This window comes from Streptomyces sp. NPDC054975 (assembly GCF_053609105.1).
Genome location: NZ_JBSGWV010000018.1, coordinates 1 through 112672, shown reverse-complemented (window position 1 = coordinate 112672; position 112672 = coordinate 1). Strand labels below are relative to the sequence as shown.

The window sequence follows — 112672 nt, the reverse complement described above, 5'->3', positions numbered from 1 at the left end:
CCGTCGAGATCCGCTCGAAGAGCCGCGACGAGCGGGCCCTGCTGGTCCACGAGGTCGTGGTGGAGCAGGTGGCGGAGCTGCTGGGCCTGTCGCCGGAGTCCGTCGATCCTCGGTACGGGCAGGACTGACGCCCCGGGCGGGCAGGCACTGCCCCGCCCGGGTGGGGCAGGCACTGCCCCGCCCGGGTGGCCGCACGCTTGGTCAGTCGTCCAGGACCGAGAGGTTCTGCTTCGCCGTGGGCACCGCGACCATGCCTCGGTCGTCGACCAGGGTCTGGACCGTGAACATCGGGATGCCGTCCTCGGGGACGGCCAGCGTGCGGGACGCGTGGACCGGGCCTCCGGAGACCCGTTCGACCGTCACGGCGTAGGAGCCCTTGAGGCCGGCCGGGACCAGGTCGGTGACCTTCGTCGTCGTTCCCGCCTTGACCGTGACGGTCTTGGAGACCGGCGTGCCGCCCCCCGTACCGGCCGAGGCGGTGACCTTGACCTCGGCCGCCTCGCCCGGCGCGGTCAGCGAGAGCGTCGAGCCGGCCGCGCGGTTGTCGGCGACGGTCGCGCGGGCGGCGATCGCGGCGGTGGCCGGGATGAACGCGACCTCCTGCTTGTCGCCCTTGCCCCGGGTGACGCGCAGCGCCGCCACGACCGGGGTCGCCTTCTTCGGGTCCGAGGGGCTGAGCAGCAGGGAACCGGTCTCGCCGCGGGTGAGGTCCGGGAGGTCGACGGCCGCGGTCATGCCCGACTTCACGTGCAGGGACTGCGCGCTCGCCGGGACGATGGTGCCCGTCTCGCTGACCAGCTGGATCTTCAGCGCGGCGTCGTTCTCGCCGGGCGCGTACGCCACGAGGCGCACCGAGGTCGCGTCGGCCGGGATGCCGGGCAGTACGGCGGTGCCGGCCGGGTCGGCGGAGGCGGGGAGCCAGTCGCTGCCGAGCTTGTCGTCGGCGGCGCCGATGACCGCTCCGACGCGGCCGCTGCGGGTCGTGACGTGGACGGTCACGTCGGCCGTGGGGGCCTCGTCGGTGAGCGTGGAGAGCAGGACGGGGACGCTGGAGTGGGCGGGGACCGGGATGCCCTCGGTGAGCTGCGACTTCAACGCGCCCTCGGGGCCGTAGAGCTCGATGTCGGCGACGGCGGCGGTGTCGTCGGGGTTGGTGAGGTGGACGTAGTCCTGGCGCTCCTTGGCCGTGGAGGCGGCCGGGAACCAGAAGTCCGTGTCGGGCGCGGTGCAGGTGACGCCGAGGAGGCCGCGTGCGCCGCCCGCCGTGACGACGGTGGTCTGCTGGACCGTCCAGCCGGGGGCGAGGCTGCCGGTGGCCGAACCCGTCAGGGCCGGGGCGGTGGGCCCGTTCGCCTCGGCGGCGACCGGCTTGCCGGGCTCGGTGACCGTCGCCGGGGCCTTGGCCGCGCCGGGCTTCTTCGCCGTGCCGCCACCGGGCGTGGCGGCGGTCGGGGCGGCCTTCAGCTCGGCCTTGGCGGCCGTGTCGGACTTCGCGGCGGGGCTCTTACCGACCGGGGTGTACGAGGTGTAGTCCGTCTCGGCCAACTCGGAGCTGCTGGGCGCCGGGCACAGCAGGCTGGAGCGCTCGACCGGCATGGGCTCCGTGGCGATGTTCGAGACCGGGGCGGTGCCGTCCGGCGCGGTCAGGGCGGCGAAGCCGGTGATGGCGGCGAGGGCGGTGGCGACCGCGATCAGGGAGAGGGTGGGGCGCTTCACTGGTTGCTGCTCCCGTCGGGACGCTGCTCGGTCTCGTAGCCGTACGCGTACGGGTCGTAGGCCTGCGGCTCTTCGTAGCCCTGCTGCTGGTCGTAGCCCTGCTGCTGGTCGTAGCCCTGCTGCGGGTACTGCTCGTACGCCTGCTGTTGCTGCTGCGGGTCGTAGGCCTGCTGCTGGTACTGCTCGTACTGGTCGTACTGCTGCTGGTACGGGTCGGTGCCGTACTCGGCGTACTGCTGGGGCTGCGCGTAATAGCCCTGCTGGGCGTACTGCTCCTGCGGCTGGTCCTGGCCCTGCTGCTGGTGCTCGCCCTGCTGCTGCCAGTCCTCGGCCGCGTACGCCTGCTCCTGCGGTACGGGAACGGGCGCGGGCTCCTGGCCCTGCGCGCCGGTCTCGTCGGCGGCCTCGGCGACCGCCTCGGCCTCCGCCGCCGCGCGCAGCCGGCGGGCCCGGCGGCCGTCGCCCTCCATCGCCTGGGCGGGGATGACGACCTCCTCCTCCGGCAGGTCGTCGTCGATCTCGCGGCGCCGCCCGGGCAGGGCGAGGACGAGCAGGACGACGACGAGGCCGACCTGGGTCCAGATCCACAGCGTGTGGGTGAGCGGCTGGTCGTACGTGAGGTCGAGCCGGCCGCCGTCGGCGGGGAGCTTGAAGCCCTGGGCCCAGCCGTCGACGGTGGTCTTCTCCAGCTCCTTGCCGTCGAGGGTGGCGGTCCAGCCCTCGTCGGCGCGGTCGGCGATGCGCAGGATCCGGCCCGCCGGGCCCACCGGGACCTCGGTGTGCGCCTCGACGGGTCCGGCGGCGACGGTCACCAGCTTGGCGGGCGCGTCGGCGGCCGTGTCGGCGGGCTTCCCTTCGCCCGTCGTCCCGCCGCTCTTCGTCGCGGGGACGATCGTCGCGCGGGCGACCTCGCGGTCGACGCGCCAGAGCGCGCTGCCGTCGAGCTGGCTGAGCCGGCTGAGGCCGGGCGTGGCGTCGAGGACGCGGCTCATCTCGCGCGGCGCCCCGTCCCGTACGAGGACGTAGCGGATCGCGAAGCCGCTGAGCTCTTCGGTCTGGTCGGCGCCGGAGCCGGCCACGAGGTGGGCGACGACCTTGTCCAGGCGCGCGTCGCCGCCGCCCGCCATGGCCAGTTCGGCGTCGCCGAGGCGGCCGCCGGAGCCGCGGACCAGGGTGTACGCGACCTCGCCGGGCGAGGTGCCGCCGAGGACGAGGGTGCGGGGCTGGTCGCGGGTGTCGCTCTCCTCGGCGACGAACGCCGGGACCTGGATCGGGTCGCGCCGGGTCAGCGGCCCGTCGGCGCCGCCGATCATCCAGCCGACGGCGGCCACGACCGGGCCGAGTGCGGCGGCGAGCGCGATGAGCGCGGCGACCGGCTGGCGCCAGCCGAAGCCGTGGGCGGCGACGCGGGTACGTCCGTACTCGGCGCCGATCATGCCGGCGGCGAGCAGGGCCGTGCCGTAGACGAGGGTGGCGGGGCCGGCCCAGCCGGTGCCGCCGGCGCCGTTGGAGAGCGCGGCGAAGAGGAGGCCGACGAGGGCGGCGGTCCAGGCGGCGAGGACGGCGAAGCGGCGCTCCTCGCGCAGCAGTCCGGCCAGGGCGGCCAGGACGATGCCGATGAGCAGGAGGCCGCCGGTGGTGCCCGGGCCGCCGGGGCTGATCCCGAGCAGGTCGAGGGCGGAGGCCGTGCCCGTACGGATGTCGAGTCCGGCCTCGCGCAGGAAGGCGGTGGGGCTGGTCAGCAGGGAGAGCGACCAGGGGGCGAGGACGAGGATCGGGGTGCCGACGGTGGCGAGGAAGCGCAGACCGTAGGCGGCGATGTCGTCGCGGCGCAGGACGAGCACGGCGAGGCCGAGGACGACGGCGATCGGCCAGACGATCGGCGTGAACGCCGTCGTGAACGTCAGCAGGAAGGTGTACGCCCAGGTGGCGCGCCAGCTGCCGCGGGTCCCGCTGCCGGTGCCGCCGGTGAGTCCGTGGGCGGCGACGGCGGCGCGGGCGATGAGCGGGAGCAGGATCGCGAGGACGGCGGTGCCGAGGCGGCCTGTGGCGAGGGCGCCGGTGGCCGCGGGCAGGAAGGCGTAGGCGATGGCGCCCCAGGCGCGCAGCAGAGCGGACTCGACGATCGGACGGGCGGCGAAGTAGGCGGTGAAGCCGGCCAGCGGGACCGAGCAGACGAGCAGCACGGTGAGCGCGAAGGAGGTGGAGCCGAGGAAGAGCGCGGAGAGCGCGGCCAGGGCGGCGAGGTAGGGCGGTGCGGTCTGGGTGCCGCCGGTGCCGAGGGCGTGCCAGCTGTCCGCGTACCGGCCCCACAGCTCGGAGACCGTGTCGGGGGCGGGCAGCAGGGCGCCGCCCGCGAGGGAGCCGCCGCCGAACAGGCCTCGGCAGGCGACCACGGAGATGACGAGGAGGAGGGCGAAGAGGACGGGGCCGGGCTTGCGGGCGATCTTCTTCAGCCGGGCGAACTGCTCGACCTCCATGAAGTCGGCGTCGTCGCCGCCGGGGCCGGATTCGACGGCTCCGTGGCGCGAGCCGCCGGAATCGGCGTCGGAGCCGCCGAAGTTCGCGACGACCTGTTCGGCGGTGGCACGGATCGTGGCGCCGGGCGGCGGGAAGAGCGGGCGGAGTTCGCTCGCGGCGACGGCGGGGTTCTTGCGGCGCCTGCGGGCGGCGAGGATCTTCTCGGGGCGCAGCAGGGTGGCGAAGAGGCCCATGACCTCGTCGACGGCCTGGCCGGGGACCTTGCCGACGAGGTAGGCAAGGGTGCGCAGGAGCGTGCCGACGATCAGCCGGATCAGTACGTACGGCAGGGCGGCGCCGCGGCTGTTGACGAGGAGGGTGTAGACGGCGCCGGCCTTGTCGACGCGGTGCGGGTTGGCGACGGAGCGGCCCGCGCAGTCGACGGTGCGGCGTTCGCGGGCGGAGGCCTCGGCGTGCCGCAGGACGGCGTCGGGGGCGACGAGGACGCTGTGGCCGGCGGCGTGCGCGCGCCAGCAGAGGTCGACGTCGTCGCGCATGAGGGGCAGGCGGCGGTCGAAGCCGCCGAGCTCCTCGAAGACGTCGCGGCGGATGAGCATGCCGGCGCTGGAGACGGAGAGGACGGAGCGGACCTGATCGTGCTGGCCCTGGTCCTGTTCGCGGCGGTCGAGGCCGGTCCAGCGGCGGCCGCTGCGCGCGATGGAGACGCCGGCTTCGAGCAGCTGCCTGCGGTCGTACCAGCCGCGGAGCTTGGGGCCGACGACGGCGGCGTACGCGTCGGCGTCGGCGACGCGGAGGAGTTCGGCGAGGGCGTCGGGCTCGGGGGCGCAGTCGTCGTGGAGCAGCCAGAGCCACTGCACGGGCTCGCCGTGCGGGAGTTCGGGCAGGTCGTACGCCTCGTCGCTCCAGGTCCTGCTGACCGGGTCCCAACCGCTGGGGCGCTTCAGGTACGTGAGTTCCTCGGGTCCGAGCACGGGGGCGGTGCGGGCCGCCTCCTCGACGGCGGCGCCGAAGCCCGTACGGCGGGCCAGGTGCAGCACGCGGTCGGCGCCGATCGCGTCGGCGAGCAGCCGAGCGGAGTCGTCGGCGCTGCCGGTGTCGGCGGCGACGACGTTCTGCACGGGGCGTTCCTGGGCGAGCAGCCCGGCGAGGGCGTCCGGCAGCCAGCGGGCGCCGTCGTGGGCGACGAGCACGGCGGTGACGACGTGTCGCGGAAACTCAGGAGTTGAGGACATCGAGGTACGGGCCCTCCGGCCGGGGGGGTCGCCCGCGGGGGGCGTGGGTGCGTCTCGGACGGGGCCCCACACTAACGGCTGTCAAGAAAACGGTCCGCCCCCTGTGGACAGAGCACAGGGGGCGGACCGTTCGTTGTGTACGGGTGTGACGTGGTTCGGCGGGTGGGTGCCGACGCGGTCGGGGCGGCGGTGGGCCGGAGGCCTGATCGGGCGTCGGGTCGGACAGCGGGTCAGACAGCGGCCTTCTTGAGGCGGCGGCGTTCCCGTTCGGACAGACCGCCCCAGATCCCGAATCGTTCGTCGTTCTGCAGGGCGTACTCCAGGCATTCGGAGCGGACCTCACAGGCGAGACAGACCTTCTTGGCCTCGCGGGTCGAGCCGCCCTTCTCGGGGAAGAAGGACTCGGGATCGGTCTGGGCGCACAGCGCGCGCTCCTGCCAGCCGAGTTCCTCGTCCGCGTCCTCGACCAGCAGTTCCTGGAACAACTCGGTCATGTGCGCCCCTCGTCTGTCTTCGCGTCCCCGTGATGTTGCCGTTACCGATTCCGGCCGAACGACACGAGTGAAATTACAAGTTCGTGCTCTGTGCGAGTCAAGCCGGAATCTGCTATTGGGCCCGGTATTCACTCTGCGGAACCAAGGCTATGCGGAAAGTGTTCAAATCACCAAAAACCTGACACATGCCACTGGCCTGGCCGCACCGCGCGCTCTCACGAAGAGAGACGACCGAGGCGTGGATCTTGTTGCGATCCAGCCACGGAAGCGATCCGGATCACAGTCTGATCACAGGACCCCAGCCGCGTTTACCCGCACGGATGTTGCGCCATGTCTCCCGCTCGGCGGTTGCACAAACCTTTCTCCGGACGCTGTAACCGGATGAGGTGAAACATTAGCCCCAAAACGGGCATTGAGTTGACAGTCGGGTGGCCCTCCCGTCACCTTTGATGGCATGCCAGCGACCTCAGCGCCCTCCGCGACCCACGCCCGTGGGTTCCGCCGCGCTGTCCAGGCGCGCTGTTGCTGTTGCTGTCGCAGCTGTTGATGCCCCGAGCTCCAGCGCCTTCTTTCCGCGTTTCCTGCGTTTCCCGCGTTGCCCCGTGTGACCCCTTGCACGACTCCTGTGTGACCCCCCTGCACGACTTCTGTTACTGCCGAGGAACCACCGCACCCATGAACAGCGACAGCGACCTTCAGATCGCCGGCGACATCCTTGAGGTCCCGCACCTCCTGCAGCCCGCCCGCGAGCACCCCGCCACCGTGGCCGAATTCGTCGGCCTCGCCCGCTCCATCGCCGCCGACCGCGCCCAGTGGGCCCCGCACGTCGAGTACGACGCCACCACCCGCTGGTACCACCGGCTGCGCACCGGACCCGGATACGAGGTCTGGCTGCTCTCCTGGGTACCCGGCCAGGGCAGCGGGCTGCACGACCACGGCGCTTCCTCCGGCGTACTGACCGTGCTCCAGGGCGAGCTGACGGAGCGTACGGAGAGGGGCGTACGGAAGCTCGACGGGGGCGCGACGCGGGTCTTCGCGCCCGGCTACGTCCACGAGGTCGTCAACGACTCCCTCGAACCGGCGGTCAGCCTGCACGTGTACTACCCGGGCCTCACCGAGATGCCCATGCACGAGTCCCGGCAGGCGCAGTGCGCCTCGGTGCCGGACGCCCCGGCCGCCCCCGGTGTCGTACACGCCTGACAGACTGATCCACATGCGCATTGTGGTTCTGGCCGGTGGCATCGGTGGTGCCCGTTTCCTTCGCGGCCTCAAGCAGGCCGCGCCGGACGCGGAGATCACGGTCGTCGGCAACACCGGTGACGACATCCATCTCTTCGGGCTGAAGGTCTGCCCGGACCTCGACACGGTGATGTACACCCTCGGCGGTGGCATCAACGAGGAGCAGGGCTGGGGCCGTGAGGACGAGTCCTTCACGGTGAAGGCGGAGCTCGCGGCGTACGGGGTGGGGCCGGAGTGGTTCGGCCTCGGCGACCGCGACTTCGCGACGCACATCGTCCGTACGCAGATGCTGGGCGCGGGTTATCCGCTCAGCGCGGTCACCGAGGCGCTGTGCGCCCGCTGGCAGCCGGGCGTGCGGCTGCTGCCGATGTCCGACGACCGCGTCGAGACGCACGTCGCCGTGGAGATCGACGGCGAGTCGCGGGCGGTGCACTTCCAGGAGTACTGGGTGCGACTGCGGGCGTCGGTGGACGCCCAGGCCGTGGTGGCGGTCGGCGCGGAGGCGTCGAAGCCGGCGCCGGGTGTCCTGGAGGCGATCGCGGAGGCGGACGTCATCCTCTTCCCGCCGTCCAACCCCGTCGTCTCGATCGGCACGATCCTGTCCGTGCCGGGCATCCGTGAGGCGATCGCCTCGGCGGACGTGCCGGTGGTCGGCCTCTCCCCCATCGTCGGCGACGCACCGGTCCGGGGCATGGCGGACAAGGTCCTCGCGGCGGTGGGCGTGGAGTCCACGGCCTCGGCGGTGGCGCGGCACTACGGCTCGGGGCTGCTCGACGGCTGGCTGGTCGACACGGTCGACGCGGGCGTGGTGGAGGAGGTCGAGTCGGCGGGGATCCGCTGCAGGGCGGTGCCGCTGATGATGACGGACCTGGACGCGACGGCGGCGATGGCGCGCGAGGCGCTGACGCTGGCGGAGGAGGTCCGGGGATGACGGGTCCTGCGGGCGGCGGGTACCGGGTGTGGGCGCTCGGGGGGTTGCCCGAGGTGAAGAGCGGGGACGACCTCGCCAAGCTGATCGCCTCCGCCTCCCCCGGGCTCGAGGACGGGGACGTCCTGCTCGTCACCTCCAAGATCGTCAGCAAGGCCGAGGGGCGGGTGGTCGCCGCCGACGACCGCGAGGAGGCGATCGACGCCGAGACGGTACGGGTCGTGGCCCGGCGCGGCACGCTGCGGATCGTCGAGAACCGCCAGGGTCTCGTGATGGCCGCCGCAGGCGTCGACGCCTCCAACACCCCCGCCGGGACGGTCCTGTTGCTGCCCGCCGACCCGGACGCCTCGGCGCGCGCGATACGGGAAGGGCTGCGGGACGCCCTCGGCGTCGACGTCGGTGTCGTCGTCACGGACACCTTCGGGCGCCCCTGGCGCACGGGCCTGACCGACGTGGCCATCGGCGCGGCCGGAGTGCGCGTACTCGACGATCTGCGCGGCGGGACGGACGCGTACGGCAACCCGCTCAGCGCGACGGTCGTCGCGACGGCGGACGAGCTGGCCGCTGCCGGTGATCTCGTGAAGGGCAAGGCGAACGGCCTTCCGGTCGCCGTCGTGCGCGGTCTGCCGCACGTCGTGGACGGTTCCGTCGAGGAGGGCGCCCGGGCGCTGGTGCGCGGCGCGGCCGACGACATGTTCCGGCTCGGGACGTCGGAGGCGGTACGGGAGGCGGTGACCCTGCGGCGTACCGTCCGGGAGTTCACCGACGAGCCCGTCGACCCCGGCGCGGTACGGAGGGCGGTCGCCGCCGCCGTCACCGCCCCGGCGCCGCACCACACGACACCGTGGCGGTTCGTGCTCCTGGAGTCGGAGGCCTCACGGGTGCGGCTGCTGGACGCGATGCGGGACGCGTGGATCGCCGACCTGCGACGCGACGGCAAGTCGGAGGAGTCCGTCGCCAAGCGGGTGCGCCGCGGTGACGTGCTGCGGAACGCGCCGTACCTGGTGGTGCCGTGTCTCGTGATGGACGGCTCGCACCACTACGGCGACCCGCGCCGGGACGCCGCCGAGCGCGAGATGTTCGTCGTGGCGGCGGGCGCGGGCGTCCAGAACTTCCTGGTGGCGCTCGCGGGCGAGCGGCTGGGGTCGGCGTGGGTCTCCTCGACGATGTTCTGCCGTGACGTCGTACGGGAGGTCCTCGGGCTCCCGGAGGACTGGGACCCGATGGGCGCGGTCGCGGTCGGCCACGCGGCGTCGCCGCCGAAGGAACGGCCGGCGCGGCAGGCGGGGCGGTTCATCGAGGTCCGGTGACCTAGAGTGCCGCGATGTTTCCCGGCGTCATGCGCGGCGCCCTGCGCGGTGGGGTTCGGCCGCTGAGGAGGATCAGGCGGGCGGCGCGGTGACGTTGGCCCGCGTACGGGGCGAGGAGTTCGAGCATGGCCGCGTCGTCGGTGGTGCGGTCGCCGGCGAGGGCGTAGCCGACGATGCTCGGCAGGTGGTAGTCGCCGACGGACACCGCGTCCGGGGCGCCGTTGCTGCGCTGGACCGTCTCGGCCGAGGTCCAGGGGCCGACGCCAGGGATCAACTCCAGCCGCTGCTGGGCCTGTTCGGGTTCCATGGCCGCGGCTTCCTCCATGCGCCGGGCGACCTTGGCGACGCGCAGGATCGTGGCGGCGCGCTTGTTGTCGACGCCGGCTCGGTGCCATTCCCAGGACGGGATCAGGGACCAGGTCCTCGCGTCGGGCATCACGTGGAGGCGGAGTTCCGTAGGGCTGCCGGGGGCGGGCTCGCCGTACTTTCGTACGAGCAGGCGCCAGGCGCGGTAGGCCTCGTCCGTGGTGACCTTCTGCTCCAGGATCGAGGGGATCAGGGACTCCATCACCAGACCCGTGCGGGCCAGCCGGAGGCCGGGGCGGCTGCGGTGCGTCGCGGCGAGGAGCCGGTGGCGGGGGACGAAGGCGGCGGGGTCGTCGTCGGCGCCGAGGAGTTGGGGAAGGCGGTCGAGCAGCCACTGCGCTCCCGGGCCCCAGGCCTCGGCCTCGACCTCCGCGGTGGCCTGACGGAGGGCGACGCGGAGCGTGCCGGGGCCGTCCGGGGTGCGGCTGGCGCGCCAGACGGAGCCGTCGGGGGTCGTACGGATCGTGGGGTCGCCGGCGCCCCGGCGGAGGGGGCCGAGAGTGAGGCCCAGGTCGGTCGGGGCGTCGGGCGTCCAGCGGCGGGTCGCTCCGAGGGCGGGCGTGGTGCCGGCTGCCCGGGAGGCGGGTACGGGGATGTGGCCGCCGCGCGTGGTGGTGCGGGTGGTGGGCGTATGGGGTGCGAAGCGGCCGGCCATGTGTATGAGCGTAGCGGGGGCGGGTGCGGGGCTACTGGTCCGAGGAGAAGCGGATTGCGCCCGCGGGGAGGGTGGTGTCGCACCAGATGCGGATGCCGTCGCGGAGTTCGTTGTCCGCGCCCACGTGCGCGCCGTCGCCGATGACCGCGCCCGTGAGGACCGTACGGGCGCCGATGCGGGCGCCCGCGCCGATCAGGGAGTCCGTGATCACCGCGCCCGGTTCGACCACCGCGCCCGCGTGGAGCGTCGAGCCCGTGATGCGGGCACCCTCGCCGACCTCCGCGCCCGCGCCCACGACCGTGCCGCCCGTGAGCTTGGCGTCCGGAGCCACGCGAGCCGTCGGCAGGACCAGCCGGTCGCCGCAGCGGCCCGGGACCGCCGGGGACGGGGCGTGGCCGAGGACCAGGTCGGCGGAGCCACGGACGAAGGCCTGCGGGGTCCCGAGATCGAGCCAGTACGTCGAGTCCACCAGGCCCTGGAGGTGGGCGCCCGAGGCGAGCAGTTCGGGGAACGTCTCCCGTTCCACCGAGACCGGGCGGCCCGTGGGGATCGTGTCGATGACCGAGCGGCGGAAGACGTACGCCCCCGCGTTGATCTGGTCGGTGACGATCTCCTCCGGCGTCTGCGGCTTCTCCAGGAACGCCGTGACCCGGCCCGTCGGGTCCGTCGGGACCAGGCCGAACGCCCTCGGGTCCTCGACCCGGGTCAGGTGCAGCGAGACGTCCGCGCCCGAGGCGTCGTGCGTGGCGACCAGCGCCCGGATGTCCAGGCCGGTCAGGATGTCGCCGTTGAAGACGAGCACCGGGTCGTCCGGGCCCGAGTGCAGACGCGAGGCGACGTTGCGGATCGCGCCGCCGGTGCCGAGCGGCTCCTCCTCGGTGACGTACTCCAGGCTGAGCCCCAGCGACGAGCCGTCCCCGAAGTGCGGTTCGAAGACCTCCGCCAGGTAGGAGGTGGCGAGGACCACATGCTCGACGCCTGCCGCCCTGGCCCTCGCCAGCTGGTGTGTCAGGAACGGGACGCCCGCCGCCGGGACCATCGGCTTCGGCGTGTTCACCGTCAGGGGCCGCAGCCGTGTGCCCTTGCCACCGACCAGAAGGATCGCTTCTGTCACCTGTCGTCTCTGCTTCCTGTCCGGGGCCGGTCTCGTCGCCCGTCCGGCTCGTTTCACTCGTCCGGGCGATGTGACCGGTCAGTTTATGCAGATGGTCGGACCGCCAACCGCATCACGGCCGCCCCTGGTACTTCGCCGAGGCGGTCCGGGTGGTGCCGAGCTTCCCGTAGAGGCGGGCTCCGGGGCAGGCCGTGGCGTAACCGTCACGGTGTCCGGCGATGGCGTTGAACTTGACCTTCGTACCCTTCTTGTACCGGTTTCCACCGCCGGAGACGAGCGTCGCCTTCCCCTTCGGATTTCCCCCGTGCAGCCCCAGCTTCCACGCGGTCAGCCGTGCGATCGCGGTCGTCGCGGCGGCGGGCGGATTCGTCGAACTGTAGGTGCCGAGGACGGCGATGCCCATGCTGTTGGTGTTGAAACCGAGCGTGTGGGCCCCCAGGACCGGCTTGGCCACTCCCCCGGCGCGGCCTTCGTAGATGTTTCCGCACTTGTCGACGGCGAAGTTGTAGCCGAAGTCACGCCAGCCGCTGGACTGGGTGTGGTAGCGGTAGATACTGCGGAGGACGGAGGGCGCCTGCTTGCAGGTGTAGTTGTTGCCGGTCGCGCTGTGATGGACGAAGGCCGCCTTGATCGACTTGGTGTAGACGAAGCCCTTCTCGCGCAGCTTCTCGTCCGCGCCCCAGCCCTTGCGCGTGATGATCTTCGGGCGCGGCCCGATGTACGGCTTCGCCGCGGCGGCCGCCGGGATCGCGGCCGTACCGACCGGGGCGAGCTGCGCGTTCACGGAGAAGGCCGCCGCCTCCTCGACCGTCGGGCCCCGGCGGGCCGCCGACGCCCCGTGAGCCGCCGACGCCCCGTGTGCCGCACGGGTCCCGGGGGCCTCCTGGGCGCTGGGCTCCGTGCCCGGGTCGACCAGTTCGAGGCGGAGGCCCGTCGGCAGCGGTTCGGCGGAGGGCGCCGAGCGGTCCCCCGGAACCTGCGGCTGGTCGCCGACCTGCTCCGGCTGTACGCGGACCTCCACGCCGTCCGAGTCGCCGACCCACAGCGGCGCGGTGGCCCCGCGGACCGCTCCCGACGCGGCCTCCGCGGTGCCGGGATCGGCCCCGTGCTCGTCGTTGTGGACCTCCAGGTCCTGCCACGGCGACCAGTCGGGGGTCCCGGCCGCCCGGGTGCGGACCTGGACCGTGCCGTGCAGGTGCGCTCGGGCGTCGTCCCAGACGACCCCGACGAGGGAGAAGGGTCTGACGTCCCGTCGCGTCAGCCCCTGCGCCGCCCCGGCGGCACCGGGCACGCCGACGGCCCGCCGGCCGTCCCCGAGGGGGGCGAGGGGAAGGGACTGGGTGGACCCGGCGACATCCGCGTCCGGTCGCGTTGCGGCGTCCGCGTTCGGTGGCGCGGCGGGATCCGCGTCCGGTCGCGTTGCGGCGTCCGCGTTCGGTGGCGCGGCGGGATCCGCGTCCGGTGGCGCGGCGACGTCCGCATCGGGGCGCGCGGCGGGTTCCGCGGCCGGGCGCGCGGTCGGCTCCGCGTCGGGGCGCGCGGCGGCGTCCGCGTTCGGTTGCGCGGCGGGTTCCGCCCGTGCGGCGCCCGGCGCGTCGGACGCAGTCGGCCGGATCGACGCCGCCGCCGGGGTCGCGAGGGACAACGGCAGGGCGAGCGCCGCCGCGCACGTGACGGCGATCGAGGTGGCGAGGTAGGCACGCATGTAGGGATCGTCCGTACCCCGCGGCAGTTCCGCTCGGCGGAATCCGTCCGGAAACTGACGGCTCGTCGGTCCGACCGGAGGACGGCGTCACCGGTACGGCGGGTCCCCGCACCCCGCCCCGCGTACGCTTGCCCGCGTGAACGCCAGCGACCGTACCCCCGCCGACCTGCTGCGATCCGCGCTCGCCGCGGACCCCGCCCGCCCCTTGGTCACCTTCTACGACGACGCCACCGGTGAACGCGTCGAATTGTCCGTGGCCACCTTCGCCAATTGGGTGGCCAAGACGGCCAATCTCCTCCAGGGCGAACTGTCCGCCTCGCCCGGCGACCGGCTCGCGCTGCTGCTGCCCGCGCACTGGCAGACCGCTGTCTGGCTGCTGGCCTGTTCCTCGGTCGGCGTGGTCGCCGAGGTCGGTGGCGACCCGGCGGGCGCCGACTACGTCGTCGCCGGACCGGACACCCTCGACGCCGGGCTCGCCTGCTCCGGAGACCGGATCGCGCTCTCCCTCGCCCCGCTGGGCCGCCGCTTCCCCGCCGCGCCCGCCGGGTACGCGGACTACGCGGTGGAGGTGCCGAGCCAGGGTGACCGGTTCGCCCCGTTCGTCCCCGTGGACGCGGACGCGCCCGCACTCCTCGTCGACGGTACGGAACTGACGGGCGCCCAGCTCGTCGATCGGGCGCGCGCGGACGCCGAGGCCCTCGGCCTGACTCCTGGGGCGCGGCTGCTGTCCGGGCGTCCGTACGGCACCTGGGACGGCCTGTCGGCCGGGCTTTACGCGCCGCTGGCGACGGGCGCGTCCGTCGTCCTGTGCCGGAACCTGGACCAGCTGGCGCCCGAGGCGCTCGACAAGCGGGTGGAGAGCGAGCGCGTCACCGCGACCGCCGTATGACAACCGGCTGAGGTCCACCCGTATGGCGCACCGACTCGCCGAGCCCCCGGGTCCGCGCGTCAACTCCGGTACATGATCGGCGGGTACGCACCCCCTCCCGCACAACCATGTGTCCGGTTCGGCCGTCCCACTCTTCGAACGGCGGCTCCCGGGCGCGCCGCCGACGCCGACGCCGTGAAGGATGGACCCAGACGTGACGGACACTGCCGGCACGCCCGCCGAACCGGAGGACCCGCGCAAGCGTCGTTGGCTGCGCTGGACGGCTCTCGGGGTCTCGGTCGTCGTCCTCGCCGGGGCGGGTGTCGGCTGGTGGCTCTACCGCAAGCTCGACAGCAACATCACCACCGACACCGACGCCGCCGCCGAACTGCTCAAGTACGAGAAGGAGCGGCCCACGGCGGGCGCGATGGGCGCGCAGAACATCCTGCTCATCGGTTCGGACACGCGATCCGGGGCCGGTAACACCAAGTACGGGAAGGACAGGGGCACCGAGCGCTCGGACACCACGATCCTGCTGCACATCGCGGCGAGGCGGTCGAGTGCGACGGCCGTGTCGATTCCACGCGACCTGATGGTGAACATGCCCAGTTGCAAGGGGTCGGACGGGACCCGGACCGGGGAGCAGTTCGCCCAGTTCAACTCGGCCTTCGAGATCGGCGGCACGGCGTGCACGATCCGAACCGTCGAGCGGCTGACCGCGATCCGGATCGACCACCACATGGTGATCGACTTCCGGGGCTTCAAGAAGATGGTCGACGCGGTGGACGGGGTGGAGATCTGCCTCAAGGAGCCGATCGACGACGAGGACGCCAAGCTGAAGCTGCCGGCGGGGCGCCAGACGCTCCACGGCGAGCAGGCGCTGGGGTTCGTACGGGCCCGCAAGACGCTCGGCAACGGCAGCGACACGGAACGCATGGACCGCCAGCAGCAGTTCCTGGGCGCGCTGGTCAACAAGGTGCAGAGCAACGGCGTGCTGCTGAATCCGACCCGGCTGTATCCGGTCCTGGACGCGGCGACGAAGTCGATCACGACCGACCCGGGCCTCGACTCGCTGCGGGACCTGTACGACCTGGCGCGGTCGATGCGGTCGGTCCCCACGGAGAAGGTGCAGTTCCTCACGGTGCCGCGACGGCCGTACTCGTACAACGCGAATCGGGACGAACTCGTACAACCTGAAGCGAGCCAACTCTTCCTGCGGCTACGCGAGGACAAGCCCGTCATCGTGACTCCGGGCTCCACGGCCTCACCCTCTCCGGGCGCGAGCGAGAGCGCCGTGAGCACGGAGAACGACGGAAAACCGGACGACGCGGGCTCCCCGAGTCCGGCGCCGACGCCCACCTTCACGGGGCGCAACGCGGCGGAGGGTGCGTGCACCTAGGGGCGGGTGAGTAAAGGGGAGTCCAAGGAGACCGGGGGGAGGGCGATGCCGGAAGGGGTTTGGGCAAATTGCCCAGTTGTAAGGGGCGTGGAATTTGTCACGGACGTCGCCCCACGCTGAACTGGGCGGATAGTGTGACGCGATCCGGTGCTTCCGACCTCGTGTCGCGCACTCAACGGATCGAACGACCGAGCGCCAGCCGGGGGAGGCGCCTCGCGTGGCACCGACGGAGGATTCAAGTAACCGTGGACGCGCACAGCCGTGGACAGGCGGATGAGATCGACCCCGCCGACCAGTGGGTCCTCAACCCGCAGACAGGCAACTACGAACTGCGACTGAACCACTCCGCTGGGCAGTCCCCGTCGCCGTCGCAGCACCGTGCTCCGTCGCAGTCCCGCCCGCGCGGCGCCACCACGCCGGGCCCGAGAACCGCCGAGGGCCAGGGGTCCCGCTCCGGCCGGCGTTCGCGTACGACCGGCACGCCGACCGAGGCTCCCCCTACGCCTGGAGGCGTGGGGGGACCCCCAGTCCCCGGCCAGCGCCGCCGCCGCGCCCCCGAGGGCCCGGCCGGAGGCCCGCCGCAGCCGGGCCGGCGCAAGCGCAAGCCCCCGAAGTCCCGCAAGAAGAAGGCCCTGCTGTGGACCGGCGGGGCGATGGCGTTCGTGCTCCTGGTGGGCGGTGTGGGCGTGTACGCGCTCTACGACCACCTCGACGGGAACATCAACAAGATCGACGTGGTCGGCTCCGGCAGCTCGGGCTTCAAGAAGGACCAGGCCGTCAACATCCTGCTGATCGGCACGGACAAGCGGACCGGCGACGGCAACCAGGGCTACGGCGACAAGAACAGCCCCGGCCACGCCGACACCACGATCCTCTTCCACGTCTCCAAGGACCGGACGAACGCCACGGCGATGTCCATCCCGCGCGACCTGAAGACGGACATCCCCGAGTGCCAGACGAAGATGCCGGACGGCACCATCAAGACCATCCCGGCCCAGCCGGACCAGCGTTTCAACATCAGTCTGGGCCAGTCCGACCGTGACCCCGGCTGCACGATGCGCACGGTCAAGGAGCTCACCGGGCTGACCGTCGACCACTTCATGATGGCCGACTTCAACGCCGTCAAGGAGATGACGACGGCCGTCGGCGGCGTGAAGGTCTGTCTGGCCAAGCCGGTCAAGGACAAGGACTCCAAGCTCGACCTGCCCGCGGGCGAGTCGGTCATCCAGGGCGAGCAGGCCCTCGCCTTCGTCCGGACCCGGCACAGCTTCGGCAACGAGAGCGACCTCGACCGGATCAAGATCCAGCAGCAGTTCCTCAGCTCCATGATCCGGCAGATGAAGTCGGACGAGACCCTGACCAGCCCGTCCAAGCTGCTCGACCTCGCCGAGGCGGCCACCAACGCGCTGACCGTCGACTCGGGCATAGGAAGCATCTCGAAGCTGAAGTCGCTCGCCGAGGAACTCGCCAAGATCGACACGAAGAACATCACGTTCACGACGCTTCCGGTCATCGACAACCCGGCCGAGAAGGTCAAGGCGACGGTCGTGCCCGACCCGACGAAGGCGCCGCAGCTCTTCGCGATGCTGAAGTCCGACACCTCCCTCACCGAGGTGAAGAAGCAGCAGCAGGACGCCAAGAACGCCCAGTCCGCCCTGTTGAAGGGCGCGCGGTCCACCGCGCGCGAGGTGCGCGTCGACGTCTACAACGGCAGCGGCATCACGGGCGCGGCGCAGAAGACGCTGGACTGGCTCCAGAACGAGCAGGGCGTCACCCGGTCGACGAACAAGAGCAACGCCCCGGAGAAGGCGGCGAAGACCACGCTCACCTACGCTCCGAACCAGGCCGCTCAGGCCCGCAAACTGGCCGACCTGATGGGTCTGCCCGCCACGGCGCTCAAGCCGGGCACGCAGGACGCCGAGGCGCTCGCACCCATGACGCTGATCCTCGGTTCCGACTTCAAGGGCGCGGGGGTGCCCATCACCGGTCCGGCAAAGGCGCCGGAGGGTGCTCAGACCGCAGACAAGAAGGTGTGCGCCGAGTGACCCGGAAACACCGGGCGTCGGTGCATTCCTGAGGAGGGGGACCAGGGGTGGGACAGAACAGCGTGCGTGGGGAGGGGACCCGGGATCGCGTTCCGCACGCCCGCGAATTGGGCTGGGACGAGAGTCTCTACGGGGACGAGGACGCACCGGGGTCGGGTGACCGCACGCCGGGGGGCCGGTCTTCCCGTGGCCGGACCGCCGGCGAGGCGGACAAGGCCGGCCCGGGCCGCAGCGGCGGCGAAGGCCGTGCCAGCCGTCGGCGCAAGGGAACGCGCAGAGCCAAGAAGAGCGGCAAACGCAAGATACTCCGCTGGGTCGCGGCGACCCTGTCGATCCTGATACTGGGGACGGCCGCCGCCGGATACCTGTACTACCAGCACCTCAACAACAACATCCGCGGCGGCAGCCGCGCGGGCGGCGACAGCGGTGTGAAGAAGGCCGCGCCGAACGCGCTCGGCGACACCCCGCTCAACATCCTGCTGATCGGCTCCGACAGCCGCGCCGACGAGAAGAACGTGGCGCTCGGCGGCGGCAAGAACGAGCGGGACCGCAAGCCGCTCGCCGACGTGCAGATGCTGCTGCACATCTCCGCGGACCGGAAGAACGCCAACATCATCTCGATCCCGCGCGACACGATCGTCAAGATCCCCGCGTGCAAGGGCGAGGACGGCACGCCGTACCCCGCCACGACCACCAGCCCCATCAACGAGACCCTGGCCCGCGGCGGTCCCGGCTGCACGCTCACCACCTGGGAGAGCATCACCGGGGTCTACATCGACCACTGGATGATGGTCGACTTCGCGGGTGTGGTCGCGATGGCGGACGAGGTCGGCGGCGTCCCGGTCTGTGTGAACACCGGCGTCCACGACAGGTCGACCCGCCAGGTGAAGGGCGGTTCCGGCCTGAAGCTGAAGGCCGGCACGACCGAGATCAAGGGCGAGCAGGCGCTCCAGTGGCTGCGTACCCGGCACGCGTTCGGCAGCGACCAGAACCGCGCCAAGGCCCAGCACATGTACATGAACGGCATGATGGAGAAGCTCCAGAAGCAGAACGCCTGGACCGACACCGGACGCCTCATGGGCCTGGCCGAGACCGCCACGAAGGCCCTTCAGGTCTCGGACGAGATCCGCTCCGTGTCGAAGCTCTTCGATCTGTCCATGCAGTTGAAGAACGTGAAGCTGGACCGCCTCACGACGGCGACGGTCCCCACGGGCGAGTGGCCGCAGGACAAGAACAAGCTCGTCATGGTGCCGAGCGCCGCCGACAAGATGTGGGCGATGCTCCGTGACGACGTCGCCTTCGACAAGAACGGCGACCCGGCCGGCGCGAAGCCGTCCACCTCCGCGAAGCCGAAGCCGAAGGGCCCGACGGCCGCCGCGCCCGCGACGCTCGCCGTCACCGTCGTCAACGGCACGGCGGGCGACGGTCAGGCGCCCACGGAGGGCCGCGCCAGCACGATGGCGCAGACCCTCCAGGGCAAGGGCTTCACCCAGGCGGGCGCCTCGCGGAACGCCGAGCCGCGCAACGACACCGTGATCAAGTACCCCAAGTCGAGCGGCGATCAGGGCAAGGCGGACGCGCTGTCCGTGGCCAAGGCGCTCGGACTGCCCGACTCGTCCGTCCGCGCGGACGCGAAGGCGGAGGGCATCACTCTGGTCATCGGCTCGGACTGGCGCGAGGGCGCCACGTACAAGAAGCCGAAGACCGAGGCGGGCGACCTGCCGGAGGGCGCCGACGACAAGGTCAAGTGCATGGACGTCTACAGCGTCTACAAGTGGGACGGCAAGAGCTGACCCGGCGTTGACGCAGAACGGCGAACGGCCGGTCCCCCGTGCGGGGACCGGCCGTTCGCCGTGTGGCGCGCGCGTCAGACCTTCGTGGCCCGCACCGCCGGACGGCGGCTTGCGATGACCTTGTTCGCCAGGGCGCGCGGGCTGGTGAGGAATCCGTAGCCCCAGGACATGTGCATCGTCGCGAGGGCCACCGGGATCTGGAGGCGGGCCTTCAGCGGAAGGCCCTTGCCCGCCGGGATCGAGCCCGCGGTGATCGCGGCCAGGTAGCCGGCCGGGATCAGGAAGCCGAGCGGGGTGAGGGCCACGCCGACCAGCACGCCGGCCGCGATCGCGCAGACGGCGGTCGGCGGGGCGAGGTAGCGGAGGTTGATCGAGCCCTGGTGGTAGCGGGCCACGACGTGGCGCCAGCGGCCGTAGTCCTTGTACTGCTTCGCCAGCGCGCGCACGCTCGGCCGCGGGCGGTACTGGACGCGCAGTTCGGGCGAGAACCAGATCAGGCCACCGGCCTCGCGGATACGGAAGTTCAGCTCCCAGTCCTGGGCGCGGATGAACTCCACGTTGTAGCCGTCCTGCTGCTCCAGCGCCTCGCGGCGGAAGACACCCAGGTACACGGTCTCGGCCGGGCCCGCCTGGCCGCCGGTGTGGAAGGCCGCGTTGCCGACGCCGATCTTCGAGGTCATCGCGGCGGCGACCGCGTGCTCCCAGTCGTTCTCGCCCTCGGCGTGCATGATGCCGCCGACGTTCTGCGCGCCCGTCTCCTCCAGGAGGCGGACGGCAGTCGCGATGTAGTTCGGCGAGAGCATGCCGTGACCGTCGACCCGCACCACGATCGGATGGCGGGAGGCCTTGATCGCCGCGTTGAGGGCGGCGGGCGTGCGGCCCGTGGGGTTGGGCACGGTGTGGACGCGCGGGTCTTCCCGGACGAGTTCGGCGGCGATCTCGTCCGTACGGTCCGTGGACGGGCCGAGCGCGATCACCACCTCCATCTCGCCGTCGTACTCCTGCTCGAGGATGTGACGGACCGAGTTGCGCAGGTGCCGCTCCTCGTTGAGGACCGGCATGATCACGGAGACGGGGGGCGTGGCGTTCATTGCCCGACACGTTACCGCGTATGGGGGACACCGAGCGCGGCACGGGGAGCGCCGCACCCTTGCTCTGATCGTATGGGCCTACGGTGCTCACGGTTCTCCTTGTCACAGCCGCGGAGGTGTCCCCCGGTGCCCACACCGCCCCGCACGCCCCGTCCCCGGCCGCCGGCAGCCCGTCCGGCACCGGCACGCCGCGTCAGACGGGCCGCGCGGCCCCGGTGGGGCATGCGAATGGCGACGACCCTGTCCGTCGTCGTCCTGGGCGCAGGCGGTATCGGGCACGCGCTGGTCACCAGCCTGGACACCGGGATCAACCGGATCGACCCGTTCAAGGACATGAAGAACCGCCCCCAGGCCGGACACGGCATGAACGTGCTGGTCGTGGGCACGGACGGGCGCGACAGCCTCACCGAGGAGCAGCGCAAGGCGTACAGGCTGGGCGGGGAGCCCTGCCACTGCACCGACACCGTGATGCTGGTCCACATCAGCGAGGACCGGGACCGGGCCAGTGTGGTGAGTCTCCCGCGCGACTCGTACGCCGAGATGCCCGAGCACGTCGACGCGACCACGGGGGAGCGGCACCAGGCGCATCCGGTGAAGCTGAACGCGGCGTACGCCGAGGGCGGGCCGGGGCTGACGGTGCGGACCGTCGAGAACATGACGGGGGTGAAGATCGACCACTATCTCGAGGTCGACTTCACCAGCTTCATGAAGACGGTCGACGCGGTCGGTGGGGTGGAGATCTGTACGCCCCGGCCGATGAAGGACACCTACACCGGGCTCGACCTGGCGGCCGGCCCGCACCAGCTGACCGGCGGGCAGGCGCTGCAGTACGTGCGCTCACGCCATGTCGACGGGGCGGCCGACATCGGCCGGATGCAGCGGCAGCAGCGTTTCCTCGCCGCGCTCATCGACCGGATGACGAGCGGCGGGGTGCTGTTGAACCCGGTGCGGTTCCGTGAGGTGGCCACGACCGCGCTGAAGTCGGTCCGGGCCGACCAGGGCTTCGGTACGGAGCAGATGCTGGCCCTCTCCAAGGCGATGCGGGGCTTCACGCCCGCCTCGTCGGAGTTCGTCTCCGTACCGATCGGGGACATGAGCTTCCCGGTTAAGGGCATCGGCTCGACGGTGAAGTGGGACGCGCCCAAGGCGCAGAAGCTCTTCCAGGCCCTGCGCGAGGACCAGCCGCTCGCGCCGTCGTCGCCGTCGTCGGCCCCGTCGGCCTCGTCGGCGCCGGGGAAGGCGAAGACCACCGAGGACCGGCCGAAGGTGACCGTCGTCGACGTCGCGCCCAAGACGATCCGGGTGCAGGTCTACAACGGGACGCGGACGGACGGCCTGGGCCGCAAGGTGGACGACGCGCTGCGCGCCACGGGCTTCGACACGACGCGGGCGCCGCGCACGGCGAACGGGCCGGAGCTGCGGCGCACGGTCGTGGAGTACGACCCGCGCTGGGACCGCTCGGCGAAGTCCCTGGCGGCGGCGCTGCCCGGCGCGGAGCTGCGGGCGGTGCGGGGGCAGGGCGGGACGCTGCGGGTCGTGGCCGGGCTGGACTTCAAGGCGGTGACAGCGGTCAGGGCGGACGAGCCCACGACGGGGCCGTTCGAGGCGGTCACCGGGGACCAGGTGGTGTGTCCGTGAGCGCGCTCGGGGCCGGCGGGACTCAGTCCTCGTAGCCCTCCGCCGCCCGCTGTTCCCGGAGGTCCTTGATCGCGCGGCGGCGGGCCAGGCGGTGGGTGCGGCGGATCTGGGCTTCCTGGTAGCGGCGCTTGTCCTTCTCGGTCTCCGGGAGGACCGGCGGTACCGCGCGCGGCTTGCCGTCGGCGTCGACCGCCGCGAAGACCAGGTAGGCGGAGCCGACCTGCTGGGCGGGCGTGGACTCGTTCCAGCGTTCGGCCATGACCCGGACCCCGACCTCCATCGAGGAGCGGCCGGTCCAGTTGACCTGGGCCTTCACATGGAGCAGGTCCCCGATCCGTACCGGCTCCAGGAACACCATCTCGTCCATGGACGCGGTCACGGCCGGCCCGCCCGAGTGCCGGCCCGCGACGGCGCCCGCCACGTCGTCCACCAGCTTCATGATCACGCCGCCGTGCACCGTGCCGAGGAGGTTGGTGTCGTGGCTGGTCATGATGTGGCTGAGCGTGGTGCGGGACGCGGAGGTGGGCTTGCCCGGAATATCGGTCTCCGGGCGGTCCGTGCGCTGGGCCTGGTCTGTCATGCCCTCCACCTTATGCCGGGTCCCGGCCTCGTCCCCTTTGCATCAGCTTGGCAACAGCGCCGCCCCGATTCCCCACCCGGCCTGTCGGCGCCCGCCGGGCGGCCTGCACACTGGTCCGCATGAATGACTGGCCGAACTCGCAGCCCGAGGGTGCTCGCCGCATGCGCCATGTGCAGCGCCCGCAGGTCCCCCAGCAGCAGCCGCAGTACGGCCAGGGACAGGACCAGGGGTACAACCCGAACTTCACCCAGCAGCAGGCCGCCGGTTACGACAGCGGCTACAGCTCCGGCCAGGTGTACGGCCAGGGCGGCGGCCGCGGCACCGTACCGCCGCAGCACGACCCGCGGTACGCGCCCCCGCCGCAGCCCGGTCGCCCCGCGCCCGACTGGCGCCGCCGGATCAAGGTCGGCTCCATCGTCCTGGTCGTCGGCGTGCTCGCCTGGAGCGTCGGCACGTACGCCTGGGCCAGCTCCCAGATGCGTAACGAGGTCGACCTCGCCAAGGTCATCGAGCGGCCGGCGGCGGGCGACTGCACGACGTACCTGATCGTCGGCTCCGACAGCCGTGAGGGCATGTCGGCCGAGGAGAAGAAGAAGCTGCACACCGGTTCCGCCGAGGGCAAGCGGACCGACTCGATGATGATCCTCGCGGCCTGCTCCAGCGGGAACACGATGGTCTCGCTCCCCCGTGACTCCTGGGTCACCATCCCGTCCTTCGTCGGCTCGGAGTCCGGCAAGAAGTTCGGGGCGCGCGGTGGCTCCAAGCTCAACGCGGCGTACGCGATGGACGGCCCGGAGCTGCTGGTCCGCACGGTGGAGTTCAACACCGGGCTGCGCATCGACCACTACGCGGAGATCGGCTTCGCCGGCTTCGCGAACATCGTGGACGCGCTCGGCGGTGTCGACATGAACATCGAGAAGGGCTTCAAGGACAAGAAGTCCGGCGCCGACTTCCAGGCCGGCGAGCAGACCCTCAACGGCGAGCAGGCCCTCGCCTTCGTCCGTACGCGGTACGCCTTCGCCGAGTCGGACCTCGCGCGGACGAAGAACCAGCAGAAGTTCCTCTCCGCCCTGGCCAACCAGGCGGCGACCCCGGGCACGATCCTCAACCCGTTCAAGCTGTACCCGACGCTGGGCGCCGGTCTGGACACGCTGATCGTGGACAAGGACATGTCGCTGTACGACCTCGGCAAGATGTTCTTCGCGATGAAGGGCATCAGCGGCGGCGACGGGAAGTCGATGAACATCCCGATCTCGGGCAGCGCGCCGCAGGGCTCCCTGAAGTGGGACATGCCCAAGGTGAAGCAGCTCGTCTCGCAGATCCAGAACGACGAGCCGGTGACGGTGACGTCGGACCGCTGATCATGCGGACGTGATCGCGCAAGGCCCGTCCGGGGCCCGGACCAGCGCCCGGACGGGCACGACTATGCTCGGGCAGGCATTCCGCCCGACCTCACTGGAGTCCCGTATGGCCCTCAAGATCACGGTGATCGGCACCGGCTACCTCGGCGCCACGCACGCTGCGGCCATGGCGGAGCTCGGCTTCGAGGTCCTCGGCCTCGACGTCGTCCCCGAGAAGATCGAGCTGCTGTCCACCGGTCGCGTACCGATGTACGAGCCCGGTCTGGAGGAGCTGCTCTCCCGGCACGTCGCCGGGATCGAGGGGTCGACGGGGCGGCTGCGCTTCACCACCTCCTGGGAGGAGGTCGGCGCCTTCGGCGACGTGCACTTCGTCTGTGTGAACACTCCGCAGAAGCACGGCGAGTACGCGTGTGACATGACGTACGTCGACGCGGCCTTCGGCTCGCTGGCGGCCGTCGTGCGCGAGGGCTCGCTCGTCGTCGGCAAGTCCACCGTGCCGGTCGGTTCGGCCGAGCGGCTCGCGGAGCTGCTGCCGGACGGCGTGGACCTGGCGTGGAACCCGGAGTTCCTGCGCGAGGGGTTCGCCGTGAACGACACGCTGCACCCGGACCGGGTGGTCGTCGGCGTGACGAGCGAGCGCGCCGAGAAGGTGCTGCGCGAGGTGTACGCCACACCGGTCGCCGAGGGCACGCCCTTCGTCGTGACCGACTTCCCGACGGCCGAGCTGGTGAAGACCGCCGCGAACTCCTTCCTGGCGACGAAGATCTCCTTCATCAACGCGATGGCGGAGGTCTGCGAGGCCGCCGGCGGTGACGTCGCGAAGCTGGCGGAGGCGATCGGCTACGACGAGCGGATCGGGTCCAAGTTCCTGCGGGCCGGGATCGGCTTCGGCGGCGGCTGCCTGCCGAAGGACATCCGCGCGTTCATGGCCCGGGCGGGCGAGCTGGGCGCGGACCAGGCGCTGACGTTCCTGCGGGAGATCGACTCGATCAACATGCGGCGGCGCGGCCAGATGGTCGAGATGGCGCGGGACGCGGTCGGCGGCGACTCGTTCCTGGGCAAGCGGGTCGCGGTGCTCGGCGCGACGTTCAAGCCGGACTCGGACGACGTACGGGACTCGCCCGCGCTGAACGTGGCGGGGCAGATCCACCTCCAGGGCGGCCAGGTCACGGTCTACGACCCCAAGGGCATGGAGAACGCCCGCCGGCTCTTCCCGACGCTCGGATACGCACCCTCGGCGCTCGAGGCGGTGCGCGGGGCGGACGTGGTGCTGCACCTGACGGAGTGGCGCGAGTTCCGCGACGGCCTTGACCCGGCGGAGCTGGCCGCGGCGGTGAGCTCCCGCGTGATCCTGGACGGCCGCAACGCGCTGGACGGCGCACGGTGGCGCGAGGCGGGCTGGGTGTACCGCGCGATGGGGCGCCCGCGCGCGTAGGCAGAGTGTGGACGCGGCCCCTAGGTCCCGCCGCCCGTGACGGGTGGCGGGACCTGGCCGTTTCTCGGGTCCGGTCTCAGGCCGCGCGGCGTAGGCGCGCCTTGCGGGAGAAGAACTCCGCCTCACGCAGGGTGCGCGTGGCGTTGTCGCGGGCGAGGGCGACCAGGTCCGGGGCGGGCCAGTCGCGGCGGAGGAGCTCGGCGAAGAGCGGGGCGTAGCCGGTGGCCGGGTCCGTGGTGTGCGAGAGGCCCACGCAGTGCGGGCCCGCCAGGGAGCGGACGCGGTCGAGGGCGTCGGCGGTCGCCGACAGGTCCTTGGTCACCGGGATCATGCAGACACCGCCGTTCCGCCCGAGGAGGCCGAGGACGTCGTCCGGGAGGTCCAGGAGCTCCTTCGGGTCAGGGCGGGTCAGCAGGACCGGGGTCCTGGTGAGCCCGAGGGTCCGGCGGGCCGTCTCCGGGTCGGCCCCGGAGAGGTCCACGACGAGCCCGAGGCGGTTCATCTCCCGTACGGCCTCGCGGGCGAAGCCGTCGAACCGGGTGAGGCTGACCGCCCGTACCCCAAGCGCGTGGTACGCCCGCAGCGCGGCGAGCGAGCCGGCCAGGGCCGTCCAGCTTACCGGGCCAAGGAGCACCGCCGTCCTGCCGCAGTTGACGGCGTGGGCCATCTCGGCGGTGGTCTGCGTCAGGCGCAGGTCCTCGGGGCAGGCGGTGACGAGTTCGCGGATCCCGTCGATCCGGCGCAGCGTGCCGATGACGCCCGCCCCGTCCTCGCCGGGTTCGTCGGGTTCGACGTGCAGCGACCAGAGCTGCGCACCGGCCTCCGCCGCCCGCACCGGCGGAAGGTCCTCGGGGTCGAACTCCCGAGGCGGGTCCGTGTGCCCCTCGACGACGGGCTGCGCCGTGAGAAGCGCCCGCGCACGGGTCAACTCGTCGGGTTGCTGCGGTTGTTCGACGCCATCGGGGTCGCCGGACGTTGCGCCGGCGGCTTCGACGGAGAGGGGGTGGTGATCTTCGAGATCTGCCATGGCGTAACAACTCCGAACTGTACGAGGCAGTACCGTCCAGCGTGGCACGGAGTCCCTCGTGAGGGGCTGTGGAGTAGCCCGTTCGGGGGGGCGGCCCGGTCGTTCGAGGCCGGGCCGCCGTCGCCTGCGGTTCAGGAGGCCTGCGCGTCCAGGGAGTCGAGCGTCGCGTTCGACGGACCTCGGCGGGAGCTGAGGTCGCGGGAGACCGCCTCCGCGTCGCGCAGCGCGCGGACCGCGTTGGACCACGTCAGTTTGGCCAGGTCGGTGTGGGACCAGCCACGGTGGAGGAGTTCTGCGATGAGGTTCGGGTAGCCGGCGACGTCGTCGAGGCCGGCCGGGGTGAACGCCGTACCGTCGTAGTCGCCGCCGATGCCGATGTGGTCGACGCCGGCCACCTCGCGCATGTGGTCGAGGTGGTCCGCCACCGTCGCCGCCGTGGCGATCGGGCGCGGGTTCTCGGCCTCGAAGGCGCCGTGGAGCTTCATCGCCTCGGCGGTGGTGTCGAGGTGGTGGAAGCCGTGCGCGCGCAGGTTCTCGTCCGCCCGGGCCGTCCACTCCACCGCCGCGGGCAGGATGAACTTCGGTACGAACGTGGCCATCGCGACCCCGCCGTTCGCGGGCAGCTGCGCGAGCACGTCGTCCGGGATGTTGCGCGGGTGGTCGCAGACCGCGAGGGCCGAGGAGTGCGAGAAGATCACCGGCGCGGCGGAGGTGGTGAGCGCGTCCCGCATGGTCGTCGCCGCGACGTGGCTGAGGTCGACGAGCATGCCGATCCGGTTCATCTCCCGGACGACCTCGTGGCCGAACGGCGAGAGCCCGCCGACGCCCGGCTCGTCGGTCGCCGAGTCCGCCCACGCGGTGTTGTCGTTGTGCGTGAGCGTCATGTAGCGCACGCCCAGGGTGTGCAGGGCGCGGAGCGTGGCGAGGGAGTTGTTGATGGAGTGGCCGCCCTCGGCGCCCTTGAGCGACGCGATACGGCCCTGGCGACGTGCCGCCTCCATGTCGTCCGCCGTCAGGGCGGGAGCCAGCTCGTCCGCGTACCGCTCCAGGAGCTGGTCGACGATGTCGATCTGCTCCAGGGTGGCGCTCACCGCGTCGTCGCCGGTCAGCTGGGTGGAGACGTACACCGACCAGAACTGGGCGCCGACGCCGCCGGCGCGCAGCCGTGCGAGGTCGGTGTGGAGCGCGCCGGTCTGGTCGGCGGCGATGTCGAGCCGGTCCAGGTCGTAGCGCACGTGCTGGCGCAGCGCCCAGGGGAGGTCGTTGTGACCGTCGACGACGGGGTGGTCCGCCAGCAGTTCGAGGGCCTCCGCCAGACGCTCCGACGCGTCGGCCGGGGTGCTCACCGGGCCGCTCACTTCGCGAAGCCGAACGACTCCGACCCCTCGACCTTCGCGCGCAGTCGCTTGCCCTTGTCGGTGGCCTGGTCGTTCAGCTCCTGCTGGAACTCCCGCATGCGGCCGAGGAGTTCGGCGTCGTGCGCGGCGAGGATACGGGCCGCGAGCAGGCCCGCGTTGCGCGCGCCGCCCACCGAGACCGTGGCCACGGGCACACCGGCCGGCATCTGCACGATGGAGAGCAGCGAGTCCATGCCGTCGAGGTACTTCAGCGGGACCGGCACGCCGATGACCGGCAGCGGGGTCACCGAGGCGAGCATGCCCGGGAGGTGGGCGGCGCCGCCGGCGCCCGCGATGATCGCCTTCAGCCCGCGGTCGGCGGCCTGCTCGCCGTACGCGATCATCTCGCGCGGCATCCGGTGGGCGGAGACGACGTCGACCTCGTACGTGATCTCGAACTCGTCCAGGGCCTGGGCCGCGGCCTCCATGACGGGCCAGTCGGAGTCGGATCCCATGACGATGCCGACGACGGGCGCGGTGGAGGTGCCGGTGGCGGTGCTCATTCGGTGATCGTTCCTCGCAGGTAGCCGGCGGCGTGACGGGCGCGCTCCAGCACGTCGTCGAGGTCGTCGCCGTAGGTGTTGACGTGTCCGACCTTGCGGCCGGGCTTCACGTCCTTGCCGTACATGTGGATCTTGAGCTGGGGGTCCCGGGCCATGCAGTGCAGGTACGCGTAGTACATGTCCGGGTAGTCGCCACCCAGCACATTGCACATGACCGTCCACTTCGCGCGCGGGCGGGGATCGCCCAGCGGGAGGTCGAGGACGGCGCGGACGTGGTTGGCGAACTGCGAGGTGATCGCGCCGTCCTGGGTCCAGTGGCCGGAGTTGTGCGGACGCATGGCCAGCTCGTTGACGAGGATCCGGCCGTCACGCGTCTCGAAGAGCTCCACGGCCAGATGGCCGACGACGTCGAGCTCCTTGGCGATGCGCAGGGCGAGCTCCTGGGCCTGGCCGGCCAGCTCGTCGGAGAGGTTCGGCGCGGGTGCGATCACCGTGTCGCAGACGCCGTCGACCTGCTGCGACTCGACGACCGGGTAGGCGACGGCCTGGCCGTGCGGGGAGCGGACGATGTTCGCGGCGAGCTCGCGCGTGAAGTCGACCTTCTCCTCGGCGAGGACCTGGACGCCCGCCCGGAACGGGTCGTGGGCGTCCTCTTCCGTACGGACGAACCAGACGCCCTTGCCGTCGTAACCGCCGCTCACGGTCTTGAGGATGATCGGGAAGCCCCCCACCTCGGCCGCGAAGGCCGCCGCGTCCGCCGGATCGGCGACGATGCGGTGGCGGGGGCTCGGCGCGCCGATCTCGTCGAGCTTGGCGCGCATCACCCCCTTGTCCTGGGCGTGCACCAGCGCGGCGAGCCCGGGGCGGACGACGACGCCGTCCTCCTCCAGGGCGCGCAGATGACCGGCGGGGACGTGTTCGTGATCGAAAGTGATCACGTCACAGCCACGCGCGAAGTCACGCAGCGTAGCCAGGTCGCGATAGTCGCCGAGGACGACATCGCTCACCACCTGGGCCGCCGAATCCTGCGGGGTGTCACTGAGCAGCTTGAACTTGATGCCGAGGGGGATGCCCGCCTCGTGGGTCATACGGGCGAGCTGACCGCCACCGACCATGCCGACTACCGGGAACGTCACCCTCTTAGGGTATCCGCACCATGCGGGAAGCCTTCCCCGCCTGTGCTTTACGACAGCCGAGCTGGATTTTCCGTGGTTTGCAATGTCCCCGGGCGGGTCACAGGTGGGCTGGTTAGCATGGCTGGGTTGACGCAAACGAACGGACGGAGCTGGGCCATCACCATGAGTGAACAAAGCGCACTACGTGTGCGGCTTGACCGGCTCACACGTGAGTTCGCCAAGTTCGGAGCGGTCGGCGGCGTCGGCCTCCTGGTGGACCTCGGCGTCTTCAACCTGGTCCGCCACGTCACGGAGCTGCCCGTGGTCCGGGCCAGCATCATCGCCACCGTCGTGGCGATCGGCTTCAACTACCTCGGGTTCCGCTACTTCACGTACCGTGACCGCGACAAGAGCAGCCGGACCAAGGAGCTGACGCTCTTCCTGCTGTTCAGCGCGGCGGGTCTGGTGATTCAGAACGGCATCCTGTACGCGGCGACGTACGGCTTCGGCTGGGACACCCCGCTGCAGAGCAACATCTTCAAGTTCCTCGGCATCGGCGTCGCGACGCTGTTCCGCTTCTGGTCGTACCGGACATGGGTGTTCCGGACGCTGCCGGCCCGGGAGGCGGTCCAGACCGCCGAATCGTTCCTGGAGCAGGCCCCGAAGCAGGCGACGAGGAAACAGCCCGACCGCGTGCGGTAGGGCCCTAGGGTCTTTCGTTTGGATCAGGCCGGATCAGGGAGCGGGGTCTGGTGCCGTGGATCGCAAGGCGGAGGAGGGCGCCATGGCGGAGCCATGGCAACCGACGACAACGCGGCGAGGCGCGGTGCCAGACTCCGCGAGCCCGGCCTGATCCAAACGAGAGGCCCTAGCGGACGGGGCGCTCCCGCTCCTCGTCCCTGCGGCTTCTGACCTCGCGGCTCAGGAAGAGCGCGAAGACCGGGGGCTGCTGCTGGAGCAGCTCCAGACGTCCGCCGTCCGCCTCGGCGAGGTCACGGGCGACGGCGAGGCCGATGCCCGTGGAGCTGCGTCCGCTGACCGCGCGCTCGAAGATCCGCGCGCCGAGGTCGGCGGGGACACCGGGGCCCTCGTCGGTGACCTCGATCACGGCCTGGTTGCCGGTGACACGGGTGCGCAGCGCGACGGTGCCGCCGCCGTGCATGAGGGAGTTCTCGATCAGCGCGGCGAGCACCTGGGCCACGGCCCCGGGGGTGCCGACCGCGCGCATGCCCTGCTTGCCCGAGTGGACGATGGCGCGGCCCGCACTGCGGTAGGCCGGGCGCCACTCCTCGATCTGCTGCTTGATGACCTCGTCGAGGTCGAAGGCGAGGGCGGAGCCGGTGCGGGGGTCGCGGGAGTTCGTGAGCAGCCGCTCGACGACGTCCGTGAGCCGCTCGACCTGCGTGAGCGCGATCGTGGCCTCCTCCTTGACCGTGTCGAGGTCGTCGGCGACGGCGACCTCCTCCAGACGCATGGAGAGCGCGGTGAGGGGCGTACGGAGCTGGTGCGAGGCGTCGGCGGCGAGCCGGCGCTCGGCGGTGAGCATCCGGGCGATCCGCTCGGCGGAGGCGTCCAGGACGTCGGCGACCCGGTCGAGCTCCGGCACTCCGTACCGCTTGTGACGGGGCCGCGGGTCGCCGGAGCCGAGGCGCTCGGCGGTCTCGGCGAGGTCGGTGAGGGGGGACGTCAGCCGGTTCGCCTGCCGTACGGCGAGGAGGATGGCGGCCACGACGGCGAGCAGGGCGACGGCGCCGATGATCAGGAGGGTGCGGCCGACCTCGCTGGTGATGGTGGAGCGCGACTCCTCGACGGTCACGGTCTCCCCGCGTTCGCCCTCGGCCGTGCCCCGGATGACGCTGCCCTCGGGGCGGCTGCCGATCTCGATGGGGGCGCGGCCGGGGATCTCGATGAGGGCGTACCGCTTGGCGCCGCTCTGCTCCGCGAGGATGTCGGGGTTGACGGGCTCCCCGCCGAAGAGACGGCTGTCGACGATGGAGACGAGCCGGAGCGCCTCGGAGTCCACGCTCTCCTGGGCGCTGGAGGAGATCGTGCGCGTCTCGACGATGACGAGGGAGACGCCGAAGACGGCGATGACGACGAGGACCACGGCGAGCGTGGAATTGATCAGGCGACGACGCACGGGGGCCTTCCGGGCGGTGTGGGGTGTACGCCCCGAGAGTACGGGGGCGATCTCCACTCGGGCCGGGGTTGTGGGGTGGCGGGGGCGGCGTCGGCGTGCGGGTCAGGGCCCGGGTGGGGGGCGGCGTCCGCGTCCGGGGGTGGGTCAGCTTTTTTCGAAGCGGAAGCCGACGCCTCGGACCGTCGCGATGTAGCGCGGATTCGCCGCGTCGTCGCCGAGCTTCTTGCGGAGCCACGAGATGTGCATGTCGAGCGTCTTCGTCGACGACCACCACGTGGTGTCCCAGACCTCCCGCATCAGCTGGTCACGCGTGACCACCCGGCCCGCGTCGCGGACCAGGACGCGGAGGAGGTCGAACTCCTTCGCGGTGAGCTGGAGCTCCTCCTCGCCCATCCAGGCGCGATGCGACTCGACGTCGATCCGCACGCCGTGGGTCGCCGGGGCTGCGGCCGGCTCCGTGGCGCCGCGCCGGAGCAGGGCCCGGACCCGGGCGAGGAGCTCGGCCAGCCGGAACGGCTTCGTCACGTAGTCGTCGGCGCCCGCGTCGAGACCGACCACCGTGTCGACCTCGTCGGCACGCGCGGTCAGGACCAGGATCGGAACCGTGTGCCCCTCGGAGCGCAGCCGCCGGGCGACCTCCAGACCGTCCATGCCGGGCAGCCCGAGATCGAGCACCACGAGGTCGACCCCGCCCTGGAGTCCGGCGTCGAGGGCGGTCGGCCCGTCCTCGCGCACCTCGACCTCGTACCCCTCCCTGCGCAGCGCGCGGGCCAGCGGCTCCGAGATGGATGCGTCGTCCTCGGCGAGCAGTACACGGGTCATGGAGTGATGGTAGTCCGCACCGCCGACGCCCCGGGGCATGATCCACATCCTCGACCCGGCCCCTGCGGATCAGGGTGGCCATCCTGCACATGACCTTCGAATGGCCTTCACTGGTTCCATGGTCACCTGTGATCCATCTCTCAAGTCCTTCCAATTCAGGCACTGTCGTGGCGTAAGGTGGCGAGACGTCTGATGCGGTAAACGGGGACCTTTGGCTCGCAAGACACGCCAAGGGTCTCTTTTCTGCACAAGGCCGGCACCGCCGGCCTTGAGGACGGTGAACGACCTGTGGGCCGGGTTCCGGAACGCGATACCGCGGACCGGGGCGTGGATCCCGGCGGGGTGCGACCGCTCCCGTCGGTGCCGGCCTCCCCCACCGGGCGCACCACGCTCACAAGGCGCGCGTCCCGACAGAGCAAGGATCGACATGGCGTCCAGCCTGACGACGGCTTCCGCCGGAACCCCTGGTTCCGAGAAGACGTTCCTCGGCCACCCCCGCGGCCTGGCCACCCTCTTCTTCACCGAGATGTGGGAGCGCTTCTCCTACTACGGCATGAGGGCTCTCCTCGTCCTGTACCTGGTCTCCGGAGGCGCGGACGCCGCGACCGGCAGCCAGGGCGGCGGCCTCGCGATGACGGCGGCCACGGCGACGGCGATCTACTCCGTCTACGTCTCGATGGTCTACCTGATGGCCATGCCGGGCGGCTGGTTCGGCGACCGTGTCTGGGGCGCCCGCAAGACCGTCACGATCGCCGGTTTCGTGATCATGGCCGGTCACGCCTCGCTGGCCATCCCCGGTCAGGCGATGTTCTTCGTCGGCCTCGCGCTCGTCGCCGTCGGCTCCGGTCTGCTGAAGGCCAACATCTCCACGATGGTCGGCCACCTCTACGACGGCCCGGACGACCCGCGCCGTGACGGTGGCTTCACGCTCTTCTACATCGGCATCAACCTCGGTGCGTTCATCGCCCCGTTCGCCGTCGGCACCCTCGGCGAGAAGGTCAACTGGCACCTCGGCTTCGCCCTCGCCGCACTCGGCATGGGCGCCGGCCTCGCCTGCTTCCTCGCCTTCACCAAGAGCCTGAGCCCGACGAGCAGCGTCGTCCCGAACCCGCTCTCCGCCGAGGAGAAGAAGCGGATCCTGGTCAAGGCCTCGCTCGTCGTCGCGCTCGCCGCCGCCTTCTACGGTGTCATCGTCGGCCTCGACGTCTTCACCCTGAACTGGGCCCTGGTCCCGCTCACCCTCGCCGGTCTGCTCATCCCGATCGCCGTCCTGGTCCGCATCAAGCGCGACAAGGACCTCGACAAGACCGAGCAGTCGAAGATGAACGGCTACATCTGGTTCTTCGTCGCCGCCGCCATCTTCTGGATGATCTACGACCAGGGTGGCTCCACCCTGTCGCTCTTCGCCGACGACAAGACGGGCACGATCTTCGGCTTCGACCCGTCCGCCACCTGGTACCAGTCGCTCAACCCGATGTTCGTCATGGCGCTGGCCCCGGTCTTCGCCTGGCTGTGGCTGTGGCTGGCCCGCAAGAACCAGGAGCCCAACACCATCGTGAAGTTCGCGATGGGTCTGGTCCTGGTCGGCGCGTCCTTCTTCATCTTCATCGTCCCGATGAGCATGGCGGGCGACGGCACCCTGGTCTCCCCGATGTGGCTCGTCTCGATCTACATGATCCAGACCATCGGTGAGCTGTGCCTCTCCCCCGTCGGCCTCTCCGTCACCACGAAGATGGCGCCGAGGAAGTACGCCTCCCAGATGATGGGTGTCTGGTTCCTCGCGGTCACCGCCGGTGACTGCACCACGGGTCTGCTCTCGCTGGCCGGTGTGGACCTCAACGGGACCGGGATCATCGCCCTGCAGGCGGCCCTCGCGGTCGGCGCCGGCTTCGCGGTCTACATGTACCGCAAGAAGGTCCAGGCGCTCATGGGCGGCGTCCACTGACGCCTGGCTCCGTACGCGCCTGACGCGACTGACGTGCCTGAGGGCCGCCGCACCGGTTTCGGTGCGGCGGCCCTCAGCCGTTTCGCCGGGTACGGATACGTCAGCGCCGCAGCCGTGCCCACGGGGTGAACGTGAACACCGCGCCGCCGAGCAGGATCACCGTGCCGGCGACCAGGGCGAGCGCGCGCAGGGCGCCGTCGTCCTCGGCGCCGGTGTCGGCGAGCCCGCCGCCCGAGCCCGCCGAGCCCGAGCCGGAGCCGCTGCCGGACGCCGCGTCACCGCCGCCCGCCGCGCCGCCGTCCACCTTGGACGTGTCGAGTTCGAGGGAGGCCTGGACCGAGCCCTTGACCTGGCAGGGGATCACGATCGGCGAGCCGCCGAGCGAGACGCTGATGGTCAGGGTGCCGGGGCTGAGCGTGGACTTGCCGTTCGCACCGGGCTTGTACGTGCCCTTCATGTCCGGCAGGTCGACCGGCTTGCCCTGCTCCAGCGGAGCGGCGTTCGCCGGGCCCTCGACCTTGACCGCGCCGCTGTCCGCGCCGCCGAGCTTGACCGCCATGGACGGCTTGAGCGCGCCCGCGGGCAGCGGGGCCGGGCTGTCCATGACGCCCTTGGCGGTCTTGACGGTGAGTTCGTAGTTCCCGCCGCTCTTCTTGGCGTTGATGGTGACCTTGGAGGTGATGTTCGCCGGGCCGGGCGACTGGCAGGAGAACTGGACCGCGACCTCCTTGCCCGGGAAGTCGGTCTGCCCGCCGCCACCACCGGAGGCGCTGCCACCGGAGGTCGTACCGCCCGAGGCCGTGGATCCGCCCGAGGTGGTCGAGCCGCCCGAGGTGGTCGAGCCGCCGGAGGTCGTCGAGCCGCCGGACGTGCTGCCGCCGCCCGCCGTCACCTTGATCTTCGCGCCGACCGGCACCGCCTCCTTCGGCGAGCACTTGGTGTCCGTCGACATCGGCTTCGAGACGTTGATGTTGTACTTGTCCGGCGTCAGCGTGATCTCGCCGGCCTTCTCCAGCTTCAGCTTGCCCTTCATGTCCGGCAGCACCATCGGGCTGTTCTTCGGGATCGGCGGGTTCTGGCGCGGCCCCTCCATGGCGAGCGTGCCGCTCGCCGCTCCGCCGACCTTGATCGTGCCGGTCGGCTTGACCGTGTCCTTCTCCAGATCGAGGACGTCGGGGTTCTTGGACGCGGCCTGGACCGTCTTCCAGACGACCTCGACCTCGTCGCCGACCTTCGCCTCCGCCGGCGCGGTGATCTCCACCTTCGTGGTGCCCTGCACCGGTGGGAGACCGGAGATGGACGGCGGAATGCACTCGGTCTTGAACGAGATCTCGGCCGCCTGCGCGGGGCCGGCGGCCAGCAGGATCCCCGCGCCGCCGAGCATCAACGCGACTCCCGCCGCGCTCATCCTCCGTTGCGTGCTCACTGATGTCCCTTCGTCGTCGGGCTGATCTCTGACGGTGCGGACGGTGCGGAGTCCGGGGTGAACCACGGCAGGACCGTGGTGGCTGTGGATTCGTCCCGCTCGGGAGCGGGGCGGGGTTCGGGGGTACGTACGAGAGCACGGCGGCGGCCTCGGTGTCCGGAGCGGGGCCCGGAGGCGCCGCCCGGGCGGACCCGGTCCACCACCGCCATCCCGATCCGGAAGAGCGCGGCCGGGACGACCACGGCGAGCAGCAGCCAGAAGAGCGTCACGCCCCAGGGCCGGCCCACGCCCCACGGCTGGTCGACCAGGACCTTGCCGGCGTACTTCACCGACACCTCGTAGTCGCCGTGCGCGCCCGCCGACAGTTCGACGGGCAGCTTGATCTGGGCCTTCTTGCCGGGTGGGATCGTGCCGCGCCACTGCCGTTCCTCGTACTGCGGCGAGAAGACGCCGTGGCTCGTGCCGACCTGGAAGACCGGGTCCTTGACGGGCGTCTGGCCGAGGTTGCCGACGGTGAAGACGACCTCGCGGCGGGCGGGCGCGCCGAACCAGACGAGGACGCCGCTGGAGCCTTCGAGGCGTACGGAGGCGAGGACCGCGAGCCGCCCGGTGCCGCCCGCCTCGGGCAGCGGGGCGGTCGGATGCCCGGCGACCGTGAACGCCACGTCCACGACGTCCTGCTGACCGGTGACGCCCGCGACGTGCACCACGCAGGGGCACGGCTTGGGCGGTTCGGCGACCGGCATCTTCTGGCTGAAGGCGCCCTGGGCGTCGACGGTGGCCGCGCGGCCGAGGGTGTTGGCGCAGGAGTTGGTGCCGCCGATGACGCCCTTGCCGGGCTCGCCCTGACCGCAGATCAGCAGCATGAGCAGCGCGCCCGGCTTCCATCCGGCCCCGCTCACGGTGATCTCACCGCCCTTGCCGCCCTCCGTCTGCGACAGCGCGACGGTCGGCCCGGCCGCCCGCGCCTGGGCGGTGGGCGCAAGGAGCGCGAGAGCGACCAGCCCGGCGAGGACCGCCGCGACGACCGCTCCCACGCGGCGGCGGCCGCGCGCACGCCGGACCGGTCGGGCCTCCGCGCCGGGCAAGGGCGGGGCGGATCGCGTCGGGAGGGTGTCCGTCGCGGACGGTCGCCGCGCGTCTGCGCGCCGGACCGCCCGGCGGCCCGCGGTCCTCGCCGCGAGCCGGGCGCTCCGTCCCGTACCGCTCGTTCTCATCGGTCCGCTCCTGCCGTCACGTCCACCAACTGGGGTTGCTCCACCGGGATGTCGGCCTCCTCCGCGGCCCGGGGGCGGCGTCTTCGGAGGACGAGGGCAGCCGCTCCCGCCGCCGTGAGGGCCACGGCCGCGCCGACGCCGAGCGCGCCCGTCGACACGAACACGCGCTCGGCACGGGCCTCCGACGCCGTCGCGCCGGGGGCGGTCGCGCGGACGTGGACCGTGACCGAGTCGAGGGCGGGCAGGTCGGGCCAGGGTTCGGTGCGGGTGGCGCGTTCGCCGGGGCGGAGGGTGAGCGGCAGGGCGCGGGCGGGGCGGTCCAGGACCGTCCCGAACGTGCCGTCGGCGCGCACGGACAGCGTCGGCGTGAGGACCGTGCTGCCCCGGTTGACCAGGGTGTAGCGCAGGGTGCCCGAGGCGTCGAGCCGTACGTCCTCGACGGTGAGCGCCGCCAGGCTCGGCCCGCTCACCCGCAGGTGCACCGGCACCCGCACCTCGCGCCCGCCCGCCGCCACGGTCACCGTGCCCCGGTGCTCGCCGAGGGCGGTGCCGGCGGTCACGGTCACCGCGAACGGCACGTCCGCCCGTGTCCGCGCCGGTACCGTCACCGTGCGCGCGGCGAAGGCGAGCGGGGTGCCGTGCCCGCCGAGCCGTACCGTGAGCGGCCGCTCGCCGGGGTTGGTCACCGAGAGGGTGTCCTCCAGGACGCTGCCGCCCGGCCCTTCGAGATAGACGTACGGCCGCCCGGCGGCCGCCCCGGCCGTCCAGCCGGGCGCAGGCGCGGGCGCCGCCGCCACCGCTCCGAGCAGCGCGGCGACGGCGGTCAGGGTCCCGGCCCACGCCCCCCGCATCAGCGCGCCGTGCGCCGCGTGAGCCAGAGCACGCCGGCCGCGCCGGTCAGGAGCACGGTGCCGCCGAGAGTGCCGAGGGCCGTCGCGGAGTCGAGCGGGCCCGTCCTCGGCAGTTCGCCCGCGCCGCCGGTGTCCGAGCCGCCGCCCGTGTCCGAGGAGCCGCCCGCGGCGGTGACCTCCAGTTCGAGCGAGGGGGCCGGGTTGTTCTTCGGCGTACAGACGGCCGCGTCCATGCCGAGCGCGTGGACGGTGAGCAGCCCGGCCGTGAAGGTGACCTTTCCGCTCTTCCTCGGTGTGTACGTGCCCGTCAACTGCCCGATCTTGATGGGGGTGTTGGGCGGGATGGCCGCCGTGTTCGGGGTGCCCTTGACCTTGAGCGTCCCTGTGTCGTCGCCGCCGAGCCTCAGCTCGGCGCGCGGCGTCATGACCCCCTTGGGCAGCTCGATCGGACTGTCCGAGACACCCTTGTCGAAGGACATGGTGATCGTGTACGCCGAGCCGTTCTTGACGGCCTTGATGTCGACGGGCGAGACCGCGCTCTTGGGCCCGATCTTCGTCTCGCAGGCGTAGTTCACGTCGACGACGGTGGCGTGCGCGGCGGGGGCCGAGGCCAGGACTGCCGACCACGCCACGGCCGCTGCCAGCGCGAACGCTGTTCTCCTCCGGTACGGCACGATCCAAGCACCCCTCACCGCAACGTTACTGACGGTACATCAGATTGCGCGTCAAGGTACGCCTGGGGCGTTGAGGAGGGAAGACAAAGGGAGGGCCGAAGTACGTGACGATTCCGTGTTCGCACAGGCGGGCCTCGTGCGCCCGCACAGGACTCCGTACACGCGCGCCGGGGCGTGACGGCGGATCGCGCAACCTCTAGGCGGGGGCCGCCAGTTCGGCCCAGACGGTCTTGCCGGGGGCACCCGCCGTGCGCTCGATGCCCCAGTCGAGGCAGAGCCGCTGGACGATGAACATCCCGTGTCCGCCGGGCCGCGCGGCCCGGTGCGGGGTACGGGGCGCGGGCTGACCCGCACCCAGGTCGACGACTTCGAGGCGCAGCACCTTGGCCCGGCGCACCACGCGCAGCGCCTCGGGGCCCTCGGCGTGCAGGCAGGCGTTGGTCACCAGCTCGGAGACGACGAGCAGGACGTCCTCGGCGGCGGCCCTGGCGTCGGCGGTGACGGCCGGCAGCCAGCCCCAGTCGTACAGCGCCGTCCTGGTGAAGTCGCGGGCGAGCGGAACGGTGCCGCTGGTGGCGCCGAGCGCGAGCGTGCGTACATCGAGCACGGCGGGGCCCCCGACGGGACCCACCGATCCCTCGACCTCCCTGCCACCGGCAGCAGTGTCCATCAGCGCTTCACCTCACCGATTCACCAGACAGATTCACCAGACAACGGACGAAACCGGGGCTCTCCTGCCCGGTCCCCTCCCGACGACACTCGCCACGTGCTACTCGGGCAGAGCCGCCGCGAGCGATTCGTGCACGGTGAAGACGACGTCCGCACCGGTGATCTCGAAGACTCTGGCCACGACCGGCCGCATCCCCGTCAGATGGACCCCTCCGCCGGCGGCCTCGGCCTTCAGCCGGGCCCCCAGGAGCACGTTGAGGCCGGTGGAGTCGCAGAAGTCGAGCTGTGAGCAGTCGACCACGAGCCGTGACCGGCCCGCATCGAGGGCGCTCTCGAGTGGCGTGCGCAACACTTCGGCCGTGTGGTGATCGAGCTCACCCACCGGAGTGAGCACCTCGCTGGCCCCCACGGTGCGGACCTCGACCCGCAGCCTCCCTGGCTGCGCACTGCCGATGTGCTGGCGGTCCATGCCCGTGCCTCTTCTCGGTCTCGCGGATGCCGGTTGACGTGCTCGCACCTTACAAGTGTCGCGTCCCCCATTGCACCCGAACACCGCAGCATACCTACCTAAAACGGACAATTGACACTTGCAACCGGGGGCGTCGAGCGGGTAGGGCTAGTAAAGAACATTCGACACGTCCGGCTTGGAGGCGCCGCAAACCGCAGCAGGAAGAGACGATGGAGGAGACCATGTCACCCCGGCTCGACGCCCCGCGTACCCACGACGCGCCGTCGGCAGAAGTAACTCCGCCCCCCACCCTCGACGACCTTTCCAGGATCAGCGAGACCCCGCAGTTCGCCGAGATCGACGAGATCTCCGAGATCGGGCCCTTCGACCAGGTCGACCCGCTGGACGCGCGGGCACTCTCGAAGACGCTCTTCGCGCGGCTCGACGCCCTCGAGGAGGGCACGCACGAGTACGCGTACGTGCGCAACACCCTGGTCGAACTCAACCTCGCGCTGGTCAAGTTCGCCGCCTCCCGGTTCCGCTCCCGCAGCGAGCCCATGGAGGACATCATCCAGGTCGGCACGATCGGCCTCATCAAGGCCATCGACCGCTTCGACCTGACCCGTGGCGTCGAGTTCCCCACCTTCGCGATGCCGACCATCGTCGGCGAGATCAAGCGCTTCTTCCGCGACACCTCGTGGTCCGTGCGCGTCCCGCGAAGGCTCCAGGAACTCCGCCTCGACCTCGCCAAGGCCGGTGACGAGCTGGCCCAGCGGTACGACCGCGCCCCCACGGTCGGCGAACTCGCCGAGGAGCTCCACCTGAGCCGCGACGAGGTCGTCGAGGGCATGGCCGCCAGCAACGCGTACACCGCGAGCTCGCTGGACGCCCAGCCCGAGGAGGACGACAGCGAGGGCGCGCTCGCCGACCGGATCGGCTACGAGGACCACGGCCTCGAGGGCATCGAGTACATCGAGTCCCTCAAGCCGATGATCGCCTCGCTGCCGGCCCGTGACCGGCGCATCCTCTCGCTCCGGTTCGTCGCCGGTATGACCCAGTCCGAGATCGGCGAGGAGCTCGGCATCTCCCAGATGCACGTCTCCCGGCTGCTGTCGCGGACGCTGGGGCGGCTGCGCAAGGGGCTGACCCTGGAGGAGTGACCTTCGCGGTCTCCGGCGCACCTCCTTCCGGCGCCTCCCTACCGGGACCCCAAGTGACCCGTGGAAAGGGCCTGTTCCTCACCGGACAGGCCCTTCCGCGTTATTGACGGGTCGCCCGGAATGGTCCACATTGGGCCGGGGTTCAGGGGGGAATCGCATGGTTTCTGCGTACGCGGAACTGGAAGAGCGCATGCGCGGCCGGCTCGGGGGAAGAGAGTGCCTCCACGTGCCGTCGTGCCGCTTCGGTCTCTATCTCGCGCTGCGCCACTGGTGCGCGCCCGGCGGCCGGGTGCTGATGTCGCCGGTCAACGACGACGTGATCTTCTTCGTGGTCCTCGCCGCCGGACTACGTCCGGTCCAGGCGCCGCTGGACCCGCGCGACGGCTCGATCGACACCGCCGCCGTGCCCGAGTCCGTCTGGCGCGGCCTCTCCGCCGTCCTGACCACCAACCTGTACGGGAACCCTGACCCGGCTCCCGAACTGCGCGCCCGCTGCGACGCGTTGGGCATCCCACTCCTGGAGGACGCGGCCCACGCGATCGGCTCACGGGTCGGCGGCCGGCCGGTCGGCACCTGGGGCGAGGCGTCCGTGTTCAGCCTCTCCAAGCACACCGGGGCGAAGACCGGCGGGTTCCTGACCTTCGCCGACCCGGCCCTGCGAGGCGAACTGGCCGCCGCGCGAGACGAGTTGCTGCACCCGTCCCGTACGAGCGCCGAACTGGCCTATCTCGTACGGCCGTACGCCGAGGCCACCGTCCGGGCGCTGCGGCTCGTGAAGGCCGCGCACGCCACGCTGCGGCTGCTCGGGCGGCAGGAGCGCGAGGAGATCCGGATGCCGCTGCGGGCGGGCGAGTTGAAGCAGGCCGTCGCCGCGGCGCCGGGGCTCACGCCGTTCCACCCCTGGGTCCGCGTCGACATGCACGACTACCGCCTCGGCCCGGGCGCGGCCCGGCTGCGCCGTACGGGACGCCTGCTGGCCCGCCTGGACACCACGCTCGCCGCCCACCGAGCCGGTACGGAGCGCCTGGCGGCGAGCGCGTGGGGCGGGGGGCCGGGGGGCAGGGGCCCGGGGAGCGGGGGGCCGGGGGGCGCGGGGCCGGGGAGCACGGGGCCGGGGAGCACGGGCCCGGGGAGCACGGGCCCGGGGAGCACGGGCCCGGGGAACGCGGGGCCGGGGAGCACGGGCCCGGGGGGCGCAGGGCCGGGGAGCGCGGGGCCGGGGAGCGCGGGCCCGGGGAGCGCGGGCCCGGGGAGCACGGGCCCGGGGAGAGACGGGATCCAGCCGCTGTTCCGGGTCCCGCTGCTCGTCGACGACCGGGACGCGGCGATCGCGGCGCTGGCCCGGCGCCGGATCGTGACCGGCTACCTCTACGACCCGCCGCTCGACACGTACGCGGGCGACATCTTCACCGACCCCTCCCCCGCTCCCGGCCCGGCGTCCTGGTTCGCGCGCCACGCGCTGCCGGTGGACCCCCGACGGGCGGCCGAGGTGATCGAGACCCTGGACGCGGCGGGCGTCCGGCCGGTGCGGCACGGCGACCGTGACTGACGCCATCCGGCTACGCAAGCCGGATGGCCAGGGGCAGGGGGCTGCGGCGTCGGGACTGGGGGCCGACGCCGCGTCCGGCGGGGCGGGGGCGTCGAGCGGGTCGGGGGCCTCCGGTGCATCCGGCGCGTCCGGCGCGTCCGGCGCATCCGGCGCGTCCGGTGGGGACTCGATGTTCCGGAACGCGTACGCGCTCATGCTGTCCACCGGCGTCTCGGCCGCGCTCGGGCTCGGTTTCTGGCTGGTCGCCGCCCGCTACTACGCGGAGGAGGCAGTCGGACAGGGCTCCGCCGCCATCGCCGCGCAGCGCCTGCTCGCCTCCCTCACCGCGACGACGATGATCGGTGCCGTCGTCCGTTACGTCCCCCGGGCCGGCCGCGCCACCGGCTCCCTGGTCGGCCGGATCTACCTGGTCAGCTCCGTCGTCGTCGCCCTGGCCTGCGGGGTCTTCCTGCTCACCCTGGACTGGTGGGGACCCTCGTACGCGCCGCTCGGCTCGCTCTCCGCCGGGATCTTCTTCACCGCCTCCTGCGTCGGCTGGGCGCTCCTCACCCTCCAGGACGGTGTCCTCACCGGGCTCAGACGCGCCTTCTGGGTGCCGATCGGCAACGCCGGCTTCTCCATCGGCAAGCTGCTCCTGCTCGTCGGCTTCGCGGCGAGCATGCCGGTCCTGGGCGTCTTCGTGTCCTGGTCGGCGGCGATCGCGCTGTCCGTCGTCCCGCTCGGCTGGCTCGTCTTCCGCCGTCTCATTCCCCGGCAGGCCCGCGCCGAACGCGACCGCGAGCCGCCCGCCATGCGCGAGATCGGCCGCTTCATGGCGGGGGACTCCGTCGGCGCGCTGTTCAGCCTGGCCATGATCAACCTGTTGCCGGTGATGGTCGCGGTCCGTTTCGACGCGGCGCACAACGCGTTCTTCTACACCGCGTACACCGTCGGCGGCACGATGGAGTTCATGGCCATCAACATGGCCTCCTCACTCACCGCGCACGCCTCCCACAGCCCGGAGTCGCTCGCCGAGGGCGTGCGCGGGGCGCTGCGGCGCATGGCGCTGCTGCTGGTCCCCGTCGTCGTCGTGCTCGTCGTCTTCGCGCCGTACATCCTGGCGCCGTTCGGCCAGGACTACGCCGAGCACGGTACGACGGTGCTGCGCCTGCTCGCCGCCGCCGCGCTCCCCCGGGTCGCCGTGGAGCTGTACATCGGCGTGCTGCGCGTCCAGGGCCGTACGGGCGCGCTCGCGGTGCTCCAGGGCGCGATGTGCGTACTCGTCCTGGGCGGCGCGGCGCTGCTCCTCGGCCCGGTCGGGATTTCGGGCGCCGGGCTGGCGATGCTCGGCGCGATGACGCTCATGGCGGCCGCCTCGGCACCGGGGCTGCGGGCGGCCCTGAAGGGCGGGCGGGAGGAGATCGCGTACGGGACGAGGTGGGCGCGGCGGGCGGCGGAGCAGGAGTGGGGGCCGCGGGAGGCGTCCACGCTGGGCCTGCCGGTGTACGTCCCGCGGCCGGCGAGCGCTCTGGAGGACGGCGAGGGCGATGGCCGGGAGGACCGGCCCGGGACCGTGCTGTGGCTGCTGCTCGGGCTCGCCACGGCGCTCCTCTGGCTGCCGCTCGCCCACACGGACGCCGTCGCCGCGGATCGCCTGTCCGGTACGGAACTGATCGCGGCGCTCCCGCCGGTGTCCCTCGGCGCGGGGGTCCTGCTGGTCGTCCTGCACGGCGCGGCGGTGGCCCGGCGCCGGGTGCGTCCGCTGTTCACCGCGATGGTCCTGGGCACGACGTTCCTCGCCCTGCACATGGCGCCACTGCTGCTCGGCCTCCGCCCCGACCCGGCGGCCGGCCCCGGCACCACCCTGGTCCCCGCCGACGCCCTCCTGGCCCTGCCGATCGCCCTCCAGGCGCTCTGCCTGGCGCTCGCGACGGTACTGCTCCGCACCCTCGGCGCCAGCGTCCGGATCACGGCGTGCGCGGTGTGGATCCTGGTCTGGACAGGCTGGGCCACCCAGCACACCTTCGCCGCCTCCCCGCTACCGGTCCTCCTCGGCGTGTGCGGCGCCACGATGACGGCGATCGCGGTCCGAGGCCTACGCTCCGGAGGCAGCTGACGTCAGGCAACCTTGCGCAGCAGCACGACCCATCGCTCACTCTCCAGGCCGCCCACCCGCTCGAACTTCCAGGTCTCGTCCCGTACGGGGAAGGTGTCACCCAGGTACAGGAGATGCGTGCGCTCCTCGTCCGCCGCGACCACGAGCCGGATGCTGGGCGGCTCGCCGGGTGGGGCGTAGAGACGGATCACCGAGAACCGGGCATTGTCCGAGTCGCCGACCACTCGGGGCCACAGCCAGACTTCGTTGATCATGTTCCTATCCCATCGTGGTGAACTGGCTACTGCAGTTGTCCCTGAGTTCCTTGGCCGTGAGCGGCTTCGGATCGTTGAGGTTGTGCGGATTACGCAGATGGATGAGTCCCTGGTCGTCCACCCGGGTCACCTCATAGGCGTGACCGTCCACAAGGCCCTTGCGGAGATCCGGCTCGTCCTTCTCGAGCTTGCGCGTGCCGATCAGTATCGGGCAGCCCGCCTCGAGCTTCTCCCGGAACAGGGTGAGCAGCTGACGGTCCGGGCTGACTCCATTCATGTCGTACTGCGTGGGGACGTCGTCGGTGTAAGCCGGCCGCCCCGTGAGCTGCGTCAGCATCTCGGCACGGTGACTCGCACGGGTGCCCAGGTCGAGCCGTTCGTAGCCGGATGCCTGCCCGGGGCGGTCTCCCTCCCAGGTCTGGTCCACTCCCGCGAAAGCCTTCTCCAGGATTGCGGGCCAGGCGACGCCCTCGGCGCCCGCACGGGCGTAGGCAGGCTTGTCCGGCCGGTCGTACTGCACAACCAGCTCAGGCGTGATCGTGAGAACGGTGACAGCACCATTCGGTTCGCAGCGGGTCCAGTCGCCGCTGGAAGTCTTCTTTACCTGATGGAAGGTCACCTCGTAGGAGCCGTCGCTGTTCTCCTTGACGCACTCCGAGATCGCCTCCGGAAGATGCGTGGCAACAGCACCCATGGTGGCGATCACGCCACAGTCCCCGAGGCTGCCCTGCTCGGTCTGCTCACGCTTGGGCGGTCCATCGAAAAGTGGGGTCCGCTTCCCGTCAGGGCGTTCCAGAGGCGTGCCGTACTGGAAGAGGGTCACGCCGAATTCCGGGATCTCCATGGCATTGAACTTCGGCCGGTCCACCGTGGCGTACAGGTCGGCGGGAGCCTCTGCCGGCTCGCGGGATCCGGCAAGGGTGTCGCGTAGCTTCGCGAAGACATCTCCCAGGAAGGCACGTTCAGGGTCCTGGCGGTCCTCAGCCGCGTCCGCCTCGGGATCCTCCGGCTGCTCTGGCTCGTCCGGTTCTTGCGGTTCCTCCGGCTCGCCCGGCTCTCGCGGCTCTCTCGGTTCCTCCGGCGTACCGGAACGATCCGCGTACTCCGGTTCCCACGCCTCCTCGGGCTGCTGCGGCTCGTCCGGCTCGTCCCCCGTGTCGGGGAGCTCCGGCGCGGCGTCAGGCAGCGGTGGAGCCTCCACATCACCGTCAGTTGTGTGCAGCTCGCTCATACCGCCCCCGTCCCGTCCCCCACGGCCGCCGGCGGGAAATCGTAGTCGGTCTAGTGGCGGGGGACGGGCTGGTGGAAATAGCGGTCTTGGGCTGCCGTTCTGTAACCCTCCAGAGCTGGGCCCGAGTTGACCGTCAGGTCACACTCCTGGCCGCCCGGTACGGCGCGGTTCCAGTGGACGTAGGCGCGGGCCCTTGGGAGTGTGGGGGCGACCTTGGGGATGTCGGTGTACCACTGCCGTTGGCGTTCGGGGCGGCGCGGGTCGGGGGCGGTCGCGAACTCCGCGAGCATGATCGGTTTGTTCGCGGAGAGGTTCGCGCGCAGCCACTCGTAGGTCGGGCGCTGACTGGCTTCGAAGTCGAGCCAGTTGGGGGACTTGTGGCACTGGTAGTAGTTGTACTGGTCCATGCCGATCCAGTCGACGTACGCGTCTCCCGGGTACAGCGCCTTCATCGCCCCGGCGTTGCCGAGGTAGCCGGAGACCGTCCACACCCACACGACGTTGCGCACGCCGAGCCGCTCGAAGCGGTCGCGCAGGTGGCGGTAGGCGGCGACGTACTCCTCGGGGGTCCCCGCGCCCTCCTTGATGCGCATGTCGGTCTCCTGGTCGAAGGAGAAGAAGACCCGCTTGCCGTACGCCTTGAGGCGGCGCGCCTGCGGGTCGATGATCGAGGCGTCGTACCGGCCGGACGCGATGTTCTTCCAGCCGAGCTGCGTCTCGCTCCAGCCCGCGTGGTGCTTCTCCTTCCAGACCGTGGACTCCCAGGCCAGCATCAGCAGCCGGTCCTTGCCGAGTTCCACCTCGTCGGGGGTGAGGAGTTCGCCGTCCGTCGGGTTCCCTGACATGTCGTGGTACGTGTAGACGAGGTCGAGCTTGCGCCCGATCTTCTTCTCGAAGGCGTACACCGGCCTGGTGAGCGAGCTGTCCTCGTCGTACGGGATGTACGCGCCCCACCACGCGCCGCACGCCGGGACGAGCTTGCGGTCGGGCGCGCAGCGGTCGTCGGAGCCGTCGCCCTGGGTGCTCCAGACCCCGATCGCGGCGGCGAGCGCGCCGACGGCGGCGAGGGCGACGGCCATGGGGGCGGCGCGGCGCGGCGGCGACGAGGCATGACGTCGTCGGCTCATCGCCCGACACCGGGCTTCCGTTTGGCCCGGACGCGCGAGCTCTCGCGCTCGACGGCGCCCCGGGTGGCGGCGGGCAGGGGTACGCCCGGCAGCGCGGCGACGACGGTCACGAAGACGGCGAGCGCGACCAGGAACGCGGTCGTGGAGAACCCCTCCAGCAGGAACAACGCGGTCGCGGCGAGCGCCGCCAGCGACAGGCTGACGGGCGCGGCGAGTGCCAGCGCCTCCAGCCTGGCCCCGGGCCGCAGCCCGCTCGGCTGCGGGTGCAGCAGCGCGAGACCAGGCGCGAGGGCCACGAACGCGAGGACGGGGACCCAGCGAACCGGGGAGCCGCCCGGCAGCGCGGTGGCGCCGAGCGCGACCCAGCCGGAGGCCGCGAGCCCGATTCTGAGCCGGAGGTGTGCGGGTGCCATGGCGTACCTACTCCCGGTGATGGGGGGGCGGAGGCGTGGGGGGTGGAGGGTCTGCGGTCAGGGGGTGCGTGGCGTCGGTCTGCGGTACTCCAGGACCAGGCCGTGCTCGCTCTCCTCCACCACCCGGAAGAGCGGCGAGCGCTTGAGGTCCTCGCTCAGGGTGCGGAAGCTGCCCGGGGGCAGGTAGCCCTCGCCGATGACCGCCTTCTCCTGCGTCGGCGTGAGCACCACGATCGCCGGACGGCCCTCGGGGATGCCTCGGGCGAGGTAGCCCGCCGGGTCCTTCAGCATCTTGAGGTTCTCGGGCACGTCCTGCTCCGTGAAGAACCAGCGCTCGTAGTGGTCGTAGCGGTGGTACGCGCCCGGGAACGAGCCGGTCGTCGCGAGGATCAGCGTGCCGTCCGGGGCCCGGTCGTAGGCGCGCCGGGTGAGGGCGAGTTCGGCGGGCGGGGCGTAGTGCATGCCCTCCTTGCCGTAGTACGAGGGCAGGAAGCCGGCCAGCAGGGCGGTGAGCGCGAGCGGCAGCGCGACCACGGCCACCCGCCGTGCCGCCTTCGCGCCCCTGCCGACCGCCCCCGCCGCCGGGACGAGCGCGGCGGCGGCGAAGAACGCCGTACCCGGGAGCCCGAACAGGTAGACACGGAAGAGCATTTCGCCGCCGTAGTCGTTGACGGCGAACATCGGCACGGGCGCGGCGGCGGCGAGCAGCAGCGGCAGCGCGCTGCGGACGAGCCGGCGGCGCAGCAGCACGGCCGTGCCGGCGAGCGCGGCGAGCGCCAGGACCATCACGATGTTGGCCGCGCCGACGAGCTCGGGACCGGGGCCGGTCGGCTCGCCCGCGTATCCGGCGCGGGAGTTGGAGAGCAGGTCGCCCGCCGAGTCCTTCAGCGTGCTCATGGTCTCCAGGAACAGGACCCGGCCCATGGTGAGGTCCCAGGCCAGCATGATCAGGCCGGTGACGACGAGCAGCCCGATGTTGCGGTAGCGGCGGGTGAGGCAGAGCGCGAAGAGCGTGGCGCACAGCATCACCGGTGTCAGCTGGTGCGAGGCGTTGATGGTCGCGATCAGCGGCACGACGATCAGGACGGCGATCGCCCGCTGTCTGAGCGTCGTCGGCGGCGGCACGGCGGCCGCAGCGGGGTCGAGGAACGTACGGTCCCGCAGCCGCCCGGCCGACCGGGGCCGTACGAAGTGCCGTACGACGACGGCGAAGACGGTCAGATGGAGCAGGGACGCGAAGCCCTGCGGGGACAGGTAGTCCTGGCCGACCCAGTTGGCCAGCTGGAAGATCCACACCCCGGTCCACACGAGCCGCCAGTCGTCGGTGAAGGTGCGGTAGATCAGCAGCAGGACGGGGAGGGTGAGGACACCCAGGGCGACCGGCGCCCAGTTGATGAACGAGGCCGCCGATTCGACGCCGAAGGCGCGTACGAGCGCGGCGTCCAGCGCGAAGAACCCAGGCCACTGGTCGTACGCGGACATCCCGCCGGACAGCTCACGCTGCGGGTGCACCGTGCCTTCGGCCAGGAGCCGGCTGATCACGGCGTCGTGCTTGGAGGCCCAGGCGTAGCGCACGGAGTCGTACAGGATCGCCGGCGGTGCCTTCAGCGCCACGAGCAGGGCGACGCTGTACGCGGCGGGCCACCACGGGGCCGTACCGGCCCGTCGCAGGGCTAGGAGGATGCCGCAGGTCAGGGCGGCGAGGGAGGCGTAGAAGGCGAGCGGGAAACGGTCGAGGAGCCCGTAGTCGGCCATGTCGCGGAAGCCGATCCGGGGCAGCGCGTACAGCCAGAGGGCGGCGGCCAGCACCAGCGGGAGGGCGACGAGGACGGCCTGAGGGCCGGGGAGACGGAGGGGCGTCCCTGCCGCCTCCCCGGGCGCCCCAGGCGCCCCAGGCGCCCCGGGCGTCCCTGACGCCCCTGTCGCCCCTGCCGCCCCCAGGCCCGCCCGCCCATCCCCCGGTGTGAGCGGTGCGTCGTTTCCCGTTGCCTGTGACGCGGGCACATGCTGCTGCTGCACGGTGGCACTCCCCCTAGAAATGTCTCGCCATCAGGTCCCACGCGGTGCCGCCTCGTGCCGCCCGCCCCCGGTCTCAGCCCGCGAACTCCGGCCCTCTGACCAGCGCGCGGGCCCTGCGGTACAGGCGCCAGCCCACCGTCGGCAGCGAGTCCGCGTACGGCGCTGCCTTGGCGCCCCGGCCGTCCATCCAGTGCTCGACGTCGGCGACGGTGTGGCTGCGGCGGACGATGAGCCGGGCGATCCGGTACCGCTCGTCGGTCTCGGAGCTGAGCGCGTGCCGGACGGCGACGGCCGAGGCGTACCCGGCGTCGGCGACGGCCCGGCGCACGGCGGGGCTGTTGTAGCCGTGCGGGTAGGCGAGATGCCGGACCGCGTGTCCGAGGACGTCCTCCAGGACGGCCTTCGGCTCGCGCAGCTCGCGCCGCAGCTCCTTCGGCGGCAGCGTGTCGAGCTGCGGGTGCGTGGCGGTGTGGGCGCCGACCTCCATCCCGTACTGCTCCAGGAGCGGCGCCTGCCCGAGGGTCATCATCGGCGCGGGCGGCAGCAGGCAGGCCCGGCCCGGGGTGATCGCGCCGGTGGTCAGGTACGCGGTGGCGGGCAGCTCGCGTGCGGCGAGGGCCTCGGCGGTGGGCCCCGGCAGGTCGGCGAAGCCGTCGTCGAAGGTGAGGACGACGGGCCGGGGCGGCAGCGGGGCGCACCGCGTGAGGTGGTCGGCCAGGACGCCGACGGTGACGGGGGTCCGGCCGCTGTCGACGATCGCGTCGAGCTGCGCCTCGAACTCCTTGGGTGTGACGGTGAATTCGGCGATCCAGTCGGGCGGGTCGTCGGACACCGCGTGGTAGAGGAGGACCGGGATACGGGTGTGGGCGGGTGCGCTCATCTCGAACCCCGCATCCGGAGCCGTGCCTTGGCGTAACCGAGCGGTCCGTAGAGCATGCCGCGTCGCTCCAGTCGGGAGAGGCTGCGAGGCCAGGGGTGGGTGTGGGTGCCGTGCGCGCCGGGCACGGCACCGCTGCCGGTGTCCCGCCGGGCGGTCATGTCCTTGGCGTACGCGAGTCCGCGCGGCAGCCGGGCGAGGAGCGCGGGCAGCAGGGCGGGGCGCCGGACGAGGGTGGCGGTGAGGTACGCGGTGAGGCCGGCGCCGTATCCGAAGGCCTGGTTGCGCAGGTCCTGCCAGGTCTCGCGGTGGTGGTGCCAGACGAGGGCGTCGGCGGTGTAGCGGAGCCGGAATCCGGCGGAGAGGACGGCGACGAAGGCGTACAGGTCGTCCCCGCCCCGGGCGGCCGTGCCGGTGCCGGTGGCCGGATCGAAGCCGCCGGCGGCCTTCAGGGCCCAGGTCCGGAAGGCCATGTTGGCGCCGGAGCCGAAGCTGCCGGCGGTGAACGGGAAGAGCGGTTCGTCGGCGGGCGGGCGCATCGGGTCGTACAGCCGGGGCGCGAAGCCCTTGGCGAAGCCGCCGTGGGATTCGAGGAGGATCTGGGCGGGGGTCCGCAGCCAGGCGGGCAGGATGAGGCCGGTGACGCAGCCGAGCCGCGGGTCGGCGGCGAAGGGCGCGGTGAGGGCGGTCAGCCAGTGCGGGTCGGCGACGACGTCGTCGTCCGTGAAGGCGACGACGCCCGCGCGGGCGTGGGCGAGTCCGGTGTTGTGGGCGACGGCGAGCCCGGGGGTGTCCTCGCGGACGTACCGGACGCGGCCGCCGTACTTGCCGGTGACCAGCTCCTCGGTGTCCCGGGTGCGGGGCGCGTTGTCGACGACGAGGACGTCGTAGTCCGGATGGTCCTGGTCGAGGAGGGAGTCCAGGGCGCGGGCGAGCTGGTCGGCGCGCTCGCGGGTGGCGACGACGACGCAGGCGCGGGGCGGTACGACGAGCGGCTCGGGCGGGGGCTCGGTGAGCCGCTCCCGGGCGAGTCGGCCGAGCACCTCGGCGGGGTCGTACCCTTCCGGCACGTGTCCGAGGAGAGTGGCGGCCGGCCTGCCGCGGAGTCGCACGAGGGCGTAGACGTCACCGGGGCCGGGCGGCGGTCCGCCGGGGGCCGGCCGGAGGGAGAGGACGGGACCGTCGGGCGAGTCGAGGTCGAGGTCGACGACGGAGAGGGCGTGTGATGGTCGCATTCTGGCTTTCCCCCCGCTGTCGTCGGCTCAGGCCTGACCGGCTGCGGCGCCGCGCAGCCGGGCGAGCCGGTTGAGGGTGCGGCGGCCGCGCGCGGCGAGCACGGGCCGGTCGCGTACGTAGCCGCGGGCGCGGCGGGCGGGCTCGTGGGAGAGCCAGTGGAGTCCGGCGCGTAACCCGGGGCGGGTCACCGACCCTTCGTACACGGTCAGTTCGCCGGTCTTCAGGGCGTCCTTGTACTCGGCGTCGCCCCGGCCGAGGTCGAGCAGGCCGATCCCGGCGGCCGCGGCCGCCTCGGCCATCCGCAGATGGAGGACGAGTCCGGGCGAGAACTTCGCGAACTCGGGGTCGTAGGACGGGAACCAGCAGGAGAGGACGGTGCGGGAACGGAGCCCGAAGTGCGCGGCGACCGGCCGCTCACCGGCGTACAGCACGGACAGAACACCGGAGCACCCGGGCTCGCGCAGCGCGTGAAGGTGCCGGACGAGGGCGTTGATCCACTCCTTGGCGAAGCGGTCACGCCTGCCGGTACGGCGGTACTGGGCGGACTTCCACTCCATGAGGGTGCGCAGGGCTCCGGGATCACGCTCGTCGAAGACGAACCGAACAGCCCCGACCTGTCTCCCCAGCCGCCGCTCCTTGGCAAGGGTGGTCTTGAGGAACTTGGGCGACTGGACGCGCAGGACGTCCTCGTACGCGGCGTAACCGTCGCCGATGGCGATGACGGGTGAGGCGAACGCCTCGAAGGCGGGCCGCCCGCCCAGCAGGGCCTGCCCCTCCTCCAGGTTGTCGAACTCCCAGGCGGAGAGCCCGCAGAGACGCAGAAGCGCACGGGGCGAGGGCGCGAGACCGGGCCGAAGGACGGCGCCCTGGCAGTCGGACACCCCGAGCCCGACGGCCCGCCCGTGCCCGAACGGCCCCTTCTCGTACGGAAAGAACCCGACGGGCTCCCCGTCCTCCCACCACACGGCGACCCGCACCCGGGGCCGCACGGCGCCGACGGCAAGGGTGAACTCGGGCCCCATGAACGGGTTGTCGGGCCGGCCCGCCTTCCCCCGAAGCTCCCGCCACGCCCCCACCGCACCGGCGGTGAGCTCTCCTGGCGCCATGACCTGCACGATTCGCCGCCGCCCACCGTGCTTCCCCCGCACACGGACAGCCTGACCACGGACAGCGCTCAACTCCGACCCCCCGGTCTTCCCCCCTGAGTCCTGCCGCTACAGGACGGTACCGGTCGAAATCACTCCCGGACAGGGCTACTCGCCCGATCTGTGACCGAGGGGAACGGATGGTGATCAAGCGACCAATGGGGCGTGCCAACCAGCTCTCGGGGCGAACCGATCGCCGTCACACCACCCGCGTCCCCCGCCGCCAGACGCCCTTCACCAACGGAACCCCCGGGCGGTAGGCCAGGTGGACGTGGGAGGGGGCGTCCAGGAGCGTGAGGTCCGCACGGGCGCCCGGGGTCACATGGCCCACGTCCGTGCGGCGGAGGGCCTTGGCGCCGCCTGCCGTGGCCGACCAGACCGCTTCGTCCGGGGTCATCCCCATGTCGCGTACCGCCAGGGCGATGCAGAACGGGACCGACGACGTGAACGACGAGCCGGGGTTGCAGTCCGTCGACAGGGCGACCGTCACTCCCGCGTCCAGGAGGCGGCGGGCGTTCGGCCACTGGGCCCTCGTGGAGAACTCCGCGCCCGGCAGGAGCGTCGCCACCGTGTTGCCGGAGGCCAGGGCGGCGACGTCCTCGTCCGTCAGGTGCGTGCAGTGGTCCGCGCTCGCCGCGTCCAGTTCCACGGCGAGCTGAACACCGGGGCCGTAGCTCAGCTGGTTCGCGTGCACCCGCGGGTGCAGGCCCTTCGCCTTGCCGGCCGTCAGGATCGCCCGCGCCTGGTCCCCGTCGAACGCGCCCTTCTCGCAGAACACGTCCACCCAGCGGGCGTACGGCGCACAGGCGTCGAGCATCTCGCCCGTCACCAGCTCGACGTACGCCGCCGGGTCGTCCGCGTAGTCCGGGGACACGATGTGGGCGCCCAGGTAGGTGACCTCGTCCGTGTGCTCCGACGCGATCCGCAGCGCCCTCGCCTCGTCCTCGACCGTCAGGCCGTAGCCCGACTTCGTCTCGAAGGTGGTCGTGCCTTGGCGCAGTGCCTCGTCCATGAAGCGCGCCACGTTGGCCGAGAGGGCCTCGTCGGTGGCCGCCCGTGTCGCCGCCACCGTCGTCCTGATGCCGCCCGCCTTGTACGGCTGGCCCGACATCCGCGCGTTGAACTCCGCCGTGCGGTCTCCCGCGAAGACCAGGTGCGAGTGGGAGTCCACGAACCCCGGGATCACCGCCCGGCCGTCCGCGTCGACCCGGTTGTCAGTGGCGGGTGTTTTGCTTGATTCACCGACCCAGACGACCCGGTCGCCTTCGATGACGACGGCCGCGTCCTGGATCAGGCCCAGAGGACTGCAATCACCGAGGGAGGGATCGTTCGTGACCAGGCTGGCGATGTTGACGATGGCCGTCGCGGTCGTCGCCACGGCGCTCTTCGCGCTCGTGGGGGCGGAGGTCGCCTCGCTGGTGTTCCTCGCCGCCGGGCCGGTGTTCATGGTCAAGGGTGTCTCCTTCAGCCGGGTCAGCCGCGCAGTGCGGCGATCGAGTCCGTCAGGGCCCCGGCGACGTCCGGTACGGACTGGTGGACCCCGTCCCGTACGACAGGGCGGCCGCCCACGACCGTGTGCCGCACATCCGCGGCCGACGCTGCGAATACCGCCGTCTCGGCTGCCAGACGCGGCACCGGTCCCGCTGTCCTGACCGAGTCCAGGGCGATCGTCGTGAAGTCGGCGAGCGCGCCCGGCTCCAGGGTGCCCGCCTCGGCCCAGCCGAGGGCCGCGTGGCCGTCGGCCGTCGCCGCGCGCAGCAGCGCGGCGGCCGTCCAGTGACCGCGCGTGCGGGAGCGGAGGCGTTCGTTGAGCTCCATCGCCCGCGCCTCCTCCAGGAGGTCGATCACCGCGTGGCTGTCGCTGCCGAGCGACAGCGGCGAGCCCGCCCGCTGGAGGGCGACCGCCGGGCCGATGCCGTCCGCCAGGTCCCGTTCCGTCGTCGGGCACATGCAGGTGCCGGTCGTCGACGAGCCGAGGAGCCCGATGTCCGTGTCCGTGAGGTGGGTGTTGTGGACGCCGGTCGTCCTCGGGCCGAGGACACCGTGGTCCGCGAGGAGCTGCGTCGGCGTGCGGCCGTGGGCCGCCAGGCACGCGTCGTTCTCCGCCGTCTGCTCCGAGAGGTGGACGTGCAGGGGTACGCCCCGCTCGCGCGCCCAGTCCGCCACCGTCGACAGCTGGTCCGCCGGGACCGCCCGGACCGAGTGGATCGCCGCCCCGATCCGGACGCCTTCGCGCTCCTTGAGCGCCGAGACCCGTTCCGCCCACGCCTGCGCCGTGCCGTCCGAGAAGCGCAGCTGGTGCCTGTCCGGCGCCGCGCCGAAGCCGGACGACAGGTACGCCGTGTCCAGGAGCGTGATCCGGATGCCGGCGTCCGCCGCCGCCTGGAGGAGGGCCTCGCCCATCGCGTTGGGGTCGGCGTAGGGCGTGCCGCCCGGCGCGTGGTGGAGGTAGTGGAACTCGCCGACCGCCGTGATGCCGGCCAGCGCCATCTCCGCGTACACCGCGCGGGCGAGCGCGTGGTACGTCTCCGGCGTCAGCCGGGACGCCACCTGGTACATGACCTCCCGCCACGTCCAGAACGTGCCGGAGCCGACCTGGACCGTCCCGCGCAGCGCCCGGTGGAAGGCGTGCGAGTGCGCGTTCGCCAGGCCCGGGAGCGTCAGGCCCCGGAGGACCTCCGCGCCCGGGGGCGGCAGGTCGACGCCCCTGCGTACGGCCGTGATGCGGCCCTGGCTCACGTCCAGCGCCACGCCCGGCTCCACGTTGGTGTCCAGCCAGGCGTGTTCCAGCCAGTACGTCGTCACCTGCACGCCAGGCCCTCCAGTACGTCGGCGAGTGCGAGCACCCCCGCGACGCAGTCCTCCTCGGCCGCGAACTCGGCCGGGGAGTGCGAGACGCCCGTGGGGTTCCGTACGAACAGCATGGCGGTCGGGATCGATGCGGACAAAATACCCGCGTCGTGCCCGGCCCCCGTTCCGAGGATCGGGGTCTTCTCCCCGAGGACGGCGGCCAACTCGTCCCGCAGCGCGTGCGCGAACTCCACGACCGGCGTGAAGGACTCCCGTACGACCGTGAGGTCGATGCCGTGCCGGGACGCGTAGTCGCGGGCCGCGCTCTCGACGCCCTCGATCACGGCGTCCAGGGACTCCTGGTCCGCGGCCCGCGCGTCCAGCCAGCCCCGGACCAGCGACGGGATCGCGTTGACGCCGTTCGGCTCGACCGCGATCTTGCCGAACGTGGCGACGGCGCCCGCGAGTTCGGCCTCGCGGCGGGCGGCCAGGACCGTCTCGGCGTACGTGAGCATCGGGTCGCGGCGGTCGACCAGGCGGGTGGTGCCCGCGTGGTTGGCCTCGCCCGCGAAGTCGTACCGCCAGCGGCCGTGGGGCCAGATCGCGGACGCGATGCCGACCGAGTCGCCGGACAGGTCGAGGGCGCGGCCCTGCTCGACGTGCAGTTCGACGAACGCGCCGATCCGAGCGAGGCGCTCGGGGTCGGGGCCGATGGCCTCGGGGTCGAACCCGGCGGCCTCCATCGCCTGCGGGAGCGTGATCCCGTCGGCGTCCCGGAGCGCGTACGCCTGCTCCTTCGTCAGCTGCCCGGCCGTGAGGCGCGAGCCGACGCAGGCCAGGCCGAAGCGCGCGCCCTCCTCGTCACCGAAGTTGGTGATCGCGAACGGTCTGGCGAACTCCACTCCCCTGCGGCGGAGTTCGTCAAGCGCCGCGAACGCCGACACCACACCGAGGGGGCCGTCGAAGGCGCCCCCGTCCGGTACGGAGTCCAGGTGCGAGCCGGTGACGACCGCGTCACCGGCCGCGGGATCGCCGAGCCAGGCCCACTGGTTGCCGTTGCGGTCGACCTCGTAGTTCAGGCGGCGCGCCTCGGCCTGCATCTGGAACCAGAGCCGGCAGTCGGCGTCGGCGCCCGTCCAGGCGTACCGGCGGTAGCCGCCCGAGGCGGCGCTGCGGCCGATGGGCCGCAGCGACCGCCACATGGCGTGGAACGTCTCGCTCACGCGGAGGCACCGTCCGCACTGCCGTCCTCGCGCATCGGCACCCGTACGCCCTTCTCCTGCGCCACCCGCTCCGCGATGTCGTAGCCCGCGTCGACGTGGCGGATGACGCCCATGCCGGGGTCGTTCGTCAGGACGCGGCGGATCTTCTCGCCGGCCAGCTTCGTGCCGTCCGCCACCGACACCTGGCCCGCGTGGATGGAGCGGCCCATGCCGACGCCGCCGCCGTGGTGCAGCGACACCCACGAGGCGCCCGAGGCGACGTTGACCATGGCGTTGAGCAGCGGCCAGTCGGCGATCGCGTCGGAGCCGTCGAGCATCGCCTCGGTCTCACGGTACGGGGAGGCCACCGAACCGCAGTCGAGGTGGTCGCGGCCGATGGCCAGCGGGGCCGCGAGCTCGCCCGAGGCCACCATGTCGTTGAAGAGCTCGCCGGCCTTCTCCCGCTCGCCGTAGCCGAGCCAGCAGATGCGCGCGGGCAGGCCCTGGAAGTGGACGCGCTCGCCGGCCATCTTGATCCAGCGGTGGAGCGACTCGTTCTCCGGGAAGAGGTCGAGGATCGCCTTGTCCGTCTTGGCGATGTCGGACGCCTCGCCCGAGAGGGCCGCCCAGCGGAACGGGCCCTTGCCCTCGCAGAAGAGCGGCCGGATGTAGGCCGGTACGAAGCCGGGGAAGGCGAACGCGCGGTCGTAGCCCGCCAGTTGGGCCTCGCCGCGGATGGAGTTGCCGTAGTCGAAGACCTCGGCGCCCGCGTCCATGAAGCCGACCATGGCCTCGACGTGCTTGGCCATCGACTCGCGCGCCCGGGTCGTGAAGCCCGCCGGGTCCTTGGCGGCGTACGAGGCCATGTCGTCGAAGTCGACGCCGATCGGCAGGTACGAGAGCGGGTCGTGGGCCGAGGTCTGGTCGGTCACGATGTCGATCGGGGCGCCCTCGGCCAGCATCTGCGGCAGCAGCTCCGCCGCGTTGCCGAGCAGACCGATGGAGAGCGGACGGCGGGCGTCCCGGGCCTCGGTGGCCAGGGCCAGCGCGTGGGCCAGGTTGTCGGCCTTGACGTCCAGGTAGCGGTGCTCGATGCGGCGCTCGATCGCACGCGGATCGACGTCGACGCAGATCGCGACGCCGTCGTTCATCGTCACCGCGAGCGGCTGGGCGCCGCCCATGCCTCCGAGACCGGCCGTCAACGTGATGGTTCCGGCCAGGGTCCCGTTGAACTTCTTCGCGGCGACGGCGGCGAACGTCTCGTACGTGCCCTGCAGGATGCCCTGCGTACCGATGTAGATCCACGAGCCGGCCGTCATCTGGCCGTACATGGTCAGGCCCAGCTGCTCCAGGCGCCGGAACTCCTCCCAGTTCGCCCAGTCGCCGACCAGGTTGGAGTTGGCGATGAGGACGCGCGGGGCCCACTCGTGGGTCTGCATGACGCCGACCGGGCGGCCGGACTGGACGAGCATCGTCTCGTCCTGCTTCAGGGTCCGCAGGGTGCGCACCATCGCGTCGAAGGAGCGCCAGTCGCGGGCGGCCTTGCCGGTGCCGCCGTAGACGACGAGCTTGTCGGGGTGCTCGGCGACCTCGGGGTCGAGATTGTTCTGCAGCATCCGGAGGGCGGCCTCCTGCTGCCATCCCAGGGCGCTCAGTTCCGTACCGCGCGGGGCCCGTACGGGGCGGGGTCCTGACATGGGGCAGCCTCCTCCGATGTGAATCAGTTATTCACATCCTGGACTGCTGAATACTTGTAGTCAACAGCTGCGGCGGCGCCCGTCCCGGTGGTCCTATGGATCCATGGCTTCCCACCACGCCGGGGCCCGTCGCGACCGGGCCGTCCGAGCCGCCGTCACGCAGGGCCTGATCTCCTCCACCGACCCCGACCGGCAGATCGTCGCCCTCCTCGACACCGAGGGCATCCGCGCCTCCGCCGCCGCCCTCGTCTCCGCCTTCGCCGCCGTCACCGACGCCCCCGTCCTGCACGCCTTCGCGGTCAAGGCCTGCCCCCTCGTGCCCGTCCTGCGCCTGCTCGACGCGTGCGGGCTCGGGGTCGAGGTCGCGAGCCCGGGCGAGCTGGCCCTGGCCCGCGCCGCCGGCCTCCCCGCCTCCCGTACCGTGCTCGACTCGCCCGCCAAGACGCCCGCCGACCTGCGCCAGGCCCTCGCGCTCGGGATCGCCGTCAACGCCGACAACCTCCAGGAACTGGCCCGGCTCGACGCGCTCGTCGCCTCCGCCCCGACGCTCTCGCCGCTCGGCATCCGGGTGAACCCGCAGATCGGGGCCGGTTCCATCGGGGCCCTGTCGACGGCGACCGCCACCTCCAAGTTCGGGGTCGCCCTCCGCGACGAGGGCGCGCGGGACGCCGTCGTACGGGCGTACCTCGACCGGCCCTGGCTGACCCGGCTGCACACCCACACCGGCTCCCAGGGCGTCCCGCTCGCCCTCATGGCCGAGGGCGTCGCCGCCGTGTACGACCTCGCGGAGGAGATCAACGCCAAGGCGGGGCGGCAGCAGATCGACACGCTCGACATCGGCGGCGGACTGCCGGTGAACTTCGCCTCCGAGGAGGAGACGCCCACCTATGCGGAGTACGCCGCGCTGCTCGCCGAGACCGTCCCCGGGCTCCTCGACGGGCGGTACGGCCTCGTCACCGAGTTCGGCCGCTCGCTGCTCGCCAAGCACGGCACGATCCTGGCCCGCGTCGAGTACACCAAGACCTCCGGGGGCCGGCCGGTCGCCGTCACCCACGCGGGCGTGCAGGTGGCCACCCGTACCGTCTACGACCCGCTCTCCTGGCCGCTGCGCGTCCTCGCGTACGACTCCGAGGGCGGGCCGCGCGGCGGGGAGGAGGTCGTCCAGGACGTGGCCGGGCCCGCCTGCTTCGCCGGGGACATGATCGCCACGGCGCGCGCGCTGCCCCTGCTGCGGCCGGACGACATCGTCGCGGTGCCCGACACCGGCGCGTACTACTTCGCCCACCCCTACGCGTACAACAGCCTGCCCCGGCCGGCCGTCCACGGCTTCACCGTCACGGACGACGGGGACAAGGTCGCCTTCTCGACCGTACGCGGGGCGCAGACGCTCGACGAGATCGTCGCGGAGGCGGGCGGGGCGCACGCCGACGCGTTGCTGGACCGACGGGCCGGTGGTTCCGTGGAGCCATGACCATGGCTACCAGGAGCATCACCGTAGAACGCCGGATCGAGGCGCCTCCCGGACCCGTCTGGGAGGCGCTGACGGACCTGGAGGACATGCCGCGGGTCCTCAGCGGCGTGGAACGGGTCGAGGTGCTGACCGAGGGCGTGTTCGGCGTGGGCACCCGCTGGCGGGAGACCCGGCGGATGATGGGCAAGGAGGCCACGGAGGAGATGACCGTGACCGAGGCCGAGCCGCCGGACCGCTACGTCACGGTGGCCGACTCGCACGGCATGCACTACGTCTCGGAGATCGCGCTGCTCCCGGCCGGGACGGGGGCGACGTCGGTACGGATGACGTTCTCGGCGACTCCGGCCGAGGGCAACCGCATGGGCTTCCTCACCAAGCTGCTGAGCGGCCTCGGGGCCAAGGCGGTGAGCCGGGCGCTCGCGAAGGACCTGGACGACATGGCAGCCTCCGTGGAACGCCGCATCTGACGCTCTCCGTACATGTGTTCGCCCGAACGAGTGACGGTGCCCGGGGCATCACGTGACCGATGCCCGGGCAGGCCTTCTCCTGACGCCTGAACAGGAGGGGCCGCCCCATGACCACGCCGGAGACCGCACCACCGCCACCCTCGCCCCAGCAGCCCGAACAACCCGCGCTGAAACGGGTGATCGGGCCCAAGCTGCTGATCCTCTTCGTCATCGGCGACATCCTGGGCACCGGTATCTACGCGACGACGGGCAAGGTGGCGGGCAAGGTCGGCGGCGCCCTCTGGCTGCCGTTCGCGATCGGCTTCGTCGTCGCGCTGCTGACCGCCGCCTCGTACGTGGAACTGGTCGGCAAGTACCCGAAGGCGGCCGGTGCCGCGCTCTACACGCAGAAGGCGTTCAAGGTCCCCTTCCTCACCTTCATCGTCGCGTTCATGGTGATGTGCTCGGGGCTCTCCTCCGCGAGCGCCGCGGCCCGCGCCTTCAGCGGCGACTACTTCCAGGAGTTCACGGACGCGGTCCCCGCCACGCTCATCGCGGTCGCCTTCGTCCTCGCCCTCGCCTGTCTCGCGCTGCGCGGGGTGTCGGAGTCCGTGAAGACCAACGTCGTCCTCACGCTAGTCGAGCTCACCGGCCTGCTGATCATTCTCGGGATCGGCGCCTGGGCCGTCCTGGGCGGCGAGGGGGAGCCGTCGCGGCTCGGTGAATTCCAGGCGTCGGGCACCGGGTTCGCGCTGGTCACGAGCGTGCTCGGGGCCACGGCACTGGGCTTCTTCGCCTTCGTCGGCTTCGAGGACTCGGTCAACATGGCGGAGGAGACGCGGGACCCGGCCCGCACCTTCCCCCGCGCCATCTTCACGGGCGTCGCCGTCACCGGCACCGTCTACGTCCTGGTCGCCCTGGTCTCCTCGCTCCTCGTCGACCACCGGACGCTGGAGAAGTCGAGTGGGCCGCTCCTGGAGGTCGTGAAGGCCGGCGGGGTCGACTTCCCGCCGAAACTCTTCGCCCTGATCGCCCTGTTCGCGGTCACCAACTCCGCGCTCATCAACATCATGATGGCCTCCCGGCTCTGCTACGGCCTCGCCAACGAGCGCGTCCTGCCGCGCGTGATGGGCAAGGTCCTGAAGAACCGCCGCACGCCCCTCACCGGCATCGTCTTCGCCACCCTCCTCACCCTCGGGCTCGTCACCACCGGTGAGATCGAGGGCCTCGGCGACACCACGGCCTTCCTGCTGCTGTGCGTCTTCGCCGTGGTCAACATCGCCGTCCTGGTGCTGCGCAAGGACCGGGTGGAGCACGCCCACTTCCGTGCGCCGACGGCGCTCCCGGTCCTCGGCGCCCTCACCGCCCTCGTTCTGGCGAGCCCCCTCGCGGACCGCTCGGCCGACGTGTACGTCCGGGCCGGTGTGCTGCTCGCCCTCGGGATCGGGCTGTGGGTGGTCAATCGGGTCGTCCTGCGCGTACGTGGCGAGGACTGAGCGAGCGGGGGCGAATTCAAGCAAGCTGCGGGCATGTTCCGATGGAAAATGCCAGAACTCCTCCCCACGGCGAGAACGTTGAGTAACGTCACGGTCACTGCCGTACGCCCGCGCGCTGCATCGGGAGGGGAATCCGCGTGCCCGGAATCGACGAGTGCCTGCAGGAGGCCATGAGCCTGCCGGGCGCACGCGGAGCCTGGCTGGTCGACTGGACCAGCGGGCTCGCCCTCGGCGCGGCGGGCGAATCGCCGGTCGGAGACCACGAGGCGACGGCCGCGGAGGCCGCCGAACTGGCCCGCGCGGCCGCGGAGTACGACTCCTTCGCGGGCAACCCTCCGCCGAGACCGCCCGCGGCTGGAGCGGCGGCCGGCCCGGCCGTCGTACCCGCCCTGCCGTCCCCGACCTCCCCTCCGCCCGCCACCGCCCCGGCCGCCCCGTCGGCCCCCGCCGGTCTGTCCCCCGCGATCACGAGGCCGGCCGTCATCCCGCCGCTGCCCACACGCCCGCCCGGCGCCCCGTCCGCGCGCCCCAGCACGGAGATCGCCCTGCGCCCCGGCACCGATGTCGCCCTCCGGGAGCGCGCGTTGCCCAAGGGGCCGCCCGTCGAGGACCTGATCGTCACGACCCGCGACGGCTACCACGTCCTGCGGTTCGTCGAGACGTCCTTCGACAGCAGCGTCTTCCTCCACCTGTGGCTGGACCGGGACACCGGCAACCTCGCGCTCGCCCGAATCCGGTTACGTGACCTCGCGGAGAAGCTGGTGCTCGGATGACCGTCTCCCCCATGCTCGTCCGCCTGGCCGCCGAGCGGGCCACCGGCGCCCTGCTCCGCGACCACGGCACGCTCTACCTCGTCGACGGCCGCGTCGTGCACGCCGAGAGCCCCGCCTCGCCCGGTCTCGACGTCCTGCTGACCGCCGGCGGCCGGCTGGCCCGCGAGGGCTGGGACGAGGCCGTCGACCGGGCGGGGGCGCGGCACGAGGTGGGCCGGTTCCTGGTGGAGAGCGGCCGGCTGCGCGACGGCGAGCTGGAGATCTGCCACCTCGGCGCCGTCTACGACGCCGCGTTCTTCGCGCTCGCCCCCGCCACCGGCCCGACCCGCTTCCGCTACGGGGTCTCCCACTGGTTCGGTCCGGTGCGGCCGGTCTCCACCGAGGCCGTCGAGCGCGAGACGGTACGGCGCCGTGAACTGCTCGACAGCGTCTGGCCGTACGGCTGCGTGGACACCGCCCCGGTCGTGCCCCGCGCGCCCGCCCCCGGGCAGACGGTGAGCCTGCGCCAGCGGGCGCTGCTCGCCGCCGCCGACGGCGTACGGACCCCGGCGGACATCGCGCGGGTGCTGGGCCGGACGGCCTTCCACACCCTGCTCGACGTACGGCGCCTCGCCGCCGCCGGCCTCGTGGAGACCCCGCCCGACCCCGTGGTCGCCGCGCCGCCTCCTGTCCCCGCCTGGGTCGGCGAGATCGCGCCCGACCCGGACATCGCCCTGCTGCGCCGGCTCCGCGACGCCCTGGAGGCACATCTGTGATGAGGCGTGCCCTGCGCCTGCGCGCCGAGAGGAGATTACTGATGTCGGCAGAAGCCGAGGTGCTCGGTGAGCTGAGACGGCTGCGGGCCCGACTGCCCCAGCTCACCGGGGCGCTCGCGGCCAGCGCGGACGGCCTGGTCCTCGCCCATGACACGGTCGACGCCGAGGCGGAGGGGGTGGCCGCGCTGACGGCGGCGGCCCTCGGTGTCGCCCAGCGGCTCACCGAGTCGACCGGCCAGGGCGGCTTCCGTGAGCTGCTCGTACGGGGCGAGGACGGCTACGTCGCCACGTACGCGGCCGGCGGCGTCGCCGTGCTCACCCTGCTTGCCGAGCCCCGGATCAACGTGGGCCGGCTGCATCTGGAGGCCCGGCGCTCCAGCGCCCGGATCGGCGAGCTGGTCGACGGGGCGCTGGAACGCAGGGACGCGAAAGACCCGAAAGACCTGAACCGGAACCACTCGTAGCTCAGATTCGACGCTCCACCCGAAACCGAAAAGGAAGTGCGACACCCATGGCGAACACCGAGACCGCCCTCAAGGAAGCCGCGTCCATCGACGGCGCCATCGGCGCCGCGCTGGTCGACTACACCAGCGGCATGGCCCTCGGCACGATCGGCGGCGGCAAGGAACTCGACCTGACCGTGGCCGCGGCGGGCAACACGGACGTGGTCCGTGCCAAGGTCAGGACGATGGAGATGCTCGGTCTCCAGGAGGACATCGAGGACATCCTGATCACGCTCGGCACGCAGTACCACCTGATCAGGCTGCTGAAGGGGCGTGGGACGAGCGGCCTGTTCCTGTACCTGGCGCTGCACAAGGACCGGGCGAACCTGGCGATGGCCCGCCACCAGCTGAAGAGGATCGAGAGCGAACTGGAGGTCTGAGCGGGGCCGCCCCTCGCCGGGACGCGCGGCTACTCGACGAACAGGCCGCGCGCCGCCGCCTTGGTGTCGAACTCCTCCAACCGCGCCTGCGCGTCGGGCAGTTCGTCCGCCATCGCCTCCAGGAGCACGCGGCCGAGCAGCATCGGCGCGCAGGCGGTGTCGAAGGCGAGTCCGGTGCCGACGGCGGCCGGGATCAGCAGGTCGCTGTGGGCCGCGACGGGCGCGAACGCCGACTCGGCGACCGTGACCACGGTGAGCCCGGCGGCCTGGGCGTACTCCAGCGCCTCCACGACCTCCCGGGGGTGGCGGGGCAGCGCGAAGCAGAGCAGGGCCGTGGCCCCGGCCCGTACCGTCGCGTCGATACGGTCGGCGAGCATCGAGCCGCCCTCGTCGAGGAGGCGGACGTCGGGGTGGACCTTGGCGGCGAAGTACGCGAAGCCGCGCGCCTGGGAGGACGCGGCCCGCAGGCCGAGGACGGGCAGCGGGCGCGAGGCGGCGAGCAGCTGCCCGGCGCGCTCGACGGGCGCCGGGTCGGCGAGCAGCTCGGCGAGGTGGCGGAGGTTCTCCATCTCGGCGAGGACGGCCTGCTGGTACTCGTTGTGCTCGCCGGCCTCGCTCGGAGCCTCTCCGGCCGGGGCGACCTCGCGGAGGTGGCGGCGCAGGGCCGGGTAGCCGTCGAAGCCGAGGGCGACGGCGAAGCGGGTGACCGAGGGCTGGCTGACCCCGGCGAGCTCGGCCAGCTCCACGCTGGAGAGGAACGCCACGTCACCGGCGCGGCGCACCATGCAGTGCGCGATCCGTCGCTGTGTCGGTGTCAGCCGGTGCCCCTCGAAGAGCGCCTGCAGCCGTCCGGCCGGGCTGTCGCTCACGCCGTCCCCCTTCCGCTCGTCCCGCCCACTTATTCAGCAACTCTGAACTCTGCATGAAAGTATGCAGCAGGGCAAGAAAAGCCGGGGGCTAGCCCTACCGACGCGGCGGGCCGCCGCTGTCTACCCTGGCGAGTATGGACGAGCTCAAGAGCGAACTGGACGCCACCCTGCATGCCCGCAAGGAGCTGGGCACGGAGTACGAGGCCGCCCTCGTCGACTCCTTCCTCGGCAAGGTGGAACAGAGCCTGGACACGACGATCGAGCGGCAGGTCCGGCGCCGGCTCGGCGAGCAGCAGGTGGCGACCGCGCGCGGCGTCCGCCCCCGCACGCAGGGACCCGAGGGTTTCGGCGAGCGCTTCGGCTTCGGGATCATCTCGCTGATCCTGGCGATCCCGCTCTCCGCGATCGCGGTCACCCAGGCGAACCTGGCGGGCCTGATGGTGGCGTGGCTCGGCATCGTGGGCGTGAACGCGGTGCACGCCTTCCGCGACCGGCTGCCGCTGTCGCCGCGCCGCGACGAGAGGGAGTAGCGCGGGGACCGCCGCACCCCCATCACTGGGGGGCGGGACGACGGCGGTCCCCGCGGGGGACACGGGCCCGGGTCAGGGCCGGTCTCCGCGTCCTGTGGCGTCCTGAGGAGGTCCGGGAGCCGCTCCGTAGTCCCTGACGCCGACAACGACCACTGTGCAGGACGCGTGTTAAGCGGGTGCTGCGCGTACGTGTCGCGCTCGTACCGTTTGCGCGAACGCCCGCTCGGAGAGGCTTCGGGCTACTTCGTGGAGCCCTTCGCCCCGCCGTTCGCGAGGAAGGCGAGCAGGTCCTGACGGCTGACCACACCCGTCGGCTTGCCCTCGACCAGCACGATCGCCGCGTCCGCCGACTCGCCCAGGACGGACATCAGGTCGGCGACCGGCTCGCCGGAGCCGACCTGCGGCAGCGGCGGGCTCATGTGGCGCTCCAGCGGGTCCTCCAGGGAGGCGCGCTGGGTGAACAGGGCGTCGAGGAGTTCGCGCTCGACGACCGAGCCGACGATCTCCGCCGCCATGACGTCCGGGTGACCGGCGCCCGGCTTGACGATCGGCATCTGGGAGACGCCGTACTCCCGCAGCACCTCGATCGCCTGCCCGACCGTCTCCTCCGGGTGCATGTGGACGAGGGAGGGCAGCACGCCCTCCTTGTGCCGCAGGACGTCGGCGACGGTGGCGGAGGAGGTGTCCTCCAGGAAGCCGTAGTCGGCCATCCACTCGTCGTTGAAGATCTTCGAGAGGTACCCGCGGCCGGAGTCCGGGAGCAGCACGACGACGACGTCGTCCGGTCCGAGCTCCCTGGCGACCTCCAGGGCGGCGACGACCGCCATGCCGCAGGAGCCGCCCACGAGGAGGCCCTCCTCCTTGGCGAGGCGGCGGGTCATCTGGAAGGAGTCCTTGTCGGAGACGGCGACGATCCGGTCCGTGACGTTTCGGTCGTACGCGGTCGGCCAGAAGTCCTCGCCGACGCCCTCGACCAGGTACGGGCGGCCGGAGCCGCCGGAGTAGACCGAGCCCTCGGGGTCCGCGCCGACGATGGTGACCTTGCCGGAGCTGACCTCCTTCAGGTACTTGCCGGTGCCGGAGATCGTGCCGCCGGTGCCGACGCCCGCGACGAAGTGGGTGATCTTCCCGTCCGTCTGCTCCCACAGCTCGGGGCCGGTGGTCTCGTAGTGGGAGCGGGGGTTGTTCGGGTTGGAGTACTGGTCCGGCTTCCAGGCACCCGGGGTCTCACGGACGAGCCGGTCGGAGACGTTGTAGTACGAGTCGGGGTGCTCGGGGTCGACGGCGGTGGGGCAGACCACGACCTCGGCACCGTAGGCCCGCAGCACGTTGATCTTGTCCGTGGACACCTTGTCCGGGCAGACGAAGATGCACTTGTAGCCCTTCTGCTGGGCCACGATCGCCAGACCGACTCCGGTGTTGCCGGAGGTGGGCTCGACGATGGTGCCACCGGGCTTGAGCGCGCCGCTCTCCTCCGCCGCCTCGATCATGCGCAGGGCGATGCGGTCCTTGACCGAGCCGCCGGGGTTGAAGTACTCGACCTTGGCCAGGACGGTGGCCTGGATGCCTGCCGTCACGTTGTTGAGCTTCACCAGCGGGGTGTTGCCGACGAGGCTGATCATCGAGTCGTGGAATTGCACCGTAATCTCCGGGGTCTCCGTAATGGTGCGTCCAGCGTATGCGTAGTCGGAGCGGGTTACGGGGCAGTTACTTCCTGAACGGCTTGAAGGAGGTGACTGCCCCTATGTCGAGGGCGAGGGTGGCACGGCGGATCGCGGCGGGCGCGGCGTACGGCGGCGGGAGCATCGGGCTCCTCGGTGTGGCGGCGGTGGGCGTGGTCCTGGCCGAGGTACAGCTGGCGAAGCGGAACGTGGGCGGCGGGGTCGCGCCCCTGCCGCCGGGGGCGGAAGGGCTGTACGGACGCTCCTTCGCGACCTCGGAACCCGGCCAGGTCCCGCTGCGGCTGGCCCTTCTGGGTGATTCCACGGCGGCGGGCCAGGGCGTGCGGCGGGCCGGGCAGACGCCGGGTGCGCTGCTCGCCTCGGGGCTCGCGGCGGTGGCGGAGCGGCCGGTGGTGCTGCGGAACGTGGCACTGCCGGGGGCGCGCTCGGACGATCTGGAGCGCCAGGTCTCTCTGCTGCTGACGGCTCCGACGGGTCCGCCGGACGTCTGCGTGATCATGATCGGCGCGAACGACGTCACGCACCGGATGCCGGCCACGGAGTCGGTGCGGCTGCTCGCGGCGGCGGTGCGGCGGCTGCGGACGGCCGGGGCGGAGGTGGTCGTGGGGACCTGCCCGGATCTGGGGACGATCGAGCCCGTCTACCAGCCGCTGCGGTGGATGGCGCGGCGGGTGTCGCGGCAGCTGGCGGCGGCGCAGACGATCGTGGTCGTGGAGCAGGGCGGGCGGACGGTGTCGCTGGGGGACCTGCTGGGCCCTGAGTTCGCGGCGAACCCCCGGGAGATGTTCGGGGCGGACAACTACCACCCCTCGGCGGAGGGGTACGCGACGGCGGCGATGGCGGTCCTGCCGACGGTGTGCGCGGTGCTCGGCGTGTGGCCGGAGACGGACCGGCTGGAGCCGGACCGCCACGAGGACATGCTGCCGGTGGCGAAGGCGGCGGCGGAGGCGGCCCGGGAGGCCGGCACGGAGGTCACGGGCGCCCGCGCGCCGTGGGCCCTCCTGAAACACCGGCGCCGGCGCCGCCTCCCCGCCGCGGAGACCCCTGCACCCGCTTCCCCGGACGCCGAGGACGCCCGCCACCTGTAGGCGCGCGGCGCCGGAGCACGGGCTCACGGAGCGGACGCGCCCGCCAGGGCGCCGTCCCGTGTGCCCCCCCGTCCCGCCCTGTGGGACGGGGGTACACGGGGGGTGGCTAGGGCGGGCCGGCGCAGGTTACGGCTCACCCACTGAGCGGTCGCTTAGAAAAGAGTCCCGCGTCACACCGTCAAGGCGGTGACCCGTCGCGTACGTACAGGTAACTTCCCGTTCTGTCCGCCCTCTCCGCATCCTCCTGGAGCCGTGATGCCCGAAGCCGTCATCGTCTCGACCGCCCGCTCCCCGATCGGCCGGGCCTTCAAGGGCTCCCTGAAGGAGCTGCGGCCCGACGACCTCACCGCGACGATCATCCAGGCCGCGCTCGCCAAGGTCCCCGAGCTGGACCCGCGCGACATCGACGACCTGATGCTCGGCTGTGGCCTGCCCGGTGGCGAGCAGGGCAACAACCTGGGCCGGATCGTCGCCGTCCAGATGGGGATGGACCACCTCCCGGGCTGCACGGTCACCCGGTACTGCTCCTCCTCCCTGCAGACCTCCCGCATGGCGCTGCACGCCATCAAGGCCGGTGAGGGCGACGTCTTCATCTCGGCCGGTGTCGAGATGGTCTCCCGCTTCGTGAAGGGCAACTCCGACTCCCTGCCCGACACGCACAACCCCTACTTCGCCGACGCCGAGGCCCGCACCGCCGCCGTCGCCGCCTCCGAGGGCTCCACCTGGCACGACCCGCGCGAGGACGGCCTCGTCCCGGACGCGTACATCGCCATGGGCCAGACCGCCGAGAACCTGGCCCGCTGGAAGGGCATCAGCCGCCAGGAGATGGACGAGTTCGGCGTACGGTCCCAGAACCTCGCCGAGCAGGCCATCAAGAACGGCTTCTGGGAGCGCGAGATCACCCCGGTGACGCTCCCCGACGGCACCGTCGTCTCCACCGACGACGGCCCGCGCGCCGGCGTCACCCTGGAGGGCGTGCAGGGCCTCAAGCCCGTCTTCCGCCCCGACGGCCTGGTCACCGCCGGCAACTGCTGCCCGCTCAACGACGGCGCCGCCGCGCTCGTGATCATGTCCGACACCAAGGCCGCCGAGCTGGGCCTGACCCCGCTCGCCCGCATCGTCTCCACCGGCGTCTCGGGCCTCTCCCCCGAGATCATGGGCCTCGGCCCGGTCGAGGCCTCCAAGCAGGCCCTCAAGCGCGCCGGCCTGACCATCGGCGACATCGACCTGGCCGAGATCAACGAGGCCTTCGCCGCCCAGGTCATCCCGTCCTACCAGGACCTCGGCCTGGACCTGGACAAGGTGAACGTCAACGGCGGCGCCATCGCCGTCGGTCACCCCTTCGGCATGACCGGCGCCCGGATCACCGGCACGCTCATCAACAGCCTCCAGTTCCACGACAAGCAGTTCGGTCTGGAGACCATGTGCGTCGGCGGTGGCCAGGGCATGGCCATGGTCATCGAGCGCCTCTCCTAACCCCGTCGCGTCCCAGCCGTGACCGAATCTCCCCCAGGATGTGACCTACGTCCCGGGGGAGACCCATAACCCCAGGTCACAGCAGCAACGGGACTAAACACCTGGCCGAAATACCTGTCCAATTCGTGACGTAATGCACTGACAGGGGGCGCACTCCCACGGCAGGCTGATGTAGGAAGTCGGGGGATCGACTCGGAATCGGGAGTACGTCAGTGAGCGCCATGTCTCTTGCCCTGCTGGTGACCACGGCCGCCGCCACGGTCGTGGGCGCCGCCGCCCTGCGCGCTGCCCACGGTCTCCGTAAGCAGGTCGTCGCCCTGCGTGGCGAACTCGCCGCCTCGCACGGGGTGTCCGTCCCGCACGCCCGCCAGACGCCCGCCTCGGAGATACGCGCCGCGGTCGCCGAGGCGCTGGCCGAGGAGCGCGAGCGCGAGCTCGCCGAGGCGCGTGCCTTCTGGGCGGCCCAGGAGGCCCGGGACGCGGCCGACGCGCCCTCCCTGCTCGGCGGTCTCGGCGGCACGACCGAGGACGGCCCCTTCTACGTTCCGCGCCAGGCCGACTTCGCGGGCCTGGAGGCCATGGCCCTGGAGGCGATGGAGGCCGAGGCCGCCGCGCTCGACGGCGCCGGCGTGGACAGCGTCCTGGAGGAGTTCCCCGAGCTGACCGAGTACGCGGAGGACTCCCCCGAGCTCGCCGCGGCCCGCCGCCGCCACCCCTCGCACCCCGACTTCGTCCCGGTCCAGACGCCGGTCGTCACCGACCACGAGCGCACGGTGTCCCGCCTGGAGGAGCTCGCCGACACGGGCACCGCACTGACCGACGTGCGCCCGGGCCCGCTCGGCACGCTCGACGTGTACGTCTTCGCCGACGGCACCACGCTCTGCATGACCCCCGGACACCGCGAGACCGCGGAGCGCCTCGCCGAGGCCCTGCGCACCGGCCGTACGCCGGTCCTGCTCGGCGGCTCGGGCGTCTCGGGCGCGTACGCCCTGACGTTCTCCTTCGGCGAAGCGGACGACGAGAACGTCTACATCCTCGCCGACCGCGTGATCGCCTCGCTGTAGCCCGGCTCGCATCGCTGAGCCCGGCCTACCCGCTTGGCCCGCCGCAGCCCCAGGGGCCCTCAGGGGCCCCGCTCAGGCCGTCATGGCCCGCCAAAGGGCCGCCAGAGCCCGGCCGGTGGCCGTCATGGGTGCCCATGCCGTCGGCGCCCGCCAGGTGCCGTCAGAGCCCCGAGCGCGCCGCGGACTCCCGTACCAGCCTCACGGCCTCGCCCAGTTCCCGCTCCCAGGGACCGGCCGGGGCCGTTCGCAGTGCCTCGGCGAGATCGGTTCCGGCGACCAGGAGTTGGTCGGCGACGACGAAGACCCCGGCGTCCCGCATGACCGGTCCACCGGAATCCGACTCCCCCTCCAGGCCCTCGATCCGTCGCGACCGGAGCGCCAACTCCCTGGCCAGCGCGAGCCCTTCGGCGGCAGCGCCACGCTGGAGACGGCTCTGCGGGGCCGACCGCAAACGGTCGGCGAACCGCTCGACGGCGGCGGTCAGTTCACTCGTATCAAGCACGCCGCGACCCTACGCGCCGGTCCGGCACTGTTGCCAACGCGCCCACGCTCGGGCACGGTGACGGGAAGGAGCACACGGCAACACGCGTCCGGAGGCGCCGCATGTCCTACGTTTTCTCCGAAGAGACCCACCGCAACCTGCTCGCCCGCATCCCCCACTGCACCGGTCGTGAAGTCTCCGACTGGCTCCGCACCGTCGAGGAAGGCCCCTCCCTCGTCCGCTTCGAGGAGAAGGTCAGCTGGCTCCGGGGCGAGCACGACCTCGCGTACGGCCACGCGAAGGCGATCATCCACGAGTACGACCTCCGCCGGGCGGCCCGCAGGCTGCTCTGACACCACCCGGGTAGAGTGGGAGAACGATGGTTCTCCCATACCGGGGGTGAGCGGACGATGGACACCGAGACCGCCGAGCAGCGGCTCCTGGAAGCCGCGGAGGCGCTGTTCGACGAGCGCGGGGTGCAGGCGGTCGGCATGGACGCCATCCGCACCGCGTCCGGCGTCTCGCTCAAGCGCCTGTACCAGCTCTACCCGTCCAAGGACCATCTGGTCTGGGCGGTCCTCAACCGCCGTGACAGCGCCGTCAGGGAGGCCATCGCCGCCCACGGGGCCACCCACGCCACCACGCCGTACGAGCGCGCCCTCGCGGTCTTCGACTACCTCGGCGACTGGTTCGCCGACCCCGGCTTCCGCGGCTGCGCCTTCATCAACACCTTCGGCGAGATGGGCGGCATCTCCCCGGACGTCGCCGCCATCGCCCGGGGCCACAAGCAGGCCCTGAGGGAGTACTTCGCGGACCAGACCAAGGCGCTCGGCGCCCCCACGGAGCTGGCCGACCAGCTCGCGCTGCTCGCCAACGGCGCCATGGCCGTCGCCGGCATCGAGGGCTCCCCCGAGCCGGCCGCCCGGGCGAAGGACGCGGCACGCGTCCTCCTGGACGCGGCGCTCAGGGCCTAGGCCGGGACCAGACGCGGAAGGGCCCGCCCGGCGGAAGCCGGACGGGCCCTTCGTCACACACGGGTCGTGCGTCAGTCGTCGCCGCCCTGCAGGATCGACAGCAGACGCAGCATCTCCAGGTAGATCCACACCAGGGTCAGGGTGAGGCCGAAGGCCGCCAGCCAGGACTCCTCGCGCGGGGCGCCGTACGTCACGCCGTCCTCGACCTGCTTGAAGTCGAGGGCGAGGAAGCAGGCACCGAGGATGATGCCGATGACACCGAAGAGGATGCCGAGGCCGCCGCTGCGGAAGCCCAGGCCGTCACCGGCGCCGTCGAAGAGCGAGAACAGCGCGTTGACCGCCATCAGCAGGATGAAGCCGATCGCGGCCGCCATCACGAAGCCGTAGAAACGGCGGGTCACACGGATCCAGCGCATCTTGTAGGCGATCAGCACGCCGGCGAAGACCGCCATCGTGCCGAGCACCGCCTGCGCGACCACACCGGGCGAGATGTAGGTCGAGACCGCGGCCGAGATGACGCCGAGGAAGACACCCTCGAACGCCGCGTAGGCCAGGATCAGCGCGGGCGAGGCCTTGCGCTTGAAGGACTGCACCATGGCCAGGACGAAGGCGACCAGGGCGGCGCCGATGGCGATGCCGTAGGACTTGCCGATGTTCGCCTCGTCGACCGGCAGCAGGAACCACGACAGGGCGGCGGTGATCACGACCGTGCCGAGCGTCATGGCCGTACGGCTCACGACGTCGTCGATGGTCATCACATCGCCGCGGGCCTGCTGCGGGGCGCCGAGCTGGGTGTCCTGCGCGTACGGGTTCGTCGCGTAGGGGTTCGTGGTGCCTTCGGCGTACGGGTTGGTTCCGACGGCGGGGCCCCCGGCCTGCGGCTGCTGCGCGTTGAAGCCGGCGTAGCCGTTGTCGCGGCTGAACCCCCGTCGCGAGAAGACCGGGTTGCTGCTCCTCATCTCACTCCTCCATGGCCGCACTGCGCGGCCTTGCGTCAAGAGTAATGCGGAAGCAAAAGAAACTCCCTAGTGCTCGGGGAGGATCTTTCCGAGATCGTTAGAGAGGCCCGGGGGCCGGCACGGCCGTCGACGGGTGAGTTGTGCCCGGAACCGGACTCGAACCGGCACGGCCCGAAGGCCAGCGAGGTTTAAGCTCGCCGTGTCTGCATTCCACCATCCGGGCATGGAGCGCGGCTCCGCGTTGGCACAGGAGCCTATCGGGGCGCGTCCCTCGTTCAGCCGAACGATGGCCCGATGTTGTCTTATTTTATTGACGTCTGAGGGTGCGTCAGCGCAGGTGAGGCCTGTTTCGGCGAACTGTGACGGGGCTCGCGGCCGCAAAGTCCGGCCCACCGGAATGACGGAAAGTCGCCGCACCGGCACCGCCCGGCCGGACCATCCCCCCGGGGGTACCGCGTCTCAGGGATCCCGTCATACCTCAGGAGGAGGGCCGGGCCCGACGGTCCGACTCCAGTCGCCCCCGCGAACGGGCATGTGGACGGACGACCCGTGCCCCAACGTTCGAAACGATGGAGTGGTTCCCGAACATCCCGCAGTGACAGGAGTCCCTCGTGACCACCACCCCCACCGTGTCCCGCGCCACCGCGGTGGCCGCCCGCGCCACGGATCTTTCGAAGGTCTACGGACAGGGCGAGACCCAGGTGGTCGCCCTGGACCGGGTCACCGTGGACTTCCGGCAGGGCGAGTTCACCGCGATCATGGGCCCGTCCGGCTCCGGCAAGTCGACCCTGATGCACTGCGTGGCGGGCCTCGACTCCTTCTCGTCCGGCTCGGTCCGCCTCGGTGAGACCGAGCTCGGCACCCTCAAGGACAAGCAGCTGACCCAGCTGCGCCGGGACAAGATCGGCTTCATCTTCCAGGCCTTCAACCTGCTGCCGACGCTGACGGCGCTGGAGAACATCACGCTGCCGATGGACATCGCGGGCCGCAAGCCCGACAAGCAGTGGGTGGAGAAGGTCATCGACATGATCGGCCTCTCCGGTCGGCTGAGCCACCGCCCCACGCAGCTCTCCGGCGGCCAGCAGCAGCGCGTCGCCGTGGCCCGCGCGCTGGCCTCCCGCCCCGAGATCATCTTCGGCGACGAGCCGACCGGAAACCTGGACTCGCGCTCGGGCGCCGAGGTCCTGGGCTTCCTGCGCAACTCGGTACGCGAGCTGGGCCAGACCGTCGTCATGGTCACCCACGACCCGGTCGCCGCCTCCTACGCGGACCGCGTCATCTTCCTCGCGGACGGCCGGATCGTCGACGAGATGCTCCACCCCACGGCGGACGGCGTCCTCGACCGGATGAAGGCCTTCGACGCCAAGGGCCGCACGAGCTGACGCCCGGGGGCTCCGCCCCGTCCGCGGCCCTTCGACGTTCCGCCCCCGCAGGGGGCGCTCCACTCCAGGACACACACACCATGTTCCGTACCGCCTTGCGCAACGTGCTCGCGCACAAGGCCAGGCTGCTGATGACCGTCCTCGCCGTGATGCTCGGCGTGGCCTTCGTCTCCGGCACCCTGGTCTTCACCGACACCCTCTCCCAGGCCTTCCGCAACCAGTCGGCGAAGAGCTACGACGACGTCGCCGTCGCCGTCAACCTCCACCCGAGCCCGGAGGAGGCCGCCAAGACCCCCGGTCTCTCCCAGGCCGTCATCGACCGCATCGGCACGCTCGACGGCGTCGCCTCCGTCACCGGACGGGTCGACGGCTTCGCCGGCGTCCCCGACAAGAACGGCAAGCTGATCGGCGTCGGCTGGTCCAACAAGGGCACCAACTTCGCCCCCGGCGCCGACGGCAAGGACCGGGCGTACGACTTCACCCAGGGCGCGGGCCCCCTCCAGGACGGGCAGATCGCGCTCGACAAGGACACCGCGGCCAAGGGCGGCTACAAGGTCGGCGACACCGTCCGTGTCGCCACCAACGGGCCGGTGAAGGAGTACACCCTCTCGGGCATCTTCACCACCGACGACGGCGCGGTCAGCGCCGGCGGCAGCCTGGTCCTCTTCGACAAGGCCGTCGCGCAGAAGCAGTACGTGAAGCCGGGCTTCTACCGGGACGCCATCGTCGTCGCCACCCCCGGAACCGACGCCGACAAGCTGCTCGACGAGGTCCTGAAGGTCGTCCCGAAGGCCGCGACCGCCCAGACCGGGCAGGCGCTCGCCGACCAGCAGGCCAAGGACATCGAGGCCGGGCTCGGCGCACTGAAGCAGGTGCTGCTCGGCTTCGCCGGCATCGCCCTCTTCGTCGGTGTCTTCCTGATCGCCAACACCTTCACCATGCTGGTCGCCCAGCGCACCAAGGAGCTCGCGCTGATGCGCGCCGTCGGTGCCTCGCGCAAGCAGATCACCCGCTCCGTCCTCGCCGAGGCCGGTCTGGTGGGCCTGGTGGCCTCCGCCGTCGGCTACGGCCTGGGCATCGCGCTCGCCGTGGGGCTCCGCGCGGGCATGAACGCCTTCGACCTGAAGGTGCCGGGCGGCCCGCTGGTCCTCGGTGCGACCCCGCTGATCGCCGCGCTCGCCGTCGGTGTCCTGATCACCATGTTCGCCGCCTGGCTGCCCGGCCGCCGCGCCGCGAAGATCCCGCCGGTCGCCGCCATGAGCAGCGTCCACGCCGCGGCGACGACCAAGTCCCTGGTGGTCCGCAACTCCATCGGCGCCGCGATCACCGCGCTCGGCGCGGTCCTGATCGTGCTCGGCGCCGGCAAGGGCGGCGACGACGGCCGGATGTTCATCGCGGGCGGTGCGTTCACCACCCTCATCGGTGTGATCGTGCTGATCCCGCTGCTCTCCCGCCCGGTGATCGCCCTGATCCGCCCGCTGTTCGTCGGCGTCTTCGGGGTCTCCGGCAAGCTCGCCGGCCTCAACGCGGTCCGCAACCCGCGCCGTACCGGTGCCACGGCGTCCGCGCTCGCCATCGGTCTGACCCTGGTCACGGGCCTGACCGTGCTCGGTACGACGGTCGGCACGGCCCTGGACAAGATGACGACGGATCAGATCCGCGCCGACTACATGATCACCATGGCCGACGGCGCCGGTGACGGACTGGACGCGACGGCCCTGGAGGCGATCAGGAAGACGCCCGGCGCCACCGCCGTCTCCCCGCAGCAGGCCGGCTGGTTCACGCTCAAGGGCAAGGACGTCTCGGCCTCCGGTGTCACCCCCGGCGACATCGAGAAGCTCATCAAGCTCAACACCCTGAAGGGTTCGCTCGGCACCCTCGGCCAGGGCCGGATCGCGGTCGCCGAGAAGACCGCGACCAAGCAGGGCTGGAAGGTCGGCGACACGCTGCCGATCGAGTTCGGCGACAAGAAGAAGGGGAAGGTGACCGTCGGCGCGATCTTCGAGGACAGCGAGTTCGTCTCGCCGGTCGTCATCGACGCGAAGACCATCACCGCCCACGACCAGAAGCCCTACATCCCGCAGATCTTCGTCTCGATGGACGGCGGCGCCTCGGCCGCCAACGACAAGGCGCTCGCGAAGGCCATGGGCGACAACCCGGCCATCACCGTCATGGACCAGAAGGACATCCGTGACCTGTTCGGCGGCCAGATCAACCTGCTCCTGAACATCATGTACGGGCTGCTGGCGATGGCCCTGATCATCGCGATCCTGGGCGTGGTGAACACCCTGGCCATGTCCGTCTTCGAGCGTCAGCAGGAGATCGGCATGCTGCGGGCGATCGGTCTCGACCGGCGTCGCGTGAAGCGGATGGTCCGTCTGGAGGCCGTCGTCATCTCGCTCTTCGGCGCGGTGGTCGGCATCGGTCTCGGCTCGTTCCTCGGCTGGGCGATCGGCGAGACGTTCAAGAACAGCCTGCCGGGCTACGCCCTGGTCCTGCCCTGGGACCGGATCGCGATCTTCCTGGTCCTGGCCGGACTGGTCGGCGTCCTGGCGTCCCTCTGGCCGGCCCGCAGCGCGGCGAGGCTGAACATGCTGACGGCCATCAAGACCGAGTAGCAGCGCCTCGGAACGAAGGGCCGGACTCCCCCGCGGGAGCCCGGCCCTTCGCCGTACGTGGGCGCCTACCGTCTCTCGTTCCAGACCCGCGGCCGCAGCGGCACGCCCGAGGTCCCGGACTCCGGCGTCTTCACGGCGAGGAACTGGTTGACGCCGATCCGGTTGCGCTCGAAGGAGACCGCCGAGGCGGCCATGTAGAGCCGCCAGATCCGCGCCCGGCCCGGCGAGGTGAGCCGGACGGCCCGGTCCCAGTCGGCCTCCAGGTTGGCCACCCAGCGGCGCAGCGTCAGGGCGTAGTGCTCGCGGATCGCCTCCACGTCACGCACCTCGAAGCCGGCGTTCTCCAGCGTCGTCAGGGTGCGGCCCATCGGGGCGAGTTCGCCGTCGGGGAAGACGTACGCGTCGATGAACGCGTCGACCTCGTAGGCGGCCTCGTCCGGCTCCGGACGGCGGGAGATCTGGTGGTTGAGCAGCCTGCCGCCCGGCCTGAGCAGGGAGTGCAGTATGTCGGCGTACTCGCGGTAGCGGACCTCGCCCACGTGCTCGGCCATGCCGATGGACGAAATCGCGTCGTACGGCCCGTCCTTGACGTCCCGGTAGTCCTGGACGCGGATCTCGATCCGGTCGGTCAGGCCCTCCTCGGCGATCCGCTTGCGGGCGAAGGCGGCCTGCTCGCGGGAGAGGGTGACGCCGACGACCTGCGCGCCGTACTCGCGGGCCGCGTGGATGGCCATGGAGCCCCAGCCGCAGCCGACGTCGAGGAGCCGGTCGCCCTCCTTCAGGTTCAGCTTGCGGGCGATCAGGTCCAGCTTGTCGCGCTGGGCGTCCTCCAGGGTGCCGCCGTCCGTCCAGTACGCGCAGGAGTAGACCATCGAGGGCCCGAGGACGAGGGCGTAGAAGTCGTTGCCCACGTCGTAGTGGTGGCTGATCGCCTGCTTGTCGCGGCGCTTGCTGTGCCGGGAGCCGGTGCGGCGGCGCATCTCCTCGGCAGGCGGCGCGGGCGGCGGGTAGGGCCCGGCCAGCTTCAGCACCGCGGCGGCCGCGGCGCGCAGCTTGGGGTCCCGTACCGCTTCCAGGGCGCTCCTGGTCTCCTCGCCGCGCTCCCAGAGCAGCCCCGCGAGCCGGTCCAGGACCTCGTACAGGTCGCCCTCGACGTCGATCTCACCGGCCACCCAGGCCCGGGCCAGGCCGAGTTCGCCGGGCTTCCAGAGCATCCGGCGCAGGGCGCGGCGGTTGCGGACGATCAGGACCGGGGCGTCCGCCGGGCCGGCTTCGCTGCCGTCCCAGGCTCGCAGCCGCACCGGCAGCGGGGCCCCCAGCAGGTCCTCCGCGAGAGTGGTCAGCCGCAGTGCGGCGTCGGCCATGGTGCACACCTCCGTGATGTCGTGCCCCAGAAATGCTCGTCACCACGTAAACACCCTCCGTAGGGGTTTTTCGTCCCGTAGGCGCGCAACGACTCGGCAAAACACCCGGGCGGACATGCCGAAGGGCCGTCCGCACCACGGATGGCGGACGGCCCTTGCGGGAACAGCGGGGTGGAACTAGGAGGCCTTGGCCTTCTCCTGGCTCGCGGCGGCGGGAGCCGGGGCGGGCTTGGCCGCCTCGTAGAACTCCTCGCGCGGCGTCTCCATCGCACCGAGGGAGACGACCTCACGCTTGAGGAACATCGCGAGGGTCCAGTCGGCGAAGACGCGGATCTTGCGGTTCCAGGTCGGCACGGCCATGCCGTGGTAGCCACGGTGCATGTACCAGGCGAGCCGGCCCTTGAGCTTGATCTTCATCTTGCCCATGACGATCATGGCGACGCCCTTGTGGAGGCCGAGGCCCGCCACCGCACCCTTGTTGGAGTGCGAGTACTCCTTCTGCGGGAAGCCCCGCATGCCGGAGACCACGTTGTCGCCGAGGACCTTCGCCTGACGCAGCGCGTGCTGGGCGTTCGGCGGGCACCAGGCGTTCTCCACGCCGGCCTTGCGGGCGGCGAGGTCCGGGACCTGGGCGTTGTCGCCGGCGGTCCAGATGTAGTCGGTGCCGGTGACCTGGAGGGTCGGCTGGGCGTCCACGTGGCCGCGCGGGCCGAGCGGGAGGCCGAAGCGGGCGAGCGCCGGGTTGGGCTTGACGCCCGCGGTCCACACGATCGTGTTGGAGTCGACCTCGAGGCCGTTCTTCAGCACGACGTGACCGTCGACGCAGGAGTCCATCGACGTCGAGAGGTAGATCTCGACACCGCGGCCCTCGAGGTGCTCCTTGCCCCAGCGGCCCAGCTCCGGGCCGACCTCGGGAAGGATCTTGTCGGCGGCGTCGACCAGGATGAAGCGCATGTCCTCGCGCTTCACGTTGGTGTAGTACTTGGCCGCGTCGCGGGCCATGTCCTCGACCTCGCCGATGGTCTCCGCGCCGGCGAAGCCGCCGCCCACGAAGACGAAGGTCAGCGCCTTGCGGCGGACCTCCTCGTTGGTCGTCGAGTCGGCCTTGTCGAGCTGCTCCAGGACGTGGTTGCGGAGGCCGATGGCCTCCTCCACGCCCTTCATGCCGATGCCCTGCTCGGCCAGGCCGGGGATCGGGAAGGTACGGGAGACCGCGCCCATCGCGATGACCAGGTAGTCGAACGGCAGGTCGTACGCCTCGCCGACGAGCGGCGCGATCGTGGCGACCTTGCGGTCCTGGTCGATGGTGGTGACACGGCCGGTGAGCACCTCGGCTCCGCGCACGACGCGTCGCAGCGGGACGACGACGTGGCGCGGGGAGATGCTGCCTGCGGCGGCTTCGGGGAGGAAGGGCTGGTACGTCATGTACGAGCGCGGGTCGACGACCGTGACGGTCGCTTCCGCGTAACGCATCTTCTTGAGGATGCGTCGAGCTGCGTACAGGCCTACGTACCCACCGCCTACTACGAGGATCCTGGGACGCTCCGTGGTGCTCATGCATCCGAGTATCCACCCCTCCCAGGGGGGTCGCTCGTGCGCCCCTTCACAAGGTTGTGGAGCACCTCTGCTACACTCCGCCGCCCACGTGACCCAGGTCATGGTCGTGCAAAGGAACCACGATGCAGGGGTGAACGTTGTTCACCCCTACTGAACTGGCCCGGAGAGGGTCCGGTAACCCCGAACCACAGGGTGCGTTCACACGATGGAAACATCGAGCGAACAGGGCCCTCGGCCTACGAAAGAGCCCCGACAGGGGCGCTGGAGGCCCAGTTGGCCCTCCACGACCCCCATCAGGGCCCTTTTCCTTGTGAAGAACTTCACGAACTTTCCCGACGCGGTGTCGCAAGGCGTGTCGGGGGGTGTCTGTTATGCCACCGAGAGTGCGATTCCGTCGAGGATGTCGTGCTCGCTGACGACGACCTCGCGGGCCCCGGTCCGTTCCATGATCTCCAGCAGGACGAGCGCCCCGGAGACGATGACGTCGACCCGGCCGGGGTGCATCACGGGGATCGCGGCGCGCTCGTCGTGGGTCGAGGCGAGGAGGGTGTCGACGATCTCCGCGACCTTCTCGTACGGGACACGGGAGTGGTGGATCTGCTCGGAGTCGTACTCCTGGAGCCCCAGCGCGATCGCGGCGACCGTGGTGACCGAGCCGGCGAGCCCGACGAGGGTCTCGGCCTCGCGCAGCGGCACCGTCTCCTCGGCCAGGTCGAGGGCGGCGCGGATGTCGGCGCGGATCGCGGCGACCTCCTCGGCGGCCGGCGGGTCGCTGCGGACATGGCGCTCGGTGAGCCGGACGCACCCGATGTCGACGGAGCGGGCGGCCTCGACGTGCTTGTTGCCGACGACGAACTCGGTGGAGCCGCCGCCGATGTCCACGACGAGGTACTTCTCCGTGCCGTGCAGCTCGCCGGTGGCCCCCGTGAAGGAGAACTCGGCCTCCTGGTCGCCGGTGATCACCTCGGGCTCGACGCCCAGGATCTCCACGACGCCCCGCACGAACTCGTCGCGGTTCTCGGCGTCCCGGGAGGCGGAGGTGGCCACGAACCGCAGCCGCTCGGCGCCCAGTTCCTCGATGACGGCCGCGTAGTCGCGGCACGCGGCGAAGGTCCGCTCCAGCGCCTCGGGCGCCAGGCGGCCGGTCCTGTCGACGCCCTGCCCGAGCCGGACGATCGTCATCCGCCGGTCCAGCTCGATCAGTTCACCGGTCTGCGGGTCCACGTCCGCGACGAGGAGGCGGATGGAGTTCGTACCGCAGTCGATGCCGGCGACCCGGGTCACTTCTCGCCTTCCTTCTCCGCGTCCTTGTCGGCGCACGGGGTGACGCAGGGGCCCTTGGCCCACCACTCCGGCAGCATCGCGAGCGCCTCGTCGCCGAGCGGGTTCACACCCGGGCCCGCGGCCAGCGAGTGGCCGACGAGGACGTGCAGGCACTTGACCCGGTCCGGCATGCCGCCGGCGCTCGGGAAGCCCTCCAGGACCTCGATGGCGTCACGGCGGGCGATGTAGTCCTCGTGCGCGGCCCGGTAGGCGGCGGCCAGTTCCGGGTCGGTGCCCAGCCGGGCCTGCATCTCCTTCATGACCCCGTTCGCCTCCAGCGTGCCGATCGCGGAGGCCGCCCGGGGGCAGGTCAGGTAGTACGTGGTGGGGAACGGGGTGCCGTCCGGGAGCCGCGGCGCGGTCTCGACGACGTCCGGGTTGCCGCAGGGGCAGCGGTGCGCGATGGCGCGCAGCCCCCGGGGCGGGCGGCCGAGCTGGGCCTCGAACGCGGCGATGTCCGCCTCGGTCGGCTCGGTGCGGGCGGTCTGCGGAGGGGGCGTTTCCATCGTTGCGTCTTGTCTTCTCGTCGGGTGGAGGGTGGGGGCGGAGGGCTGGGGGCGGGCTCGTCTAGCGGTCCGAGTCGGCGCGGTCGACGCCGTTCCAGAGGTCGGAGTACCAGGGGCGGTCCGCCTCGCCCTGCTCGGTGCGACGGGCACGCTCGACCTCGGGGTCGTTCACGGTGAAGCCGGTCTCGCCGGGCATCACGTAGTGCAGGTGCTCGCGCGCGAGCCGACGGACGTACGCGGGGTCCTGGAGCCGGGCCTTCTCGTCCCGCAGCTCCTCGACGCGCGCGGCGGCCTCGGCGGCCTGGCGCTCCTGCTCGGCGATCTCGCCGCGCTGGGAGACGTACTGCCGCATGGGGTACGCGAGGGCGACGACCAGCGAGCAGACCACCAGGGCGAGGAAGGCCGCGCGGCCGGTGAGCCGGGAGCGGCGGGCCTGGCGGCGGGTCTGGGAGCGGTAGACGCGGGCGGCGGTCTGCTCACCGAGCAGCTTGATCCTGGTCGCGGTCGAGAACCGGTCCCGGGCCATGTGCGCGCCTCCCCTTTACGTACGTACGTCCCCGCACACGGTACGGGACCGGGTGCGGGGACGTACGGAGGCTGCCTCACGGGGCCGGATGTCAGCCCTTGCTGTGCCTCTTAGTTCGCGGTGCGAAACCGCGGGAACGCGCTACGGCCGGCGTAGACGGCCGCGTCGTCGAGGATCTCCTCGATGCGCAGGAGCTGGTTGTACTTGGCGACGCGCTCGGAGCGGGCCGGGGCGCCGGTCTTGATCTGGCCGCAGTTGGTGGCGACGGCGAGGTCGGCGATGGTGACGTCCTCGGTCTCGCCGGAGCGGTGGGACATCATGCACTTGAAGCCGTTGCGCTGGGCCAGCTCGACGGCGTCCAGGGTCTCGGTCAGCGAACCGATCTGGTTGACCTTGACCAGCAGCGCGTTGGCGGCGCCGTCCTCGATGCCGCGGGCCAGGCGCTCCGGGTTGGTGACGAACAGGTCGTCGCCGACGATCTGGACCTTGGAGCCCAGCTTGTCGGTGAGGACCTTCCAGCCGTCCCAGTCGTCCTCGAACAGCGGGTCCTCGATGGAGACCAGCGGGTACGCGGAGACGAGCTCCTCGTAGTACTCGGTCATCTCGGCGGCCGTGCGGCTCTTGCCCTCGAACTCGTACGAGCCGTCCTTGTAGAACTCGGACGCGGCGACGTCGAGCGCCAGCGCGATGTCCTTGCCCGGGACGTAGCCGGCCTGCTTGATGGCCTCCACGATGAGGTCGAGCGCCTCGCGGTTGGAGTCCAGGTTCGGGGCGAAGCCACCCTCGTCGCCGAGGCCGGTGGACAGGCCCTTGGTCTTCAGGACGGACTTGAGGGTGTGGTAGACCTCGGTGCCCCAGCGCAGGGCCTCGGAGAAGGACTCCGCGCCGATCGGCGCGATCATGAACTCCTGGATGTCCACGTTGGAGTCGGCGTGCGAGCCGCCGTTCAGGATGTTCATCATCGGAACGGGCAGCAGGTGCGCGTTCGGGCCGCCGAGGTAGCGGAAGAGCGGGAGGTCGGAGGCCTCGGACGCGGCGTGCGCGACGGCGAGGGAGACGCCGAGGATGGCGTTGGCGCCGAGGGAGGCCTTGTTGTCCGTGGCGTCCAGGTCGAACATGGCCTGGTCGATGAGGCGCTGCTCGGTGGCGTCGTAGCCGACGAGCTCCGGGCCGATCTGCTCGATCACGGCGAGGACGGCCTTCTCGACGCCCTTGCCCTGGTAGCGGTTCTTGTCTCCGTCACGGAGCTCAATGGCCTCGAACGCACCGGTGGAGGCACCGGACGGAACGGCAGCACGGCCGGTGCTGCCGTCGTCGAGGCCGACCTCGACCTCGACCGTGGGGTTGCCTCGGGAGTCCAGGATTTCCCGGGCTACGACGACGTCGATGGACGGCACGAGCATCTCCTTCTGGGATGTGACGCTAGATGTGACGCTTGCGGTGCAGGGTCGCTTTGGCCTTGCGACAAGAGCCTAACCGGCTCGCGGGCTCCAGCCAGCCGGGCGCCCGCCCCCTGGGACGAAAAAGGACCCAAGGGCACGCATCTGGGGCCAAAGGCCTCGGAACTACTCAGCGGTAACCATGGGGTGCCCCCGCCTCACGGCACCCCGGACGCGCGGAACCCCGGTCCGGAGCGCACGGGGGAGAGGCGCTCCGGACCGGGGTGGTCACCGCGGGAGGGTCGTAGGGCTCGCGTGAGCCGCCGGACTCACGCGAGCCGCCGGGCTCACTTCAGGTGAAGCTGCTGGCCCGGGTAGATCAGGTCGGCGTCCTCGACGACGTCCTTGTTGAGCTCGAAGAGCTTCGCCCAGCCGCCCTTGACGTCGTGCTCGGCGGCGATGGTGCTCAGGGTGTCGCCGGAGACGACCTTGTACTCGCCGTCGCCCTTCTTGACCTTCTTGCCGGTCGGGGTGGTGACGGTCTTCTTGGACTCGGCCTTCGGGGCGGTCCGCTGCTCGCTGCGGGTCGTCGGCTGCTCGGCCTGACGCTCCTGCTTCGGGGCGGCCTGCGCGGCAGGCGCCTCCTCGACGGCACCGGTGTTCGGGGAGGCGGAGGAGAGGCCGACGCCGCAGCTCGGCCAGGCGCCCTTGCCCTGACCGGCGAGGACCTTCTCGGCGATCGCGATCTGCTGCGACTTGGAGGCCTGGTCGGCGGTCGCGGCGTACGCGGTGCCCCCGAAGGCGGCCCAGGTGGAGCTGGAGAACTGCAGGCCGCCGTAGTAGCCGTTGCCGGTGTTGATGGACCAGTTGCCACCGGACTCGCACTGGGCGACCTTGTCCCACTCGGAGACGGTGGCGGCCGAGGCGGTGCCGGCGGTCATCAGCGGGGCGGCGACGGCGACACCGGCGACACCGGCGAGGGCGACGGCGCGGGTGGCCTTGGAGGGACGACGGTGTTTGCCCTTGGCGGAAAACAGCATGGAGATTCTCCTCACCGACGCCTACGAGGTGAGCTGTCGGGTTCGGGCCGATGTGAGTTGCCCGGCCGCGCGACCTAGCGCGCGGCTTCACCCCAAGCCGGTCCGTCGGCCGTCTGTCTCAACGGCCGGGGGCGGCACTTACCTTGGGTCCCCCGCTCCTGCCTACGGCGCTTGACGCGACGACTGTTCCCATCGGCCGACGGCAGGATTCGGCGTTTCGGTCGACGGGGCCCGCGGTGGCGAGCGGTGACGACCGTAGACACAGACCCGGGGGAAGTTCAAAGACGTCCATGGGGGACAAAACGCCCGTACTTGCCCCGGGACAAAGGGCGTTTACGCAGGTGAGAGGTGACGGAAGGAGAGTTTGCGGACGAGACACGCCAGTTGAGACGAAGAGACCCATGTCTCACTTGCACAGAACCGGACATTCATCCCCGAACCGCCCCTACTTCGGGGCCGTCTCCACGGGCGTTCCGATCGTCAGATCGAGGCTCTGGCCAGGGAGGATGAGGTTCGGATCGGCCCCGACGGTCGACCGGTTGGCGTCGTAGAGAGCGCCCCAGCCGCCGGGGAGGTCGTTCCGCTGGGCGATCTCGGTGAGGTTGTCGCCGGGCTTGACGGTGTATGCACCGATAGCATCCTTGATGCCCTCGGAGGGCTTCTTGCCCGCAGTGTCCGCAGTGTCCTCACTACCCGGATTCGCGGCCTTCTCCTCGTCGGTGGCGTCCGCTGCCGGCGTGTCGGTCGGAGCGCCCGTCGGGGTGCCGGTCGAAGTGTCGGTCGGCGAGGCGTGACGGCCCGTTTCGGGCGACTTGTCCGCCGCGGTCGTCTCGCCCGTCTCCTCCGGGGCGGCCTCGCCCCGGTGCTTGCCGGTGCCGGGAGCGGTCGGCGTGACGGAGGGGGAGGGCGTGGAGGGAGTCGGGGTGGTCTCGGGCCCTGCGAGCGCCTCGGGCGGAGCCACGACGTCCGGGAGACCGAGGGTGCGGTTGGACTCCGGGAGCGGACCGATCGGCTCGCTCGGCGTGACCGCGGGGCCGGGGACGACGTCCGGCTTGACGCCGTCGTTGGTCAGCCCGGCGATCGGGGCGCACGTCGCCCACTGCGTGTCACCCGCGGCGAGTGCCTTTTCGGCCACCACGATCTGCTGGGCACGGCTGGCGAGGTCCGCGCTCGGCGCGTACGCCAGACCGCCGTGACGCTCCCAGCTCTCCTGGGTGAACTGCAGCCCGCCGTAGAGCCCGTTGCCGAAGTGGGCGCTCCACTGGCCGCCCGACTCGCACTCGGCGACCCGGTCCCAGGTGGCCGCGTCGGCGGCGGAGGCCGAACCCGCCCCGAGCAGGGGAAGCGCGAGGGCCGAGCCCGTCACGCCTGCGGCGACGACGATGGCGGGGGCCTGGCGGGGTCTGCGGTGTCGTCCGTTCCCGGAGCGCATGCGGAGCTGCCTTTCGCGTGACTGCTGAGGTGACGGTGAACGTAGCGGCATTCGAACGTCAGTCACAAGTCGATGCAGCGGAGATCACGTAAAAGTCACAGTCTTGACGGAGTGTCAGCTCACGCGGAAGGGGAACGAGGGGAGAACTCCACCGGAAGCGTGCGCAATCCACGCATGATGAGCCCGCCGCGCCACCGCAGATCGGCCGGATCCGCACCAAGACGGAGGTCCGGCAGGCGCGTCAGGAGCGTGCCGAGAGCGATCTGCCCTTCGAGCCGGGCGAGCGGGGCGCCGATGCAGTAGTGGATGCCGTGCCCGTAGCCGAGGTGTTGGTTGTCGCGCCGGGACAGGTCGAGCGTGTCCGGTTCGTCGAAGCGCGCCGGGTCGCGGTCGGCGGCGGCGAGCACGACGAGGACCGGGTCGCCCGCCGGGATCTCCTGGCCGCCGATCGTCAGCGGCTCCATGGCGTACCGCCAGGTCGCCAGCTCCACCGGCCCGTCGTAGCGCAGCAGTTCCTCGACACCGGTCTCCAGCAGGTCCCGTTCCCCGGCGGCGAGCGAGGCCTGGAGCCGGCTGCGCTCCCCCGGGTTCCGCAGCAGGGCGTACACCCCGTTCCCGATCAGGTTGACGGTGGTCTCGAAGCCGGCGAAGAGAAGGATGAAGGCCATGGCGGCGGCCTCGTTCTCGGTGAGGTGCTCGCCGTGGTCCGAGGCCTTGATGAGCCCTGAGATCAGGTCGTCGCCGGGGTCGAGCCGCTTGCGGTGGATCAGCTCCGCGAGGTAGCCGCGCATCTTCTTGACCGACCGCGCCACCCCGCCGCGCGGCCCTCCGCCGTGCCGGATCATCATCCCGGCCCAGTCCCGGAAGTCGTCCTGGTCCTCCTCCGGCACCCCGAGCAGGTCGCAGATGGCGTAGATGGGCAGGGGGAAGGCGAACTCGTGGATGAGGTCGGCGGTGCCCTTCGCCGCGAAGGAGTCGATCAGCCGGTCGGTCAGCTCCTGCACCCGGGGCGCGAACTCGGCGACCCGGCGCGGGGTGAACGCCTTCGACACGAGCCGGCGCAGCCGGGTGTGGTCGGGCGGGTCGATGTTGAGCAGATGGGTCATCAGCTCGGCCTTGCGCTCCCCGGGGATCCCCGTCTTCCCCTTGGCGTGCGCCGGCTCGTCGTGGTGCGCCGGGTTCTTCGAGAGCCGCTGGTCGGCGAGGGCCTGCCGGGCGTCCACGTACCGGGTCACCAGCCAGGCCTCGACCCCGCTGGGCAGCTTGGCCCGGTGAACGGGCGCGTGCTCGCGCAGCCAGGCGTAGGCGGGGTACGGATCGGTCGCGAACTCCCAGGTGAAGAGCTCGGGGGCGGGGGGCGTGCTCACCCTGAGACGGTACAAGGTCACGCTGCCGTCGGCCTCCGGGCGGCCCGGTCCGCGAGATGTGATCGTCCTGTGAAGGCGGGTGGCCTAGATTCTCCCGCGTGGATGCCCAGTTACTGAGAAGCACGTTCGCCGTCGTCGAGAGACGGGCCGAGCATGCCGTCGCCTTCTTCTACTCCCATCTGTTCTGGCACAACCCGGGCGTCCGTGAGCTCTTCCCCGAGGACCTGCGGCCCCAGCGCGACCGGCTCTTCGCCGCGCTCACGCATGTCGTGACCCAGCTGGAGGACCCCGGGCTTCCCGACTACCTCGCCCATCTGGGCCGCGACCACCGCAAGTTCCTCGCCTCCCCCGCGCTCTACGCCGCCGTCGGCACCAGCCTGACCGCCGCCTTCGCGCACGCCGCCGGGGCCGCGTGGAGCGTGGAGGCCGAGAAGGCGTGGGCCGAGGCGTACGGGCAGGTCGTCGAACTCATGATGCGGGGCGCCGAGCAGGCCGAGGCGGAGGGCGAGCCGGCCTGGTGGGACGCCGTCGTCGTCCGGCACGAGCGGCTCGACGAGGACCTGGCGGTGCTGACCCTGAAGCCGCGCAGGCCCTTCGCGTACCGGCCCGGGCAGTACGTCGGCGTCAGCTCGCTCCGGGTCCCCCGGGTGTGGCGTACCTACTCCCTGGCGAACGCGGTCCGCGCGGACGGGACGGTGGACCTGCACGTGAGCCGGATCCCTGGCGGTGCGATGAGCACGGCGTTGGTCGAGGCGGTAGGAGAGGGCGAGCCGCTCCGGCTGAGCGCGCCGGGCGGCGCGCTGACGGCGCGGACCGCGCCCGACGTCCCGCGCAGCTACGTCGCCGCGGGGACGGGCTGGGCGCCGGTCAAGGCGCTCCTGGAGGAGGTGGCGGAGCGGCCGGCGGACGTCGAGGCGCGGCTCTTCCTGGTGGCGCGGGCCAAGGAGTATCTGTACGGCAAGGGGGACGTGGAGCGGCTGCGGGAGCGGATACCCGGTCTGAAGGTCACCTACATCGCCTCCGCGCCGGGGCGTCCGCGCGAGCAGGCGACGGCGCGGCTGCTCCAGGCGCTCCACACCTGCGGCAACTGGCCGGCCCACGACGTCTACGTGGCGGGCCCCCACCCGCTGGTCGCGGAGACCCTCCCGGCCCTGGAGCGCCTGGGCGCGGCCCGGGTCCACCACGACCACGTACCGTGCGCGGGAACGTTCTCCCGTCCCCTGGGCACGGCGGAATGGTTCATCGACCGCCCGCAGCCCCACTGGCACAACCCGGCGGCGAGGACGCCCCACCAGCCCTGACCCGCCCGGCGACGGGTGGAGCGGGGCTCACTGCCCTTCCGCCGCCCTGATCGCGTCGCGGTAGGCGCGAGCCGCCGCGCGCAGGGCCGCTTCCGGGTCCGTGCCGGAGGCTTCCGCCTGGGCGGCGAGGGCCAGCAGGTCGTAGCCGATGCCGTCACCCTTCGGCAGGTCGACGTCCAGGCCCGCCGTGCGGACCCGCCCCGCCAGCTTCGCGGCGAGCGCCAGGCCGGGCTGCCCGAGCGGCACCCCGTCGGTGACCGAGGCGCGCTGCTTCTCGATCGCCTTGGTGCGCAGCCAGTGCTCCTTGACCTCTTCCGGGGTCTCGGCCTTCGCGTCGCCGAAGACGTGCGGGTGGCGGTGGATCAGCTTCTCCACGATCGTCGCGGCGACGTCGTCGACGGAGAACGGCTCCTCCTCGTCCTCCTCCGCGATCCGGGCGTGGAAGACGACCTGGAGGAGGACGTCCCCGAGCTCCTCGCGCAGCTCGTCCCGGTCGCCGTCCTCGATCGCCTCGACGAGTTCGTACGCCTCCTCGATGCCGTACTTGGTGAGCCCCTTGTGCGTCTGCCGCGAGGACCACGGGCACTCGCGCCTGATCCGGTCCATGACCTGCACCAGGTCCAGCAGGCGGGCGCCGGGCAGGTCGTACGAGCCGGGCAGCAGCTCCAGGTCGGGCATCGTGACGCGGCCGGAGCCGGCCAGCCGGGCCAGCCCGTCCGTCAGCGCCTGGTCGCCCTCGCCGGAGGGAAGGACCACCACGGTCCGGTCCCCGGCGCACGCCTCGACCAACTCCTGAGCGGTCGGGCGGGCGTGCTCCACGGCGACGCCCGCCTCGCGGAGGTACGGCAGCTGCGGGTGGTGCTCGTCGGCGCACAGCACCCGGTCGGCGTCGCGCAGCGCCTGCCACGCGGGCCAGGACAGCAGTCCGGGCGCGACGCGATGGCTGGCGGTCAGGAGGACGATGCGGCCGGGCGCGACAGGACCGACGGGCTCCACGGGTGATTCTTCGTTCACCCTTCCGACCCTACGTCGCGCCGCTGGACGCCCCCTACGCGCCCGCCTCCACGGCCGCCGGGTCCTGGCTGATCTGGCGCACCCACGGCGCCGTGAACGTGCCCAGCTGGATCTTCGTGTCGTCCCACGCCCCGAAGCGCGGGTTCACGTCGATCCTGAGGTCCTTGGAGGCGGCGGTGAAGACTTCGAGGAGCTTCTTCTGGCCCTCGGGGGTGTTCGCGATGCCCAGCTTCTCAGCGATCTTGTTCATCAGGACCGTGCGGCGGACGACCCCGTCGATCTGGTCGGGCGCGACACCCTGCTGCTGGAGCAGGGTCGCGGCGAGCTGCTCCGGGCCGCCGCTCTGCTTCGTGAACTCGTCCCGCGTCTTCTGGATCTCGCCGCGCGACGCCGTGATCCCGTTGTCCTCGGCGACCTTGTCGACCACCCGGTCGAAGATCATCACGTTGAGCTTCTCGCGGCTGAGGTCGCCGGTGGCCTGGATCAGCTGCGCGGCCTGCGGGGACGCCTCCTGCGCGGTCCGCACGTCCCGCACCTGCGCCTGGAGGCTGGAGACCTCGATGCGTTCGCCGCCGACGACGGCCGCCGCCCCTGGGTGGGCCTCACCGCCGCAGGCGGCGAGGAGCGGAGCCGCGGCGAGGAGCGCGGCGGAGACGGAGAGCGCGGTGCGGCGGTGCAAAGGAGCCTCCCGGCGTGGGTCGTGCGTCAGTTTGAACGACCTTGCGGTGATCGATGGTAGGCAGTCGCCGTGGCCGGGGCCACTACTTCGACGTGACTGTCTCGATCAACGACTCACGCGTTCGGGTGGTGGCGGTCCGCGGACGCGGAACGTCCGCGTTCGTCGCCTTCACCAGGAAGTGGGGCCGCCGCTTCACCTCGTAGTAGATACGGCCGACGTACTCGCCGACGAGACCGAGCATCACCATCTGGACACCGGCGAGCGCCGTGACGATCACGAGCAGCGTGACGTATCCGGGCGTGTCGACACCGTTGACGAGCGCGTCACCGACGATCCAGGCCGCGTAGGCGAGCGCGACCGAGACCAGGACCATTCCCAGATAGACGGCGGCCCGCAGCGGCTTGTTGTTGAAGGAGAGGAGTCCGTCGAGTCCGTAGTTGAGCAGTTTTCCGAAGGTCCATTTCGAGCGGCCCTCCTCACGCACCGCATTCTCGTACTCGAATGTGGTGGTACGGAATCCGACCCAGGCGAAAAGGCCCTTGGAGAAGCGGTTGTACTCGGTGAGTTCGAGGATCGCGTCGACGGTACGGCGCGACAGCAGCCGGAAGTCGCCGACGCCGTCCACCAGCTCGACGTCGACCAGCCGGTTGATCGCCCAGTAGTAGGCGCGGGCCGTCAGGGTGCGGGTGACCCGGTCGCCCTTGCGGGTGCGCCGCGCGATGACCTGGTCGTACCCCTCGGCGTGCAGGGCCAGCATGCGGTGCACGAGCTCCGGCGGGTGCTGGAGGTCGGCGTCCATGATGACGACGGCGTCGCCCTCGGCGTGCTGGAGACCGGCCAGCATGGCGGCCTCCTTGCCGAAGTTCCGGCTGAAGGAGACGTAACGGGCGCGAGGGTCGGAGTCGGCGATCCCCTCCAGGAGCGGGAGGGTCCGGTCATGGCTTCCATCGTCCACGTAGACCAGCTCGAACTCTCCGTCGAAACGGGAGAGTTCGGCGGTCACATGGTCGTGGAAACGACCGATGATCTCCTCTTCGTTGAAACACGGGACCACGATCGAGAGAAGCACGAAGGACACGACAGCCCATGGGGGTGTCCCCGGCCGATTCGAAACATGACCGCCAGGCGACCATTGCGTGAACTGGCCCCGATGGATCACCTTTTCGTGTTCCGTACTGACATATTCACACCATCATGCCTGCTCAGACGACATCGGCCGCCGTGAGCCGTTCCACCGGCCCCGCCGCCGCGCTCGCCGCCTTCCTCACCGCGCTCGCGGTCTGTGCCGGGGACGCGGTCGCCCGCACCTTCCCCTTCGGGCCGGAACGCCGGGGCGTCAACGACCTGGCCAACCAGTTCGTCCCGTACCACGCCCATCTCTGGGACCTGCTGCACGGGCGCGCGGACGGCGGGCTGCTGCTCAACTGGCAGTCCGGCTGGGGCAGCAGCTTCCTGCCCGACCTCGGCACGTACCTGGGCAGCCCGTTCGCGCCGCTGGTCGCGCTCTTCCCGCGCGAGGACATCGAGTACGCCGTCTACGCCGTCACGATCCTGAAGATGGCCGCCGCCGCGGCCGCCATGACCGTGGCGCTGCTCCGGCTGCGGCCCGGCGTGTGGTGGGCGGCGGCGGTCGTCGGCGCGTCGTACGGCCTCTGCGGCTGGTCGGTCATCGAGGCCACGTACAACCCGATGTGGCTGGACGGGCTGATCGCCTTCCCGCTGCTGTGCCTGGTCGGCGAGTGGGTCCGGCAGGGACGTCGGCCGCTGCTCGGTCCGCTGGTCGTGGCGGTGTGCTGGGTCGGCAACTTCTACACCGCGTACATGGCGACGATCGGCGCCGCGCTGGTGCTCCTGGTCCGGCTCGCGGTCGTCCACGAGCTGCGGGTCCGGGTGGTCGTACGGGCGGTGGCGACCGTGCTGCTGGGGATCGGGCTCGCCGCGCCGATCCTGGTGCCGGTGTTCCTCGGCTCCACGCGCGCGTACCCGGGCTGGACCAACCAGTTCCAGGCGGCGAGCGGAACGGACTTCTTCGCCCGGCTGCTCCCGGCGACGTACAGCTTCACCACGCCCGCCGCCTTCGTCGGCACGGGCACCCTGCTGCTCGCCTGCGCGCTGGCCTTCCACCGGAAGGTGCCCCGGCGGGAGCGGTGGCTGTGGACGGGGTTCGTGGTCGCCGTCGCGCTCTCCCTCCAATGGGGCCCGACGCACCTCGTCTGGCATGTCTTCGCCACCCCCAACGGCAGCCCGTACCGGCAGACGTTCGTCCTGACCGGTGTCCTCGTCATCGCCGCCTGGACCGTTCTCTCGCACGGCTGGCCCGGGCGGCGCGCGCTGCTCGGCGGCGTCGGCGTGGTGGCCGTGGCCGCGGGGGGCGCGGTCGCCAGCGACCTGGTGACCGGCTGGTCGTACCCGCTGTTCGCCCTCGGTCTTGCCGCGGCCTGCGGCGGGCTGTGGCTGGCCCGGCGCGGGAAGCTCCCGGTGGTGGCGGCGGTGCTCCTGGCGGGCGCGCTCGTCGGGCAGGCCGCCGCGACCACCGCGTACGCGGACCGGGAACGGCTCGGCCGGCTCGACGACTACCCGGCCTGGGGCGCGGAGCAGACCCGGCGTACGGCGGCGCTCGGCGCGGCCGACGGCTGGCCCGCGTACCGCACCGACTCCGGCCGCGAGCAGATCACCGGCAACGAGCCGATGCTCTTCGGCGGCCAGGGCGCCGCCTACTACAGCAGCCACACGCCGGCGGTGCTGACCAGGACGCTGGCCGCGCTCGGCGGCGGCTGGACCTCGCGCGGGCGCAATCTGCAGAGCCTCGACAACCCGGTGACGGACGCCCTGTTCGGCGTCGGCGCGCGGTGGCGGGGCGACCGTCCGGTGCGTACGGAGTCGGTGCTGCCCCTGGTGACGGTCCGTCCGGAGGGCTCCACCGTGCCCCGGTACGGAGCCTCCCCCTTCCGCAACCAGGAGCTGCTGCTGGGCGCGTCCGTGTACACGCTGCCGGCGAAGGGCGCGGCCTGCCCGGTCGGCAGCGAGGTCTTCCTCTGGGCCCCCGACTTCCGGGGGACGGCCCGGCTCGGCACGGGCGGTACGCCGGTGAAGATGACCGGTGAGCTGCCGAAGCGCCGGGCGGCGCTGACGTCCCTGGGCGTTCAGGAGACAGCGGGCACGACGGTGGCCCTGAAGGGCAAGCGCGGCAAGAAGCACGAGGTCGGCTGCCTGGACCGGGACCGCCTCGCGGCCGCGGTCGCGGAGCTGCGGGCGTCGGCCCCGGTGTCGGTCGACGTCACGGACCGCGGCATCCGCGCGCAGCTCCGCCCGGGTACGAAGGGCACGGTCGTGGTCGCGGCCCCGAGGATCGCCGGCTGGACGTGCGAGGGCCGCCCGGCGGACGCGTACGGCGGGCTGGTGGCGGTCCGCGCCGACGGCCCCTCCGTGACCTGCGCCTTCCGCACGCCGGGGCTGCGGGCGGGCCTTGGCCTGGGGGCCTGCGCGATGGTGCTGCTCGCGGTCTGGTTGCTGGGGGCCCGGCTGCGGCACAGGAGAGCGCCGGTCGCCGCGCCGGAGGCGCCGACCCGGCCGGAGCTCGCACGGACGGCGTGAAGCCGACCCCCTCTTCTGCGCGGAAATGAACCGAGCAAACCCCCTTTACCGCGTGAGAAGGGACACGTTGGTCGAGCTGTGAACTCCCTGTTCGCCGACTGTACGGTCTTGCCGGACCAACTCATTCCTGGGGAAGGCCGCATCAATGCCCGGCACCACTGGGGCCAAAAGCGGCGGAGAGCCGGCGAACCGTCTCTTCGCCCTGGACGGAATCCGGATCACAGCAGCCCTCGTCGTGGTCCTTTACCACTACATCGGCCTTGATTCCGCGTGGGACAGGAACACGTCAGAACTGTTTCCCGCGCTGCGCCCCTTCGCGGCGTACGGCTGGCTCGGCGTCGAGATCTTCTTCATCGTCAGCGGCTTCGTCATCTGCATGAGCGTGTGGGGGCGCACGGTCGGCGACTTCGCCGTCTCCCGGGTGTCCCGGCTCTTCCCGGCCTACTGGGCGGGCGTCGCGCTCAGCGCGCTCACCTTGTGGTTCCTGCCCGAGGTCCAGGAGCTGCGCCACCTGGAGCAGGGGAGCGACGTCCTGGTCAACCTGACCATGATGCAGGGCGGTCTGGGCGTCGGGAACGTCGACCACTCGTACTGGACGCTGTTCGTGGAACTCAAGTTCTACGCCCTCTTCGCGCTCGTCGTGCTCTGCGGTGTCACATATCGAAATTGCGTTCTTTTCTGCGGGGTATGGACAGCGGCCGCGGTCGCCGCGCCGACCACCGAATCCAGGCTTCTCGAATTCTTCGCGATGCCGCAGTACGCGCCGTATTTCGTCGCGGGCATCGCCTTCTACCTGATGCACCGATATCGGCCCACCATGCTCTTGTGGGCCATCGTCGGGGCCCAGTTCCTCCTCGCCCAGCACTATGTCCGCGGGCGTATGCGGATGAACCTCGGTGTCGAACTCTCCCAGCAGCTTCCGACGTGGCCGGCCCGTCTGGTCATCGCGCTGGGCTTCCTCGCGATCGCGGCCGTGGCCCTCGGGCACCTGGACCGCGTCCGGTGGCCCTGGCTGAAGACCGCGGGAGCGCTCACGTATCCGCTCTACGTGATCCACATGGCGATCGGCATCACGCTGATCCACCACTTCCGTGACCGTGTCGCGCCGCTCCCCCTCGTCGTGTCCGTGACGGCCGCCATGATGGTCCTGGCCTGGCTGATCCATGTCGGCGTGGAACGCCCGCTGTCGAAGCGCCTGCGGGTGGGGATGCGGCGGGGGGTCCAGGAGATCCGCCTGAACTCGCCGGTCGCCGCGTCCGCCCCGGTGCTGGTCGCCGAGCCTCTGAACGAGCCTGTGGTGCACGAGCCGGCCCTGTCCCCCGTCGGCGGGGTCAGCCGCTGAGTCGGCGACGCCGTCCGCCGGACGGGCTCTACGCCACGGTCAGCCGCCACCGGACCTCGCCGTCGTGCCACGTGTCGGTGGGCGTGAGCCCGGCGGCGGTGGCGACGGCGGCGGACGCGGCGTGGTCGGGGTGGACGTGCGCGACGACGGTGCCCACGCGCGCGTGCGTCGTGAGCCACCCGACCAGCTCGCGCACGGCCTCGCGGGCGAACCCCCGCCCCTGCCACGGCGTCCCCACGACCCAGGCGACCTCGGCGCTCCCGTCGTCCCGCACCGTCGCCTGAACGGTGCCGACGAGACACCCCTCTTCCCGCTCGCGGACGACCCAGTTGCACCAGGACACGCCCGCCTCGGGCGAGCCGGCGGTCTGCCGCTCGTAACGTGCCCGGAGCGTCGCGACGGTGGGCGGCTCACCTCCGATGAAGGAGTACAGCGCGGGGTCGGCGAGCACGCGGGCCATCTCCTCGGCGTACGCGACGGCCAAGGGATGGAGGGTGAGCCGGGGCGTGCGGAGAGGCTCGGCCTCGATCGTGGTCACGGAGCCAAGCATGAGCCCTGGCGGCGAGGGTGGGAACATCTGTCCAGGACGGCAGGATGGGGGCTGGGCGATGGGTCGCCTGTGGGACAAGGTCGTGGGCACCACGTACCCGGACATCGGCGCTGTGCCGCTGTCCGCGGCGGAGGTACGGGCCGCGCTGCTCGCGGTCGGCGGCCCGGACGTGCCGTTCCGCGTCCGCAACGGCCTCCCCGCGGAGAAGGCCGACCTGGTGGCGGAGTGGCGTGTCCCGGAGCTGAGGATGACCCTCAAGACCCGGATGCGCCTGGTCCCGGAGACCCACGAGGTGCGCACGCTCGACGAGCGGTGGGAGGGCTCGACACCCGGATCCCCCGGCAAGCAGTACGGTCGCGGGCGGAGCACCCACGTCGCCCGGCAGTTCCGCTACGAGCAGGGCCCCGACGGCCGCCGCCAGAAGGTGGAGACGTTCCGCTTCGACTCCCGCGACATGCGGAACCCGCTGGTGGCGGCGGTGATCGGGGCGGGGTGGACCTGGCGCGGCGTGCTGTTCAAGTGGTGACCGTTCCTTCGGCCCGGTGGTCCGCCAAGAGGTGACGGCGGAGGAGGACGTTCGCGTCCGTCTCGGCGCTGCCGTCGAACCGGGCGCGGGCGTCGCGTCGTTGATCGGCGAGGAGGGCACAGGCCTCGCAGTCGGGGACGGGCACGGGCGGGCGGTCCAGGTCGACGGTGCGAGCACGGGCGTTGGCCGCCCTGACGCCGGCGCTCAGCCGCTCCTCCGGGGTCGCCGGGCGAAGGGCCGCCGGATCGGCCTGCCACTCCCGGCCGCCGCCGACGGGCCGGAGCATGGCGTACGAGCCGACGCTGCCGCGGAACTCTCCTACCACGCAAGCCACTTTGTCGTACATGAAAGCGCCACACTCCATGGATTCCCGCTCTCCTCGTGAATTACCCTCTGTGATCCGGGCACTACGAGAATGGACCCGATTCCAGGAACGATGAGCGCTGCGGGGTTGTACTTCCCCACGTCGCGCGGGTAGTTCCACATCTTCCACAAGGGAGTGCGCGCGATGCCGGCGAGACGGGTGGTGACAGGCCGCAGCCAGGAGCCGAGGAAGCGGTTCGCGGAGGAGCTGCGCAAGCTGAGGGCCGAGCGCGGCGACAGCCTGCGGCGCCTCGGCGAGGTGGTCGGCTGGGACTGGTCCCTCTTCTCCAAGATGGAGAAGGGCGAGACCCTCGGCGGCCCGGAGGTGGTCCAGGCCCTGGACACGTACTACGGGACGTCGGGGATGCTGCTGGTGCTGTGGGAGCTGGCGTTGGGGGATCCGACGCAGTTCAAGGAGAAGTACCGGGGGTACATGACGCTGGAGGCCGAGGCGATCAGCATGTGGCACTACGCGGCCTACGTGCTGCCGGGTCTGCTCCAGACGGAGGCATACGCACACACTCTGATGGAGGCAGGCGGCGACTTTGAGGGCGACGAGCTGAGCCGGCAGGTCGAGGCGCGCTTGGGGCGACGAGCGCTGCTGGAAGGGGACAACGCTCCCACGTTCCGCACAATCCTCTCGGAGACAGCGCTACGCACGCCGCTGCCGGTTCGGGCGCAGTGGCAGGAGCAGTTGGAGCATCTCCTCGCGGTGGGCAACCGCCGGAACGTCACCATCCAAGTGGTGCCACACTCCGCCGGACTGTACGCCCTCGCGAACACGGACGTGATGTTCCTGAAGGCAACAGACGGCCGAACGATCGCCTGGGTGGAGACCGCCTACTCTGGCGATGTCGTCGAGGAAACGGCCGCCGTCGACCAACTCCAGCGCCGATACGATGTCGTCCGTGATCTGGCCCTGTCCCCGGCCGACTCAAGGAAATTCATCACGCGGACATTGGAGGAAGCATCGTGCGACCCGTCGATCTGAGCACCGTCATATGGCGCAAGAGCTCCTACAGCAACGACAACGGCGGCCAGTGCCTCGAAGTCGCCGACAACCTCCCCCTCGTCCCCGTCCGCGACAGCAAGAACCCCGCCGGCCCCGCCCTCCTCTTCGCCGCGCCCGTCTGGGCCGCCTTCGTCGGTGGCGTCAAGGACGGCGAGCCGGGGAGCGCTGCTTCCTGAACTGCTCGATCAGGCGCGAGCCTGAATTGAGTACGGGTGCTCATGTGGGCGGTGGCCCGCTGCCCGCAGGGTACGCGCATGCGAATCACTCTCCTCCCCAAGTCCTTGCTGGTGGCCGCGCTCGGCGGCGTCGTCGTCCTGGCGAGCTTCGGCGCGCAGAAGGCAACCGCCGATCAGGCCTCCTTGGTCACACCGTCGCGGCGAGCGACGACGGCGCGGAGGCGCGGTTCCTGGAGATGGCGGACCTCATCTCGCAGAGCTGTGCCCCGGACGTCTCCAACGGCGTCGATGACGTGGCACCGGCCTCCGTGGACGTCCCCGCGGCAACGGAGCCGACCCCCGACTCCACGCTCCCGATCCTGGTCGACCCCGTGCCGCTGACCTCGGAAGAGGAGTGCGCCGCCCAGAGACACCAACTGCGCTTCCACAAGGCGTTCTCGGGGACGGACACGGCCACGTACGAGCAGATGCGGAACAAGCTGACGAGCCTGAACTACCCGGCGGCGCGGATCCACCGCATGCCGGACTTCGCGGGCGAGCCCGTGGCGAGGATCGACCTGCGGGTGGGTGCCGAGCACCTGGCTCTGGAGGTCACCGACATCGGCAACGGCGTGATGGTCGAGGCGTTCGGCGCTCCGGAGGACGTGAGCGTGACCGAGGTACGGCTGGAGCGGCAGTTGGACGCGCCCACCTCCTGAGGCCCCCTGTCAGATCACGCCGCGAGCCTCTTAGCCGAGGTGTCGCAGTCGCGGCAGCGGCCCGGTTCCGGGGCGCGGAAGGCGCGGTCACAGTCCTCGCAGGTCTGCATGGGGTCCGGCCGCGGGGGTTTCGCCGGGAGTGGCGGCGGGAGCAGGGTCGTCAGGCGGTGCGCCAGGAGGCCCGGCGGGTACTTCAGGCGGTCCGGGAGGCACGCCGTGAGTGTGCGGCGGACCGCGTCCGGGTGGGCGCCACGTGCGAACCATGCGTCGACGCCGGGGGCCAGGCGCTGGATGTCCCGTACCGACAGCAGCAGGCGGGGATCCAGGGCGCGCAGGCCGACGAGCAGGTCCGCCGCCGGGCCCTCCGGCAGGCGAATCGGCGGCGGGGGCGGGGGCGCCGGGACCCGCTCAGCCCGGGGTGCGCGGTCGCGCGCGGGGCCGTCGGGCTCGGGCTCCGGGTCGGGGTCGGGGTCCGGTTCCGGCTCGGGGTCCGGTTCCGGCTCCGGTTCCGGTTCCGGCTCGGGGTCCGGCTCCTCGTCCCTGCTCCGGCCCCGGCCCCTGTCCCGCTCCTCGCCCCGGTCCTCGCCCCGGTCCTCGTCAGCGTCCGCGTCCGACGGCGTCGCCCCCGGGCGGTTGTACGAGACCGTGCGTGTCGCCATGCGGCCGTTCGGCAGACGTTCGAGGGTTCTGGCCAGGTAGCCGTACGCCTCCAGGTCCCGCAGCGCGGCGGCGATGCGGATCTCGCCTTCTGGGAAGCGCTCGGCGAGCGACCTGATCGAGATGCAGGTGCCGTCGGGCAGCGACTGGATGTACACGGCGAGGCCGATCGCGAGCAGCGAGAGTTCCTCGTGCTGGGCGAGGTGGTTGCCGATCACGGTGAAGCAGCTGGTGTGCTTCACGTTGACGTGGATGACGCCCCCGAGACGAGCGGGCGCGCTAAGGTGCTGGGTATCCATCGGGAAGGTAGTGCTTCCTCGTTGGTCAGGCCCTCGATCGGGATTGCGAGTCCCGGCCGGGGGCCGAACTGTTTTCAGTTCGGTGGCCGTGAGCATATGCCAGGCAACCGGACCCAAATCCAGCCCAGTTGGCACAGTTCGCTCGTGTGGGTGACGGGCCGTCCCGGGGAGGCTGGAGGGGGAGGGAGGGTTCTTTCCCCCGGTTCTTTGGTCTTTGATCTCGTGCCCCACCGCATCGCGTCCCGCCACGATCCGGCGGCTGCGGGGGGGCGCTGACAAAAAAAGTCAGTTCTTGTCGGCGTGCGGGCGGACGCCCAGCATGGGTCGTACAGCCACCCACCACCCGACAGGAGCTTCCGCATGCCCGCGTACTCTCAACCCCCCGTGACCGTCGTCGGACTGGGGTCCATGGGGCAGGCGCTCGCCGAGGCGTTCCTCGACGCCGGGTATCCGACCACCGTCTGGAACCGGACTCCCGCCAAGGCCGTGCCTCTCGTGACCAAGGGAGCCGTTCACGCGGCGCGTGTCGAGAACGCCGTTGCCGCGAGTCCGCTGGTCGTCGTATGCCTGACGACGTACGAGGACACCATCGCCGCCCTTGAGCCGGCCGCCCATGCCCTCGACGGGCGGGCGCTCGTCACGCTCAACAGCGGGTCGCCCGCCGGTGCCCGGCGGATGAACGCGTGGGCCGTCGAGCACGGTGCGCGCCATCTCGACGGGGCCGTCAAGGACGTGCCGTCCGCTGTCGGCGCCGAGACCACTCTCCTGTACTACGGCGGCGCCCGGGGCGTCTTCGACGAGTTCGAGGCCACGCTGCGCGTGCTCGGCGGGGACACCGTGTTCCTCGGAACCGATCCCGACCTCGCCGCGCTCTACGAGATGGCCGTCGGAGGCACGCTGCTCCCCGCGCTCGTCGGGTTCTTCCAGGGCGCGGCGGCGCTTCGGGCGCGGGGGCTCGACGCCGCGTCCATGGTGCGGTTCAGCGCCAAGTGGTTCGAGATGATCAGCTCGGTGCTGCCCGTCTTCGCCGACGAGATCGACCGCCGCGACTACAGCGCACCCGCCTCGTCCGTGAACACGTTCCTCGCCGGGGTCGCCGGCGACGAGGAGTTCGGCATGGAAGCCGGTCTCGACGTGGCGTGGCAGAAGCCCTTCCACGAGCTGCTGCGGCGGGCTGTCGACGCCGGGCACGGCGAGCAGAGCATCTCCGCCCTGACGGAGGTACTGAGGAAGCCGGGGCAGGAGACGACCTAGGGCCGCGCACTCCGCCGCGAAACAGCCAAGCGGTGCTTTTCGGCCAACCATGGGCCGGGGGACGCCCGCAGGAGCTCGTCGTGGTTGTTACGGAGCGTGAGGGAGCGGCGGGAGCATGGGCGGCTCATCGGGGGCGCGAGAGGGCCCATTTCCCGGATTCATAACGTCCGCTTTGTTTTGGTGACGCGGAAATGACATGCGGAGACGCTTGTCACGCGGGGTCACCTGCACCCGCGTTCGAGTCCCGGAGGGTGCGGCCTGAAGGGGCGGGTGGGGTGCTGACAGAGATCGTCTCGGCGGGGCACGATCACAGCGCGTCGACCTTCCCCACGAAAGGACATCGATGTCGCTCAAGGTGCTGCTCGCCAACGCCCCCAACCCCACGGCCAACGGAAACGCTTCCAACTACGCCTGCTACCCCCACATCGGCGTCGTCCAGCTCGCCACCGCCGTGCGCGACTCATACGGAGGGCGGGTGGAGCTTCGGGTGGTCGACGGGGGCATCAGCAACACCGCGCAGGTGCAGCAGGCCGTACGGGAGTTCGCGCCGGACGTGGTCGGGATCAGCGCGCTGACGCCGACCTACGGCGAGGCCCTCAAGATCGCGGCCACGGCCAAGGCGGCCGGCGCGCGGGTCGTCCTGGGCGACGACCACGCCGGGTTCTTCCCCGAGCTGATCCTCGACAACCGGCCCGAGATCGACTACATCGTCGCCAACGACGTCGGCGAGACGCCGTTCGTCGAACTCATCGGCGCCCTGATCCGTGGAGGCCCGGTGACCGACGTCTCCTCCCTCGTGCACCGCCGTGACGGCGTCGCCGTGCGCAACCCCGCGCCCCAGTACGCCCTCACCGACCGCAACACGATCCCCGACCTCGGGTTCATACGCGACGAACTCGACGTCTACGCCGAGAACTACCGCGAGCAGTTCGGGCATCTCCACAGCCACAAGGTCATCCCCATCACCGTCAACAACGCCCGTGGCTGCGAGAACGGATACAAGCGCTGCACGTACTGCAGCATCGCCGACCTCAGGGTCAACACCGGTGATCCGCGCGGCTTCTGGAAGGCCATCGACGTCTACAACCGGGAATTCGGCATCAACCTCTTCTTCGAGGTGTACGACAGTTTCACAGCCAGCCCCCGGTACGTCGACGCCCTGATCGACGCGACTCCCCCGCATCTGCGCCGGCGCATCGACAACGGCGAACTCGAGGTCATGGTCTACGCCCGGGCGCTCGGCCTCACCAAGCGCAACAACGTCGACAAGTGCCGCCGTCTCGGGGTCACCCGCGTCAACATCGGCCTGGACGCCGCCGATCCGGAGATGCTGGAGGCCCAGCGGAAGAACAAGACCACCGACGCCACCAACCTGGAGGCGATCCGGATGCTCAACAAGGCCGGGATCTCCGTGCACGCCTCGTACATCGCCGGAGCGCCCGGCGAGCGGGCCCGGACCCTGGACCGGACCATCGACGGCATCCGGCAGATGCTGGGCGAGGTGGAGCTGTCCTCGGTGGAGTTCTCCCGGTTCATACCGCTGCCGAACAGCCCCGCCTGGGACCTCCTCGTCGACTACGAGCGGCCGAACTTCTTCAAGAACAGCGCCGACATCGACGCGTACCTCGCCGGCCTGGACATCACCATCACCCCCGAGCGGCGCGCCGAACTGTACGACCGCTTCGGCGACGAGGACCTCCTCGACATCGAGGAGCTCGCCGCCGCCTGGGCCGAGAACTTCACGCACATCACCGAGGAGTACGCGCTGCGCAGTATCGCGGACGTGGACGAACTCGTCACCGCGCACAACGTGCGTACCGGCAACAACGTCGGATAGCCGCCGCGGCGGACCGGACGGAAGGAGATGACGATGCTGGGAGTCACCAACCTCTCCACCTACGCCCTGGGGACCCTTCTCATCATTCTTCTCCCGGGCCCCAGTTCGCTGTACACGCTGTCCGTCGCCGCCCGCCGGGGCGTACGGACCGGATACCGCGCCGCGACCGGTGTCTTCCTGGGAGAGGCGCTGCTCATGGTCGCCACCGCGGCGGGGCTCGCCTCGCTGCTGCGTACGAACGCGATGGTCTTCTCGGTCATCAAGTACGCCGGAGCCGGCTACCTCGCCTGGATCGCGCTCGGGATGATCCGCGCGGCCTGGGGGATGTGGCGCCGCCGCGACCCATCGGGGGAGGCCCAAGAGGCAGAGGCAGGTGGCAGCGGGGACGAGCGGCCCTTCCGACGCTCGCTCGTGATCACCCTGCTCAATCCGAAGGCGATCCTGTTCTTCCTCTCCTTCTTCGTCCAGTTCGTGGACCCGGCCTACCCCCGTCCGGCGCTGTCCTTCACCCTGCTCGCCGGGATCTACCAGGTGATCAGCGTGAGCTACGTGACCGTCCTCATCCTGGCCGGCACCTACCTCTCCGCGCAGTTCCGCCGCCGCAGGCGGCTCTCCGCCGGGCTGACGAGCGGCGCGGGGGCGCTGTTCCTGGGGTTCGCCGCCAAGCTCGCGACCACCAACGGCTGACGCGCATGGAGGGGCCGGACCCGTCCCGGGTCCGGCCCCTGCGTGTGCGTCGTGCGTGTGCCGCGTCCGCTACTTGACGGGGTTCAGGCAGAGGACGAACTTGTACGACTCCAGCTGCTGCGCGAGCGCGACCTCGCTCACGTCGCCGCACTTCTCGACGTCGAAGGTGTCGTCGATGACCTTGACGACCTTGTAGAGGTCGGGCGCCTTCTCGCCGCACGGCTTGTTCTCGACCTCGGGGGCGTTGTCCGGGCCGGTCACGGTGACGCACTCGCCGACCTTGGCGGCCACGGGCGCGTCGCCGGTGAGGTAGGGGAGGCCGAGCTTCCAGAACAGGATCGCCGCGATGGCGACGACGATGCTCAGGATCGTCTTGCCTATGCTGCGCTTCTTCTTCGCGGGCTCTACGGGCGCGACAGGCTGCTCGGGAGTGGCGGGAGGCGTCGTCATGAAGGATTCCTTGGGGACGTGTGCATGATCAGACGCGAACGCTACAGCGCACCGAACGGGCAAAACGGACCCGGAAGATCCACTTGCCCATCAGTTGTCGAGTCGTGATCCTGGCGGCCCGTCAGGCGAAGTGCTCCGCCAGGTGAAGCGCCCCGTCAGGCGACGCGGACCGTCAGCTGAAGCGGCCCATCTGCTGCTGGCGGGCCAGCGCGCGGCGCAGGTCGGTCGGGAGCGCGTGGTACGGGCCGTACGCGCGCTCCGTGTCGTACAGCAGCGCCTGGAGCTGCTGGTGGGCCGCCGTGTGGTCGCCCATCGACAGGAGCAGCTGTCCCATCCGGCGGCGGACGTCGAAGAACCGGGCCTGGTCCGTGCCGTGCTCCAGGAACGGCAGCAGGGCGCGGTACTCCGTCAGCGCGGCGGCCGTCTCCCCCAGCTGCTCCAGGCACTGCGCGGCCTCGTAGCGGAACTGGAGGGTCTGCGCGTCGGCCGGGCCCGCCTCCGCGGCGCGGTCCTCGGCGAGGCGGCGCAGCTCGGGCAGGGCACGGCGGTACTGGCCGTCGTCCATGAGCGTCGTCGCGTACTGCTTGCGCAGGATGCGGACGACGGGCGAGTGCTCGCCGTGCTCGGCGGCGGCCGCCGGCAGGATCGAGCCGAGCAGGTCCACGGCCCGGGTCAGGGAGCCCTCGCCGAGAAGCCGCTTGACCTCGTCCACGGTGGCGGCCACGTCCGGGCGGGCGACGGGCGGCGTGACGGGAGGGGCCACGGGCGGGGGCGGGGCCGAGGCGCGGTCGGGCCAGGGCGCGTGCGGGCGCAGGAAGGGGCGGGTCGGGTCGAGCGGCCCGGCCGGGGCCCCGCGCGCGGGGAGCAGCGGCAGCAGGGCCTCGTACACCTCGTGGGCCCCGGAGGGGCGGTGCTGCGGGTCCTTGGAGAGCAGGCGCAGCACGAGCGCCTCCAGGGCCTCCGGCACCTCGGGGCGCAGCTGGCGGACCGGCAGCGGCGGCTCGTACAGATGCCGGTGCAGGACGCCGAGGGCGGTGGACCCGGCGAACGGGACGTTCCCGCTGAGGAGTTCGTGGAGCAGGACACCGAGCGCGTACAGGTCGGTGAACGGGCCGACCGCGCCGCCCATGGCCTGCTCGGGCGCCATGTAGGCGGGGCTGCCGATGGGCGAGCCGGTGTGCGTGAGGCGGGTGGTGTCGGTGTCGAGGACGGAGGCGACGCCGAGGTCGAGCACGGTGACGGTGCCGTCCGGGCGGACCATCACGTTCCGCGGCTTCAGGTCGCGGTGGACGATCGGCACCGCGTGCACGGCGGCGAGCACCGCGCACAGCTGGGCGGCGACGGAGACCGCCCACTCCCAGGGGTACGGGTCGTGTTCGGCGAGATGGTCGGCGAGGTCCGCGCCGTCGACGTACTGCATCACGAGGTACAGGTCGTCGCCGTCGCTGCCGGCGTCGTGGACGGTGACCAGGCCGGGGTGGTCGACCTGCGCCGTGACCCGGCACTCGCGCACGAAGCGCCGCCGCAGCTCCTCGGCGGCGGTCGCGGGGCCGGTCATGGTGGCGGGGCGCAGCAGCTTGACGGCGACGCGGCGGTCGAGCCGTCCGTCGTACGCCGTCCAGACCTGGCCCATGCCGCCCTGGCCGATGACCGTGGAGAGTTCGTACCGGCCGCCGATGACGCGTCCGTTCACTTCCCCTCGTCCTTACGGAGGAGGTTGCTGAGCTCGTCCAGCTCGGCGCGGACCTGGTCGAGCCGGGGGTTCGCGGGTGCGGGCCGGTCCGTCGGCTGCGGCGGGACCACGGGCTGCGGCTGAGGCTGCGGGGGCACGGGGGGCTGCTGGGGAACGGGCTGCGCCTGCACCGGGGGCACGTAACCGGCCTGGTGGCGCGGCACCGTCGCCCCGTACGGGTGGTACGCGGCGGCGGGCGCGACGGCGCCGAGGCGGACCTTGTCGTGGCGGATGTCCACGATCAGGAAGTAGACGGTGAACGCGACCGCGTTGAGCAGGACCAGCCCCATCGCGATGTCCGCCTGCGTCGTCTCGATGTCCGTCGGCATCAGGGCCAGTCCGGTGATCATGACGGCGGCGGACACCCCGCACAGCACCCAGTCGAGCGCGCGCCGGGTCACGACGGCGAGCCGGATCATCGTCCCCCAGGTCAGGAACCCGATGCTGAACACCGGCAGCAGCGCGAAGAGCACGCGGAGCACGATCACCGACGTCGGAAGGGCACGCGGTGGTGGCGGAGGCGCATAGCCGTGGCCGTACATTCCTGCTCCTGGGCACTGGGGTGGCACGCGATCGGTTGCGGAGTCGAGCGTATACACCGACACCGACACCGTCCCCAGGGTTGTACCGAACCGTTGCCGGACCGGATTCCTCAGGGCGCCACCGTGCCGTCCGCGAGGCCGTCGTAGAGGCCCTGGACCAGCTGTTCGCCGAGGCGGGCGGCGAGGCGCAGGGCGTCCTCGAACTCGGCGAGGGCGCGGAAGCGTTCGCCGTACCGCTGCTGTTCGGTGAGCGGGAGGCGGGGGAGCTGGAGGCGGCGGACGTCGAGGCGGGTGGCGGTGGAGGCGTAGCTGCTGGCCTGGCGGGTGTTGGCGGTGCCGCGCAGGAAGCCCGCCAGGAACCAGGGGTCGAGGGCAGCCGGGTCGGGGCGCAGGAGTTGGAGGTTGCGGCCGAGGGCGGCGCCGGCGGTGGCGGTGTCGACGACCCGGGCGAGGGAACCGCCGCCGAGGACGGGCACGACGACGTCACCGGGGGCGAGCAGGACGGGCTCCTCGGGGGCGCCGTCGGGGAGGACGCCGGAAGGCGGCTGGGCGGCGAAGACGTCGTTCTCCGTCAGGACCCGGAGCGGGGCACCGGTGAAGGAGCTGGTGCCGGTGCCTCCCGCGCGTAGTTCGAGCGCGCCGGTGCGGGCCAGTTCGCCGACGGTGACGCCGCCGAGCCGGGCGGCCGCCGCCGGGTCGGGCGCGGTGGCGGCGGGCTGGGCGGGCGGCGGGGTGAGCGCGACGGTGTGCCCGAGGGTCTCGGCCAGCCGGTCGCGGACCGCGAGCAGTTCGGCCGCGCCGCCGCCCGCGGCGGGGGGCGGCAGATGGCGGGCGGGGGCCAGGTCGACGTCGTCGTCGAGGAGTTCGATGACGGGCACCGAGCGGCTCGCGCCGGGGGTCTCGGCGACCGTGCCGTGCTTGTCGAACGGCAGCCAGGCGCCCAGGACGGCGGTGTGGACGGCCTGCCAGTCGAGCTTGTCACGGCCCGCCGCGCCGGTGTGGTCGGCGGTGGTGGCTGTCGTGTCGACGAGCAGCAGCTCCGGGGAGGGCGTGACGCCGGCGGCCGGTTTGCGGAGCACCCAGAGGTGGAGCGGGATGCCGTACGGCGGGGCCGCGCCGGCGGGCAGGGCGACGACGGCCCGCAGGGCGCCCCGGCGCAGGAGGTCGGCGCGGATGCGGCGGCCCGAGCGGCGGGAGGCGGCGGCGGGCGGCATGAGGAGGACGGCGGTGCCGCCGGGGCGCAGCCGGGCCAGGGCGTGCTGGACCCAGGCCAGTTCGGACTCCGTACGGGCCGGGAAACCGTACTCCCAGCGCGGGTCGTAGGCCAGCTCGTCGTGGCCCCAGTTGCGCTCGTTGAACGGCGGGTGGCAGAGCACGGTGTCCGCCGCGAGGTGCGGGAACGCGTCGGCGCGCAGGCTGTCGCCGGTCCGTACGCGGATGTCGGCGTCGCACGCGAGGGCGAGGCGCAGCGCGGTGAGCGCGGCCAGGTCGGGGTCGGCGTCCTGGCCGTGCAGGGCACCGGCGTGCTCGACGGCGCGCAGCAGGCTGCCGGTGCCGGAGGCCGGGTCGAGGACGGTGGGGCGGGGTCCTGCGGCGGGGGCGGCGAGGGCGGCCATCAGGGCGGCGGGGCCGGGCGGGGTCAGCGTGTACTGGCGCGGGTTGGCGTCGAGGTGGCGGCCGAGCAGGAACTCGAACGCCTGACGGGCCCCGGTCTCGGCGGCGAGGTCGGCGGCTCCCCGCAACAGGGGGACGGAGGGCGCCAGTTCGGACGGGGTGGGGGTGAGGACCGCACGCTCGGCGCCGAGGCGTTCGGTGAGGACCTCCTCCAGGGCGACCGGCAGGGTCTCGGCGAGCCGCTCGTCGGAGACGGCGGCGAGCTTCGGCCAGGCGCTGGACCGGTCCCGTACGAGCAGCAGGGCGCAGCCCGCGTGGGCGAGCGCGGTGACGGCGCCCGCCGGGTGGCCGGCGACCTGCTGCCAGACGCGCTCGCGCAGCGGGACCTCGGCGAGCTTGCCCTGGGCGCGCAGCCAGTTCTCGACGTCGGCGAGCGCGAAGGAGGGGCTGGTCTCCGTGCCGCCGACGGGCCGGGGGAAGTCGGCGTGGCGGCGCCGCCAGTTGCTGACGGCGGCCCGTCCGACCCCGGCGAGCCGGGCGATCCCGGCGGCGGTCACCTCTGCTGCGTGCTCCGGCACCTGGCGCCTCCTCTGCGTTGCCCGACCCTGTGCTGTGAGCCCCGATCTTACCGATGGACGCAAGAGCCCTCGCTTCACAGCGTGATCGGAGGCAAATCCTGTGAACCGTGTTGACTCGGTTCACAGGCTCTGGTCTTATTGAGTCATCGCTCCACGGGGTTCCGGTGGGGCATCGCTCACCACCGACACGTCATGTCCTGGAGGACACCCATGTCGTACGACACGCAGACCCCGCAGGCGCCGCAGGTGGCCGTGCGCAACGGGCTCGGCACCGCGGCCCTGATCCTCGGCATCATCGGCACGGTCTCCGGCCTCGTCCCGTTCCTCTTCTGGCTGGCCGGCATCCTCGGCGTCATCGCGCTCGTCCTGGGCCTGGTGGGCCGGGGCAGAGTGAAGCGCGGCCAGGCGAGCAACAAGGGCGTGACGACGACCGGCGCGGTCCTCGGCATCGTGTCCCTGATCCTGTCGGTGGTCGGCGCGGTGATCACGTTCACGGTCGTCAACGACGCGGTCAACGAGCTCGGCAAGGAGATCGAGAACGCCGCGCCGAAGGACCCGTCGGGCGGGGCCACGGGCGGCAAGGGCGGCGGCGTGACCAAGGGCCTCACGGCCGGGGACAGCGCCGCCTACGAGGACCTGAAGGTCACGGTCTCCGAGGCCAAGGCGTACAAGCCCGGCGAGTACGCGTCCGGCCACACCGCGGGCAACAAGGCGTACCAGGTCACCGTGGTCATCGAGAACAGCGGCAAGGAGAAGTTCGACGCCACGCTGGCGACCCTGACCGCCCGCGCCGGCAAGGACGGCGTGACCGCCGAGCAGATCTACGACGACGAGGTCGGCACCGGCTTCAGCGGCACCATCCTGCCCGGCAAGAAGTCGACGATCGTCTACGCCTTCGACGCCCCGAAGGACGCGAAGTCCCTCACGGTCGAGGTCAACCCCGGCCTGGACTACAACGCCTCCCAGTGGGAGCTGAAGATCGGCTGACCCTCCGCCTGATCCAGGGTCCGGCTCCCCCACCGGCCCCCCGGCCACCCCTCCCGCAACCCCCGAACAGCCCTCCTCCCACCCCCGGAGAACCCACCATGTCTGCCGCCGCCCGCCACCCCCGCACCCGCCGTCGCGCCGCCCTCGCAGCGCTCTGCGCCGCCGCCGCGCTCGGCGCGACCGCCTGCGGGCCCTTCTCCGACGACGCGAAGGCCTCCGGGCCCTTCGGGGACCTGACGGGCCCCCAGATCGCCAACAAGGCGATCACCGCGACGAAGAAGGCCGACTCCCTCACCCTGGACCTCGCCGCGAAGACGACCGACGGCCCGATGAAGGCCTACCTGGCGATGGACTCCACCGGAAAGTGCGCCGGCACTCTGACGGTCGGCACGACGGGCACGGCCGAGCTGGTCAAGGCCGACGAGAAGGACGTCTACCTCCGCTTCGACGAGGCCTTCCTTCGGGCGCAGGGGGAAGGCGAGTCGGCCGAGGTCCAGAGGGCGATCCTCAAGGAACTCAAGGGCCGCTGGGTGAAGACCCCGGTGACCGACCCGGAGGCCAAGGACAACCTCGAACTCTGCGACGTGAAGGCGCTCCTCGCCGACTTCGAGACGGGGATCAACTTCTCGGTCAAGAGCAAGGAGACGACCGTCGGCGGCAAGAAGGCGCTGATGCTCGTCCAGAAGTCCGGCGGCGAGACGACGACGGTCTACGTGGCGACGGAGGGTGAGCCCCTCATCCTGAAGATCGTGGAAGCGGGCGGCGAGGAGCCGGGGACGATGACGTTCAGCGGCTACGGCAAGCCGGTCACGGCGAAGGTGCCCGCGGCCAAGGACGTCATCGACGAGAAGAAGAAGGGCCGCTGACCGCGAGCACGCGGTACGCGCCAGGGTGTGAGGGCCGCCGGGAGGGGGGCGGCCCTCACACCCTTCGTACGGTTCACAGGCGGGGCCTGTTCACAGCCCGCGCCGGGTTCACAGGCGGTGGCGGACCCATATGTTCGGCTCCACGTAGACCGCGTACCCGCGCGCGGCCTCGCAGTGGACGGGGACCAACGCGCCGTCGACCTCGACCGGCCCGTCGGTGTCGAAGGGCAGCCCCGTCCAGGCGCGCCACTGTTCCAGCGAGGCGGCGACGGTCATGGAGGCCGGGCAGACCGCCTCCACCGTGCCGCCCGCCCGGACGTGGACGCGCAGCCACGGATCGTGGGGCAGGCCGTCCGACTCACGGGTACGGAAGGCGTACTCGTGGATCGAGGACGCGGCCTCCAGGTGCTTGCCGTTGGGGCGCACCGGCGCGACGAGCTCCGAGAAGCCGAGGCCGCGGGCGTTGTCCCGCATCGCGCCGAGCATCCTCGCCGAGAGCCCCTTGCCGAGCGCGCTGGTATCCACGGTGACCTCGATCGCGCTCACGGTGTCGGGAACACGCCCGTGCCTGCGGTCGGAGAACGCCCACATCAGCACCTGGTCCCAGCCGGTGGCCGGCAGTTCGCCGCGCCCCTCGGCACGGAGCCGGAAGGGAACGCTGAGCGCGCGGGCGACGACCGTGCCCTCGGCGTCGGTGGCCACGAGGACGTACTCCGGCAGTTCGGCGACGATCCGGCCGTAGTGGGACCAGCCCACCGGATCGTTGACCGTGAACTCCGGCCACAGGTCCTTCATCGCCCACATCGCGGCTTCGAGCTCGGGGCGCTCGGCGAGGGTCGTGATCTTCAGCTCCATGAGCCGGAGGCTAACGGCCGTTCGCAGAGCCGGAGAAACGATTTACGGCAGCTTCTGGTCCGGGCAGCGGCCGAGGACCTTCTTCATCGCGTCCTGCTCCCCCCGGGTGACCCACACCCCGTACTTCTTCTTCACCGCGACCTGCGCCGCCACGTACGGACAGCGGTACGCCTTGTTCGGCGGCAGCCAGGTCGCCGCGTCGCCGTCGGACTTGCGGCGGTTGGCGGACGAGTCGACGGCGAGCAGGTTGAGCGGGTCGTTGGCGAACCGGCGCCGCTTCTCCGCGTCCCATTGGTGCGCACCCTTCTGCCAGGCGTCGGAGAGCGCGACGACATGGTCGATGTCGACCTTGCTGCGGCCCCGGACGAAGTCGACACGGCGACCGGTGTACGGGTCGTGGGCGAGGACCCCGGAGGCGACCGTGCAGCGGCCGTCCTTGAAGCGGACCTCGGCGAGGTCGCGCTTGAGGATGTCGTCGCGGGTACCGCAGCCGTTGCCGTCGACGTCGGTCCAGGCGCGGCCGAACTTCTCCCGGTCGTAGCCGGTCTTCGGCGCGCGCCCCTTCACCGTGAGCGTGTCCACGGCGACGAGCGCGGAGCCGCGCGCGCCGGGGGCGCCGGAGGAGTCCTCGGCCGACGAGCCGTCAGGGGTTTCCGTACAGCCGGAGGTTATGAGGACGGTGGCCGCGAGGGCGGCGGCGAGGGCGGGGATCCCGCGGTAGCTGGGCACGCGGGGATCCTAGCCAGGCCCTTGTGTGGTCCAGACCATTGAGCCGTTCGACGCGCGGGAAGAGGAGGGGGCGCGTAGCGTCGAATGAGCCGTTTGTCCCCTGACGAAGGAGTTGCACCCATGGGGATCATGGACAAGCTCAAAGGCATGATGGGCCAGCACCCGGACAAGGCCCAGCAGGGCGTCGAGCGTGCCGGCGACACGATCGACCAGCGGACCGGCGGCAAGCACGCCGCCAAGGTCGACCAGGCCCAGCAGAGGGCTCAGGAGTACATCGACCGGCAGCGCGGGCAGGACCAGCCCCCGAGCCCGCCCCCGAGCTGACCTCCGCCTCACACGTCCGGCCGTGGGGGGGGGGGCGAGGGCCACCCCCCGCCCCCCGGGGTGCCGGGGGGGCGGGCGGGGCGGGA

100 protein-coding genes, 1 tRNA gene, 2 pseudogenes and 1 riboswitch (1 of these 104 cut by a window edge) are annotated in these 112672 nt (G+C 71.7%); of the genes and pseudogenes, 45 read left to right on the top strand and 58 right to left on the bottom strand.

All coding sequences use genetic code 11. From position 1 onward, the window contains the following. Nucleotides 1-128, top strand: partial view of a metallopeptidase family protein gene (locus tag ACWF79_RS18530; protein WP_453729161.1) — the end only. 427 nt of this gene lie to the left of the window's left edge; only the last 128 of its 555 coding nucleotides appear in the window; its start codon lies beyond the left edge, outside the window; the stop codon is at nt 126-128. Between the two features lie 73 nt (nt 129-201). Here ACWF79_RS18530 and ACWF79_RS18525 read toward each other — a convergent pair whose 3' ends face one another. The 3 genes from ACWF79_RS18525 to ACWF79_RS18515 form a co-directional block, all read right to left on the bottom strand. Continuing rightward, nucleotides 202-1716, bottom strand: a complete 1515-nt coding sequence (locus ACWF79_RS18525; RefSeq protein WP_453729160.1) for a DUF5719 family protein — start codon at nt 1714-1716, stop codon at nt 202-204. After that, complete coding sequence (locus ACWF79_RS18520) at nt 1713-5429, bottom strand: glycosyltransferase (protein WP_453729159.1); 3717 nt, start codon at nt 5427-5429, stop codon at nt 1713-1715. The genes ACWF79_RS18525 and ACWF79_RS18520 overlap by 4 nt, the downstream gene beginning before the upstream one ends. A 230-nt stretch (nt 5430-5659) precedes the next feature. Beyond that, a complete protein-coding gene (locus tag ACWF79_RS18515; protein ID WP_015033978.1) occupies nt 5660-5923 on the bottom strand; it encodes a WhiB family transcriptional regulator in 264 nt (87 codons plus the stop codon). A 675-nt stretch (nt 5924-6598) separates the two neighbouring features. On the opposite strand from ACWF79_RS18515, the gene ACWF79_RS18510 reads away from it, so the two are divergent. The 3 genes from ACWF79_RS18510 to ACWF79_RS18500 are packed head-to-tail and all read left to right on the top strand — an operon-like array spanning nt 6599 to nt 9400. Beyond that, nucleotides 6599-7123 carry a cysteine dioxygenase gene (locus tag ACWF79_RS18510; RefSeq protein WP_453729158.1) on the top strand — a complete coding sequence of 175 codons (525 nt, stop codon included), beginning with the start codon at nt 6599-6601 and terminating at the stop codon, nt 7121-7123. Nucleotides 7124-7136: 13 nt separating this feature from the next. Continuing rightward, complete coding sequence (cofD, locus tag ACWF79_RS18505) at nt 7137-8093, top strand: 2-phospho-L-lactate transferase (RefSeq protein WP_453729157.1); 957 nt, start codon at nt 7137-7139, stop codon at nt 8091-8093. Beyond that, on the top strand, nt 8090-9400 hold the full coding sequence (locus ACWF79_RS18500) for a coenzyme F420-0:L-glutamate ligase (RefSeq protein ID WP_453729156.1): 1311 nt from the start codon (nt 8090-8092) through the stop codon (nt 9398-9400). Before cofD ends, ACWF79_RS18500 begins: the two co-directional genes overlap by 4 nt. 1 nt (nt 9401) lies before the next feature. On the opposite strand, the gene ACWF79_RS18495 is transcribed toward ACWF79_RS18500, so the two are convergent. From ACWF79_RS18495 to ACWF79_RS18485, 3 genes are all read right to left on the bottom strand, one after another. Next, nucleotides 9402-10421, bottom strand: a complete 1020-nt coding sequence (locus ACWF79_RS18495; RefSeq protein ID WP_453729155.1) for a DNA-3-methyladenine glycosylase family protein — start codon at nt 10419-10421, stop codon at nt 9402-9404. A gap of 31 nt (nt 10422-10452) precedes the next feature. Next, nucleotides 10453-11535, bottom strand: coding sequence for a sugar phosphate nucleotidyltransferase (locus tag ACWF79_RS18490; protein ID WP_453729154.1), 1083 nt, complete (start codon nt 11533-11535; stop codon nt 10453-10455). 112 nt (nt 11536-11647) lie between these two features. Beyond that, on the bottom strand, nt 11648-13240 hold the full coding sequence (locus tag ACWF79_RS18485; protein WP_453729153.1) for a peptidoglycan recognition protein family protein: 1593 nt from the start codon (nt 13238-13240) through the stop codon (nt 11648-11650). Nucleotides 13241-13376: 136 nt separating this feature from the next. On the opposite strand from ACWF79_RS18485, the gene ACWF79_RS18480 reads away from it, so the two are divergent. From ACWF79_RS18480 to ACWF79_RS18465, 4 genes are all read left to right on the top strand, one after another. Then, a complete protein-coding gene (locus ACWF79_RS18480; protein WP_453729152.1) occupies nt 13377-14129 on the top strand; it encodes a TIGR03089 family protein in 753 nt (250 codons plus the stop codon). Between the two features lie 193 nt (nt 14130-14322). Next, on the top strand, nt 14323-15507 hold the full coding sequence (locus ACWF79_RS18475) for an LCP family glycopolymer transferase (protein WP_453729151.1): 1185 nt from the start codon (nt 14323-14325) through the stop codon (nt 15505-15507). Nucleotides 15508-15752: 245 nt separating this feature from the next. Beyond that, nucleotides 15753-17552: an LCP family glycopolymer transferase gene (locus ACWF79_RS18470; RefSeq protein WP_453729150.1), complete on the top strand. Its 1800-nt coding sequence runs from the start codon at nt 15753-15755 to the stop codon at nt 17550-17552. Nucleotides 17553-17599: 47 nt separating this feature from the next. Next, complete coding sequence (locus ACWF79_RS18465; RefSeq protein ID WP_453729149.1) at nt 17600-19345, top strand: LCP family protein; 1746 nt, start codon at nt 17600-17602, stop codon at nt 19343-19345. Nucleotides 19346-19419: 74 nt separating this feature from the next. Here the strand turns inward: ACWF79_RS18465 and ACWF79_RS18460 are convergent, their stop codons facing one another. Beyond that, nucleotides 19420-20436: a glycosyltransferase family 2 protein gene (locus ACWF79_RS18460; protein ID WP_453729148.1), complete on the bottom strand. Its 1017-nt coding sequence runs from the start codon at nt 20434-20436 to the stop codon at nt 19420-19422. Nucleotides 20437-20562: 126 nt separating this feature from the next. Between ACWF79_RS18460 and ACWF79_RS18455 the strand changes: the two genes are divergently transcribed. Further along, nucleotides 20563-22074, top strand: coding sequence for an LCP family protein (locus ACWF79_RS18455; protein ID WP_453729147.1), 1512 nt, complete (start codon nt 20563-20565; stop codon nt 22072-22074). A gap of 22 nt (nt 22075-22096) precedes the next feature. On the opposite strand, the gene ACWF79_RS18450 is transcribed toward ACWF79_RS18455, so the two are convergent. After that, the gene (locus tag ACWF79_RS18450; protein ID WP_453729146.1) at nt 22097-22654 is read right to left on the bottom strand and encodes an acyl-CoA thioesterase; all 558 of its coding nucleotides are present in this window, start codon (nt 22652-22654) and stop codon (nt 22097-22099) included. Nucleotides 22655-22773: 119 nt separating this feature from the next. On the opposite strand from ACWF79_RS18450, the gene ACWF79_RS18445 reads away from it, so the two are divergent. Next, on the top strand, nt 22774-24015 hold the full coding sequence (locus ACWF79_RS18445; protein ID WP_453729145.1) for an LCP family protein: 1242 nt from the start codon (nt 22774-22776) through the stop codon (nt 24013-24015). 106 nt (nt 24016-24121) lie between these two features. Beyond that, nucleotides 24122-25450 (top strand): UDP-glucose dehydrogenase family protein, encoded by a 1329-nt coding sequence (locus ACWF79_RS18440; RefSeq protein WP_453729144.1) that lies wholly within the window; start codon nt 24122-24124, stop codon nt 25448-25450. A gap of 76 nt (nt 25451-25526) precedes the next feature. On the opposite strand, the gene ACWF79_RS18435 is transcribed toward ACWF79_RS18440, so the two are convergent. The 4 genes from ACWF79_RS18435 to ACWF79_RS18420 form a co-directional block, all read right to left on the bottom strand. Next, nucleotides 25527-26477: a membrane dipeptidase gene (locus ACWF79_RS18435; RefSeq protein WP_453729143.1), complete on the bottom strand. Its 951-nt coding sequence runs from the start codon at nt 26475-26477 to the stop codon at nt 25527-25529. Nucleotides 26478-26608: 131 nt separating this feature from the next. Further along, on the bottom strand, nt 26609-27823 hold the full coding sequence (locus ACWF79_RS18430) for a dipeptidase (protein ID WP_453729142.1): 1215 nt from the start codon (nt 27821-27823) through the stop codon (nt 26609-26611). A gap of 8 nt (nt 27824-27831) precedes the next feature. After that, a complete protein-coding gene (gene purE / locus ACWF79_RS18425) occupies nt 27832-28377 on the bottom strand; it encodes a 5-(carboxyamino)imidazole ribonucleotide mutase (RefSeq protein ID WP_453729141.1) in 546 nt (181 codons plus the stop codon). After that, nucleotides 28374-29513 (bottom strand): 5-(carboxyamino)imidazole ribonucleotide synthase, encoded by a 1140-nt coding sequence (locus tag ACWF79_RS18420; protein WP_453729140.1) that lies wholly within the window; start codon nt 29511-29513, stop codon nt 28374-28376. The genes purE and ACWF79_RS18420 overlap by 4 nt, the downstream gene beginning before the upstream one ends. Nucleotides 29514-29675: 162 nt before the next feature. Between ACWF79_RS18420 and ACWF79_RS18415 the strand changes: the two genes are divergently transcribed. Next, complete coding sequence (locus ACWF79_RS18415; protein ID WP_453729139.1) at nt 29676-30194, top strand: GtrA family protein; 519 nt, start codon at nt 29676-29678, stop codon at nt 30192-30194. A gap of 166 nt (nt 30195-30360) precedes the next feature. On the opposite strand, the gene ACWF79_RS18410 is transcribed toward ACWF79_RS18415, so the two are convergent. Beyond that, nucleotides 30361-31632 (bottom strand): ATP-binding protein, encoded by a 1272-nt coding sequence (locus tag ACWF79_RS18410; protein WP_453729138.1) that lies wholly within the window; start codon nt 31630-31632, stop codon nt 30361-30363. A 144-nt stretch (nt 31633-31776) separates the two neighbouring features. Further along, the gene (locus ACWF79_RS18405) at nt 31777-32454 is read right to left on the bottom strand and encodes a response regulator transcription factor (protein WP_453729137.1); all 678 of its coding nucleotides are present in this window, start codon (nt 32452-32454) and stop codon (nt 31777-31779) included. Between the two features lie 427 nt (nt 32455-32881). Here ACWF79_RS18405 and ACWF79_RS18400 point away from each other — a divergent pair, with 427 nt between their 5' ends. Further along, nucleotides 32882-34399, top strand: a complete 1518-nt coding sequence (locus tag ACWF79_RS18400) for a peptide MFS transporter (protein WP_453729136.1) — start codon at nt 32882-32884, stop codon at nt 34397-34399. A 100-nt stretch (nt 34400-34499) separates the two neighbouring features. Here ACWF79_RS18400 and ACWF79_RS18395 read toward each other — a convergent pair whose 3' ends face one another. The 6 genes from ACWF79_RS18395 to ACWF79_RS18370 all read right to left on the bottom strand — a co-directional run bounded on the left by ACWF79_RS18395 (nt 34500) and on the right by ACWF79_RS18370 (nt 39705). Then, nucleotides 34500-35807, bottom strand: a complete 1308-nt coding sequence (locus ACWF79_RS18395) for a hypothetical protein (protein ID WP_453729135.1) — start codon at nt 35805-35807, stop codon at nt 34500-34502. Between the two features lie 14 nt (nt 35808-35821). After that, nucleotides 35822-37042 carry a hypothetical protein gene (locus ACWF79_RS18390; RefSeq protein ID WP_453729134.1) on the bottom strand — a complete coding sequence of 407 codons (1221 nt, stop codon included), beginning with the start codon at nt 37040-37042 and terminating at the stop codon, nt 35822-35824. Beyond that, on the bottom strand, nt 37039-37893 hold the full coding sequence (locus ACWF79_RS18385) for a COG1470 family protein (protein WP_453729133.1): 855 nt from the start codon (nt 37891-37893) through the stop codon (nt 37039-37041). Before ACWF79_RS18385 ends, ACWF79_RS18390 begins: the two co-directional genes overlap by 4 nt. Further along, the gene (locus tag ACWF79_RS18380; protein ID WP_453729132.1) at nt 37893-38567 is read right to left on the bottom strand and encodes a peptidase; all 675 of its coding nucleotides are present in this window, start codon (nt 38565-38567) and stop codon (nt 37893-37895) included. The genes ACWF79_RS18385 and ACWF79_RS18380 overlap by 1 nt, the downstream gene beginning before the upstream one ends. Nucleotides 38568-38763: 196 nt before the next feature. Continuing rightward, nucleotides 38764-39237, bottom strand: a complete 474-nt coding sequence (locus ACWF79_RS18375; protein WP_453729131.1) for an ATP-binding protein — start codon at nt 39235-39237, stop codon at nt 38764-38766. Between the two features lie 99 nt (nt 39238-39336). Then, nucleotides 39337-39705 carry an STAS domain-containing protein gene (locus tag ACWF79_RS18370; protein ID WP_453729130.1) on the bottom strand — a complete coding sequence of 123 codons (369 nt, stop codon included), beginning with the start codon at nt 39703-39705 and terminating at the stop codon, nt 39337-39339. Between the two features lie 209 nt (nt 39706-39914). Between ACWF79_RS18370 and ACWF79_RS18365 the strand changes: the two genes are divergently transcribed. The 3 genes from ACWF79_RS18365 to ACWF79_RS18355 all read left to right on the top strand — a co-directional run bounded on the left by ACWF79_RS18365 (nt 39915) and on the right by ACWF79_RS18355 (nt 44488). Next, nucleotides 39915-40844, top strand: coding sequence for an RNA polymerase sigma factor SigF (locus ACWF79_RS18365; RefSeq protein WP_453729129.1), 930 nt, complete (start codon nt 39915-39917; stop codon nt 40842-40844). Between the two features lie 157 nt (nt 40845-41001). Beyond that, entirely contained in the window at nt 41002-42393 is a 1392-nt protein-coding gene (locus ACWF79_RS18360) for a DegT/DnrJ/EryC1/StrS family aminotransferase (RefSeq protein ID WP_453729128.1), read from the top strand. Nucleotides 42394-42562: 169 nt separating this feature from the next. Continuing rightward, nucleotides 42563-44488, top strand: a complete 1926-nt coding sequence (locus ACWF79_RS18355) for a lipopolysaccharide biosynthesis protein (RefSeq protein WP_453729127.1) — start codon at nt 42563-42565, stop codon at nt 44486-44488. A 2-nt stretch (nt 44489-44490) separates the two neighbouring features. Here the strand turns inward: ACWF79_RS18355 and ACWF79_RS18350 are convergent, their stop codons facing one another. The 12 genes from ACWF79_RS18350 to hutU all read right to left on the bottom strand — a co-directional run bounded on the left by ACWF79_RS18350 (nt 44491) and on the right by hutU (nt 58479). Further along, nucleotides 44491-44742 (bottom strand): DUF6406 domain-containing protein, encoded by a 252-nt coding sequence (locus ACWF79_RS18350; RefSeq protein ID WP_453729126.1) that lies wholly within the window; start codon nt 44740-44742, stop codon nt 44491-44493. Between the two features lie 4 nt (nt 44743-44746). Beyond that, nucleotides 44747-45973 carry a C2 family cysteine protease gene (locus ACWF79_RS18345; RefSeq protein WP_453729125.1) on the bottom strand — a complete coding sequence of 409 codons (1227 nt, stop codon included), beginning with the start codon at nt 45971-45973 and terminating at the stop codon, nt 44747-44749. 50 nt (nt 45974-46023) lie between these two features. Further along, complete coding sequence (locus ACWF79_RS18340) at nt 46024-47100, bottom strand: glycoside hydrolase family 26 protein (RefSeq protein WP_453729124.1); 1077 nt, start codon at nt 47098-47100, stop codon at nt 46024-46026. Then, the gene (locus tag ACWF79_RS18335; protein ID WP_453729123.1) at nt 47097-47513 is read right to left on the bottom strand and encodes a hypothetical protein; all 417 of its coding nucleotides are present in this window, start codon (nt 47511-47513) and stop codon (nt 47097-47099) included. The genes ACWF79_RS18340 and ACWF79_RS18335 overlap by 4 nt, the downstream gene beginning before the upstream one ends. Nucleotides 47514-47570: 57 nt before the next feature. After that, nucleotides 47571-49322, bottom strand: coding sequence for a hypothetical protein (locus tag ACWF79_RS18330; protein ID WP_453729122.1), 1752 nt, complete (start codon nt 49320-49322; stop codon nt 47571-47573). Nucleotides 49323-49605: 283 nt separating this feature from the next. Further along, entirely contained in the window at nt 49606-50412 is an 807-nt protein-coding gene (locus tag ACWF79_RS18325) for a polysaccharide deacetylase family protein (RefSeq protein WP_453729121.1), read from the bottom strand. Next, on the bottom strand, nt 50409-51644 hold the full coding sequence (locus ACWF79_RS18320; protein ID WP_453729120.1) for a glycosyltransferase: 1236 nt from the start codon (nt 51642-51644) through the stop codon (nt 50409-50411). The genes ACWF79_RS18325 and ACWF79_RS18320 overlap by 4 nt, the downstream gene beginning before the upstream one ends. 27 nt (nt 51645-51671) lie before the next feature. Next, a complete protein-coding gene (locus ACWF79_RS18315; RefSeq protein WP_453729119.1) occupies nt 51672-52751 on the bottom strand; it encodes a GNAT family N-acetyltransferase in 1080 nt (359 codons plus the stop codon). Nucleotides 52752-52989: 238 nt separating this feature from the next. After that, nucleotides 52990-54237 (bottom strand): imidazolonepropionase, encoded by a 1248-nt coding sequence (hutI, locus tag ACWF79_RS18310; RefSeq protein ID WP_453729176.1) that lies wholly within the window; start codon nt 54235-54237, stop codon nt 52990-52992. 26 nt (nt 54238-54263) lie between these two features. Further along, nucleotides 54264-55601, bottom strand: a complete 1338-nt coding sequence (locus ACWF79_RS18305) for a formimidoylglutamate deiminase (protein ID WP_453729118.1) — start codon at nt 55599-55601, stop codon at nt 54264-54266. Then, a complete protein-coding gene (locus tag ACWF79_RS18300; protein ID WP_453729175.1) occupies nt 55592-56782 on the bottom strand; it encodes an allantoate amidohydrolase in 1191 nt (396 codons plus the stop codon). Before ACWF79_RS18300 ends, ACWF79_RS18305 begins: the two co-directional genes overlap by 10 nt. A 17-nt stretch (nt 56783-56799) precedes the next feature. Then, entirely contained in the window at nt 56800-58479 is a 1680-nt protein-coding gene (hutU, locus tag ACWF79_RS18295; RefSeq protein WP_453729117.1) for a urocanate hydratase, read from the bottom strand. Nucleotides 58480-58582: 103 nt separating this feature from the next. Between hutU and ACWF79_RS18290 the strand changes: the two genes are divergently transcribed. From ACWF79_RS18290 to ACWF79_RS18255, 8 genes and pseudogenes are all read left to right on the top strand, one after another. Next, complete coding sequence (locus ACWF79_RS18290) at nt 58583-59950, top strand: diaminopimelate decarboxylase (protein WP_453729116.1); 1368 nt, start codon at nt 58583-58585, stop codon at nt 59948-59950. A 2-nt stretch (nt 59951-59952) separates the two neighbouring features. Further along, entirely contained in the window at nt 59953-60417 is a 465-nt protein-coding gene (locus ACWF79_RS18285) for an SRPBCC family protein (protein WP_453729115.1), read from the top strand. Between the two features lie 107 nt (nt 60418-60524). Then, complete coding sequence (locus ACWF79_RS18280) at nt 60525-61892, top strand: APC family permease (protein ID WP_453729114.1); 1368 nt, start codon at nt 60525-60527, stop codon at nt 61890-61892. A gap of 137 nt (nt 61893-62029) precedes the next feature. After that, nucleotides 62030-62269 (top strand): annotated as a pseudogene (locus ACWF79_RS18275) (hypothetical protein); the annotation flags it as partial. 216 nt (nt 62270-62485) lie between these two features. Then, nucleotides 62486-62665 (top strand): annotated as a pseudogene (locus ACWF79_RS18270) (hypothetical protein); the annotation flags it as partial. Beyond that, the gene (locus ACWF79_RS18265) at nt 62662-63420 is read left to right on the top strand and encodes a transcriptional regulator (protein WP_453729113.1); all 759 of its coding nucleotides are present in this window, start codon (nt 62662-62664) and stop codon (nt 63418-63420) included. The pseudogene ACWF79_RS18270 and the gene ACWF79_RS18265, both read left to right, overlap by 4 nt. Then, nucleotides 63420-63884, top strand: a complete 465-nt coding sequence (locus ACWF79_RS18260; protein WP_453729112.1) for a roadblock/LC7 domain-containing protein — start codon at nt 63420-63422, stop codon at nt 63882-63884. Before ACWF79_RS18265 ends, ACWF79_RS18260 begins: the two co-directional genes overlap by 1 nt. Before the next feature lie 47 nt (nt 63885-63931). Further along, entirely contained in the window at nt 63932-64303 is a 372-nt protein-coding gene (locus ACWF79_RS18255) for a hypothetical protein (RefSeq protein WP_453729111.1), read from the top strand. Nucleotides 64304-64332: 29 nt separating this feature from the next. Here ACWF79_RS18255 and ACWF79_RS18250 read toward each other — a convergent pair whose 3' ends face one another. Beyond that, nucleotides 64333-65172 (bottom strand): MurR/RpiR family transcriptional regulator, encoded by an 840-nt coding sequence (locus ACWF79_RS18250; protein WP_453729110.1) that lies wholly within the window; start codon nt 65170-65172, stop codon nt 64333-64335. Nucleotides 65173-65306: 134 nt separating this feature from the next. Here ACWF79_RS18250 and ACWF79_RS18245 point away from each other — a divergent pair, with 134 nt between their 5' ends. Further along, nucleotides 65307-65702, top strand: coding sequence for a hypothetical protein (locus tag ACWF79_RS18245; RefSeq protein ID WP_453729109.1), 396 nt, complete (start codon nt 65307-65309; stop codon nt 65700-65702). 239 nt (nt 65703-65941) lie between these two features. On the opposite strand, the gene ACWF79_RS18240 is transcribed toward ACWF79_RS18245, so the two are convergent. Next, nucleotides 65942-67342: a cystathionine beta-synthase gene (locus tag ACWF79_RS18240; RefSeq protein ID WP_453729108.1), complete on the bottom strand. Its 1401-nt coding sequence runs from the start codon at nt 67340-67342 to the stop codon at nt 65942-65944. 119 nt (nt 67343-67461) lie between these two features. On the opposite strand from ACWF79_RS18240, the gene ACWF79_RS18235 reads away from it, so the two are divergent. The 3 genes from ACWF79_RS18235 to ACWF79_RS18225 all read left to right on the top strand — a co-directional run bounded on the left by ACWF79_RS18235 (nt 67462) and on the right by ACWF79_RS18225 (nt 71012). Then, nucleotides 67462-68472: an SGNH/GDSL hydrolase family protein gene (locus tag ACWF79_RS18235; RefSeq protein WP_453729174.1), complete on the top strand. Its 1011-nt coding sequence runs from the start codon at nt 67462-67464 to the stop codon at nt 68470-68472. 255 nt (nt 68473-68727) lie between these two features. Next, nucleotides 68728-69948 (top strand): acetyl-CoA C-acetyltransferase, encoded by a 1221-nt coding sequence (locus ACWF79_RS18230; protein WP_453729107.1) that lies wholly within the window; start codon nt 68728-68730, stop codon nt 69946-69948. A gap of 221 nt (nt 69949-70169) precedes the next feature. Beyond that, nucleotides 70170-71012 carry a hypothetical protein gene (locus tag ACWF79_RS18225; RefSeq protein ID WP_453729173.1) on the top strand — a complete coding sequence of 281 codons (843 nt, stop codon included), beginning with the start codon at nt 70170-70172 and terminating at the stop codon, nt 71010-71012. 160 nt (nt 71013-71172) lie between these two features. Here ACWF79_RS18225 and ACWF79_RS18220 read toward each other — a convergent pair whose 3' ends face one another. Continuing rightward, on the bottom strand, nt 71173-71514 hold the full coding sequence (locus ACWF79_RS18220; RefSeq protein ID WP_453729106.1) for a hypothetical protein: 342 nt from the start codon (nt 71512-71514) through the stop codon (nt 71173-71175). A gap of 101 nt (nt 71515-71615) precedes the next feature. On the opposite strand from ACWF79_RS18220, the gene ACWF79_RS18215 reads away from it, so the two are divergent. After that, complete coding sequence (locus tag ACWF79_RS18215; RefSeq protein ID WP_453729105.1) at nt 71616-71846, top strand: DUF4287 domain-containing protein; 231 nt, start codon at nt 71616-71618, stop codon at nt 71844-71846. Nucleotides 71847-71903: 57 nt separating this feature from the next. Next, nucleotides 71904-72467 carry a TetR/AcrR family transcriptional regulator gene (locus ACWF79_RS18210; RefSeq protein ID WP_453729104.1) on the top strand — a complete coding sequence of 188 codons (564 nt, stop codon included), beginning with the start codon at nt 71904-71906 and terminating at the stop codon, nt 72465-72467. Nucleotides 72468-72538: 71 nt separating this feature from the next. Here the strand turns inward: ACWF79_RS18210 and ACWF79_RS18205 are convergent, their stop codons facing one another. Together ACWF79_RS18205 and ACWF79_RS18200 are read right to left on the bottom strand one after the other, a co-directional pair. Beyond that, a complete protein-coding gene (locus ACWF79_RS18205) occupies nt 72539-73426 on the bottom strand; it encodes a Bax inhibitor-1/YccA family protein (protein ID WP_453729103.1) in 888 nt (295 codons plus the stop codon). Nucleotides 73427-73567: 141 nt separating this feature from the next. After that, a tRNA-Leu gene (locus ACWF79_RS18200) sits at nt 73568-73649 on the bottom strand. A gap of 388 nt (nt 73650-74037) precedes the next feature. Between ACWF79_RS18200 and ACWF79_RS18195 the strand changes: the two genes are divergently transcribed. Further along, nucleotides 74038-74808, top strand: a complete 771-nt coding sequence (locus tag ACWF79_RS18195; protein WP_453729102.1) for an ABC transporter ATP-binding protein — start codon at nt 74038-74040, stop codon at nt 74806-74808. A gap of 80 nt (nt 74809-74888) precedes the next feature. Next, nucleotides 74889-77426, top strand: coding sequence for an ABC transporter permease (locus ACWF79_RS18190; protein WP_453729101.1), 2538 nt, complete (start codon nt 74889-74891; stop codon nt 77424-77426). Nucleotides 77427-77491: 65 nt separating this feature from the next. Here ACWF79_RS18190 and ACWF79_RS18185 read toward each other — a convergent pair whose 3' ends face one another. The 9 genes from ACWF79_RS18185 to ACWF79_RS18145 form a co-directional block, all read right to left on the bottom strand. Further along, nucleotides 77492-78790, bottom strand: a complete 1299-nt coding sequence (locus tag ACWF79_RS18185; protein ID WP_453729100.1) for a class I SAM-dependent methyltransferase — start codon at nt 78788-78790, stop codon at nt 77492-77494. Nucleotides 78791-78967: 177 nt separating this feature from the next. Continuing rightward, the gene (locus ACWF79_RS18180) at nt 78968-80347 is read right to left on the bottom strand and encodes an NAD(P)/FAD-dependent oxidoreductase (protein ID WP_453729099.1); all 1380 of its coding nucleotides are present in this window, start codon (nt 80345-80347) and stop codon (nt 78968-78970) included. Between the two features lie 369 nt (nt 80348-80716). Continuing rightward, the gene (locus ACWF79_RS18175) at nt 80717-81631 is read right to left on the bottom strand and encodes a Ppx/GppA phosphatase family protein (RefSeq protein WP_453729098.1); all 915 of its coding nucleotides are present in this window, start codon (nt 81629-81631) and stop codon (nt 80717-80719) included. After that, nucleotides 81628-82176, bottom strand: coding sequence for a DUF501 domain-containing protein (locus ACWF79_RS18170; protein ID WP_453729097.1), 549 nt, complete (start codon nt 82174-82176; stop codon nt 81628-81630). Before ACWF79_RS18170 ends, ACWF79_RS18175 begins: the two co-directional genes overlap by 4 nt. Before the next feature lie 61 nt (nt 82177-82237). Next, nucleotides 82238-82702, bottom strand: coding sequence for an FtsB family cell division protein (locus ACWF79_RS18165; RefSeq protein ID WP_453729096.1), 465 nt, complete (start codon nt 82700-82702; stop codon nt 82238-82240). 110 nt (nt 82703-82812) lie between these two features. Then, a complete protein-coding gene (gene eno / locus ACWF79_RS18160) occupies nt 82813-84099 on the bottom strand; it encodes a phosphopyruvate hydratase (protein ID WP_453729095.1) in 1287 nt (428 codons plus the stop codon). Nucleotides 84100-84428: 329 nt separating this feature from the next. Further along, on the bottom strand, nt 84429-85121 hold the full coding sequence (locus ACWF79_RS18155; RefSeq protein ID WP_453729094.1) for a transglycosylase family protein: 693 nt from the start codon (nt 85119-85121) through the stop codon (nt 84429-84431). 3 nt (nt 85122-85124) lie between these two features. After that, nucleotides 85125-85301: riboswitch (cyclic di-AMP (ydaO/yuaA leader) on the bottom strand. Nucleotides 85302-85566: 265 nt separating this feature from the next. After that, nucleotides 85567-86553, bottom strand: a complete 987-nt coding sequence (locus ACWF79_RS18150; protein WP_453729093.1) for a transglycosylase family protein — start codon at nt 86551-86553, stop codon at nt 85567-85569. A gap of 119 nt (nt 86554-86672) precedes the next feature. Next, the gene (locus ACWF79_RS18145) at nt 86673-87920 is read right to left on the bottom strand and encodes a cytochrome P450 family protein (RefSeq protein ID WP_453729092.1); all 1248 of its coding nucleotides are present in this window, start codon (nt 87918-87920) and stop codon (nt 86673-86675) included. A gap of 98 nt (nt 87921-88018) precedes the next feature. Here ACWF79_RS18145 and ACWF79_RS18140 point away from each other — a divergent pair, with 98 nt between their 5' ends. Next, the gene (locus ACWF79_RS18140; protein ID WP_453729091.1) at nt 88019-89221 is read left to right on the top strand and encodes a globin domain-containing protein; all 1203 of its coding nucleotides are present in this window, start codon (nt 88019-88021) and stop codon (nt 89219-89221) included. 27 nt (nt 89222-89248) lie between these two features. Here the strand turns inward: ACWF79_RS18140 and ACWF79_RS18135 are convergent, their stop codons facing one another. The 3 genes from ACWF79_RS18135 to ACWF79_RS18125 all read right to left on the bottom strand — a co-directional run bounded on the left by ACWF79_RS18135 (nt 89249) and on the right by ACWF79_RS18125 (nt 91983). Then, the gene (locus ACWF79_RS18135; RefSeq protein ID WP_453729090.1) at nt 89249-90235 is read right to left on the bottom strand and encodes a nucleoside triphosphate pyrophosphohydrolase; all 987 of its coding nucleotides are present in this window, start codon (nt 90233-90235) and stop codon (nt 89249-89251) included. Between the two features lie 34 nt (nt 90236-90269). Beyond that, complete coding sequence (locus ACWF79_RS18130) at nt 90270-90914, bottom strand: SurA N-terminal domain-containing protein (protein ID WP_453729089.1); 645 nt, start codon at nt 90912-90914, stop codon at nt 90270-90272. 82 nt (nt 90915-90996) lie between these two features. Then, nucleotides 90997-91983 (bottom strand): glycosyltransferase family 2 protein, encoded by a 987-nt coding sequence (locus tag ACWF79_RS18125; RefSeq protein ID WP_453729172.1) that lies wholly within the window; start codon nt 91981-91983, stop codon nt 90997-90999. A 125-nt stretch (nt 91984-92108) separates the two neighbouring features. Between ACWF79_RS18125 and ACWF79_RS18120 the strand changes: the two genes are divergently transcribed. Together ACWF79_RS18120 and ACWF79_RS18115 are read left to right on the top strand one after the other, a co-directional pair. Next, complete coding sequence (locus ACWF79_RS18120) at nt 92109-94508, top strand: YfhO family protein (RefSeq protein ID WP_453729088.1); 2400 nt, start codon at nt 92109-92111, stop codon at nt 94506-94508. A gap of 145 nt (nt 94509-94653) precedes the next feature. Continuing rightward, complete coding sequence (locus tag ACWF79_RS18115; RefSeq protein WP_453729087.1) at nt 94654-95850, top strand: acyltransferase family protein; 1197 nt, start codon at nt 94654-94656, stop codon at nt 95848-95850. A 28-nt stretch (nt 95851-95878) separates the two neighbouring features. Here ACWF79_RS18115 and ACWF79_RS18110 read toward each other — a convergent pair whose 3' ends face one another. Beyond that, complete coding sequence (locus tag ACWF79_RS18110; protein ID WP_453729086.1) at nt 95879-96400, bottom strand: GNAT family N-acetyltransferase; 522 nt, start codon at nt 96398-96400, stop codon at nt 95879-95881. Between the two features lie 58 nt (nt 96401-96458). Here ACWF79_RS18110 and ACWF79_RS18105 point away from each other — a divergent pair, with 58 nt between their 5' ends. Then, on the top strand, nt 96459-96926 hold the full coding sequence (locus tag ACWF79_RS18105; RefSeq protein ID WP_453729085.1) for a hypothetical protein: 468 nt from the start codon (nt 96459-96461) through the stop codon (nt 96924-96926). On the opposite strand, the gene ACWF79_RS18100 is transcribed toward ACWF79_RS18105, so the two are convergent. Beyond that, nucleotides 96916-97272, bottom strand: a complete 357-nt coding sequence (locus ACWF79_RS18100) for a hypothetical protein (protein ID WP_453729084.1) — start codon at nt 97270-97272, stop codon at nt 96916-96918. The genes ACWF79_RS18105 and ACWF79_RS18100 overlap by 11 nt on opposite strands. A 162-nt stretch (nt 97273-97434) precedes the next feature. On the opposite strand from ACWF79_RS18100, the gene ACWF79_RS18095 reads away from it, so the two are divergent. The 3 genes from ACWF79_RS18095 (at nt 97435) to ACWF79_RS18085 (ending at nt 99175) form a co-directional block, all read left to right on the top strand. Then, entirely contained in the window at nt 97435-98280 is an 846-nt protein-coding gene (locus tag ACWF79_RS18095) for a helix-turn-helix domain-containing protein (RefSeq protein WP_453729171.1), read from the top strand. Further along, the gene (locus ACWF79_RS18090) at nt 98262-98477 is read left to right on the top strand and encodes a DUF397 domain-containing protein (RefSeq protein ID WP_453729083.1); all 216 of its coding nucleotides are present in this window, start codon (nt 98262-98264) and stop codon (nt 98475-98477) included. The genes ACWF79_RS18095 and ACWF79_RS18090 overlap by 19 nt, the downstream gene beginning before the upstream one ends. 236 nt (nt 98478-98713) lie before the next feature. Further along, entirely contained in the window at nt 98714-99175 is a 462-nt protein-coding gene (locus tag ACWF79_RS18085; RefSeq protein ID WP_453729082.1) for a hypothetical protein, read from the top strand. A gap of 14 nt (nt 99176-99189) precedes the next feature. On the opposite strand, the gene ACWF79_RS18080 is transcribed toward ACWF79_RS18085, so the two are convergent. Then, entirely contained in the window at nt 99190-100074 is an 885-nt protein-coding gene (locus ACWF79_RS18080) for a helix-turn-helix domain-containing protein (protein ID WP_453729081.1), read from the bottom strand. 417 nt (nt 100075-100491) lie between these two features. Here ACWF79_RS18080 and ACWF79_RS18075 point away from each other — a divergent pair, with 417 nt between their 5' ends. The 3 genes from ACWF79_RS18075 to leuE all read left to right on the top strand — a co-directional run bounded on the left by ACWF79_RS18075 (nt 100492) and on the right by leuE (nt 103909). Then, complete coding sequence (locus ACWF79_RS18075; protein ID WP_453729080.1) at nt 100492-101385, top strand: NAD(P)-dependent oxidoreductase; 894 nt, start codon at nt 100492-100494, stop codon at nt 101383-101385. Between the two features lie 343 nt (nt 101386-101728). Continuing rightward, a complete protein-coding gene (locus tag ACWF79_RS18070) occupies nt 101729-103222 on the top strand; it encodes a B12-binding domain-containing radical SAM protein (RefSeq protein ID WP_453729079.1) in 1494 nt (497 codons plus the stop codon). Between the two features lie 33 nt (nt 103223-103255). Beyond that, complete coding sequence (gene leuE, locus ACWF79_RS18065) at nt 103256-103909, top strand: leucine efflux protein LeuE (RefSeq protein WP_453729078.1); 654 nt, start codon at nt 103256-103258, stop codon at nt 103907-103909. Between the two features lie 69 nt (nt 103910-103978). Here leuE and ACWF79_RS18060 read toward each other — a convergent pair whose 3' ends face one another. The 4 genes from ACWF79_RS18060 to ACWF79_RS18045 form a co-directional block, all read right to left on the bottom strand. Beyond that, on the bottom strand, nt 103979-104359 hold the full coding sequence (locus ACWF79_RS18060) for an LppU/SCO3897 family protein (RefSeq protein WP_453729077.1): 381 nt from the start codon (nt 104357-104359) through the stop codon (nt 103979-103981). A 172-nt stretch (nt 104360-104531) separates the two neighbouring features. Beyond that, nucleotides 104532-106052 (bottom strand): protein kinase domain-containing protein, encoded by a 1521-nt coding sequence (locus ACWF79_RS18055; RefSeq protein WP_453729076.1) that lies wholly within the window; start codon nt 106050-106052, stop codon nt 104532-104534. Further along, on the bottom strand, nt 106049-106579 hold the full coding sequence (locus ACWF79_RS18050; protein ID WP_453729075.1) for a hypothetical protein: 531 nt from the start codon (nt 106577-106579) through the stop codon (nt 106049-106051). The genes ACWF79_RS18055 and ACWF79_RS18050 overlap by 4 nt, the downstream gene beginning before the upstream one ends. A 164-nt stretch (nt 106580-106743) precedes the next feature. Continuing rightward, a complete protein-coding gene (locus ACWF79_RS18045; RefSeq protein WP_453729074.1) occupies nt 106744-108825 on the bottom strand; it encodes an N-6 DNA methylase in 2082 nt (693 codons plus the stop codon). 210 nt (nt 108826-109035) lie between these two features. On the opposite strand from ACWF79_RS18045, the gene ACWF79_RS18040 reads away from it, so the two are divergent. Both ACWF79_RS18040 and ACWF79_RS18035 read left to right on the top strand, forming a co-directional pair. Next, complete coding sequence (locus tag ACWF79_RS18040) at nt 109036-109812, top strand: DUF4190 domain-containing protein (RefSeq protein ID WP_453729073.1); 777 nt, start codon at nt 109036-109038, stop codon at nt 109810-109812. A 98-nt stretch (nt 109813-109910) separates the two neighbouring features. Next, complete coding sequence (locus tag ACWF79_RS18035) at nt 109911-110678, top strand: hypothetical protein (protein ID WP_453729072.1); 768 nt, start codon at nt 109911-109913, stop codon at nt 110676-110678. 108 nt (nt 110679-110786) lie between these two features. Here ACWF79_RS18035 and ACWF79_RS18030 read toward each other — a convergent pair whose 3' ends face one another. Next, entirely contained in the window at nt 110787-111533 is a 747-nt protein-coding gene (locus ACWF79_RS18030) for an N-acetyltransferase (RefSeq protein WP_453729071.1), read from the bottom strand. Between the two features lie 42 nt (nt 111534-111575). Next, nucleotides 111576-112262, bottom strand: a complete 687-nt coding sequence (locus tag ACWF79_RS18025; protein WP_453729070.1) for an HNH endonuclease family protein — start codon at nt 112260-112262, stop codon at nt 111576-111578. 120 nt (nt 112263-112382) lie between these two features. Between ACWF79_RS18025 and ACWF79_RS18020 the strand changes: the two genes are divergently transcribed. Then, a complete protein-coding gene (locus tag ACWF79_RS18020) occupies nt 112383-112586 on the top strand; it encodes an antitoxin (RefSeq protein ID WP_453729069.1) in 204 nt (67 codons plus the stop codon). The last annotated feature ends 86 nt before the right edge of the window (nt 112587-112672 follow it).

What these genes read in the sequence shown, in the direction of transcription:
- ACWF79_RS18185 (WP_453729100.1), bottom strand. Translation starts at nt 78,790, where the DNA reads ATGGCCGACGCCGCACTGCGGCTGACCACTCTCGCGGAGGACCTGCTG.
- ACWF79_RS18400 (WP_453729136.1), top strand. Translation starts at nt 32,882, where the DNA reads ATGGCGTCCAGCCTGACGACGGCTTCCGCCGGAACCCCTGGTTCCGAG.
- ACWF79_RS18315 (WP_453729119.1), bottom strand. Translation starts at nt 52,751, where the DNA reads ATGGCGCCAGGAGAGCTCACCGCCGGTGCGGTGGGGGCGTGGCGGGAG.
- ACWF79_RS18115 (WP_453729087.1), top strand. Translation starts at nt 94,654, where the DNA reads ATGCCCGGCACCACTGGGGCCAAAAGCGGCGGAGAGCCGGCGAACCGT.
- ACWF79_RS18285 (WP_453729115.1), top strand. Translation starts at nt 59,953, where the DNA reads ATGGCTACCAGGAGCATCACCGTAGAACGCCGGATCGAGGCGCCTCCC.
- ACWF79_RS18245 (WP_453729109.1), top strand. Translation starts at nt 65,307, where the DNA reads ATGGACGAGCTCAAGAGCGAACTGGACGCCACCCTGCATGCCCGCAAG.
- ACWF79_RS18230 (WP_453729107.1), top strand. Translation starts at nt 68,728, where the DNA reads ATGCCCGAAGCCGTCATCGTCTCGACCGCCCGCTCCCCGATCGGCCGG.
- ACWF79_RS18100 (WP_453729084.1), bottom strand. Translation starts at nt 97,272, where the DNA reads ATGTACGACAAAGTGGCTTGCGTGGTAGGAGAGTTCCGCGGCAGCGTC.
- ACWF79_RS18105 (WP_453729085.1), top strand. Translation starts at nt 96,459, where the DNA reads ATGGGTCGCCTGTGGGACAAGGTCGTGGGCACCACGTACCCGGACATC.
- ACWF79_RS18395 (WP_453729135.1), bottom strand. Translation starts at nt 35,807, where the DNA reads ATGAGCGCGGCGGGAGTCGCGTTGATGCTCGGCGGCGCGGGGATCCTG.
- ACWF79_RS18340 (WP_453729124.1), bottom strand. Translation starts at nt 47,100, where the DNA reads ATGAGCCGACGACGTCATGCCTCGTCGCCGCCGCGCCGCGCCGCCCCC.
- ACWF79_RS18155 (WP_453729094.1), bottom strand. Translation starts at nt 85,121, where the DNA reads ATGCTGTTTTCCGCCAAGGGCAAACACCGTCGTCCCTCCAAGGCCACC.
- ACWF79_RS18075 (WP_453729080.1), top strand. Translation starts at nt 100,492, where the DNA reads ATGCCCGCGTACTCTCAACCCCCCGTGACCGTCGTCGGACTGGGGTCC.
- ACWF79_RS18035 (WP_453729072.1), top strand. Translation starts at nt 109,911, where the DNA reads ATGTCTGCCGCCGCCCGCCACCCCCGCACCCGCCGTCGCGCCGCCCTC.
- ACWF79_RS18325 (WP_453729121.1), bottom strand. Translation starts at nt 50,412, where the DNA reads ATGAGCGCACCCGCCCACACCCGTATCCCGGTCCTCCTCTACCACGCG.
- hutI (WP_453729176.1), bottom strand. Translation starts at nt 54,237, where the DNA reads ATGAACACCGGCCCGGCGGCGAGGAACACCAGCGAGGCGACCTCCGCC.
- leuE (WP_453729078.1), top strand. Translation starts at nt 103,256, where the DNA reads ATGCTGGGAGTCACCAACCTCTCCACCTACGCCCTGGGGACCCTTCTC.
- ACWF79_RS18500 (WP_453729156.1), top strand. Translation starts at nt 8,090, where the DNA reads ATGACGGGTCCTGCGGGCGGCGGGTACCGGGTGTGGGCGCTCGGGGGG.
- ACWF79_RS18415 (WP_453729139.1), top strand. Translation starts at nt 29,676, where the DNA reads ATGAGTGAACAAAGCGCACTACGTGTGCGGCTTGACCGGCTCACACGT.
- ACWF79_RS18205 (WP_453729103.1), bottom strand. Translation starts at nt 73,426, where the DNA reads ATGAGGAGCAGCAACCCGGTCTTCTCGCGACGGGGGTTCAGCCGCGAC.
- ACWF79_RS18040 (WP_453729073.1), top strand. Translation starts at nt 109,036, where the DNA reads ATGTCGTACGACACGCAGACCCCGCAGGCGCCGCAGGTGGCCGTGCGC.
- ACWF79_RS18290 (WP_453729116.1), top strand. Translation starts at nt 58,583, where the DNA reads ATGGCTTCCCACCACGCCGGGGCCCGTCGCGACCGGGCCGTCCGAGCC.
- ACWF79_RS18280 (WP_453729114.1), top strand. Translation starts at nt 60,525, where the DNA reads ATGACCACGCCGGAGACCGCACCACCGCCACCCTCGCCCCAGCAGCCC.
- ACWF79_RS18450 (WP_453729146.1), bottom strand. Translation starts at nt 22,654, where the DNA reads ATGACAGACCAGGCCCAGCGCACGGACCGCCCGGAGACCGATATTCCG.
- ACWF79_RS18495 (WP_453729155.1), bottom strand. Translation starts at nt 10,421, where the DNA reads ATGGCCGGCCGCTTCGCACCCCATACGCCCACCACCCGCACCACCACG.
- ACWF79_RS18070 (WP_453729079.1), top strand. Translation starts at nt 101,729, where the DNA reads ATGTCGCTCAAGGTGCTGCTCGCCAACGCCCCCAACCCCACGGCCAAC.
- ACWF79_RS18360 (WP_453729128.1), top strand. Translation starts at nt 41,002, where the DNA reads ATGGTTTCTGCGTACGCGGAACTGGAAGAGCGCATGCGCGGCCGGCTC.
- ACWF79_RS18370 (WP_453729130.1), bottom strand. Translation starts at nt 39,705, where the DNA reads ATGGACCGCCAGCACATCGGCAGTGCGCAGCCAGGGAGGCTGCGGGTC.
- ACWF79_RS18390 (WP_453729134.1), bottom strand. Translation starts at nt 37,042, where the DNA reads ATGAGAACGAGCGGTACGGGACGGAGCGCCCGGCTCGCGGCGAGGACC.
- ACWF79_RS18030 (WP_453729071.1), bottom strand. Translation starts at nt 111,533, where the DNA reads ATGGAGCTGAAGATCACGACCCTCGCCGAGCGCCCCGAGCTCGAAGCC.
- ACWF79_RS18060 (WP_453729077.1), bottom strand. Translation starts at nt 104,359, where the DNA reads ATGACGACGCCTCCCGCCACTCCCGAGCAGCCTGTCGCGCCCGTAGAG.
- hutU (WP_453729117.1), bottom strand. Translation starts at nt 58,479, where the DNA reads ATGTCAGGACCCCGCCCCGTACGGGCCCCGCGCGGTACGGAACTGAGC.
- ACWF79_RS18190 (WP_453729101.1), top strand. Translation starts at nt 74,889, where the DNA reads ATGTTCCGTACCGCCTTGCGCAACGTGCTCGCGCACAAGGCCAGGCTG.
- ACWF79_RS18165 (WP_453729096.1), bottom strand. Translation starts at nt 82,702, where the DNA reads ATGGCCCGGGACCGGTTCTCGACCGCGACCAGGATCAAGCTGCTCGGT.
- ACWF79_RS18085 (WP_453729082.1), top strand. Translation starts at nt 98,714, where the DNA reads ATGGCGGACCTCATCTCGCAGAGCTGTGCCCCGGACGTCTCCAACGGC.
- ACWF79_RS18210 (WP_453729104.1), top strand. Translation starts at nt 71,904, where the DNA reads ATGGACACCGAGACCGCCGAGCAGCGGCTCCTGGAAGCCGCGGAGGCG.
- ACWF79_RS18355 (WP_453729127.1), top strand. Translation starts at nt 42,563, where the DNA reads ATGTTCCGGAACGCGTACGCGCTCATGCTGTCCACCGGCGTCTCGGCC.
- ACWF79_RS18320 (WP_453729120.1), bottom strand. Translation starts at nt 51,644, where the DNA reads ATGCGACCATCACACGCCCTCTCCGTCGTCGACCTCGACCTCGACTCG.
- ACWF79_RS18255 (WP_453729111.1), top strand. Translation starts at nt 63,932, where the DNA reads ATGGCGAACACCGAGACCGCCCTCAAGGAAGCCGCGTCCATCGACGGC.
- ACWF79_RS18215 (WP_453729105.1), top strand. Translation starts at nt 71,616, where the DNA reads ATGTCCTACGTTTTCTCCGAAGAGACCCACCGCAACCTGCTCGCCCGC.
- ACWF79_RS18485 (WP_453729153.1), bottom strand. Translation starts at nt 13,240, where the DNA reads ATGCGTGCCTACCTCGCCACCTCGATCGCCGTCACGTGCGCGGCGGCG.
- ACWF79_RS18345 (WP_453729125.1), bottom strand. Translation starts at nt 45,973, where the DNA reads ATGAGCGAGCTGCACACAACTGACGGTGATGTGGAGGCTCCACCGCTG.
- ACWF79_RS18180 (WP_453729099.1), bottom strand. Translation starts at nt 80,347, where the DNA reads ATGAGCACCACGGAGCGTCCCAGGATCCTCGTAGTAGGCGGTGGGTAC.
- ACWF79_RS18435 (WP_453729143.1), bottom strand. Translation starts at nt 26,477, where the DNA reads ATGGCAGATCTCGAAGATCACCACCCCCTCTCCGTCGAAGCCGCCGGC.
- ACWF79_RS18120 (WP_453729088.1), top strand. Translation starts at nt 92,109, where the DNA reads ATGCCTGCTCAGACGACATCGGCCGCCGTGAGCCGTTCCACCGGCCCC.
- ACWF79_RS18460 (WP_453729148.1), bottom strand. Translation starts at nt 20,436, where the DNA reads ATGAACGCCACGCCCCCCGTCTCCGTGATCATGCCGGTCCTCAACGAG.
- ACWF79_RS18170 (WP_453729097.1), bottom strand. Translation starts at nt 82,176, where the DNA reads ATGGAAACGCCCCCTCCGCAGACCGCCCGCACCGAGCCGACCGAGGCG.
- ACWF79_RS18385 (WP_453729133.1), bottom strand. Translation starts at nt 37,893, where the DNA reads ATGCGGGGGGCGTGGGCCGGGACCCTGACCGCCGTCGCCGCGCTGCTC.
- ACWF79_RS18350 (WP_453729126.1), bottom strand. Translation starts at nt 44,742, where the DNA reads ATGATCAACGAAGTCTGGCTGTGGCCCCGAGTGGTCGGCGACTCGGAC.
- ACWF79_RS18520 (WP_453729159.1), bottom strand. Translation starts at nt 5,429, where the DNA reads ATGTCCTCAACTCCTGAGTTTCCGCGACACGTCGTCACCGCCGTGCTC.
- cofD (WP_453729157.1), top strand. Translation starts at nt 7,137, where the DNA reads ATGCGCATTGTGGTTCTGGCCGGTGGCATCGGTGGTGCCCGTTTCCTT.
- ACWF79_RS18405 (WP_453729137.1), bottom strand. Translation starts at nt 32,454, where the DNA reads ATGACCCGTGTACTGCTCGCCGAGGACGACGCATCCATCTCGGAGCCG.
- ACWF79_RS18335 (WP_453729123.1), bottom strand. Translation starts at nt 47,513, where the DNA reads ATGGCACCCGCACACCTCCGGCTCAGAATCGGGCTCGCGGCCTCCGGC.
- ACWF79_RS18440 (WP_453729144.1), top strand. Translation starts at nt 24,122, where the DNA reads ATGGCCCTCAAGATCACGGTGATCGGCACCGGCTACCTCGGCGCCACG.
- ACWF79_RS18375 (WP_453729131.1), bottom strand. Translation starts at nt 39,237, where the DNA reads ATGGACACTGCTGCCGGTGGCAGGGAGGTCGAGGGATCGGTGGGTCCC.
- purE (WP_453729141.1), bottom strand. Translation starts at nt 28,377, where the DNA reads ATGAGCACCGCCACCGGCACCTCCACCGCGCCCGTCGTCGGCATCGTC.
- ACWF79_RS18260 (WP_453729112.1), top strand. Translation starts at nt 63,420, where the DNA reads ATGAGGCGTGCCCTGCGCCTGCGCGCCGAGAGGAGATTACTGATGTCG.
- ACWF79_RS18110 (WP_453729086.1), bottom strand. Translation starts at nt 96,400, where the DNA reads ATGCTTGGCTCCGTGACCACGATCGAGGCCGAGCCTCTCCGCACGCCC.
- ACWF79_RS18265 (WP_453729113.1), top strand. Translation starts at nt 62,662, where the DNA reads ATGACCGTCTCCCCCATGCTCGTCCGCCTGGCCGCCGAGCGGGCCACC.
- ACWF79_RS18095 (WP_453729171.1), top strand. Translation starts at nt 97,435, where the DNA reads ATGCCGGCGAGACGGGTGGTGACAGGCCGCAGCCAGGAGCCGAGGAAG.
- ACWF79_RS18300 (WP_453729175.1), bottom strand. Translation starts at nt 56,782, where the DNA reads ATGTGGCGGTCGCTGCGGCCCATCGGCCGCAGCGCCGCCTCGGGCGGC.
- ACWF79_RS18515 (WP_015033978.1), bottom strand. Translation starts at nt 5,923, where the DNA reads ATGACCGAGTTGTTCCAGGAACTGCTGGTCGAGGACGCGGACGAGGAA.
- ACWF79_RS18020 (WP_453729069.1), top strand. Translation starts at nt 112,383, where the DNA reads ATGGGGATCATGGACAAGCTCAAAGGCATGATGGGCCAGCACCCGGAC.
- ACWF79_RS18365 (WP_453729129.1), top strand. Translation starts at nt 39,915, where the DNA reads ATGGAGGAGACCATGTCACCCCGGCTCGACGCCCCGCGTACCCACGAC.
- ACWF79_RS18510 (WP_453729158.1), top strand. Translation starts at nt 6,599, where the DNA reads ATGAACAGCGACAGCGACCTTCAGATCGCCGGCGACATCCTTGAGGTC.
- ACWF79_RS18150 (WP_453729093.1), bottom strand. Translation starts at nt 86,553, where the DNA reads ATGCGCTCCGGGAACGGACGACACCGCAGACCCCGCCAGGCCCCCGCC.
- ACWF79_RS18225 (WP_453729173.1), top strand. Translation starts at nt 70,170, where the DNA reads ATGTCTCTTGCCCTGCTGGTGACCACGGCCGCCGCCACGGTCGTGGGC.
- ACWF79_RS18445 (WP_453729145.1), top strand. Translation starts at nt 22,774, where the DNA reads ATGAATGACTGGCCGAACTCGCAGCCCGAGGGTGCTCGCCGCATGCGC.